Annotated in this window: 99 protein-coding genes (2 of these 99 running past the window's edge); 31 read left to right on the top strand and 68 right to left on the bottom strand. The window is 67.8% G+C overall.

Going from position 1 to position 112,826, the window contains the following annotated elements; all coding sequences use genetic code 11:
- Nucleotides 1–455, bottom strand: the beginning of a protein-coding gene (locus tag AB4Z46_RS09700) for a phospholipase (RefSeq protein WP_442283272.1). The gene continues 619 nt to the left of window position 1, outside the view; only the first 455 of its 1,074 coding nucleotides appear in the window; the start codon lies at nt 453–455; its stop codon lies beyond the left edge, outside the window.
- 47 nt (nt 456–502) lie between these two features.
- A complete protein-coding gene (locus AB4Z46_RS09695; RefSeq protein ID WP_442283271.1) occupies nt 503–2,875 on the bottom strand; it encodes a Tex family protein in 2,373 nt (790 codons plus the stop codon).
- 97 nt (nt 2,876–2,972) lie between these two features.
- Here AB4Z46_RS09695 and AB4Z46_RS09690 point away from each other — a divergent pair, with 97 nt between their 5' ends.
- The 6 genes from AB4Z46_RS09690 to AB4Z46_RS09665 all read left to right on the top strand — a co-directional run bounded on the left by AB4Z46_RS09690 (nt 2,973) and on the right by AB4Z46_RS09665 (nt 7,106).
- On the top strand, nt 2,973–3,467 hold the full coding sequence (locus AB4Z46_RS09690) for a hypothetical protein (protein ID WP_442283270.1): 495 nt from the start codon (nt 2,973–2,975) through the stop codon (nt 3,465–3,467).
- 60 nt (nt 3,468–3,527) lie between these two features.
- Nucleotides 3,528–3,890 carry a GIY-YIG nuclease family protein gene (locus AB4Z46_RS09685; protein WP_442283269.1) on the top strand — a complete coding sequence of 121 codons (363 nt, stop codon included), beginning with the start codon at nt 3,528–3,530 and terminating at the stop codon, nt 3,888–3,890.
- Complete coding sequence (locus AB4Z46_RS09680) at nt 3,887–4,327, top strand: MarR family winged helix-turn-helix transcriptional regulator (RefSeq protein ID WP_442283268.1); 441 nt, start codon at nt 3,887–3,889, stop codon at nt 4,325–4,327. The genes AB4Z46_RS09685 and AB4Z46_RS09680 overlap by 4 nt, the downstream gene beginning before the upstream one ends.
- 63 nt (nt 4,328–4,390) lie before the next feature.
- Nucleotides 4,391–4,969 carry a DUF2239 family protein gene (locus AB4Z46_RS09675; RefSeq protein WP_442283267.1) on the top strand — a complete coding sequence of 193 codons (579 nt, stop codon included), beginning with the start codon at nt 4,391–4,393 and terminating at the stop codon, nt 4,967–4,969.
- A 122-nt stretch (nt 4,970–5,091) separates the two neighbouring features.
- On the top strand, nt 5,092–6,447 hold the full coding sequence (locus AB4Z46_RS09670) for an MATE family efflux transporter (protein ID WP_442283315.1): 1,356 nt from the start codon (nt 5,092–5,094) through the stop codon (nt 6,445–6,447).
- Nucleotides 6,414–7,106 (top strand): glutathione S-transferase, encoded by a 693-nt coding sequence (locus tag AB4Z46_RS09665; RefSeq protein ID WP_442283266.1) that lies wholly within the window; start codon nt 6,414–6,416, stop codon nt 7,104–7,106. The genes AB4Z46_RS09670 and AB4Z46_RS09665 overlap by 34 nt, the downstream gene beginning before the upstream one ends.
- A gap of 8 nt (nt 7,107–7,114) precedes the next feature.
- Here AB4Z46_RS09665 and AB4Z46_RS09660 read toward each other — a convergent pair whose 3' ends face one another.
- The 9 genes from AB4Z46_RS09660 to AB4Z46_RS09620 form a co-directional block, all read right to left on the bottom strand.
- Nucleotides 7,115–7,417 (bottom strand): hypothetical protein, encoded by a 303-nt coding sequence (locus tag AB4Z46_RS09660; protein WP_442283265.1) that lies wholly within the window; start codon nt 7,415–7,417, stop codon nt 7,115–7,117.
- A 179-nt stretch (nt 7,418–7,596) separates the two neighbouring features.
- Nucleotides 7,597–7,998 (bottom strand): glutathione S-transferase N-terminal domain-containing protein, encoded by a 402-nt coding sequence (locus AB4Z46_RS09655; RefSeq protein ID WP_442283264.1) that lies wholly within the window; start codon nt 7,996–7,998, stop codon nt 7,597–7,599.
- Nucleotides 7,995–9,221 (bottom strand): hypothetical protein, encoded by a 1,227-nt coding sequence (locus tag AB4Z46_RS09650; protein ID WP_442283263.1) that lies wholly within the window; start codon nt 9,219–9,221, stop codon nt 7,995–7,997. The genes AB4Z46_RS09655 and AB4Z46_RS09650 overlap by 4 nt, the downstream gene beginning before the upstream one ends.
- Nucleotides 9,221–10,714 carry a Dyp-type peroxidase gene (locus AB4Z46_RS09645; protein WP_442283262.1) on the bottom strand — a complete coding sequence of 498 codons (1,494 nt, stop codon included), beginning with the start codon at nt 10,712–10,714 and terminating at the stop codon, nt 9,221–9,223. Before AB4Z46_RS09645 ends, AB4Z46_RS09650 begins: the two co-directional genes overlap by 1 nt.
- A complete protein-coding gene (locus AB4Z46_RS09640; protein ID WP_442283261.1) occupies nt 10,711–12,039 on the bottom strand; it encodes a hypothetical protein in 1,329 nt (442 codons plus the stop codon). Before AB4Z46_RS09640 ends, AB4Z46_RS09645 begins: the two co-directional genes overlap by 4 nt.
- Nucleotides 12,040–12,043: 4 nt before the next feature.
- Nucleotides 12,044–12,475 carry a hypothetical protein gene (locus AB4Z46_RS09635; RefSeq protein ID WP_442283260.1) on the bottom strand — a complete coding sequence of 144 codons (432 nt, stop codon included), beginning with the start codon at nt 12,473–12,475 and terminating at the stop codon, nt 12,044–12,046.
- A gap of 62 nt (nt 12,476–12,537) precedes the next feature.
- Complete coding sequence (locus tag AB4Z46_RS09630) at nt 12,538–14,409, bottom strand: GMC family oxidoreductase (RefSeq protein WP_442283259.1); 1,872 nt, start codon at nt 14,407–14,409, stop codon at nt 12,538–12,540.
- 20 nt (nt 14,410–14,429) lie between these two features.
- Nucleotides 14,430–16,955: a hypothetical protein gene (locus tag AB4Z46_RS09625; protein ID WP_442283258.1), complete on the bottom strand. Its 2,526-nt coding sequence runs from the start codon at nt 16,953–16,955 to the stop codon at nt 14,430–14,432.
- 75 nt (nt 16,956–17,030) lie between these two features.
- Nucleotides 17,031–18,635: an MFS transporter gene (locus tag AB4Z46_RS09620; RefSeq protein ID WP_442283257.1), complete on the bottom strand. Its 1,605-nt coding sequence runs from the start codon at nt 18,633–18,635 to the stop codon at nt 17,031–17,033.
- Nucleotides 18,636–18,800: 165 nt separating this feature from the next.
- Between AB4Z46_RS09620 and AB4Z46_RS09615 the strand changes: the two genes are divergently transcribed.
- Nucleotides 18,801–20,255, top strand: coding sequence for an alpha/beta hydrolase (locus tag AB4Z46_RS09615; RefSeq protein ID WP_442283256.1), 1,455 nt, complete (start codon nt 18,801–18,803; stop codon nt 20,253–20,255).
- Here the strand turns inward: AB4Z46_RS09615 and AB4Z46_RS09610 are convergent, their stop codons facing one another.
- From AB4Z46_RS09610 to AB4Z46_RS09590, 5 genes are all read right to left on the bottom strand, one after another.
- Nucleotides 20,256–21,101, bottom strand: coding sequence for a PA4780 family RIO1-like protein kinase (locus AB4Z46_RS09610; protein WP_442283255.1), 846 nt, complete (start codon nt 21,099–21,101; stop codon nt 20,256–20,258). It abuts the gene before it with no gap.
- 59 nt (nt 21,102–21,160) lie between these two features.
- Nucleotides 21,161–22,873, bottom strand: a complete 1,713-nt coding sequence (locus tag AB4Z46_RS09605; protein ID WP_442283254.1) for a hypothetical protein — start codon at nt 22,871–22,873, stop codon at nt 21,161–21,163.
- 84 nt (nt 22,874–22,957) lie between these two features.
- The gene (locus AB4Z46_RS09600) at nt 22,958–24,292 is read right to left on the bottom strand and encodes an MFS transporter (RefSeq protein WP_442283314.1); all 1,335 of its coding nucleotides are present in this window, start codon (nt 24,290–24,292) and stop codon (nt 22,958–22,960) included.
- 79 nt (nt 24,293–24,371) lie between these two features.
- Complete coding sequence (locus AB4Z46_RS09595) at nt 24,372–25,577, bottom strand: multidrug effflux MFS transporter (protein WP_442283253.1); 1,206 nt, start codon at nt 25,575–25,577, stop codon at nt 24,372–24,374.
- Between the two features lie 72 nt (nt 25,578–25,649).
- Entirely contained in the window at nt 25,650–26,198 is a 549-nt protein-coding gene (locus AB4Z46_RS09590; RefSeq protein ID WP_442283252.1) for a methylated-DNA--[protein]-cysteine S-methyltransferase, read from the bottom strand.
- Between the two features lie 94 nt (nt 26,199–26,292).
- Here AB4Z46_RS09590 and AB4Z46_RS09585 point away from each other — a divergent pair, with 94 nt between their 5' ends.
- Entirely contained in the window at nt 26,293–27,552 is a 1,260-nt protein-coding gene (locus AB4Z46_RS09585) for an MFS transporter (RefSeq protein WP_442283251.1), read from the top strand.
- A 15-nt stretch (nt 27,553–27,567) separates the two neighbouring features.
- Here the strand turns inward: AB4Z46_RS09585 and AB4Z46_RS09580 are convergent, their stop codons facing one another.
- The 5 genes from AB4Z46_RS09580 to AB4Z46_RS09560 all read right to left on the bottom strand — a co-directional run bounded on the left by AB4Z46_RS09580 (nt 27,568) and on the right by AB4Z46_RS09560 (nt 32,124).
- Nucleotides 27,568–28,200 (bottom strand): PqiC family protein, encoded by a 633-nt coding sequence (locus AB4Z46_RS09580; RefSeq protein WP_442283250.1) that lies wholly within the window; start codon nt 28,198–28,200, stop codon nt 27,568–27,570.
- Nucleotides 28,197–29,834, bottom strand: coding sequence for a PqiB family protein (locus tag AB4Z46_RS09575; RefSeq protein ID WP_442283249.1), 1,638 nt, complete (start codon nt 29,832–29,834; stop codon nt 28,197–28,199). The genes AB4Z46_RS09580 and AB4Z46_RS09575 overlap by 4 nt, the downstream gene beginning before the upstream one ends.
- Nucleotides 29,827–30,492: a paraquat-inducible protein A gene (locus AB4Z46_RS09570; protein WP_442283248.1), complete on the bottom strand. Its 666-nt coding sequence runs from the start codon at nt 30,490–30,492 to the stop codon at nt 29,827–29,829. The genes AB4Z46_RS09575 and AB4Z46_RS09570 overlap by 8 nt, the downstream gene beginning before the upstream one ends.
- Nucleotides 30,489–31,112, bottom strand: coding sequence for a paraquat-inducible protein A (locus AB4Z46_RS09565; protein WP_442283247.1), 624 nt, complete (start codon nt 31,110–31,112; stop codon nt 30,489–30,491). The genes AB4Z46_RS09570 and AB4Z46_RS09565 overlap by 4 nt, the downstream gene beginning before the upstream one ends.
- 91 nt (nt 31,113–31,203) lie before the next feature.
- Nucleotides 31,204–32,124: a LysR family transcriptional regulator gene (locus AB4Z46_RS09560; RefSeq protein WP_442283246.1), complete on the bottom strand. Its 921-nt coding sequence runs from the start codon at nt 32,122–32,124 to the stop codon at nt 31,204–31,206.
- A 79-nt stretch (nt 32,125–32,203) separates the two neighbouring features.
- Between AB4Z46_RS09560 and AB4Z46_RS09555 the strand changes: the two genes are divergently transcribed.
- Nucleotides 32,204–33,382, top strand: a complete 1,179-nt coding sequence (locus AB4Z46_RS09555; RefSeq protein ID WP_442283245.1) for an MFS transporter — start codon at nt 32,204–32,206, stop codon at nt 33,380–33,382.
- Between the two features lie 41 nt (nt 33,383–33,423).
- On the top strand, nt 33,424–34,464 hold the full coding sequence (locus tag AB4Z46_RS09550) for an aldo/keto reductase (protein ID WP_442283244.1): 1,041 nt from the start codon (nt 33,424–33,426) through the stop codon (nt 34,462–34,464).
- A 13-nt stretch (nt 34,465–34,477) separates the two neighbouring features.
- Here AB4Z46_RS09550 and AB4Z46_RS09545 read toward each other — a convergent pair whose 3' ends face one another.
- Nucleotides 34,478–34,837 (bottom strand): DUF1428 domain-containing protein, encoded by a 360-nt coding sequence (locus AB4Z46_RS09545; protein WP_442283243.1) that lies wholly within the window; start codon nt 34,835–34,837, stop codon nt 34,478–34,480.
- 138 nt (nt 34,838–34,975) lie between these two features.
- On the opposite strand from AB4Z46_RS09545, the gene AB4Z46_RS09540 reads away from it, so the two are divergent.
- On the top strand, nt 34,976–36,799 hold the full coding sequence (locus tag AB4Z46_RS09540) for an SLC13 family permease (RefSeq protein WP_442283242.1): 1,824 nt from the start codon (nt 34,976–34,978) through the stop codon (nt 36,797–36,799).
- Nucleotides 36,800–36,815: 16 nt separating this feature from the next.
- On the opposite strand, the gene AB4Z46_RS09535 is transcribed toward AB4Z46_RS09540, so the two are convergent.
- The 18 genes from AB4Z46_RS09535 to AB4Z46_RS09450 all read right to left on the bottom strand — a co-directional run bounded on the left by AB4Z46_RS09535 (nt 36,816) and on the right by AB4Z46_RS09450 (nt 57,363).
- Nucleotides 36,816–37,721, bottom strand: a complete 906-nt coding sequence (locus tag AB4Z46_RS09535; protein ID WP_442283241.1) for an SDR family oxidoreductase — start codon at nt 37,719–37,721, stop codon at nt 36,816–36,818.
- A gap of 100 nt (nt 37,722–37,821) precedes the next feature.
- Nucleotides 37,822–38,760 carry a glutathione S-transferase family protein gene (locus AB4Z46_RS09530; RefSeq protein WP_442283240.1) on the bottom strand — a complete coding sequence of 313 codons (939 nt, stop codon included), beginning with the start codon at nt 38,758–38,760 and terminating at the stop codon, nt 37,822–37,824.
- Nucleotides 38,761–38,782: 22 nt separating this feature from the next.
- On the bottom strand, nt 38,783–40,423 hold the full coding sequence (locus AB4Z46_RS09525) for an isovaleryl-CoA dehydrogenase (RefSeq protein WP_442283239.1): 1,641 nt from the start codon (nt 40,421–40,423) through the stop codon (nt 38,783–38,785).
- Nucleotides 40,424–40,442: 19 nt separating this feature from the next.
- The gene (locus AB4Z46_RS09520; protein WP_442283238.1) at nt 40,443–41,459 is read right to left on the bottom strand and encodes an NADP-dependent oxidoreductase; all 1,017 of its coding nucleotides are present in this window, start codon (nt 41,457–41,459) and stop codon (nt 40,443–40,445) included.
- Nucleotides 41,460–41,483: 24 nt separating this feature from the next.
- The gene (locus AB4Z46_RS09515; protein WP_442283237.1) at nt 41,484–41,945 is read right to left on the bottom strand and encodes a PaaI family thioesterase; all 462 of its coding nucleotides are present in this window, start codon (nt 41,943–41,945) and stop codon (nt 41,484–41,486) included.
- A 119-nt stretch (nt 41,946–42,064) separates the two neighbouring features.
- Nucleotides 42,065–42,859 carry an SDR family oxidoreductase gene (locus AB4Z46_RS09510; RefSeq protein ID WP_442283236.1) on the bottom strand — a complete coding sequence of 265 codons (795 nt, stop codon included), beginning with the start codon at nt 42,857–42,859 and terminating at the stop codon, nt 42,065–42,067.
- Nucleotides 42,860–42,875: 16 nt separating this feature from the next.
- Complete coding sequence (locus AB4Z46_RS09505) at nt 42,876–43,160, bottom strand: Dabb family protein (protein ID WP_442283235.1); 285 nt, start codon at nt 43,158–43,160, stop codon at nt 42,876–42,878.
- The gene (locus tag AB4Z46_RS09500; RefSeq protein ID WP_442283234.1) at nt 43,157–43,378 is read right to left on the bottom strand and encodes a hypothetical protein; all 222 of its coding nucleotides are present in this window, start codon (nt 43,376–43,378) and stop codon (nt 43,157–43,159) included. Before AB4Z46_RS09500 ends, AB4Z46_RS09505 begins: the two co-directional genes overlap by 4 nt.
- Nucleotides 43,378–45,210, bottom strand: a complete 1,833-nt coding sequence (locus tag AB4Z46_RS09495; RefSeq protein WP_442283233.1) for an acyl-CoA dehydrogenase — start codon at nt 45,208–45,210, stop codon at nt 43,378–43,380. The genes AB4Z46_RS09500 and AB4Z46_RS09495 overlap by 1 nt, the downstream gene beginning before the upstream one ends.
- A gap of 229 nt (nt 45,211–45,439) precedes the next feature.
- Nucleotides 45,440–46,615 (bottom strand): acetyl-CoA C-acyltransferase, encoded by a 1,176-nt coding sequence (locus AB4Z46_RS09490; RefSeq protein WP_286527622.1) that lies wholly within the window; start codon nt 46,613–46,615, stop codon nt 45,440–45,442.
- Nucleotides 46,616–46,646: 31 nt separating this feature from the next.
- Nucleotides 46,647–48,116, bottom strand: coding sequence for a M20 family peptidase (locus AB4Z46_RS09485; protein WP_442283232.1), 1,470 nt, complete (start codon nt 48,114–48,116; stop codon nt 46,647–46,649).
- Between the two features lie 20 nt (nt 48,117–48,136).
- A complete protein-coding gene (locus AB4Z46_RS09480; protein WP_442283231.1) occupies nt 48,137–50,242 on the bottom strand; it encodes a 3-hydroxyacyl-CoA dehydrogenase NAD-binding domain-containing protein in 2,106 nt (701 codons plus the stop codon).
- A 180-nt stretch (nt 50,243–50,422) separates the two neighbouring features.
- Nucleotides 50,423–51,118: an ABC transporter ATP-binding protein gene (locus AB4Z46_RS09475; protein WP_442283230.1), complete on the bottom strand. Its 696-nt coding sequence runs from the start codon at nt 51,116–51,118 to the stop codon at nt 50,423–50,425.
- A 1-nt stretch (nt 51,119) separates the two neighbouring features.
- On the bottom strand, nt 51,120–51,890 hold the full coding sequence (locus tag AB4Z46_RS09470; protein WP_442283229.1) for an ABC transporter ATP-binding protein: 771 nt from the start codon (nt 51,888–51,890) through the stop codon (nt 51,120–51,122).
- Between the two features lie 82 nt (nt 51,891–51,972).
- Nucleotides 51,973–53,286 (bottom strand): branched-chain amino acid ABC transporter permease, encoded by a 1,314-nt coding sequence (locus tag AB4Z46_RS09465; protein ID WP_442283228.1) that lies wholly within the window; start codon nt 53,284–53,286, stop codon nt 51,973–51,975.
- A 1-nt stretch (nt 53,287) separates the two neighbouring features.
- Complete coding sequence (locus AB4Z46_RS09460; protein ID WP_442283227.1) at nt 53,288–54,241, bottom strand: branched-chain amino acid ABC transporter permease; 954 nt, start codon at nt 54,239–54,241, stop codon at nt 53,288–53,290.
- Between the two features lie 72 nt (nt 54,242–54,313).
- Nucleotides 54,314–55,552, bottom strand: a complete 1,239-nt coding sequence (locus AB4Z46_RS09455; RefSeq protein WP_442283226.1) for a branched-chain amino acid ABC transporter substrate-binding protein — start codon at nt 55,550–55,552, stop codon at nt 54,314–54,316.
- A 167-nt stretch (nt 55,553–55,719) separates the two neighbouring features.
- Nucleotides 55,720–57,363 (bottom strand): 3-(methylthio)propionyl-CoA ligase, encoded by a 1,644-nt coding sequence (locus AB4Z46_RS09450; protein ID WP_442283225.1) that lies wholly within the window; start codon nt 57,361–57,363, stop codon nt 55,720–55,722.
- 75 nt (nt 57,364–57,438) lie between these two features.
- Between AB4Z46_RS09450 and AB4Z46_RS09445 the strand changes: the two genes are divergently transcribed.
- Nucleotides 57,439–58,149 (top strand): TetR/AcrR family transcriptional regulator, encoded by a 711-nt coding sequence (locus tag AB4Z46_RS09445; protein ID WP_442283224.1) that lies wholly within the window; start codon nt 57,439–57,441, stop codon nt 58,147–58,149.
- Nucleotides 58,150–58,415: 266 nt separating this feature from the next.
- Here the strand turns inward: AB4Z46_RS09445 and AB4Z46_RS09440 are convergent, their stop codons facing one another.
- Complete coding sequence (locus AB4Z46_RS09440; protein ID WP_442283223.1) at nt 58,416–60,206, bottom strand: carboxylesterase/lipase family protein; 1,791 nt, start codon at nt 60,204–60,206, stop codon at nt 58,416–58,418.
- 233 nt (nt 60,207–60,439) lie between these two features.
- On the opposite strand from AB4Z46_RS09440, the gene AB4Z46_RS09435 reads away from it, so the two are divergent.
- The 6 genes from AB4Z46_RS09435 to AB4Z46_RS09410 all read left to right on the top strand — a co-directional run bounded on the left by AB4Z46_RS09435 (nt 60,440) and on the right by AB4Z46_RS09410 (nt 65,054).
- Nucleotides 60,440–61,438 (top strand): AraC family transcriptional regulator, encoded by a 999-nt coding sequence (locus AB4Z46_RS09435; protein ID WP_442283313.1) that lies wholly within the window; start codon nt 60,440–60,442, stop codon nt 61,436–61,438.
- 70 nt (nt 61,439–61,508) lie between these two features.
- Complete coding sequence (locus AB4Z46_RS09430; RefSeq protein WP_442283222.1) at nt 61,509–62,990, top strand: protein adenylyltransferase SelO; 1,482 nt, start codon at nt 61,509–61,511, stop codon at nt 62,988–62,990.
- Entirely contained in the window at nt 62,987–63,406 is a 420-nt protein-coding gene (msrB, locus tag AB4Z46_RS09425) for a peptide-methionine (R)-S-oxide reductase MsrB (protein ID WP_442283221.1), read from the top strand. Before AB4Z46_RS09430 ends, msrB begins: the two co-directional genes overlap by 4 nt.
- Before the next feature lie 8 nt (nt 63,407–63,414).
- Complete coding sequence (locus tag AB4Z46_RS09420; RefSeq protein WP_442283220.1) at nt 63,415–63,954, top strand: septation protein A; 540 nt, start codon at nt 63,415–63,417, stop codon at nt 63,952–63,954.
- On the top strand, nt 63,951–64,214 hold the full coding sequence (locus AB4Z46_RS09415) for a BolA family protein (RefSeq protein WP_442283219.1): 264 nt from the start codon (nt 63,951–63,953) through the stop codon (nt 64,212–64,214). The genes AB4Z46_RS09420 and AB4Z46_RS09415 overlap by 4 nt, the downstream gene beginning before the upstream one ends.
- Before the next feature lie 54 nt (nt 64,215–64,268).
- A complete protein-coding gene (locus AB4Z46_RS09410; protein ID WP_442283218.1) occupies nt 64,269–65,054 on the top strand; it encodes a foldase protein PrsA in 786 nt (261 codons plus the stop codon).
- Nucleotides 65,055–65,180: 126 nt separating this feature from the next.
- Here AB4Z46_RS09410 and ygiD read toward each other — a convergent pair whose 3' ends face one another.
- Nucleotides 65,181–66,035: a 4,5-DOPA dioxygenase extradiol gene (ygiD, locus tag AB4Z46_RS09405; RefSeq protein ID WP_442283312.1), complete on the bottom strand. Its 855-nt coding sequence runs from the start codon at nt 66,033–66,035 to the stop codon at nt 65,181–65,183.
- 47 nt (nt 66,036–66,082) lie between these two features.
- Nucleotides 66,083–70,156: a phosphoribosylformylglycinamidine synthase gene (gene purL / locus AB4Z46_RS09400; protein WP_442283217.1), complete on the bottom strand. Its 4,074-nt coding sequence runs from the start codon at nt 70,154–70,156 to the stop codon at nt 66,083–66,085.
- A gap of 80 nt (nt 70,157–70,236) precedes the next feature.
- Between purL and map the strand changes: the two genes are divergently transcribed.
- Together map and AB4Z46_RS09390 are read left to right on the top strand one after the other, a co-directional pair.
- Nucleotides 70,237–71,061, top strand: coding sequence for a type I methionyl aminopeptidase (map, locus tag AB4Z46_RS09395; protein WP_442283216.1), 825 nt, complete (start codon nt 70,237–70,239; stop codon nt 71,059–71,061).
- A gap of 26 nt (nt 71,062–71,087) precedes the next feature.
- The gene (locus tag AB4Z46_RS09390; protein ID WP_442283215.1) at nt 71,088–73,676 is read left to right on the top strand and encodes a [protein-PII] uridylyltransferase; all 2,589 of its coding nucleotides are present in this window, start codon (nt 71,088–71,090) and stop codon (nt 73,674–73,676) included.
- 295 nt (nt 73,677–73,971) lie between these two features.
- Here AB4Z46_RS09390 and AB4Z46_RS09385 read toward each other — a convergent pair whose 3' ends face one another.
- The 3 genes from AB4Z46_RS09385 to AB4Z46_RS09375 form a co-directional block, all read right to left on the bottom strand.
- Nucleotides 73,972–75,024, bottom strand: a complete 1,053-nt coding sequence (locus AB4Z46_RS09385; protein ID WP_442283214.1) for an amino acid ABC transporter permease — start codon at nt 75,022–75,024, stop codon at nt 73,972–73,974.
- Nucleotides 75,021–76,028: an amino acid ABC transporter permease gene (locus AB4Z46_RS09380; RefSeq protein WP_442283213.1), complete on the bottom strand. Its 1,008-nt coding sequence runs from the start codon at nt 76,026–76,028 to the stop codon at nt 75,021–75,023. The genes AB4Z46_RS09385 and AB4Z46_RS09380 overlap by 4 nt, the downstream gene beginning before the upstream one ends.
- A 61-nt stretch (nt 76,029–76,089) precedes the next feature.
- Nucleotides 76,090–77,121 carry an amino acid ABC transporter substrate-binding protein gene (locus AB4Z46_RS09375; RefSeq protein WP_442283212.1) on the bottom strand — a complete coding sequence of 344 codons (1,032 nt, stop codon included), beginning with the start codon at nt 77,119–77,121 and terminating at the stop codon, nt 76,090–76,092.
- A 159-nt stretch (nt 77,122–77,280) separates the two neighbouring features.
- Here AB4Z46_RS09375 and AB4Z46_RS09370 point away from each other — a divergent pair, with 159 nt between their 5' ends.
- Nucleotides 77,281–77,685, top strand: a complete 405-nt coding sequence (locus tag AB4Z46_RS09370; protein ID WP_442283211.1) for a DoxX family protein — start codon at nt 77,281–77,283, stop codon at nt 77,683–77,685.
- A 1-nt stretch (nt 77,686) separates the two neighbouring features.
- Here AB4Z46_RS09370 and def read toward each other — a convergent pair whose 3' ends face one another.
- From def to smc, 5 genes are all read right to left on the bottom strand, one after another.
- Nucleotides 77,687–78,226 carry a peptide deformylase gene (def, locus tag AB4Z46_RS09365; RefSeq protein WP_442283210.1) on the bottom strand — a complete coding sequence of 180 codons (540 nt, stop codon included), beginning with the start codon at nt 78,224–78,226 and terminating at the stop codon, nt 77,687–77,689.
- Nucleotides 78,227–78,274: 48 nt separating this feature from the next.
- Nucleotides 78,275–78,610 carry a hypothetical protein gene (locus AB4Z46_RS09360; RefSeq protein WP_442283209.1) on the bottom strand — a complete coding sequence of 112 codons (336 nt, stop codon included), beginning with the start codon at nt 78,608–78,610 and terminating at the stop codon, nt 78,275–78,277.
- Between the two features lie 75 nt (nt 78,611–78,685).
- Nucleotides 78,686–80,767, bottom strand: coding sequence for an NAD-dependent DNA ligase LigA (gene ligA, locus AB4Z46_RS09355; RefSeq protein ID WP_442283208.1), 2,082 nt, complete (start codon nt 80,765–80,767; stop codon nt 78,686–78,688).
- A 13-nt stretch (nt 80,768–80,780) separates the two neighbouring features.
- Nucleotides 80,781–81,875 carry a cell division protein ZipA C-terminal FtsZ-binding domain-containing protein gene (locus AB4Z46_RS09350; protein WP_442283207.1) on the bottom strand — a complete coding sequence of 365 codons (1,095 nt, stop codon included), beginning with the start codon at nt 81,873–81,875 and terminating at the stop codon, nt 80,781–80,783.
- 13 nt (nt 81,876–81,888) lie between these two features.
- On the bottom strand, nt 81,889–85,404 hold the full coding sequence (smc, locus tag AB4Z46_RS09345) for a chromosome segregation protein SMC (protein ID WP_442283206.1): 3,516 nt from the start codon (nt 85,402–85,404) through the stop codon (nt 81,889–81,891).
- A gap of 129 nt (nt 85,405–85,533) precedes the next feature.
- On the opposite strand from smc, the gene AB4Z46_RS09340 reads away from it, so the two are divergent.
- The 8 genes from AB4Z46_RS09340 (at nt 85,534) to AB4Z46_RS09305 (ending at nt 96,522) form a co-directional block, all read left to right on the top strand.
- Nucleotides 85,534–86,283, top strand: coding sequence for a hypothetical protein (locus AB4Z46_RS09340; protein ID WP_442283205.1), 750 nt, complete (start codon nt 85,534–85,536; stop codon nt 86,281–86,283).
- A 168-nt stretch (nt 86,284–86,451) separates the two neighbouring features.
- Nucleotides 86,452–91,266, top strand: coding sequence for a GAF domain-containing protein (locus tag AB4Z46_RS09335; RefSeq protein ID WP_442283204.1), 4,815 nt, complete (start codon nt 86,452–86,454; stop codon nt 91,264–91,266).
- 168 nt (nt 91,267–91,434) lie between these two features.
- The gene (locus AB4Z46_RS09330; RefSeq protein WP_442283203.1) at nt 91,435–91,791 is read left to right on the top strand and encodes an STAS domain-containing protein; all 357 of its coding nucleotides are present in this window, start codon (nt 91,435–91,437) and stop codon (nt 91,789–91,791) included.
- The gene (locus tag AB4Z46_RS09325; protein WP_442283202.1) at nt 91,791–92,225 is read left to right on the top strand and encodes an ATP-binding protein; all 435 of its coding nucleotides are present in this window, start codon (nt 91,791–91,793) and stop codon (nt 92,223–92,225) included. The genes AB4Z46_RS09330 and AB4Z46_RS09325 overlap by 1 nt, the downstream gene beginning before the upstream one ends.
- Nucleotides 92,226–92,293: 68 nt before the next feature.
- On the top strand, nt 92,294–92,890 hold the full coding sequence (locus tag AB4Z46_RS09320; protein ID WP_442283201.1) for a hypothetical protein: 597 nt from the start codon (nt 92,294–92,296) through the stop codon (nt 92,888–92,890).
- Nucleotides 92,891–92,948: 58 nt separating this feature from the next.
- Nucleotides 92,949–94,808 carry an OmpA family protein gene (locus tag AB4Z46_RS09315; RefSeq protein ID WP_442283200.1) on the top strand — a complete coding sequence of 620 codons (1,860 nt, stop codon included), beginning with the start codon at nt 92,949–92,951 and terminating at the stop codon, nt 94,806–94,808.
- Nucleotides 94,809–94,810: 2 nt separating this feature from the next.
- Nucleotides 94,811–95,305, top strand: coding sequence for a Rab family GTPase (locus AB4Z46_RS09310; protein WP_442283199.1), 495 nt, complete (start codon nt 94,811–94,813; stop codon nt 95,303–95,305).
- A 2-nt stretch (nt 95,306–95,307) separates the two neighbouring features.
- Nucleotides 95,308–96,522, top strand: coding sequence for a PP2C family protein-serine/threonine phosphatase (locus AB4Z46_RS09305; RefSeq protein ID WP_442283198.1), 1,215 nt, complete (start codon nt 95,308–95,310; stop codon nt 96,520–96,522).
- Nucleotides 96,523–96,557: 35 nt separating this feature from the next.
- On the opposite strand, the gene AB4Z46_RS09300 is transcribed toward AB4Z46_RS09305, so the two are convergent.
- Both AB4Z46_RS09300 and AB4Z46_RS09295 read right to left on the bottom strand, forming a co-directional pair.
- Nucleotides 96,558–97,934, bottom strand: a complete 1,377-nt coding sequence (locus tag AB4Z46_RS09300; RefSeq protein ID WP_442283197.1) for a type II toxin-antitoxin system HipA family toxin — start codon at nt 97,932–97,934, stop codon at nt 96,558–96,560.
- A 58-nt stretch (nt 97,935–97,992) separates the two neighbouring features.
- Nucleotides 97,993–98,298 (bottom strand): helix-turn-helix domain-containing protein, encoded by a 306-nt coding sequence (locus AB4Z46_RS09295; RefSeq protein ID WP_442283196.1) that lies wholly within the window; start codon nt 98,296–98,298, stop codon nt 97,993–97,995.
- A gap of 220 nt (nt 98,299–98,518) precedes the next feature.
- Here AB4Z46_RS09295 and AB4Z46_RS09290 point away from each other — a divergent pair, with 220 nt between their 5' ends.
- Nucleotides 98,519–99,211, top strand: coding sequence for a mobilization protein (locus tag AB4Z46_RS09290; protein WP_442283195.1), 693 nt, complete (start codon nt 98,519–98,521; stop codon nt 99,209–99,211).
- Here the strand turns inward: AB4Z46_RS09290 and AB4Z46_RS09285 are convergent.
- From AB4Z46_RS09285 to AB4Z46_RS09250, 8 genes are all read right to left on the bottom strand, one after another.
- The gene (locus AB4Z46_RS09285) at nt 99,181–99,705 is read right to left on the bottom strand and encodes a disulfide bond formation protein B (RefSeq protein ID WP_442283194.1); all 525 of its coding nucleotides are present in this window, start codon (nt 99,703–99,705) and stop codon (nt 99,181–99,183) included. The genes AB4Z46_RS09290 and AB4Z46_RS09285 overlap by 31 nt on opposite strands.
- The gene (locus tag AB4Z46_RS09280) at nt 99,702–100,796 is read right to left on the bottom strand and encodes a sulfate/molybdate ABC transporter ATP-binding protein (RefSeq protein WP_442283193.1); all 1,095 of its coding nucleotides are present in this window, start codon (nt 100,794–100,796) and stop codon (nt 99,702–99,704) included. The genes AB4Z46_RS09285 and AB4Z46_RS09280 overlap by 4 nt, the downstream gene beginning before the upstream one ends.
- A 12-nt stretch (nt 100,797–100,808) precedes the next feature.
- Nucleotides 100,809–101,699: a sulfate ABC transporter permease subunit CysW gene (gene cysW / locus AB4Z46_RS09275; RefSeq protein ID WP_442283192.1), complete on the bottom strand. Its 891-nt coding sequence runs from the start codon at nt 101,697–101,699 to the stop codon at nt 100,809–100,811.
- Entirely contained in the window at nt 101,696–102,589 is an 894-nt protein-coding gene (cysT, locus tag AB4Z46_RS09270) for a sulfate ABC transporter permease subunit CysT (RefSeq protein ID WP_442283191.1), read from the bottom strand. The genes cysW and cysT overlap by 4 nt, the downstream gene beginning before the upstream one ends.
- An 85-nt stretch (nt 102,590–102,674) precedes the next feature.
- On the bottom strand, nt 102,675–103,676 hold the full coding sequence (locus AB4Z46_RS09265) for a sulfate ABC transporter substrate-binding protein (protein ID WP_442283190.1): 1,002 nt from the start codon (nt 103,674–103,676) through the stop codon (nt 102,675–102,677).
- Nucleotides 103,673–104,251 (bottom strand): RBBP9/YdeN family alpha/beta hydrolase, encoded by a 579-nt coding sequence (locus tag AB4Z46_RS09260; RefSeq protein WP_442283189.1) that lies wholly within the window; start codon nt 104,249–104,251, stop codon nt 103,673–103,675. The genes AB4Z46_RS09265 and AB4Z46_RS09260 overlap by 4 nt, the downstream gene beginning before the upstream one ends.
- A gap of 9 nt (nt 104,252–104,260) precedes the next feature.
- Nucleotides 104,261–104,902, bottom strand: coding sequence for a peroxiredoxin (locus tag AB4Z46_RS09255; RefSeq protein ID WP_442283188.1), 642 nt, complete (start codon nt 104,900–104,902; stop codon nt 104,261–104,263).
- 103 nt (nt 104,903–105,005) lie between these two features.
- Nucleotides 105,006–105,923, bottom strand: a complete 918-nt coding sequence (locus AB4Z46_RS09250) for a LysR family transcriptional regulator (protein ID WP_442283187.1) — start codon at nt 105,921–105,923, stop codon at nt 105,006–105,008.
- A 129-nt stretch (nt 105,924–106,052) separates the two neighbouring features.
- Here AB4Z46_RS09250 and AB4Z46_RS09245 point away from each other — a divergent pair, with 129 nt between their 5' ends.
- Complete coding sequence (locus AB4Z46_RS09245) at nt 106,053–106,700, top strand: FMN-dependent NADH-azoreductase (protein ID WP_442283186.1); 648 nt, start codon at nt 106,053–106,055, stop codon at nt 106,698–106,700.
- A gap of 76 nt (nt 106,701–106,776) precedes the next feature.
- Here AB4Z46_RS09245 and AB4Z46_RS09240 read toward each other — a convergent pair whose 3' ends face one another.
- The 7 genes from AB4Z46_RS09240 to ssuD all read right to left on the bottom strand — a co-directional run.
- Nucleotides 106,777–107,331, bottom strand: coding sequence for an NADPH-dependent FMN reductase (locus tag AB4Z46_RS09240; protein ID WP_442283185.1), 555 nt, complete (start codon nt 107,329–107,331; stop codon nt 106,777–106,779).
- 41 nt (nt 107,332–107,372) lie between these two features.
- Nucleotides 107,373–108,287: a serine O-acetyltransferase EpsC gene (gene epsC / locus AB4Z46_RS09235; protein ID WP_442283184.1), complete on the bottom strand. Its 915-nt coding sequence runs from the start codon at nt 108,285–108,287 to the stop codon at nt 107,373–107,375.
- 74 nt (nt 108,288–108,361) lie between these two features.
- Entirely contained in the window at nt 108,362–109,801 is a 1,440-nt protein-coding gene (locus AB4Z46_RS09230) for an amino acid permease (protein ID WP_442283183.1), read from the bottom strand.
- 485 nt (nt 109,802–110,286) lie between these two features.
- Nucleotides 110,287–110,502 (bottom strand): TOBE domain-containing protein, encoded by a 216-nt coding sequence (locus tag AB4Z46_RS09225; RefSeq protein WP_028250350.1) that lies wholly within the window; start codon nt 110,500–110,502, stop codon nt 110,287–110,289.
- A 52-nt stretch (nt 110,503–110,554) separates the two neighbouring features.
- On the bottom strand, nt 110,555–111,385 hold the full coding sequence (locus AB4Z46_RS09220; RefSeq protein WP_442283182.1) for an ATP-binding cassette domain-containing protein: 831 nt from the start codon (nt 111,383–111,385) through the stop codon (nt 110,555–110,557).
- Nucleotides 111,382–112,215 (bottom strand): aliphatic sulfonate ABC transporter permease SsuC, encoded by an 834-nt coding sequence (ssuC, locus tag AB4Z46_RS09215; protein ID WP_442283181.1) that lies wholly within the window; start codon nt 112,213–112,215, stop codon nt 111,382–111,384. The genes AB4Z46_RS09220 and ssuC overlap by 4 nt, the downstream gene beginning before the upstream one ends.
- 9 nt (nt 112,216–112,224) lie before the next feature.
- Nucleotides 112,225–112,826 carry the 3' portion of an FMNH2-dependent alkanesulfonate monooxygenase gene (gene ssuD, locus AB4Z46_RS09210; RefSeq protein ID WP_442283180.1) on the bottom strand. It continues 568 nt past the right edge of the window, so 602 of the gene's 1,170 nt are visible here — the last part of the coding sequence; the start codon falls outside the window, past its right edge; the stop codon is at nt 112,225–112,227.

Below are 112,826 nucleotides of genomic sequence, written 5' to 3'. Positions count from 1 at the left end.
CCCTCGCGCCCGAGGATGTGCCGCCCGCGCGAGGTGATCACGTGCAGCCGGTAGCGCGAATGCCCGAGCACCTCCGCCGCGCGGCCGCCGTAGAAGCTGCGCAGCCCTTCGCCGAACTGCGCGCTGACCTGCTTCGCGCTCAGCCGCTTCTGGCCCGGCGGCACCTCGAAATGCTGATGGATGTAGCCGTGCTCGAACTGCTCGAAGGCGGTCCGGGCATCGCTCAGGCAGGCATTGGCCAGCCGCCAGGCGCCGATGGAAGCGCCGACCAGGTCGACCGGCTGCGAAGAGCGCGGCAGCCAGTCGCCGAACAGGAAGCGGTCGATCGGCCCGAGCACCAATCCCTTGGGGCCGCCGGCAGCCCCCGGGATGGTGCGCACGTCGGCGGGCCGCAGGCCGTGGGCGGCGATGTGTTCGCGGGCCGCCGGGCCGGCGTAGATCCGAAGCGCTTTCATGCCGGGTCCGCTGGCAAGAATCGTGCGCTCCGGCCCACGGCGGCCACTTACTTGCGCAGCCCTTGCAGCTTGGCGAAGGCCGAGGCCATCTGGCCGGCCGGTTGCGGCGAGTTGTCGCGTCGCGGACCCTGCTGGCCGCGTCCTGCGCCCTCGAAGCGGTTGTCGCGCGGGCCATCGCGGCGCGCGGGCGCCGCGTCGAGCTTCATCGACAGGCCGATGCGCTTGCGCGCCACGTCGACCTCCATCACCTTGACCTTGACGATGTCGCCGGTCTTGACGACCTCTCGCGCGTCGTTGACGAACTTGTGCGAGAGCTGGCTCACGTGCACCAGCCCGTCCTGGTGCACGCCGAGGTCGACGAAGGCGCCGAACTGCGCCACGTTGCTCACCGTGCCCTCGAGCACCATGCCCTCGACCAGATCCTTGATGTCGTCGACGCCGTCGTTGAAGCGCGCCACCTTGAAGTCGGGGCGCGGGTCGCGGCCGGGCTTCTCGAGCTCGCCGAAGATGTCCTTGACCGTGATGACGCCGAACTTCTCGTTGGCGAACAGTTCGGGCTTCAGGGTCTTGAGCATGTCGGCGCGGCCCATCAGCTCGGCCACCGGCTTGCCGGTCTTCTCGATCATCTGCTCGATCACCGGATAGGTTTCCGGATGCACACCGGTCATGTCGAGCGGATTGCTGCCGCCGCGGATGCGCAGGAAGCCCGCGCTCTGCTCGAAGGTCTTGGCGCCGAAGCCGCTGACGTCCAGCAGTTGCTGGCGGCTGGCGAAGGCGCCGTTGGCTTCGCGCCAGCGCACCACCGCCTTGGCGACGCTGGCCGACAGGCCCGAGACGCGCGACAGCAGCGGCACGCTGGCGGTGTTGAGGTCGACGCCGACCGAGTTGACGCAATCCTCGACCACCGCGTGCAAGGTGCGCGCGAGTTCGCTCTGGTTCACGTCGTGCTGGTACTGGCCGACGCCGATCGACTTCGGATCGATCTTGACCAACTCGGCCAGCGGGTCCTGCAGGCGGCGCGCGATGCTGGCGGCGCCGCGCAGGCTGACGTCGACATCCGGCATCTCCTGCGAGGCGAACTCGCTGGCGGAGTAGACCGAGGCACCGGCCTCGCTCACCACCACCTTGTCGACATTGACGTCCGGCGCCCCGGCCTGCGCCGTCATCTTGGCCAGCAGCTTGATCAGGTCGGCGGCCAGCTTGTCGGTCTCGCGGCTGGCGGTGCCGTTGCCGATCGCGATCAGGTTCACGCCGTGCTTGGCGCACAGCTTGCCCAGCGTGTGCAGGGAACCTTCCCAGTCCTTGCGCGGCTCGTGCGGGAACACGGTCGCGGTCTCGACCAGCTTGCCGGTGGCATCGACCACCGCCACCTTGACGCCGGTGCGGATGCCCGGGTCCAGGCCCATCACGACGCGCGGGCCGGCCGGTGCGGCCAGCAGCAGGTCGCGCAGGTTGTCGGCGAAGACCTTGATGGCGACCTTCTCGGCCTCTTCGCGCAGCCGCGTGAACAGGTCGCGCTCGGTCGACAGCGCCAGCTTGACCCGCCAGGTCCAGGCCACGCACTTGCGGATCAGGTCGTCGGCCGGGCGGCCGGCATGGCTCCATCCGAGGTACAGCGCGATCTTGCCTTCGGCGATCGAGGGCTTGCCCGGCTCGGGCTCCACCGGCAGCACCAGCTTGGCGTCGAGGATCTCCTGCGCGCGCCCGCGGAACACCGCGAGCGCCCGGTGCGAGGGCACGCGGCCGATCGGCTCGTCGTAGTCGAAGTAGTCGCGGAACTTGGCGATGTCGGCGTTGTTCTCGTCCTTGCCCGCCATCAGGCTGGACTTGAGCAGGCCCTCGGCCCAGAGCCACTCGCGCAGCCGCTGCACCAGCGGGGCGTCCTCGGCCCAGCGCTCGGAGAGGATGTCGCGCACGCCATCGAGCACGGCCGGGACGGTCGAGAAATCCGGACCCGGCTTGCCGTCGTCCAGCGTCGTGGCCGGCTGCAGGAAGGCTTGCGCCTCGAGCGCCGGATCCAGCGCGGGATCGGCCAGCAGCTTGTCGGCCAGGGGCTCGATGCCGAACTCGCGCGCGATCTGGCCCTTGGTGCGGCGCTTCTGCTTGAAGGGCAGATAGAGATCCTCCACCTCCTGCTTGGTGAGCGCCAGTTCGATCGCGCTGCGCAGCTGAGGGGTGAGCTTGCCCTGCTCATCGATGCTCTTCAGCACCGCGGCGCGGCGATCCTCGAGCTCTCGCAGATAGGACAGGCGGGCCTCGAGTTCACGCAGCTGGATGTCGTCGAGGCCGTCGGTGGCCTCCTTGCGGTAGCGGGCGATGAAGGGCACGGTGGCGCCACCGTCGAGCAGCTCGACGGCAGCCTTCACCTGGTGCTCGCCGACCTTGATCTCGGCCGCGAGCTGGCGAATGATTTTCTGCATGGATGAGGAGGAAAGTCCCAGGGACGACGGCGCCCTTGGCGCCTGGCGGATAAAGCGCGGAAGTTTGCCATAGGCCCCAGGGGGACAATCACGCCGAATGGGTATCCTGAAGAAACTCCTGAGCTTGCTCGGCATGGCGCTGCTGGTGCCGGTGCTGCTGTTCGAGGAGTGGGGCTGGGAGCCGCTGGCCCGCGGCGCAGCCCGGCTGGCGCGGCTGCGCATCTGGGCGCGCATCGAGGCCACGGTGCGCGCGCTGCCGCCCTGGGGCGCGGTGCTGGCGTTTTTTCTGCCGGCGCTGATGCTGCTGCCAGTCAAGCTTTTCGGACTCTTCCTGCTCGGCGAAGGGCACGCAATGAGCGCCCTGCTGCTGCTGCTCGCTGCCAAGCTGGTGGGGACCGCGGTCCTGGCACGGCTGTTCCAGCTGGTCGAGCCGGCGCTGATGCGCATCCCATGGTTCGCGCGTTTCTATCCGCGCTGGAAAGTCTGGAAGGACGGCGTGCTGACGCACGTTCGCGAGACCCGTGGCTGGCGCCTCTTGCGGACGCTGACACGCCGCATTCGTCGCAGTTGGCGGCGCCTGCGGGCAGGCTGAGCCTCTTATTTTTACCCGGGTATATTGATTAATTAAATATACCCGGGTAATATAAATGGCATGAACTTGCCCAAAGAAGCGCGACGCGCCCTGACGCGGACTTACAAAGACACCTTGCGCCCGGCGGGTGTCTTTGCCATCACGAACACCTTGAACGGCCGCATCTACCTGGCCGGCAGCCTGCATGTCGAGGCCGCACTGAGCCGCGCGCGCTTCGAGCTGGGCATGCGCGCGCACCGCAACAAGGCGCTGATGCGTGACTGGATCGAACACGGCGCCGCGCACTTCCGATTCGAGGTGATGGCGCGGGTCAAGGAAAGCGACGACCCGGCGTTCGACCGCGCCGCAGAACTCGAGACTCTGCTCGCTCTCTGGCGCGACGAGCTCCAGTGCGTCGGGGAGCGCGGGTACAACGCACCATGACGGTCGATGCACTCGCCTTCTGCCTGGGCATCGGACGTGCCCACGCCAGCCTGAGCCTGCGCCTCGAAGAGGATCTCGGGGCCTTCCACGGATTGAGTTTCGGCGACTTCACGCTGCTCCATGGTCTCTTGCATGCCGACCAGGGACGGATGCGGATGACGGACCTTGCGCAGCTTCTGGGGCTGCCGATGAGCGCCCTGATGCGCAAGATGGTCGTGCTCGAGAAAACGGGCCTTGCCGAGCGCCTGTCCGCTCCCGGGGACGAGGGTCGCCGGCATGCCGCCATCCGGACCGGGGGGCGCAAGGTGATGCTGGACGCCATCGTCACTGTCGAAGCCATCTGTACCCAAGCCGTGCAAGCGCTGGACCCGGCACGCCTTGCGGAGATCAACGCCGCAATGCTGGCGCTGTGTGGAGACGAAGCATCGCGCGCCTGAGTCCGCCAGCGGGTAGATTACCCACCTCTTTTTGCCCTGATTCCAAGAACAAAGAAATCCGACATGTCGTCCGACGCTCCGCCCATCAACCTGATCGTATTTGCCGACCTGAAGCGTATCGCTCGAGGGCGCAAGGCCGAAGTGCTCGCGCAGTTGCGCGAACGCGCAGACGACGCGCCCTATCTCGTGTTCGACGAGCAGACCGGCGATTTGCTCGACTTCGACGTACACAACAGGGCCGGCGTGGTCACGCCGGCTGCCGATGCCAGTTCCGAATCCCATGCAGAAACGCGCCGCAGCGTGGGACGCCCCAAGCTGGGCGTGGTCGCGCGCGAAGTCACGTTGCTGCCGCGCCATTGGGATTGGCTCAACCGCCAACCCGGTGGTGCCTCCGTGGCGCTCCGGCGGCTGGTACAGGATGCAAGCCGGGTCAACGCCGACCGTGATGCCGTACGTGCGGCACGTGAAGCCGCCTACCGGTTCATGACCGCCATCGCCGGAGCCCTGCCGGGCTTCGAGGAAGCCACGCGGGCCCTGTTCGCGGGCGAGCGTGAGCGCTTCGAAGCCTTGATCGGCCCCTGGCCGGAAGATGTCGCCGGGCACCTGAAACACCTCGCCACGGCGGCCTGGAGCCAGGCATGACCGCAACGAATCCGAACGCCATCGACGCCGAAGGCATCCGGCATGCCGGCGAGATCGCGGCACCTCCCGCAGCGGTGGCCGACCCGGCGCCGCCGCCGGTCGCCCCGCCTGCCAACCCGCGCATGGCCGCGATGGCCTCCAAGCCGCTGTGGAAGGTGTTCCTGCTGTTCCTCGCGCCGATGCTGCTGAGCAACATCCTGCAGTCGCTGTCGGGCACGCTCAACAACGTCTACCTGGGCCAGATGATCGGCGTCGGCGCCTTGGCGGCGGTGTCGGGCTTCTTCCCGATCATGTTCTTCTTCATCGCCTTCACGATCGGCCTGGGCGCCGGCGCCTCGGTGCTGATCGGCCAGGCCTGGGGCGCGCGCGAGCCCGACAAGGCGCGCGCCGTGGCCGGCACCACGCTCACGGTGGGCGTGCTGTTCGGCCTCTGCGTGGCGATCTTCGGCGGCGCTTTCACCGAGCCGATGCTGCGCCTGCTGGGCACGCCGCCGGACATCCTGCCCGATGCCACGCGCTACGCCCGGATCATCCTGATCGCGATGCCGGGACTGTTCGTGTTCCTGCTGTCGACCGCCATGCTGCGCGGCGTCGGCGATACCGTGACGCCGCTCTACACGCTGATGATCTCGACCGGGCTCGGCCTGGTGATCACGCCGGCGCTGATCAGGGGCTGGTTCGGCCTGCCGCAGCTCGGCGTGGCGAGCGGCGCCTGGGCCACCGTGGTCTCCTTCGTGGTCGCGACTGCCTGGCTGGCCTTCCACCTGCGGCGCAAGAAGAGCCCGCTGGCGCCGGATGCCGACTTCATGCGGCACCTGCGCGTGCGTCCGGCGCTGCTCAAGGCGGTGCTCAAGGTCGGCGTACCCACGGGCGTGCAGATGATCGTCGTCTCGCTGGCCGAGATCGCGCTGCTGTCCTTCGTCAATGCCTACGGCTCGAACGCCACCGCGGCCTACGGTGCCGTGAACCAGGTGGTGGCCTACGTGCAGTTCCCGGCGATCTCGATCGCGATCACGGCCTCGATCCTGGGCGCCCAGGCGATCGGCGCCGGCCAGGTGCAGCGCCTCGGCGCGATCACCCGCACCGCGCTCCTGATGAACCTGGTGCTGACCGGCTCGCTGGTGGTGCTGGGCTACCTGTTCTCGCGGCCGCTGATGGGCTTCTTCATCACCAGCGAACCGGTGATCGAGGTGGCGCAGACGCTGCTGCACATCATGCTCTGGAGCACCGTGATCTTCGGCATGGGCGCGGCGCTCTCGGGGATCATGCGGGCCAGCGGCTCGGTGCTGGTGCCGACCGCCATCTCGATCTTCTGCATCGCGCTGATCGAGGTGCCGGTGGCGTGGTGGATGAGCCACCGCCTGGGCCTGAACGGCATCTGGATCTCCTACCCCGTGGCCTTCACCGCGATGCTGACGCTGCAGGCCTGCTACTACCGGTTCGTATGGCGCAAGAAAACGATCCGCCGGTTGATCTGAGGGCCGCGGCCCGCCCCGTGCTCTACTCGTTCCGCCGCTGCCCCTATGCGATGCGGGCGCGGATGGCGATTGCGGCGAGCGGCCAGGCGTGCGAACTGCGCGAGGTCGTGCTGCGCGAGAAGCCGGCCGAACTGCTGGCTGCCTCACCCAAGGGCACGGTGCCGGTGCTGGTCGATGTGGACGGTCGCGTGATCGAGCAGAGCCTGGACATCATGCTGTGGGCGCTGCGGCGCAACGATCCGGAGGGCTGGCTGCGGCCCGCCCACTCGACGCTGGACGAGATGCTGGCGTTGATCGCCGAATGCGATGGCGATTTCAAGCGGCACCTGGATGGCTACAAGTATCCGGAGCGGCAACCGGTGGCCGATGCCGGTGCCGAATCACATCGCGCACGAGGCGCCCTCTTCCTCGCGCGGCTCGAGACGCTGCTGCAGACCCGGTCCTGTCTGCACGGCGACACGCCCGGGCTCGCCGATATCGCGATCGCGCCTTTTGTGCGTCAGTTCGCCCAGGTTGATGCGGCGTGGTTCGAGGCGCAGCCCTGGCTGCGCCTGCACGCCTGGCTGGCCGCGCGGCTCGAGGCACCGGTCTTCGCGCGCGTGATGCACAAGTACCCTCCCTGGCACCCCGGCCAGCGCGGCGTCGAGTTCCCTGCCTGACCGCCCCCTCAGGACGTCTGCGCAATCAACTCCAGCGGCACGACCTCGACCTCTCCGCCGGCCACGCGCTTGCTTTCCTCGGTATAGCGCTTGAAGAAATCCTGGCTCTGCAATGCCTTGATTGCCTGCTCGTCCGAGGCGGCGGCGAGATGGTAGTAGCCGGGGCCATCCCGCTCCTTCAGGCAGCGGTAGGAGATCTTGCCCTTCACGGCCGGCTCGGTGTCCAGCCAGGCGATGAACTGGCGGATGTGCTCATGCCATGCCTCTGCCGTGCCGTTCTTGAACTGGTACTTGATGAGGAAGTGCTTCATCGGCGGCCACCTTTCGGATGTCGGATTCGCGGCGGTGTCGGTACGTCTCGGGTCGGCGCCGCACCTGACGCCATTGGGCTCGGGAACGCGCGCACTGGCAACCCGGGGCAGGAAAAGGACGGCTGTTCCCGCAGCTATTCGAACGCCTCGCGGCGGGCGGCACCGCAGAACGAACGGGGTCAAGTCGACACCGCTTGCCGTTCCGGCCAGTACTGCGACAGCATCCGCTGGTGATAGCCCACGAGGTTCGCGCCCAGCGGGTCCCGATTCAACTGGCGCAGCGTGTCAATGATCTGCTGCGAATCGTTGAGAAGCCGGCCGTCGTCCAGCGTCAAGGCCGGGAGCTTGTCGTTGCCCATCTTGCGCACGTTGGCGATCTGAGTGGTGCACGGCAACTGCGCCATCCGCAGCCAGGTCAGAAGCTTGACGACGAACGGACTGAGGTCGATGCAGTTCCAGGCGGGGCCGAAGGTGTGGACGATCATGTCGAGCTCGGTTGTTTGCCTGGAGGCTAAGCTGACGAGGCCTTGCCGAAGCGGCTCGGATCCTTGGCGACCCGTTTTTCGATCGAACAGGCTCAATCGAACACCTCGTCGCCATTCGGCTCGTAGTGCGGCACCGCGTTCATGGAATGCCGCAGCTTCGCGAGCTCCCAGTACATGCGCTTGCGCGCGCGGCTCTGGTTGCCGAGCGGGCGATGGTCGGCAATGGTGTGCCAGGGGTTGTACGACAGCCGCTTGGCGAACTCCATCTGCGCCGGCGAATCGAAGCGCTGCCGCGGCAGGCGCAGGGTCGCCACCGTGATGCGCGGCGACAGCTTCTCGGGCCACAGCACGCCGGCGTTCTCGATCGGCATGAGGTGCGGGTCGGTCTGCATCTGCAGCCGGATGTCGAACTCGACATCGTCGTTGGCCAGCGCCGACACCATCGCCTGCCGCAGGTAGTCGTCGGGCGGGCGCAGCGGCAGGCGCGGGATCGGCGTGCGCCTGGTCGACTTCGGCCAGACCGAGTACTGCATCGCCTGGCCCTCCCCCATCAGGTAGGGCACGCAGCTGAAGTACGGCGCTTCGAAGGGGCTGCTCTGGGTCTTGATGAAGAGCGACTGCATCACCAGGTCGAGCACGTGCGAATCGTGCAGGTTCACGAAGTAGAAGATCTGCGCGTTCTTCACGCTCTCGCGCTGCAGCGCCGCGTTGGCCTTGGCGTCGGGCGTCACGAAGGTCGGCGTCGAGACGGCGAACATGTCGAGCGTGTGCTGCTCCTCCTCCATCAGCTTCGGGCCGGGCACGCCCATGAGCTTGATGCTGATGCTCATGAAGCCGACGTCGTCGATGTCCGGCGTGATGTAGGGGCCGGGCCCGGAGAAGCGCACCCAGCAGCGGAAGGTCTGCGGCGTGGCGTAGATGCCGCGCTTCATGTGCTCCGGAATGTCTTCGTGCACCGTGAACTCGCCGCGCACGATGCCTTGGGTCTTGGTGTTGCCGCCGCGCTCGAAGCCGCCGGGCTTCCACAGGTCGCTCATCTGCCGCGTGAAGCTCTTGACGATCGAATCGGTAAAGCTCTCTTCGTCGGGCAAGAGCCGTTCCTCGGCGATGGCGAGCCCTTCGTCGCTGCGCCGGCTGTTGATCAGCGCGGTCGTGAAGCGTGCCAGTGGATCGCGCAGGAAGGCATCGAAGGCCGGCCGCAGCAAGGGGTCGAAGCGGCGCTCCAGTCGCAACAGCACCATGCCCGCGTCGCTCACGGCGTTGCGCCAGGCGGAGCCGGTGTTGGCGCGTGGCGTCGGGCGGCTGGCATTCGAGTTCATCAAGGCCCCTTCGAGAGGTAGCGCAACGCCCGCAGGCTGGGCAGAAAGAAATAGGCGCCGCCACGCACGGTCACGAACTGCTGCAGGCCGCAGACCCGGCGGTCGGGACCGGAGTCGAGCGGGATCGAGAAGCCGTCGGTCGGCGTGCCGTCTTCGCGCGGCAGGTGGTGGCCGATCAGCGGGTCGCTCTCGCCGGACAGGCCGTCGAAGCGCAGGCCCGACAACCAGGCCGACTGCACGAACTCGAACTGGCGCGCGATGTTGGCGCCCAGGCAGATGAAATGCAGGCCGGCGACGTCGGCCTCGCCGGCAGGCGATGCGAGGGCTTCCTCGATCGACATCCGCTCGCCATAGGCGCGGCCGCGGCGCAGCAGCCGGTGGAAGCGGGTCGACGAGACATGGTCGGCGGCCAGCGCCTGCGCATCCCAGCCGAGCGTGCGCCGTGCCCAGGAGATCCATCCCGGCGGGCCCGCGGGCAGGTCGGCGTTGCGCGGATTGCTGCGCCGGATGTGGGCGCCGATCGGGCAGCGCAGGCCCTCGGGATCGCTGGCGTAGGTGAAGCTGTTGTCGGCGTCCTTCACGCCTGCGATCTGCTCGCCCGTGTGCCCGACCAGCGGCTCGCCGCCGGTGGTGCGGCCGACCATCGTCGCGGCCAGTTGCTTGCGAAGCTCCGGGTCGCCGCCGACCTCGGCGTCGACGAAGCGCCAGAACCTGCCCACGTGCTGCTGCAGCTGGCGCATCACCAGGTAGCTGCCGTTGAGCCCGAAATCGGCCTTGTCGGGTGCGTCCTCGGCGCGCGCGAGCATCTCGTCGGGGTCTTGCTCCGGGTCGAGCAAGGGGCGGTCGGTGTACGCCCCGTATTCGTTCGGATAGCCGAGCAGGTACTCGCCGAGACAGGACACATTGCCGTAGTCGCCGCGCTCTTCGTCGCGCACTGCGCGCTCGCGATCCCAGTCGAGGGACGGCTGCGAGAGGCCGTCGGCGAAGCCGAAGGGCTCGACGTCCTCCCGGACCGCGGGCGGCGGAGGCCCCTCCATCGGCTCGAATCCCTGCCGGCACTGCGCGAGCACGCTGCGCTGCCAGGCCTCGAGACCGCCCTGCTCCGCGTAGAGCATCAACAGCACGTGCGGAATCCTGTCCGGCGAGCCGCCCCATCGCCATCCGGAGGGGTCGTTCGGCCCGATGTCGCCGAGCCTGCGCGCGCGGCTTTCGTCGCTGCTCATGCCGACGAGGAATTCCGACGAGAAGCCTTCGACCACGTCCTTCGGCAGGCCGAGCGCCCGCAGCCCCGCGCTGGTGAAGGCGACCTGGAGCGCGGTCGTCGGCGCCTCCTTCTGTTCCATCGCGCTGCTCACGGGCGCCACGGCCAGCCAGGCGCGAGCGGCGTCCGGGTCCTTCACGCTCAGCAGCAGGAAGCTGGACTCGGCCATCTTCCGGTAGCCATGGCGCACCAGCCCCTGGACGTCCTCGAGTTCGACCGGTCGAATGCTCATAGCAGCCTCAGCCAGGCCAGCGCCTGCGCGTCGCTCATGGTGTGCATATCGAAGCCTTCCCGGATGCGCCGGTTGCGCTCGAGGTCGGTCAGCGTGAGGCCGGGGTAGGCCTTGTACCAGACTTGCGTCGGCAACTGGTGCCGGCGCTGGTAGTACTTGAAGCGCAGCTCGTGCCGTGCACCGCCCTTCAGCAGCCAGGCGGTGCGCGGCCAGCCGAAGCCGTTGCTGAAGATCAGGTTCAGGCCCCAGGCCGCCTTGTTGATGAAGTCGTCCATGTAGCTCTCGTGGCTGCCGTCGTAGTTGCTCGCGAACAGCACCCGCGTCTTGCCGTCGAGGAAGACCCAGCGCGCGAAGTGGATGGTCTGAACCCGCGCCAGGTGGCCGCGGCCGAACAGGTGGCGGCAGGCATAGTCGATCGCGTAGAGGATCGCCTGCGTGAGCCAGCGCCGGAACAGGCCCGGCTTGACCGGGCCGAGGGCCGTGAAGCTGTTGGTGAGATCGTGATCCTCGAGCCGCTGCATCTCGAGCACGGCGGCGCGGTCCGGGCGCGGGCAGAACTCGGGGTCGCTCTTCTCGTGGCGCCGCAGCTGCCAGACGCCGAACGCCAGCGCCACGATCAGCGGCAACCACAGCAGTGGCCATCGAAACAACAGGCCGACGACGACGAGCGCGGCCAGCGGCAGTGCGATCGCATGGAGAGAATTGCGCAGCAGCCAGCCCGACGGCGTGCGCTCCGGCGAGGTCAGAAGCAGCCGCCCCTCGAGCTGCTCGGCCTGCACGAAGGCCAGCAGCCGGTGCCGCAGCGCCTGCGGATCGATCGCTTCGGCACAAATGTCGCGCGGCACCTGCGAGGCGAGCGCGCGCTGCAGCGCGCTGTCCTCGCGCACCTGGCGCACGGTGCGGCCGATGCGGTTGACGTAGCCTGCGGCCACCGGCAGCGAATGCGACTTGAGCCATGCGAACAGAAGACCTCCCGCATCGAAGCTTTCGCAGTGCGCGAAGATGCGGCGCAAGCCATTGCCCGCGACCTCCACGAACTCGGCCAACTGTTGGTCGGCCGGGCCGTCGCATTCGCCGAAAAAGCTCAGGTACAGCGGCACGCGCGGCCGCGGCAGGCCGAAGGCCTCGAGGTCGCCGAGCGTGGTGTCGGTGAGCAGCGCGAAGCGCGCGAAATGCAGCCGCTCGAAGACGCCGAAGGGAACCAGCGCGTTGGCGGGGTCGGCCATTCCGGGCTTCAGGTTCATGGTGTCCAGCAGATTGCGCAGGCTGGCCTCGCGGCCATCGGCGACCGCTGCGATCACCATGAAATGGGACTGGGGAGTCACCGCATCAGAACTTGAGGCAGAAGTCGATCAGCCGCTCCTTGCCCCAATAGACCTTGCCGAGATAGAGACCGGGCCCGATGAGCCGGATCTCGTCCCGGATCCACTGCGCCACGATGGAGGTGTCCGAGTAGTCCAGCACGATGCACGGCTTGCCGTCGAGCCAGCTGTCGCCCAGGGAAACCTTGGCGACGATGGCCTGCACGCCGAAGATGCTGACCTTGTTCTTCAGCAGGCCCTTCTCGGCGTCGAACACCTTCCCCTGCCAACCGAAGAAATTGATGATCCTCGCGATCGACTCCGTGTAGCGGGTGCCGGGCGCAATGATCGCGGTGCCCTCGGCCTCGCCGTGAGGAATGTCTCCGGGCGGGCTGGCGCGGAACAGGTCGTCGAGCTGCTGCTGCGACATGTCGAGCAGCTGTTGCACGTCATAGGCCATGTGCCTTCTCCTCCGGGGAAGCCCCGTCGTTCGCAAAGTGTCAACGCATTCGGCGCGCTTCGTCAATTTGCCGAAAGAGGGGTGCGCCGTGCTTCATGCAGCAGCGCATCGGCGGCTTTCTCCGCCACCATGTAGATGGCCGCGGCGACGAAGAAGCCCGGGATGCGCGGGAAGGCGGAAGCGTCCACCACCCGCAGCCGCTTCACGCCGTGGACCGCGAAGGCGCTGTCCAGCACGCCGCCCGCCTTCGCGTCGCCGATCGGGCAGGAGCACGAGGCATGGTGGCCCCAGGCGGTGTTGCGCACGTAATCGGACAGCGCTTCGTCGCTGTCGGCCGAGGGGCCCGGCGACAGCTCCTCGGCGATCCACCCGCTCTTCAGCAGCGGCGCCGTCATGCGGCGCACGAAGCGGATGGCCTGCACCACGGCTTTCAGGTCATCGCCGGCCGCGTCGCTGCCTTCCTCGAAGTAGCGGAAATTCACCAGCGGCATGTCGCGCGGATCGGCCGAGCGCAGGCGCACGGTGCCTGCGCGATTCTTCGTGTGGCCCTTCAGCACGGCCCAGGTCAACTGGTCGGGCTGATCGCGAATCCAGCGCGAGAAGCCGCTGAAGTAGCCCTCGAAGCGTGCCAACAGCGCCATGCAGAACAAGTCCGGCGCCTGCCCCTGCCGCTCGGCGCCGAGCGAACGCAAGATCACGCCGAGCGCGGCGCCGTTGGAAGCGTACACGCCGCTGCGGCCCTTCTGCCAATGGCGCCACAGCGTGTCGTCGCGCTCGAAGCGGGCGCCCTCGAGCACCTCCCAGGGGGAAGGCATGCGGTGCGTGACGGCGACCTCGTAGCGGTCCTGCAGGTTGCTGCCGACCCCGGGAAGATCGACCCGCACGGGGATGCCGTGGGCCTGCAGTTCCGCCGCCGGACCGATGCCCGACAGCATCAGCAGCTGTGGCGTGTTGAAGGCGCCGCCGCAGAGGATCACCTCGCGCCGGGCCCGCACCTCGCGCTTCGCGCCCGCGCCATCGCTGGGCGCCGCGTGGGCACGATAGAGACGCTCGCCCTTCAGGTACTCGACGCCGCTGGCGCCGCCATCGGCGTCGAAGAGCACGCGGGTGGCGAGCGCATCCAGCTCCAGGTGCAGGTGCCCGGGATGGCGCCGCGCGACCTCCAGCAGCCGTTCGCGTACGCCGCTGCGGCGGTGGCCGGCGGTCGCGAGTGGCGTGTAGCAGAGGCCTTCGAAACTGCCGGGCCGCAGGCGCCGCGAGTTCGGGTCTCCCAGCCCCCCGCGCAGCCAGCGCAGGGTGCTGAGCCAGGGCGTCGGCAGGCTGCGGGTGAAGCCGCTCGCGGTGTCGCGCAGCAGCCGCACCAGGCCCTCGTCGCCGAGCACGGACAGCGGGATCGACTTCTCGGTCCGCAGCCAGCCGCCCCAGCCGTGCCCGGTCGGATCCAGGCCGACATGCCGCAGCGCGCGCCACACCGGCCGGTGCCGGCAGTCCTCCACGCGATGCGCATAGCGGCGCATGCGGGTCGCCCGCCAGGAAGGGTCGCCGGTGAGCCGCGCGATGTGGTTCCAGTCCGACGCATGCGGCAGCATGAAGATCATCGCGTTGTGCGAGGTGCAGCCGCCCAGGCCGGCGGCGCGCGGATAGAGCACGCCCTGCCCCGCCCGGTATTTCCAGTCCTTCGCCTGCCGCGCCTCGTCGGCGTAGTGGCGGACGTGGAAATCCCACCGCATCGCCGGGTTCTCGCAGGCGAAGGCATGGAAGGCCGGCACGTCGTAGTCGTCCGGCAGGCGCGCGTGGCCGGCGCGCGGATCGCCGCCGGCATCGAGCAGGAAGACCCGCATGCCGGCCTCGGCCAATCGGGCCGCAAGGGTCCCGCCGCCCGCACCCGACCCGACGATGACGTAGTCCCAGTCGCTCGCGTCGGTGCCCTGCATGCGTCCCGTTTCGATTGCCGTCAGAAGGTCTTCAGGAAGGCGATCAGCGCCCGCTTGTCGTCGTCGTTCAGTTCGGGCTCGCGGCCGAAGGACTTCTCGTCGGCGCTCAGGCCCTCCTGGCGATTGAACTCGGCGGTGCCGAAGTAGTGGCCGCGATTGACCACGAAATCACGGCACTTGCTGAGTGCGAGCATGGGCTCGCGCAGGTCCGCGAAGTGCTTGCGCAGGTCCTCGTCGCTGGCGCCGGCGGGCGCGCTCGCAAGCGCCAGCTTGAGCCTGACCAGCAGGTCCCCGGCGTCTTTCACGTGTTCGACCTTCTCGCCCAGGCCATCGCTCTCGGCGCGCAGCTTGAGATTCGCCAGCAGGTTCACCGGCACGCCCTGCGGAATGGGGCCGAGCACGATGTCGCCATCCTTCTGCACCAGCCACGGCAGCCAGCGGTGCAGCGCGCCCTGCAAGGGCTGCAGTGCCTCGGGCGCATAGCCGGTCGGGATGGTCACCATGCTGCGCTCGGTGGTGCGGTCGATGGTGCCGCCCACCCTCGCACCGAGGATGGCGTCGGCCTTGCGTTTCTCGGGCCACAGCATCTGCTCGATCGACTGGTCGAAGACCTTCATGCGGCCTTCGACCGAGGGATCGCCATTGGCGTCGCCGACCGTGTTGTTCAGCAGGAAGGGCGCGCTCGACCAGACGCTGATCAGCGAGGGCACGCGCGTGTAGCCGCGCCCGCCGGCCGGCATGGCGTAGGGCTTGGGCTCGCCGGTGAAGGGATCGCTGAGCGTCACGGTGCCGACCGAGGGCAGATTCTTGTACGTCTGCGACGAGAAGTTGTCCCAGATGTTGCCCTCCAGCGCGTTGGTCGCCAGCGGACTGCAGGCGTTGGTGCGCAGCAGCGTGACCGGGATGCGTGCCTCGGTCGACAGGTAGTTGCTCTTGAGGAAGTCCGGCGCCTGCACGATCTTGCGCATCTGCGCCTTGTAGTCCTCGGTCTGGGTCCAGCCCCAGTAGCGCTTGAAGCAGTCGACGTAGCCCGGGCCCGCGCAGCGCGTCGGGTTGAGTTCGAGCGCGGCCGGCAACTGCGGCGCCTTGCTCGAATGGCAGCGCGCGCACGTGTCGGCGAAGGCCAGCTTGCCGCGCTCCAGCGTCGCGTCGTCCGCAGCCAGGTACTTGTCGCCGCCCGGCGCATCCTTCAGGTGGTCGGGCTGCGCCGCCTTGAGGAAGAACAGCGCGGTGTTCGGCGTGCCGGCCTCGGTCGCCTGCCAGTAGCTCGAGTTCTTCTGTGCCGAGGCGATCTTGATCGGCGTGATGGTCTTGCCTCCCACCACCGGGTTGAAGTGCAGCAGCCATTCCTCGCTGAAGAGGCCGATGTTGAGGTAGACCCGGTTCAGAGCGCCCAACAGCCCGACCGAGTCGGCGCCGTCCTTGAGCACATGCGGCGTGTAGACCACCGAATCGGCCTTCGAGAAGAACTCGGTCAGCGGCCCGCTGGCGATGAAGTCGTTGAACTGCTTGTTGTCGAGTTCGCCGCCCGCGAGCTTCTCGCGGCCGATGCGCCGGGCCATCTGCAGCCGCGACGAAAAATCGTAGACCGCGTTCATGGTGCGCGGGTTGTTGATGCCGTCGGTCGAGACCAGCGAGGTGTCCATCGCGCCCGGCCGGTAGGTGTGGGCCAGCTGGTACATGTAGTTGGTCCGCCCCTCGGGCTTGTTGGCGTTGAAGATGAACAGCCGGTCGACCCACATGTACTGCGCGCCCACCGAGGAGCTCAGGTTCTCGAACTTCGGATTGTTCGGATCGACCGGCGGCTTCACCGGGCTCGGCCCGACGTGGCAGAAGCCGCAGGACATGCCGACCCGATACGGCCGCACCAGGTCCTTGCGGTTGTAGTAGCTCGGGTCGGTGTAGTACTTCTCGGCGTCCCAGGCCTTCGCGGCCTTCTCGTCGAAGGCCGGGTTCGGAAACAGCCGCAGTCCTGCGATGCCTGTGCCCCAGCCGTAGAAGGAGCCCACCGGCTGCGTCGTGCCGTCGCCCAGCGGTTTGCCGCGCGAGCCGATCGCGACGCCCGGGTACTTGCTCTCGTTCTCGAAGGGGTCGGGTCCGCAGTCCTTGTTGCGCACATCGAGCCAGAGGCCGCGGCGCTGCTTGTCGGGCCCGGCGGCATTGTCGAAGCAAGGCTCGTTGACGAGCCCGAAGTACTGCCAGCGATTGGCCCGCGAGTAGCCCAGGCTCGGGTGCGAGCTGACCACCTTCAGGAGATCGAAAGCGCCGAAGGTGTAGTCGGTCATCTGGGTCCAGAAGCGGTCGTTGCCGCCGCTCCAGACCAGCCACATGTTGCGCCCCTTGATCTCCTCCGGCGACAGCGCGACGCCGTTGTCCATGTCGCGGAAGTAGTCCTCGGAGGCGTGCGGGAACGAGGCCGCATCGCGGCCGGCGATCTTCGCCTCGTCCTGCACTTCGCCGGGCTGGGGGCCCTTCGAGCAGGCGGCGAGGAGCAGGCCGGCGAGCAGCGGCAACCATCGAGCGCCGCGGCGCAACCCCTGGTTCATTGCCAATCCTCCTGCGGCCAGCGCTTGGGTGAACGGGCCATCGAGACGCAGTGTGGAGGGGGCACCCTTCATTGCCTATCGGCCATGAGACGTATGGCGATCGTCGTCCTTGGCGCGGCCGATGAGCATCCAGGCGCTCAGGGCGCTCAGCAGCGCCAAGGCGGCGCACACGAGCATGACCCAGCGAAAGCCCGAAACGAAGGAGGCGTTGACCGTCTGCCTGAGCGCCGCGGCCGCCGCCGGATCGGCGCCCGGCGGCGTCGCGGCGCCTGCCAACTGGCTGCGCTGCGCCTGCACGAAGGCGGTGGTCTCGGCCGAGGCGCCGATGTCGCGCAGGCCTTGGCCCAGCCGGAGATCGAAGGCCCAGGCCATGACCACGCCGAAGACCGCGATCGCCAGCACCGCCGCGGCGCGCGAGACCGCGTTGTTGACGCCCGAGGCGATGCCCGCGAGCTCCGCGCCGACCGCATTCATCACGGTGGTGGTGAGCGGCGCGACCGTCACCGTCATGCCGAAGCCGAGCACCACCACCGCCGGGAAGAACGAGGTCCAGTAGTTCGCTCCGACACCCGGCACCGCGAACAACGCAAAACCGATGGCGGCGATGCTCGGCCCCACCACCAGCGGCAGGCGCGGGCCGAAGCGATCGACCAGCTGTCCGGCCCAGCCCGAGAGCGCGAACATGATGAGGATGAACGGCAGCAGGGCCGCGCCCGCCACCGTCGCCGAGTAGCCCTGCACCTGGATCAGGTTGAGCGGAAAGAAATACAGCCCGCCGCCGAGCGCCGCATAGAGCAGCAGCGTCAGCAGGTTGGCGCCGCCGAAATTGCCGATGCGAAGCAGCGACAGCGGCAGCATCGGCGAGCGCACCCGCAACTCGACGACGACGAAGGCGACGCTGGCCGCGAGGCCGCCGAGCAGCGCAGCCCGAACGGGCAGCGCGCCCCAGCCCTGGGTCGGCGCCTCGATGAAGGCATAGACGATACCGCCGAGCGCGACCGTGGCCAGTGCCGCGCCCCAGAGATCGAGCCGCTCTCCGGCTGCCGCGCCGCCACGGCTCTCCGGCACATGGCGCCAGACGATCAGCAGCACCACGGCCGCCATCGGCAGGTTGACCAGGAAGGCCCAGATCCACGAGTAGTGGTCGACCAGGAAGCCGCCCACCACCGGCCCGATGGCGGCCGTGATGCCGCTGAAGCCCGACCAGGTGCCGATGGCGCGACCGCGCTCCTTCTCGGGAAACGACGCGCTGATGAGCGCCAGGCTGCCCGGCACCAACATGGCGCCGCCGACACCCTGCACCGCGCGCGCCAGGATCAGCTGCCGCACATCGCCCGCCAGCGCGCAGCCGAGCGAGGCCAGCGCGAACAGTGCGACGCCGATCGCGAAAATTCTTCGCCGCCCGAAGTGGTCGCCCAGCGAGCCGCCGACGAGCAGCAGCGCGGCCAGAAAGAGCGCATAGGACTCCACCACCCATTGCGCCTGGAAGGCGGTCGCATGCAGATCGGCCTGGATCGCGGGCAGCGCGACGTTCACCACCGTGCCATCGATGAAGGCCATGCTGGAGCCGACGATCGCCGCCGCCAGCACCCAGGGCTTCGAGGCCGGTGGACAGCCGGCCGGCTCGCAGCCGTGGCGTATCAGCGTGTCGTCGCCCGGCAGCTTGCCGATTTGACTCATGGATGTGCCCTCCGCGCAGGGGTCTTGGTGGCGGCAGTATGAAGGCCGGCCGCGATTCCGGTGCAAGTCCGCCCACGGGATCGACGCTTCGAGCCTCGTGATAGATTGCACGCCGGGAAGTTTCCCGGGCCGCGTGCGCGAAGAAAGAACGAAAAGAGGATCGGAATGGGACCCTGGCTGGCCAGGATGCTGAAGCGCACCGCGCTGTTGCTGGGCATCGTATTCGTCACCCTGATCGCAGTTCGCACCTACGACGTGCAACGCGGGCCGGCGCTCGAGCCGTGGCACACGCACGTGCCGCACGAGCTGTCCGGCGAGGAGATCCGCAAGGCCGACTGGCCCGCCTGGCTGGCAGCCGAGAACGCGGCCTTCGAGGACGTCCGGCAGCAGGTCACGCAGAAGCTGCCGCCCGAGCTGCAGACCCCGTCGAACCGCTATTTCGAAGGCAGCCCGATCTATCCGGGCCGTTTCCGGCAGGACTGGAACCGCTCCTACACGCTCGACCCGCAAGGGCCGCCGAAAGGAGCGGTGGTGCTGCTTCACGGCCTCACCGATTCGCCTTTCAGCCTGCGCCACGTCGCCACGCTGTACCGCGACCGCGGCTTCGTGGTCGTCGCGATCCGCATGCCGGGCCACGGCACCGTGCCCGCCGGACTGACCCACGTCCAGTGGGAGGACTGGTCCGCGGCGACCCAGCTCGCGGTGCGCGAAGCACGGCGGCGCGTGCCCGCTCCGCTGCCGCTGCACGTGGTCGGCTTCTCCAACGGCGGCGCGCTGGCGACCAAGTACGCGCTCGATGCCATCGACGACAGCCAGCTTCCGCGGCCCGACCGGCTGATCCTGATCGCGCCGATGATCGGCATCACCGAGCTGTCGCGCTTTGCCGGCGTGTTCGGCTGGCCGGCCATCTTCCCGGCCTTCGCCAAGGCGGCCTGGCTCGGCATCGTGCCGGAGTTCAACCCCTTCAAGTACAACTCGTTCCCGGTCAACGGTGCGCGCCAGTCGTCCCTGCTGACGCGCGACCTGCAGGCGCACGTGGTGCGCGAGGAGCGAGCCGGCCGGCTCGACCAGCTGCCGCCGATTCTCACCTTCCAGTCATTGATCGACTTCACGGTCAGCACCCGCGCGATCGTCACCAGCCTCTACGCGCGGCTGCCCGCCAACGGCAGCGAGCTGGTGCTGTTCGACCTCAACCGCAGCGTCAAGTTCGGACCGCTGCTGCGCTCCGGCAGCGATCTGCGGCCGGACCGTGTGCTGCCCCCCGCACCGCGGCGCTTCCGCTCGACGCTGGTCACCAATGCCGACATTCACAGCCGCGAAGTCGTGGAACAGGTCACGGAGGCCGGTTCGACCACGGTGCAGACCCGGCCGCTCGGGCTCGAGTTTCCGCTCGAGGTGTTCTCGCTCTCGCACCTCGCCCTGCCCTTCCCGATGACCGATCCGCTGTACGGCATGCGGCCCGACGACAGCGACGATTTCGGCGTCAACCTCGGCGCGCTGGCGATGCGCGGCGAGCGCGGCGGGCTGATCGTCAGCCTGGATTCGCTGACGCGGCTGTCCTCGAATCCGTTCTACGACTTCATGGCCGATCGCATCGCGGCAACCCTTCCGGCGCCCTGATCAGCGCGCCGCCATGCGCACCAGGCGCGCCGCCTCTTCCGCGCGCGCGTCGTCGACCTCGCGCAACACGCCCCCCAGGTCGACCGGCCCGGTCGCGCGCACAAAGGTGCCCGTGAGCTCCGAGCCGGTGTGCAGTTCGCCGCGTTCGTAGAGGTTCCAGATCTCTTCGCCGTAGCGCGTCGGCAGCAGCTCGGGTGCGAACCGACCGAAGAAGGCATTGAGATTCGCCACGTCGCGCAGCAGCATCCGCCGCGCGTGGTTGTTGCCCGCGGCATCGACGGCCTGCGGCAGGTCGATGATCACGGGACCGTCGGCGCCGAGCAGCACGTTGAACTCCGAGAGATCGCCATGCACCACGCCGGCACACAGCATGCGGACCACTTCCACCAGCAGCGTCGCATGGTGCCGCCGCGCCTCCTCGGGCGTGAACACCACGTCGTTGAGGCGCGGCGCAGCATCGCCCTGCGCGTCGGCGACCAGTTCCATCAGCAACACCCCGTCGCAGAAGTTGTAGGGCACCGGCACCCGGACGCCCGCGGCCGCCAGGCGATAGAGCGCGTCGACCTCGGCGCTTTGCCAGGCGGCCTCGGTGGCCTGCCGTCCGAACTTGGTGCCCTTGGCCATCGCGCGCTGCAGGCGCGTGTTCTTGACCTTGCGGTTCTCGGTGTAGTCGACGGCCTGGCGGAAGCTGCGCTGGGTGGCTTCCTTGTAGATCTTGGCGCAACGCGTGTCGTCGCCGCAGCGCACCACGTAGACCATCGCTTCCTTGCCGCTCATGAGCTGGCGTACCACGCTGTCGATCAGGCCTTCGTCGATCAGCGACTGCAGTCGGGGGGGTGCTTTCATGGCGCATTCTGCCTGTCGGCCGTTCGCTGCCCGGTGCCGCCGCCCCCCGGCTCACGACTTCAGGCGTGGATCCAGAACGCGCTTTCCGCGAACTCCTCGCCATTCCACCAGCCGGCCTTGCCGGTGCCGCGGCTGAAGTTGCGCGCGCCGGCCTGGCTCTGCAGCGGCGCGATCACCTCGCCGGCGGCATTGCGGCGGGCGGTCGCGGTGGCGGTCTCTGGCACCACCGCGACGATGTGGCCCGAGCGGCCGTCCTCCTTTCTTCGCGCCACGATCAGGCCGACCGCCCCCTGGTTGGCGGCCTGCTGCAGCTCGGCCAGCGCCCCGCTCTGGCGCCAGCCGAAGGCCTGGCCGAAATCGCGCAGCCAGCGGAACAGGTCGTTGGCACGCACCTCGACGACGGTGTTGCCGATCAACGGCGCCACCTGCGCACCGCCGGCCAGCGCCAGGATGGCCGGGGTCGTCCACCAGACCCGCGGCAGGTACACGCCCGCGAGGTGGCAGAAGTCGTGGCAGTAGATGTTGCAGAAGGTCAGGCCCGCGCGCGGCTGGTAGCGCCTGTGCGAGGGCTTGTCCACCGCCAGCCAGTCGACGATGGCGCCGAGCTCGGTCCGCAGCGCCGGCGCGCTCGTGCCTGAACGCCCCGGCTGGCCCGGCTCGCTCAGCGAATGGGCATTCGCCAGGTCCCGGCGCCGGGTCAGGCTGCCCGGCGGACGCGGCAGGGCCGCCGCCGGCGGCGTGAAGACCGGCGCCGGCGGTGGCCGGGCGCTGTTCGGCATCACGGTGCGCCGGGGCGTGGCCGTGGGCGCCAGGAACTTCATCGACGCGAAGCCGTGCAGCCGCGCGCCGAAGAGTTCGGTCTCCACCTCCATGAAGCCCTTCACCGCCGTGCCGGTCACGGCGCGCACCGGATGCCCGCTGGGCAGGTTCGCGATCACGTTGGCCTGGGGCGGCGTGCTGATCGAGGGCGCGCTGCGCAGGCGCAGCATGGCGTCGACCGTGGTCACCACCATCGCGGGTCCTTCGGCGCTCGGCGGCGCGGTCGGCGGCACGATGGCGACGCCGGGCGGCGGTTCGACCAGCGGTGACGGGTCGTCCGGCAGAGCGGCGGTGTGCGCCAGCCGGATGAAGTCGAACAGCAACTCGCCGTAGAAGCTGGTGCCGTTGAAGTAGCCCTGCCTGAGGCCCTTGGCGGGACTGAAGCCGCCGGTGTTGTAGGCGATGCCGACCGCGGCGAGTTCGAGGTCGCTGAGCGACTCGCGGTCCTGCAAGCCCAGCTTGTGCAGCGCACGGCCCAGCTCGACCAGGCACTTGCCCAGCGTCTCCTCGAAATGCTCGTACCGGCGCTCGAGAAAATAGTCCGGATCGGACAGGAAGAACTGCAGGTCGCACTGGAACATGCCGTAGCCGTGGCAGAACTTGTCGGGCCGCGCCGCCGCGCCGGTGTAGCCCGGCACCTTCGCCGCCATGTCGACCAGCGCCTGGCGGGCGATCGCGAACATGCGGTCGCCGTTCGGCCGGGCCAGCAGCTCGGCCTTGGTCTTCGGAAAGGCACGGCGACCCTTGTCGGCATCGAGCGTGTCGCCGACGCAGAGCGCGAGGATCCGCGGCGTCGCCATGTTCGCGCGCCGCAGCAGCGGCCAGATGTGGCCGGTCTCCTGGCAGGCGATGGCCGCGATCATGTCCACGGTCAGTGGGGTTCCGGCCAGGAGCGGCACGATGCGCGGCTGGAACTCGGTCTTGAACCACAGGATGTCCGAACGATCAGGCATGAGGCCCCCTTTGGCGCCGCAGGAGCCTGAACGATAGGAGGCTGCCCCGCGGCCGGCAATCGGCCGTCGGAGATAGGGCCCGGCTCAGTCGTGCCGGGTGCGCAGCGTGCTGCAGACCGCGGCCACTGCCGCACAGCAGGCGGCGAGCGCGAGGGCAATCACCTGTCCCTTGCCGTCGTGCGGACTCCAGAAGCTGAAGATGCCGGCCAGCAGCACCGCGCCCAGGGTCTGGCCCGTGAGCCGCGCAGTGCCCAGCATGCCGCTGGCCGCGCCGCTGCGATGCGGCGGCGGCGTGGTCACGATGGTGTGGTTGTTGGGCGACTGGAACAGCCCGAAGCCCAGGCCGCACAGCACCATGCGCCAGACGATGTCGATGTTGCCCGGCTGCGCCGGCAGCGCCGCCAGCAGCGCCAGGCCGGTGGCCAGCAGGGCCAGGCCGATGCCGCCCAGCAGGCCGTCCGGGTATCGGCCGATCAGCCGGCCCGCGATCGGCGCCATCACCACGATCGCCAGCGGCCAGGCGGTGATCAGCAGGCCGGCCTCGAAGTGCGAGCGCCCGTAGGTGTCGAGCAGCAGGAAGGGCAGCGCGATGAAGGACAGCATCTGGGCACAGAAGGCGCCGACCGAGGTGCCCATCGAGAGCGCGAACACCGGGATGCGCAGCAGGTCGACCGGGAACAACGGCACCGCCTGTGCGGCCTGCCGCCGCAGGTAGACGAATCCGACCGCCACGCCGCCCAGCAGCAGCGCCCAGGCCATCGGCCCGGCGCCCTGCCCCGTTTCGCTGCGCACGCCCAGGCGGTCGGCGCCGACGAAGATCAGCGCGAACATCGCCACGTTGAGCACGACGTCGATCAGCGAGAAGCGAAACCCGGAGGCAGCCGAATCGTTGGCCGGCAGCGCCCGCAGGCCGAGCACCAGCACCAGCGCACCCAGCGGCACGTTGAGCGCGAACAGCCAGGGCCACGAAGCCACCGAAAGGATCCCGGCCGCCACCGAAGGCCCGGCGACCGAGGCGGTGGCCACCACCATCGAGTTGATCGCCATGCCGCGCCCGAGCTGGGCTGACGGATAGATGAGTCGCACCAGCGCCGCGTTGACGCTCATGATGCCGGCGGCGCCCAGCCCCTGCAGCGCCCGGCCCGCGATCAGCATGCCGAGCGAGTTGGACAGCGTCGCGATGAGCGAAGCGGCCGCGAACAGGGCCATGCCCGTGAGGTAGACGCGCCGGTAGCCGATCCGGTCGCCCAGCGAAGCCAGCGGCAGCAGCATGACCAGCGTGGCGATCTGGTAGGCGTTGACCACCCAGATCGCATGCGCCGGGTCGGCCCGCAGTTCGCGCGCAATACCCGGCAGCGCGAGATTGACGATGGTGCCGTCGAGCACCGCCACCGCAATGCCGAGGATCACCACCACCATGGCCTGCCGGCGCTGCGGCTGGGGCAGCCCGTTCTGCGCCGCGGAGGCGGCCGGCGCCGCCAGGGTGGCCGACACCGCCTCAGCCCGCCGGACAGACGGCCTGGCGCCGCCCGTCCAGCGTGAGCCAGGTCAGCACGACGGCGATCAGGGCGCCACCCGCCATGCCGGCCACCATCGGCAACGGCCGGCCGTCGGTGAAGAGTCCGACCACCGCCATCACCACCGCGCCGGTGAGCATCTGAAGCGTGCCGAGCAGGGCCGAGGCGGTGCCGGCGATGGTGCCGTGCTTCTCGAGCGCGAGCACCGAGGTGGTGGGAATGACCAGGCCCATCAGCCCGCTGGCGATGAAGTACAGCACGATCAGCACCGCCAGCCGGTCGCCGCCGGTCGCGTAGTAGGCGAACATGGCCAGCATCACGGCGCCGCAGGCGGCGACGCTGGTCTTGACCACGCGCTCGATGCCGAAGCGTTCGCACAGCGGGCCGTTGAGCTGGGCGGCGGCGAAGAAGGCCGCCGCGTTCACGCCGAAGGCCACGCTGTACAGCACCGGCGACAGCCCGTAGTGATCGATCATCACGAAGGACGAGTTCGCCAGGTAGGTGAAGAAGCCCGCCATCGCGAAGGCGCCGATGAAGACCAGCCCGAGGTAGTGCGTGTCGCGCAGCAGCACGCCGTACGCCGCGAGCGCGCTGCCCAGGCTGCTCTCGACCCGCTCCTCGGCCGGCCGGGTTTCCTTCAGCACCAGGGCGATGGTCGCCAAGCCGATCACCGCAGCCAGCGTCACGGCCCAGAACACGCCGCGCCAGCCGGTGAAGGCGATCACCGCGCTGCCGGCCAGCGGCGCCAGGATCGGTGACACGCTGAAGACCAGCATCAGCAGCGACATCAGCCGCGCCGCATCGTTGCCGGTGTGCAGGTCGCGCACCACGGCGCGCGGGATCGCCATGCCGGCCGCGGCGCCCAGGCCCTGCACGAAGCGCAGCGCGATCAGCGTCTCGATGCTGGTCGCCAGCGCGCAGCCGATGCTCGCGAGCGCGAACAGTCCGAGCCCGAAATAGAGCGGCGGCTTGCGCCCCACCATGTCGGACACCGGGCCATAAAGCAGTTGCCCGACCCCGAGCGAGACGAAGAAGGCCGTGAGGCTCATCTGCACCGGTCCGATGCCGGCGTGCAGGCTGCTGCCGATCTCGGGCAGGGCCGGCAGGTACATGTCGATCGCGAACGGGCCGATGGCCGACAACAGGCCCAGCACGAGCGCGATCTTGAAGAAGCGCGAAGAAGTCATGCACCGATTGTCGCCAAGGTCGCGATGGACCGTGGGCAGCGCGATCGGGCGGCCTGTGCTAGGGCTTGGAGCTCAGAACAGATGGCCGCTGTCACTGTCCGGACGAGCCCCCTCGATGGCCAGCATGCGCAGCTTCGACGCCGCGCCGCCATGGGCCGAGAAGCCACCCCATTGCCCGCCCGCGGCAAGCACCCGATGGCACGGCACGACCGGCGCGAAGGGATTGAGCCCGAGCGCCTGGCCGACCGCGCGCGCCAGCCCCTTGTCGCCGAGTTCGGCCGCGATGTCGCCGTAGGTGCGGGTGCGTCCGGGCGGAATGCGGCGCGCGATCTCGTAGACGCGCCGGTGGAATTCGCTGACGCCCTCGAGGTCGAGCGCGATCTCGGCCAGGTCGCGCGGCTCGCCGTTCAGCAGTGCGCGGATGCCCGCGATCGCGGGCCCGACCACCGGCGGCGGCTCGCGCTCCGGCCATTGCGCGAAGCGCCGCCTCATGCGCTCGCGCGTGGCGCCCTCCCCGCTTTCGGGCAACTGCACGCCGGCGATGCCGCGCGGGCCCCAGGCAATGCCGCAGGCCCCGATGGCGGTGTCGAACAGCGCGAATCCTTTGGATTCGAGATTCATATTGACGAATAGCAATTTGATATTAGACAGCTATCGCCTGCCTTCCAACAATGCGGGACAAAAGAATTCAACCAACAGACAGGGAGACAACACCATGACCACTCAGGAGGTCGACACTTTTGCGCGCAGCGACCGGACATCCAGAATTCCCTCGGACAAGGTCTGGATCGCGGTCTTCATTTCATCATTCCTCGGGCTCTTCGTCGACGGCTTCGACCTCCAGATGCTCTCGATCACGCTGCCCAGCCTGAAGGCCGAATGGGGCTTGACCAACACCCAGGCCGGGCTGCTCGCCACCTGGTCGCTGGGCGGCATGGCGATCGGCGGCATGGGCGGCGGCTGGCTGGCAGACCGCTTCGGCCGGGTCCGCATGGCGGCCTGGATGATCGTCCTGTTCTCCATCGGCTCGATGCTGCTCGGCTTCGCCCAGTCGTACCCGCAGTTCATCGCCATCCGCTTCATCACCGGCATCGGCCTGGGCGCCGAATACACGATCTGCACCATGCTGATGGCGGAATACGTGCCGACCCGGATGCGAACGACCGTGCTCGGCACCCTGCAGGCCTCCTATTCCCTGGGCTACCTGGCCGCGGCGCTGCTGGCCGGCGCGATCCTGCCGACCTTCGGCTGGCGCTGGATGTACTACATCGCGATCGTGCCGGTGGTGCTCGCCATCTTCATCCGCCGTTTCATCCCCGAGCCGCAAAGCTGGCGGAACCGCAGCCAGGCGCCGCGTACCCGCGAGAACAACGAGTGGCGGCTGATCTGGCAGGACCGGAGGGTCAGGCACTGCTTCCTGCTGTGGGCGCTGGCCTCGACCCTGCTGCAGTTCGGCTACTTCGGCGTCAACACCTGGCTGCCGAGCTACGTGGCCACGGAACTCGGCGTCGACTTCAGGACCATGACGACCTACATCGTCGGTGCCTACACGGCGGCCATCGTGGGCAAGGTCGTCACCGGCTGGCTGGCCGACCGGTTCGGCCGACGCATCCTGTTCGCCGTCGGCGGCATTGCCACCGCCATGATGCTGCCGGTCCTGTTCATGTTCCAGACGCCGGAGACCATGGTGCTGCTCATGATCGTCTTCGGATTCCTCTATGGCATGCCCTATGCCGTCAACGCCACCTACATGAACGAGAGCTTCCCGACGCACCTGCGCGGCACCGCCACCGGCGGCTCCTACAACATCGGCCGCATCGGCGCGATGACGGCGCCGCTGGTCATCGGCCTCGTTGCGGACAGCTTCACCATCGGGCTCGGGCTGGCGGTCCTGGGCATCGCCTACGCCCTCGCCGCCCTGGTTCCGTTCTTCTTCATCAAGGAGAAGATGTACGACCCATCGGCCGCCGAATAGGCGCGCCGCCCGTCGTCAAGCGCCGCAGGACGGCGCCGGGTTGGCCTGCAGCGCCGAGGCGCTGGCCGCAATGGCATCGGCCAGCCGGGCGGCGACCCGCTGCGCGCCCTCGGCCAGCGCATCCATGCCGGCACCCACGGGCTCCGACAGCGAGAGTTGGCAAGCGGCCGCCGGGCCCTCGTCCGTGCGGCGCACGGTCCAGCTGAAGCTGGCGTCGACCCGGCTGTCCTCGATGGCGTCGAACTGCCCCATCTGCACCGCGATGCGGGTCGCGGGCTGGCCGCGCACGCGGCCGGACCTCGTCACGTCGACTGCCCCGAGCCGGGCCGCAATGGCGCTGCCCAGCGCATCGCGCAGTTCGTTCTCGAACGAGGAGGACCAGCGGTGCTGCTCGAGGATGTTCACCTGCGGGCCGCCGGCCGAACCCTTCTGCCGCACCACCAGCTGCGGCCGGGCGAAGCGCTCGGGCATGGCGATCGGCGCGAGTTCGATGAAGACCGGCGTTGCCGCGGCGGTCGCGGCCGGTGCACGGGCCGGTTGCGCGCTCTCGGCCAGGCTGTAGAACTGCGTGCGGGTGCTGCCGCACCCCGCCAGCAGCAGCGCAGCGCCCAGCGCCGCTGCCGCGAGGCGCCATGTCGTGGTTCTCATTTCTGCTTGTCCTCCGGCTTGCCGCGGATCAGTGATTCGGGATGACGCTCCAGGTAGTCGGTCAGGATGCGCAGCGACGCCGCCGCCCGCGTGACTTCCTGCAGGGTCTGGCGCATGTCCTGCTGAAGCGGGGCATCGTCGGCGATCGTCTTCTCGGCGGAGCGCAGCGTCCGGCGCACGTCTTTCATGGCTGCCGCCATCTCCGGCGTGACGTCGTTGTTCAGGCTCTTGGCGAGTTGCTCGGTACTGGCCAGCGTCTTGTTGAGCGTGGCCAGCGTCTTGCGCAGATCGGCGCTGAGCTCCTCGAAGGGCACCTTGTTGATCTTGCGGGCGATGTCCGACACCTGGGACTGCAGCTCGTCCAGGCTGTTGGGCGCGGTCGGCAGCTCGATCGGCGTCCGGCTGATGTCCAGGGTGGCCGGCTTCGCATCGGGGAAGAAGTCGATGGCCACGTAGACCTGGCCCGTGAGCAGGTTGCCGGTGCGCAGCTGGCCGCGCAGGCCCTTGCTGACCAGGAAGCGCCAGCGCTCGAGCTGCGAGAACTGCGACTCCCTTCCGGGATTGACGTCGCGGCGCCGCAGGCGGTCGGGGTAGATCTGCACCACCACCGGCATCTTGAACTCGCGCTCGGTGCGGTCGAACTCGACGCCGATCGACCTGACTTCGCCGACGACCACGCCGCGGAAGTCGACCGGCGCGCCCGGCGACAAGCCGCGCAGCGACTGGTTGAAGTACAGCAGCATGGTCTGGGAGGGCCCGTCGGGCTCCTTCATCGCGGCGACCTCGTCATTCGCGAGCCCGAAGGCCGTGTTCTCCTGCGCCTGCGGCCCGCTCTGGTCGTCGGGCGACTGGAAGGCGATGCCGCCGATCAGCACCGTGACGAGCGACTGGGTGCGCACCTTGAGCCCGCTCGCGTTCAGCTCGACATCGAAGCCGCTGGCATGCCAGAAGCGCGTATTGACGCCGACGAACTTGTCGTACGGCGCGTTGACGAAGACGCGCAGCGTCACGCCGCGGCCATCGGGGTCGAGCTCGTAGGCCGCGACCTGCCCCACCTTGATGCGCCGGAAGTACACCGGCGATCCGATGTCCAGCGAACCGACGTCGCGCGAGCGCAGCAGGAACTGCCGCCCGGAAGCGTCGCGCGTGACGATGGGCGGCGTCTCGAGCCCGATGAATTCGCCCGCGGCCTCTTCCGAAGTGCCGGCATCGGCGCCGATGTAGGCGCCGGACAGCAAGGTGCCGAGCCCGGAAATCCCGGAGGTGTCGAGCCGCGGGCGCACCACCCAGAAGCGCGTGTCCTGCGCAGTGAAGGCACTGGCCTCCTTCTTGAGCTGCACCAGCACGCGCACATGGGAGCGGTCGTTGGCCAGGCGGATGCTTTGCACCATGCCGATCTGGACGTCCTTGTACTTGACCGCCGTCTTGTTGGCCTCCAGGCCCTCGGCGCTCTTGAAGGTCAGCACGATCTCCGGGCCGCGGTCGATCAGGATGCGTGCGACCAGCGCCACGCCGACCAGCGCAGCCACGATGGGGATCAGCCAGATCAGGGACGGCAGCCAGTTGCGCCGCTTGACCACCGTCGGGCTCCCCAGCGGCGGCCGGGGCTCGGGAGCAGTGTCTGCATCATTCATGTGGATTCGTTGCCATGTTCATTTCGTTCGCCCGTGCATCGGGCCGGGTGTCCCAGGTCAGCCGCGGATCGAAGCTCAGCGACGCCAGCATCGTCAACACGACCACCGCGCCGAAGGCCGCGATACCGACCCCGGCCGTGATCTCGGCGAAGCCGTGGATGCGCACCAGACCGGCCAGCAGCGCCACCACGAAGACGTCGAGCATCGACCAGCGCCCGATCACCTCGAGGATGCGATAGAGCTTGGCCCTCTCGAGCTGCCGCCAGGCGCTGCGACGCTGGGCCGTGATGTTCAGCAAGATCAGCGCGCTGAGCTTGAACAGCGGCACCAGGAAGCTCGCGATGAAGATCAGCGCGGCCAGGCCGTAGGCGCCGGACACCCAGAAGTAGATGACACCGCTCAGGATGGTGTCCTGCTGGGTCCCCAGCAGGCTCCTGGTGATCATCACCGGCAGCAGGTTGGCCGGCAGATAGAGAATCGCGGCGGCCACGAGGTAGGCCCAGGTGCGGTTGATGCTGTCGGGCTTGCGCGCGTGCAGCCGCGTGCCGCAGCGCGCGCAGGGCTCGCCGTCGAATGCGCCTTGCCATGTGGTGCCGCAATGGTGGCAGCCCATCAGCCGGCCGGTCCCGGCGTTGTCGATCGGCACGGGCTCGTTCATTCGTGTTGTCCCGGCCGCGGCTCGAAGGCCATCTCCCAGAAGGTTCGCGGGTTGAACGACAGCACCGCGGTCAGCAGCACCGTGAGCCCCATGAAAGCCCAGAGCGCCGGGCCGGGGATGACCTGGGCCATGCTGCTGAGCTTGATGATCGCGACCAGCACGCCGAGCAGGAACACCTCGACCATGCCCCAGGGCCGAAGCGCCTGGAGCGCGCCCACCAGGATGCGGAAACCCGCCGGCCGCCGCTCGTAGCGCATCGGCACCAGCAGGTAGAACAGGATGCACAGCTGAAGCAACGGAAACAGGAGCGTGGTCGCCAGCACCAGCAGCGCCACCGGCGACATGCCTTCGGAACTCAGCGCCACCACCGCGCCTGCCAGCGTGGTCTCGTTGCTGAGCCCCTGCAGTTCGATCTCGACGATCGGGAACAGGTTGGCGATCGCGAACAGGATCAGGCAGGCCACCGTGAGCGGCAGCACGCGGCCGCTCTGGTCGCCCGCATGGCGGTCGAGTTCGGTGCTGCAGCGCGGGCAATGCGAGATCTCGCGCGGACGCAGCGGCACCCGACGGTAGACGGCGTCGCAGCCTTCGCAGACGATGGCGTCGGGAACTTCTTTCATGCGTTGAGAGCTATTGTCAGGCAACCGGGCGCAGGCCGCGGCACGCGGCCTCGCACCGGGAAGCTTCCCGTCCCGACACAGGCCGCTTCCTTCAAGGCTGGGGCCGTCCGTCCTCCCCGACATGGGCCACCAGGAAGTCGAGAAGCGCGCGCACCCGCGCCGGCAACCGGCCGGGCCTGCCGAGATAGAGCGCATGGATCGGCGCGATGTCGCGCGGATTGAACGCCTCCAGCACCGGCACCAGCCGGCCGGCGTCGATGTCGGCCTGCACGTGATAGAGCGACAGCCGTCCCAGCCCGACGCCAGCCAGCACCAGGGCCCGCAGGGCCTCGCCGTCGCCGGCGCGCACGTTGCCGCTGATGGGCATGTCGATCACGCGGCCGTCGACCGACAGCGGCCAGTCCGGGACACTGCGCCGGTAGGTGAAGCCGAGGCGGTTGTGCGCTTCGAGTTCCTGCGGGGTGCGCGGTGTGCCGTGGCGCGCGAGATAGCCGGGTGACGCAAGGATGGCCTGTCCGGTGGCGCCGAGCCGGCGCGCGATGAGGTCGGAAGGCGGCAGTTCGCCCCAGCGGATCGCGACGTCGGCGCGCTCTTCCATGAGGTCGACCACCCGATCGGTGAGCACGATGTTGAGCGTGATCTGGGGATGCAGTTCGAGGAAGCGCGGCACCAGCGGGATCAGCACATGCTGGCCGAAAGGGACGCTGGCATTGATGCTCACGCGCCCGCTCGGTGCCGCCCCGGCGGCGGCGCAGCGCTCGGCCTCGTCCATGTCGGCCAGCACGCGCACGCTGCGCTCGTAGAACTGCCGCCCTTCGGCAGTGAGCTGCAGCTTGCGGGTGGAACGGTGCACGAGCTGGGTCGCGAGCCGCGACTCCAGCCGCCCGATCAGCTTGCTGACCGCCGAGGGCGTCATGCCCAGCGCCCGGGCGCCGGCCGAGAAGCTGCCGCGCTCGACCACCTGGACGAAGGCTTCCATTTCGCCGGAGCGGTTGATCTCGGAACGCGGCATATGTGAATTCAGTTCACAGGAACGTGTCTGGAAGGCATTCTATTCATATGGGCGCGCAGCCGGCACAGTCGTGGACATCATGCCCATCGCCCTTCTCGCCCTCACCGCCGGTGCCTTCGGCATCGGCACCACCGAGTTCGTCATCATGGGCCTGCTGCTGCAGGTCTCGGCGGACCTTCAGGTCTCCATCGCGGCCGCCGGCCTGTTGATCTCGGGCTATGCGCTCGGGGTCGCGGTCGGCGCGCCGCTGCTCACCATCGCCACCCGCCGCGTACCGCGCAAGACCGTGCTGCTGGCGCTGATGGCGATCTTCACGCTCGGCAACGTTGCCTGCGCGCTGGCCGCCAACTACGAGATGTTGATGGCTGCGCGGGTCGTCACCTCGCTCGCGCACGGCACCTTCTTCGGCGTCGGCTCGGTGGTCGCCACCGGCCTGGTGCCGCCCGAGCGCCGCGCCTCGGCGATCGCGATGATGTTCACCGGCCTCACGGCCGCGACGCTGCTCGGGGTGCCCGCCGGCGCCTGGCTCGGGTTGCACTTCGGCTGGCGCGCGACCTTCTGGGCCGTGGCGCTGATCGGCGTGGCCGCGTACGCGGTGCTGGCGCTGTTCGTGCCGCGCGGCCGGGCCGACGCCGCACCGTCCTCGCTGCGCGAGGAGCTCGCCGTGCTCGGCCGGCCGCAGGTCCTGCTCGGGCTGGCGATGACGGTGCTGGGCTTTGCGGGCCTGTTCGCCGTGTTCACCTACGTCCAGCCGCTGCTCACCCGCCTCACCGGCCTGTCCGAGGCGGCGGTGTCGCCGATCCTGCTGCTGTTCGGCGGCGGCCTGGCGCTGGGCAACCTGCTGGGCGGCAAGCTGGCCGACCGCGCGCCGATGCCCTCGGTGCTGGGCACGCTGATGGCGCTCGCCGCGGTGCTCGGCGCGATGCAGTGGCTGATCCACACGCCCTGGAGCGCGGTCCTGTTCGTGCTGCTGCTGGGGGTCGCGTCGTTCGCCACTGTCGCGCCGCTGCAGTTGCGAGTGCTCGACAAGGCCGCGGGCGCGGGACAGAACCTCGCATCCAGTCTCAACATCGCGGCCTTCAATCTTGGCAATGCACTGGGCGCCTGGGTCGGCGGCATGGTCATCGAACGCGGCCCGGGCCTGCAGGCGCTCGGCTGGGTGGCCGCGCTGCTGACGCTGGCCGGGCTCGCGCTCGCGCTCTGGAGCCGTGCGCTCGATCGACGCCTCCCGGCCGCCGCCGCAACCGCCTGCGCGTGAACCGCCCCTCTTCCATCCACCTCGACCCCAAAGGATCTCCCATGGAACAACGCTATCTCGGCAACTCCGGCTTCAAGGTGCCGGCCCTCGGCTTCGGCGCCGGCACCTTCGGCGGCGAGGGTCCGGTCTTCAGCGCCTGGGGCAACACCGATGTTGCGGCCGCGCGCCGCATCGTCGACATCTGCCTCGACGCCGGCGTCAATCTGTTCGACAGCGCCGACGTCTATTCGAGCGGCGCCTCCGAATCCATCCTCGGCGCGGCGGTCGAGGGCCGGCGCGACAAGGTCATCCTGTCGACCAAGCTGTCGCTGCGCGCGGGCGATGGGCCCAACGACGTCGGCTCGTCGCGCCATCACCTGGTCCGGGGCGTCGATGCGGCGCTGAGGCGCCTGGGCACCGACTACATCGACCTGCTGCAACTGCACGCCTTCGATGCCATGACACCGGTGGAACAGGTGGCGCGCACGCTCGACGACCTGGTTCGGGCGGGCAAGGTACGCTGGATCGGCGCCTCCAACTTCTCGGGCTGGCAACTGATGAAGTCGCTGGCTGCGTCCGACCGGCTGGGCCTGTCGCGCTACGTGGCGAACCAGACCTACTACTCGCTGGTCGGCCGCGACTACGAGTGGGAGCTGATGCCGCTCGGGCTCGACCAGGGCATCGGCGCCATCGTCTGGAGCCCGCTGGGCTGGGGTCGGCTGACCGGCAAGATCCGGCGTGGCCAGCCGCTGCCGGCCAGCAGCCGCCTTCACGACACGGCCGGCTCCGCGCCGCCCGTGGAGGACGAGCGGCTCTACCGCGTGGTCGATGCGATGGACCAGGTCGCCGAGGAGACCGGGAAGTCGCTGCCGCAGATCGCGCTCAACTGGCTGCTGCAGCGGCCCACCGTGTCGTCGGTGCTGATCGGCGCGCGCGACGAGGCGCAACTGAAGCAGAACCTCGGCGCGCTCGGCTGGAGGCTCACGCCCGAGCAGATCGCCCGGCTCGACGCCGCCAGCGCGGTGACGCCGCCCTACCCCTACTACCCCTACTGGAACGGGCAGTTCGCGGAACGCAGTCCGGTGGCGGTCCAGGCACGCTGACCCGGCGACGGACTCAGAGCGCGACCAGGGGATTGAATCCGCCCCAGAACATCCGCTTGCCGTCGATGACCGACTTCGACGGGTCCATCATGTCGGCCAGGCGAGGATCGCTCATCGCCTTGGCGTTGACCTCGTCGCGATGGTCGCGCGATTCGAAGACGATCCAGGAGAACACCACCGTCTCGTCGTCCTTCAACTGCACGGCCTGCGGGAACGAGGTGTGCTCGCCGGCCTTGACGTCGTCGGCGATCCATTCGCGGTACTCGAGGGCGCCATGCTCGCGCCAGACCGCACCCGCGCGGGCCGCCAGTTGGCGGTACGCCTCGATCTTGTCCTTCGGAACGGGAACAACGTATCCATCGACATAGGCCATGCCAGTCTCCTTGGTGTGATCGAACATACACAGAACCGAGCGGTTCAGTATATGCAATCCTGCCGCCCGGCCCAAGTCCCGATGCGGCGCACGGGCAATCCCGCAGAATCCAGCCTGTTCTTCCTGCGGACTCTTCCCATGTCGTCTGAGCTGATCCAGGTCCTCGTGCTGCTGGGCGTCGCAATCGCCATGTTCGTCTCGGGCAGGCCGCGGCTCGATGCGGTGGCATTGATCATGATCGTGCTGCTGCCCGTCACCGGCGTCATCGACGTGAACGAGGCGCTGGCCGGCTTCTCCGACCCGAACATCGTGCTGGTCGCCGCGCTGTTCGTGCTGGGCGAGGGGCTGGTGCGCACCGGTGTCGCCCAGAGCGTCGGCGACTGGCTGGTGGCGCGCGGCGGCAGCAGCGAAACCCGGCTGCTCGTGCTGCTGATGCTGGCCGTCGGGCTGATGGGCTCGTTCATGAGTTCCACCGCGGTGGTCGCCATCTTCATTCCGATCGTGATGCGCATCGCGCAGCAGACCGGCATCGCGGCCAGCCAGCTGCTGATGCCCGTGAGCGTGGCGGGCCTGATCAGCGGGATGATGACCCTGGTGGCGACCACGCCGAACCTGATCGTCAACGGCGAGCTCATGCGCCATGGCGCCGAAGGCTTCGGCTTCTTCGCCTTCACGCCGATCGGCGTCCCGGTGCTGGTCCTCGGCATCGCCTACATGCTGGTGGCGCGCCGCCGGCTGCCCAGCGAGAGCACCACGGCGGGCGGTGGACGGCCCAGCCTGAACGACTGGGTGGAGCAGTACAAGCTGCACGACCGCGCCTTCCGGCTCAGCGTGGAGCCGCGTTCGCCGCTGGTGGGCCGAAGCCTGGAAGGGCTGGGGCTGACCGACGCGTCCGATGCCCGCGTGATCGCCCTGGAGCGCCAGCACACGCTCCGGCGAGAGGTGCTGCGCGCCTCTGCCGACACCGAGGTCCGCGCCGGCGACATCCTGCTGCTCGACGTCGAGTCCAGGGACTTCGACGTCCCGCGCCTGTGCGAGCGGTACGCGCTGCACATGCTGCCGATCTCCGGCGCCTACTTCACGGACCAATCGCGCGACGTCGGCATGGCCGAGGCGATCATCCCGGTCGATTCCACACTGGTCGGCACCACCGGCGACGAATCGCGCCTGCTGGCCCAGAACGGCCTCACGATCGTGGGCCTGCGCCGCGGCCGGGTCACCCACGAGCATGGCCTCGAGAATGCACGGCTCAAGGTCGGCGACACGCTGCTGCTGGTGGGGCCGTGGCAGGCCATCCGGGCCCTGCAGTCCGACGGCCACGATCTGGTGGGCCTGAGCCTGCCGCAGGAAGGCCGGACGCTGATCCCCGTGCCGCGGCGCGCGCCGCACGCGGTGTTCTGCCTGCTGCTCGTGATCGGGTTGATGCTGTCGGGCGTCATCCCCAACGTCCAGGCCGCCATCGTCGGCTGCCTGCTGATGGGATTGTTCCGCTGCATCGACCTGGACACGGCCTATCGCGCGATCCACTGGCGCAGCCTGATCCTGATCGTGGGCATGCTGCCCTTCTCGCTGGCGCTGCAGCGTACCGGCGGCATCGACCTCGCCGCGGACGGCCTGCTGGCGCTGGTGGGCGACTTCGGCATCCGACCGGTGCTGGCCAGTCTTTTCATCCTGACCGCCGGGATCGGCCTGGTGGTCTCGAACACGGCCACCGCGGTGCTGATGGCGCCCGTGGCGCTGGCGCTGGCCAAGCACCTCGGCGCGTCTCCCTACCCGTTCGCGATGATGGTGGCACTGGCCGCGTCGGCCGGCTTCCTCACGCCGATCTCATCGCCCGTGAACACGCTGGTCAGCACGGCCGGCAACTACAGCTTCGGCGATTTCGTCAAGGTCGGGTTGCCGCTCGCGATCATGGTGGGCGTCGTGAGCGTGCTGCTGGTGCCGTTGCTGCTCCCACCTTGAAGACGGCACGCCCCGTTCAACTGGCGCGCAGCTGGGCGCGCAGGTTGGCGCCGATCTCGGGGCGCTCGAGGAAAGGGTCGGCCGGGTTGGTGATCGACACGATGTGTTCCATCCGGCTCTTCACGTTGCCCAGCGCCTTGGGGTGGCTGAAGATGTAGAACTGGTTGGCGGTGATCGCGTCGAACACCATCTGCGCGACTTCGGCGGCGCTGACCTTGCCGCTGCTCACCGCCTTGTTGCTCATCGCCTGGCCGATCAGCTGGCTCTTGGTGAGTTCGCCGCCCGCCAGCGCGCCGGGTCGGTTGCGTTCGCTCTGATGAATGCCGGTGGGCACGAAGTACGGGCACAGCAGGCTGGCGCCGACCTGGTCGGTCACCAGCTTCAGGTCCTGGTAGAGGGTCTCGGTGAGGCTCACGACGGCCGCCTTGGCCGCGTTGTAGATGCCCATGTTGGGGGGCGTCAGCAGGCCCGCCATGCTGGCGGTGTTGACGATGTGGCCGCGGTACGCCGGGTCCTTGGCGGCGGCCTCGAGCATCATCGGTGTGAACAGTCGCACGCCGTGCACCACGCCCATCAGGTCGACGCCGAGCACCCATTCCCAGTCGGCGACGCTGTTTTCCCACACCAGGCCGCCGGCGCCGACGCCGGCGTTGTTGAAGACGAAGTGCGGCGCGCCGAAGCGCTGCTGCACCGCGCGGGCGAGTTCATCCATCTGCGCCGCGTTGGCGACGTCGACCTTGCGTGCCAGCACCTGCGCACCGGCGGCCTCCATCTCGGCCTGCGCCTTGTCCAGCGCATCCTGCTGTACGTCGACCAGCACGAGGTTCATGCCGCGCGCCGCGCCGATGCGTGCGCATTCGAGGCCGAAGCCGGAACCGGCGCCGGTGAGTACGGCCGTCGTGCCCTTGAAGTCCTGGATCATTTGCGCGTGTCCTTTCGTCGCTTGTGTTTGGCGGTGAGGCGCTATTGAAATACGGAACGTCCGCGAGCGCAGTCGCCAAGGTGCCCCGCGGGGGCCATGTTCAGCTGTCGACGGCCTTCAGCACGAAGCCGATGCGCGGGAAGTGCACATGCACGGTGCCCGCCCGCGGGTCGCTGCGGCGCAGCGTGTAGTGCGTGCGGCTGGCGGCGATCAGTTCGCCCTCGGTGGTCTCGAGGCCGAAGCTCTCGGCGGCGATCGTGACGCGCGAGCCCAGGGCGATCCCGTGCTCGTCCTGGAAGGTGCTGTCCGACAGCAGCGTGTGCGGCGTCGAGGCCGCAGCCACTTCGATGGCACGCTGCGCATCGAGTGCTTCCATCGTGCCGTGGCCGATGCCCGCCATCCGGTCCATCCAGTCCCCTACCGCCGGCGTCAGCTGCAGGATGCCGGCCATCGAGGGCGTACGCTTGCGCGTGAACCACAGCGGGTGGTAGCAGGCGAAGTCGGCCACCGTCGGGAAGGCACCGAGCAGGTAGTCGGTGTCGTCGAGCATGTCCGACAGGCGCCGCAGGTAGGACTTGTACGCGGCGGCGGCATCGGCCGGGCGCAACCGCACCATGCTTGCGCTCATCGCGCGGCGGTCGTCGGTGAAGGCCTTGGCCAGCTCCGGCGGCGCCTTGCCGAAGATGTCGGCGGCGCCCTTGGGGCTGAAGTTGTAGGCCATCGCGGCCCAGAACAGCGTGCTGTCGGCCCACTGGGCGACCAGGCGCGACAGCCCCTTGCCCGGCTCCGGGTAGATCGACGGCAGCGGGGCCAGGTGCTCGAGCACGTCGCAGATCAGCGCCGTGTCGCAATAGATGTCGGCACCGATCTGCAGCACGGGCGTGCGGCGGTAGCCGCCGGTGAGCGCCACCAGTTCGGGCTTGGGCGCGATCTGCGGAATGATCACCGACTTCCAGGCCAGCTTCTTGTAGCCGAGGATCAGCCGCAGCTTCTCCGAGAAGGGGGAGGTCGCGTAGTGGTGGAGGATCAGGTCTGCCATGGGGTCCTTCGGGAGCGTGTTGTCACTGGGGCTGGGCGCGGGAAATGATCGCATCGAGATCGACGCCGGCGCCGAGCGTGCCGAAAGCATGGCCCCAGTCGCCGCCCAGCCGCGAGGCGCAGAAGCCGCCGACGACGGCCGGCGGCGCGGTCTGCACCAGCAGCGCCGCCTGTACCGCGAGCGCCACGTCCTGTGCCAGCCGCCGCGCCTCGGTTTCGGTCGCCATCGCCTCGATGCGCGCGGGCAGCGCGTCGGCCAGGCGGTCGAGCGCGGCATCGTTGCCGCGTGCCGGCGCCAGCTCCCGGGCCAGCGCCGCGACCGCGTCGCCCTTGCGCAGGCCGCGCAGCAGGTCGAGCGCCATGATGTTGCCGGCGCCTTCCCAGATCGAGTTGAGCGGCATCTCGCGGTACACCCGCGCCATCACGCCCTCGCCGCCCTCCTCGACGTAGCCGTTGCCGCCCAGGCACTCCATCGCTTCCTGCGCGAAATGGCTGCCACGCTTGCAGATCCAGAACTTGGCCACCGGCGTCAGCAGCCGGGCCATCAGGCGTTCGTGTTCGTCGTCGGGGCGATCGAAGGCACGCGCCAGGCGGATGGCCAGCGCGGTCGCGGCTTCGCTTTCCAGGGCCAGATCGGCCAGCACGTTCTTCATGAGCGGCTGTGCGATCAGCGGCTTGCCGAACGCCTGTCGCTGCGCCGTGTGGTTCAGCGCCAGGCTCAGCGCCTGCCGCATCAGGCCGCTGGTGCCGAGCGCGCAGTCGAGCCGGGTCATGGTGCCCATCTCGAGGATCTGCGGAACGCCGCGTCCTTCCTCGCCGACCAGCCAGGCGCTGGCGCCGTGGAACTCGACCTCGGAACTGGCGTTGGCCTTGTTGCCGAGCTTGTCCTTCAGGCGCTGGATGCGGATCGCGTTGCGGCTGCCGTCGGCCAGCACGCGCGGCAGGAAGAAGCACGAGAGCCCGGCGGGTGCCTGCGCGAGGATCAGGAAGGCATCGCACATCGGCGCCGAGAAGAACCACTTGTGGCCCGTGATCTCGTAGCGCTCGCCCCAGCCGTCGCTTCCCGCACGGACTGCGCGCGAGGTGTTGGCGCGGACATCGGAGCCACCCTGCTTCTCGGTCATCCCCATGCCCATGGTCACGCCGGGCTTGTCGCGCCAGGGCCTGAGCACCGGGTCGTACCAGCGGCTCGCGAGCTTCGGGGCCCAGTCGGCGTACACGGCCGCATTGCCGCGCAGCGCCGGCGTCACCGCATAGCTCATCGAGATCGGGCACAGCATGGAAGGCTCGAGCTCGGTGAACAGCATGAAGCCGGCCGCGCGCTGCACATGGGGCGACTGCGATTCGCCGGCCCAGGGCGTGCCGTGCAGGCCGGCGCCGACGGCCGCCGCCATCAGCGCGTGATAGCTCGGGTGGAACTCCACCTCGTCGATGCGGCGGCCGAAGCGGTCGTGGGTGTGCAGTACGGGCGGGTTCGTGTTGGCGAGCCGCGCATGGGTCTGCATCTCGACCGTGCCGATCTCGGCGCCCAGGTGTTCGAGCGGCGCCAGTTGCAACTGCGGCGCGTTGTGCTTGAGCGCATCGCGCAGCGGCCGGTTGGTTTCGAACAGGTTGTAGCCGGCGAGCGGCGCCGGCTGGTTGAAGACCTCGTGCGTGGTGTCCATGCCAGCCTCCCTGGAGGGATCAGATGAGCTTGACCAGTTGCTTGCCGAAGTTCTTGCCCTTCAGCAGGCCGAGAAAGGCCTCGGGAGCCGCTTCGATGCCCTGGGCGATCGACTCGCGCGGCTTGAGCTTGCCACTGGCGACCAGCGCGCCGAGCTCGGCCAGCGCCTCGGGCCAGACCTCCATGTGCTCGCTGACGATGAAGCCCTCGAGCTTGAGGCGGTTCACCAGGAACAGCGCCGGGTTGGCGAGCGGCAGCGGCTGGCCGTCGTAGCCCGCGATCATGCCGCACAGCGCGATGCGCGCGAAGGCGTTGGTGCGCAGCAGCACCGCGTCGAAGATGTAGCCGCCGACGTTCTCGAAGTAGCCGTCGATGCCCTTCGGACAGGCTTCCTTCAATGCCGTGGCCATGCTCTTGACGTCGGGGTGCTGGCGGTAGTCGATGCAGGCATCGAAGCCCAGTTCCTCGACCACGTACTTGCACTTGTCCGGGCCACCCGCGATGCCCACCACCCGGCAGCCGCGTGCCTTGGCCAGCGCGCCGAAAGCACTGCCGACCGCGCCGCTGGCCGCAGTGATCACCACCGTCTCGCCGGCCTTCGGAGCGATGATCTTGACCAGGCCGTACCAGGCGGTGACGCCGGGCATGCCGACCGCGCCGAGGTAGTGCGACAGCGGCACGTGCGTGGTGTCGACCTTCTTCAAGGCGCCGGGCTGCGAGGCATCGACCACGCTGTATTCCTGCCAGCCGCCGAAGCCGACCACCTTGTCGCCCACGGCATACTTGGGATGCTTGCTCTCGACCACCTCGCCGACCGTGCCGCCCTGCATCACCTGGCCCAGGGGCTGGGGCTGCGCGTAGCTCTTGGCGTCGTTCATGCGGCCGCGCATGTAGGGGTCGAGGCTCATGTAGTGATGGCGCACCAGCACCTGGTTGTCCTTCAGTGCCGGCGTCTCGGTGGTCACGAGCTTGAAGTTGCTGGCGACGGCTTCGCCCTCGGGACGGTTGTCGAGGATCTGTTGTCTGTTGGTGGGCATGGAAATCTCCGGAAGGAATGCAGGTCAGTCGGTGGACGGCGGGCGCATCGCGTTGGCACTCGCGGGTCCGGTGGGCAGCCGGCGCTTCACGAACTTGAAGGTGCCGGTGGCGTGGGCGCAGACGCGCTCCTGCGCGTCATAGATCTTCGCTTCGGTGAACGCCAGCGTGGCGGTGCGATGCAGCAGCTTGCCGCGCGCGCGCAGCGGGCCGACCGAAGGTTGCATGAAGCTGGTCTTCATCTCGATCGTCACGACGCCGATCTCGGGCGTCTGGCTGCGCGAAGCGGCGGCCATGGCGACGTCGAGCAGCGTCATGCAGGCACCGCCGTGCGTCACGTCGAAGGTGTTCAGGTGTTCTGGTTTCGCGGTGTAGAGGATCTCGGACTCGCCGCCCTCGAACTTCACGAGTTCGAAGCCCAGGTGCTTCGCGAACGGGATCTGCTCCGCGTACGAGTGGAGATTGAAGTCGTTGCTCAAGGAGTCCATCTCTTTATTTGTCCCAGGCACCGAGCGAGGCCAGGGATACCGCGGAACCGGCTTCGCCGGGCCGCTGGTATCGCCCCCTCGAGGGGGCAGCGCCGCAGGCGCTTCGGGGGTGTTTCATGTTACCCGCCAATCACCACGCTCACCCCGCCGTCGATCGCCAGCCACTGGCCGGTGATGTGCTTGCCGGCGTCGCTCGCGTACAGCAGCGTGATGCCCTTCAGGTCCTCGTCGTCGCCGAGCCGGCCCAGCGGCGCGTGCGAGGCCATCTTCTCCTCGCCGATCGAGTGGATAAGGCCGGCCGCCATCTTGGTCATGAAGAAGCCCGGGCAGATCGCGTTGACGTTGATGTTGTACTTGCCCCATTCGGCCGCGAGCGTGTGGGTGAAGCCGATCACTGCGCTCTTCGAGGTGTTGTAGGCCAGGGTCTGCATCTCGGGCGGGTTGCCGTTCAGGCCCGCGATCGACGCGATGTTGATGATCCGGCCGGCCTTCTTCGGGATCATGTAGGCGCGAGCGACCTGCTGCGCCAGGATGAAGTAGCCACGCACGTTGAGGTTCATCACCTTGTCCCAGGCCGCGACCGGATGGTCCTCGGCCGGGGCGCCCCAGCTGGCGCCGGCGTTGTTGACCAGGATGTCGACGGCGCCCATGCGCTCGAGCGTCTCGTCGGCCAGGCGGCGGGTGTCCTCTTCCTTCGAGCAGTCGGCCGCGATCCAGCGCGTGTCGATGCCGGCCGCCTGCAGCTCGGCGGCGGCCTGCTCGAGGTCCTCGGCCTTGCGCGAGCTCAGCATGATTCTGGCGCCGGCCTCGCCGAGCGCATGGGCCATCTGCAGCCCGAGGCCGCGCGAGCCGCCGGTGATCAGCGCGGTCTTGCCGCTGAGGTCGAAAAGTTGATGGATGCTTCGTGCGGTCATGGGGTCTCCGGGAATATCAGGGTGTTGCGTAGTCGAGCACGCTGCGCGCTTCGCGCAGGCTGCCGAGGAAGCCCGACACCTCGACATGCGTCGGGTGCTCCAGGTAGGCCTTGAGCGCCGCCTCGTCGTCGAAGGCCGAGCACAGCACCACGTCGCAGTTCGCTTCGAGGCCGGGCGTGCGGACCGCCACCTCGAACTGCCGCATGCCGGGCACCAGGCCCTGGCAGGTGTCGAGCCTGGCCTTGAAGGCAGCGGCGTCGTTGGGGTTCTTGAGCTTCCACATCACGATGTGCTTGATCATGGCGAGTCCTTGCTGTCCTTGAGTCGGGAACGAACGTAGATGAGCACCACGCCGGCCGCCACCAGCGCCGCGCCCGGCACGGCCATGGCCCAGCCGAGCGCCTCTTCGGTGCGGCCGGTCGCGATGCCGAGGATCACGGCAAAGAGGCCGCCGTAGATCAGGATCCAGATCCACTTCTCGAGCGTCGCATGGGGCTTCGGCGGTTTCGACGCGGTCATCAGAACGCCTCCTCGGGCAGCGCGGCGCAGGTCGGGTCGCGGCTCTCGACGACATTGAGCCAGGCGCCGATCTTCGGCAGTTCGTAGTGGAAGAAGAAGTCGGTCGCGCCGATGCGGCCGACCGTGGCCGGCGACGCCCTGGCGGCATCGCGCTCCAGCGCGCGCAGGGCGACGTCGAGCCAGATCCAGGCCAGCACCACATGGCCGAAGGCCTGCATGTAGGGCACGGCATTGGCCAGCGCCTCCCGCGGATCGCCGGTGGCCCAGGCCTTCTTGGTCGCCGAGCCGATGCGTTGCAGCGCTTCGCCGAGCGCCTCGGCATGGGCCGCCAGCGCCGGCACCAGGGCGGCGCGCCCGATCGTGACGGCAATGCGCCCGGCCAGCAACTGAAGGCCGCGGCCCTCCTCCATCAGCACCTTGCGCCCGAGCAGGTCGGCCGCCTGGATGCCGTGCGTGCCCTCGTGGATCATGTTGAGGCGGTTGTCGCGCCAGTATTGCTCCACCGGGAAGTCGCGCGTGTAGCCGTAGCCGCCGTGGATCTGGATCGCGAGCGAGTTGGCTTCCAGGCACCACTCGCTGGGCCAGCTCTTGGCGATCGGCGTCAGCACCTCGAGCAGCAGCCGGGCGTCGTCGGCGGCCTGCGCGTCGCCGGTCTTCTGCTCGTCGACCAGCCGCGCGCAATAGAGCTCCAGCGCCAGCGCGCCTTCGCAGTACGCCTTCTGGGCGAGCAGCATGCGGCGCACGTCGGCGTGTTCGATGATCCGCACCTGCGGCTTGGCAGCGTCCTTGCCCGCCGGACCCGCTGGCCGGCCCTGCGGCCGGTTCCTGGCGTAGTCGAGCGAGGCGTGATAGCCCGCCATGCCCAGCATCGTGGCCGCGGTGCCGACGCCGATGCGGGCTTCGTTCATCATGTGGAACATGCAGAACAATCCCTTGCCGGGCTGGCCGACCAGGTAGCCCACGGCGCCGGGCTTGCCGCCGACCGGGAACTTGCCCTCGCCGAAATTCAGCAGCGTGTTGGTCGTGCCGCGCCAGCCCAGCTTGTGGTTGAGGCCGGCCAGCGCGACGTCGTTGCGCTCGCCGGTCAATTGCCCGTCGGTATCGACCATCCTCTTCGGCACGATGAACAGCGAGATGCCGCGCGTGCCCGGGATCAGCTTGCCGTTCTCGTCCGGGATCTTGGCCAGCACGATGTGCACGATGTTCTCGGTCAGCTCGTGGTCGCCGGCCGAGATCCACATCTTGTTGCCGGTGAGCCGGTAGCGCGGGCCCAGCGGGTCGTCCTGGAAATCCGCGCCGTCGGGCACGGCACGGGTCGCGACGTCGCTGAGGCTGGAGCCGGCCTGCGGTTCCGACAGGCACATGGTGCCCGACCAGCGTCCCGCGAATTCGTTCTTGGCGAACACTTCCTTTTGCATCTCGGTGCCGTGCACCATGAGCAGGTTGGCGTTGCCGCTGGTGAGCATGTTGGCGCCGATGCTCACCGAGGCCATGGCGAAGAAGCTGTTGGCGGCCGCCGACAGGGTGTAGGGCAGCTGCATGCCGCCGATGTCGTAGTCCTGCGCGGCGCTCAGCATGCCGGACTCGACGAAAGCCTTGTGCGCGTCGTGCGTGGCCTGCGGCAGGATCACCCGCTCGCCGTCGAAATGCGGCTCCTGGGTATCGACGATGCGGTTGTTCGGCGCGTACTTCTCGCGCGCGATGCGCTCGCAAGTGTCGAGCACGGCATCGAAGGTCTCGCGCGAGTGGTCGGCGAAACGCTCGCGCTCGGCGAGCGACTCGGCGTGGAGCCAGTCGTAGAGGAGAAAGTCGAGGGTGGGACGAAGGCTCATGGAGAGAATCGCTGGGCTAGGGGTTGGATTTCGATTCTGCCGCAGCATCCGGTGCCGATGGCAGATGTGCAATGGTGCCCCGGGCGAGCGCGCGGAGCTGCTCCTCGCCGTCCTTGACCGTGAAGACCTCGCAGGTACAGACCGCCTGCGCGCAGCCGACATGCACCACCCGGGCGCCGGCGATCAGATCGCTCGCCGATCGCCGGGCGGCGCATTCGGGGCTCCCGCGTCAGAGGACTTCGAACACGCCGGCAGCGCCCATGCCGCCGCCGATGCACATCGTCACGACCACCTTCTTGGCGCCGCGGCGCTTGCCTTCGATCAAGGCATGGCCCGTGAGGCGCTGGCCGCTCACGCCGTAGGGATGGCCGACCGCGATCGCGCCGCCGTCGACGTTGAGCCGGTCGGCCGGGATGCCGAGCTTGTCGCGGCAGTAGATCACCTGCACCGCAAAGGCTTCGTTGAGTTCCCAGAGGTCGATGTCGCTGACCTTCAGGCCCAGGCGATTCAGCACCTTCGGGATCGCGAACACCGGGCCGATGCCCATCTCGTCGGGCTCGCAGCCCGCGACCGCGAAGCCGAGAAAGCGGCCCAGGGGCTTCAGGCCCTTCTGCTCGGCGTACTTCTCGTCGACCAGCACGCAGGCGCCGCCGCCGTCCGAAAACTGGCTGGCATTGCCGGCGGAGATCAGGCCGCCGGGGATCGCCGGACGGATGCCGCTGATGCCTTCCTTGGTGGTGCCGGCGCGGATGCCTTCGTCGTTCTCGATCGTGACTTCCTTGGTGCGCAGGCCCAGTACCGCGTCGGCGACGCCTGCCAGCACGGTGATCGGCGCGATCTCGTCCTTGAAGCGGCCCGCTTCCAGCGCGGCCGTGGCCTTCTGCTGGCTGGCGGCGCCGTACTCGTCCATCGCGTCGCGGCCGATGTTGTAGCGCTTGGCGACCTGCTCCGCGGTCTGCAGCATGTTCCAGTAGATCTCGGGCTTGTGCTTCACCAGCCAGGGGTCGGCCAGCATGTGCTTGTTGGCCTCGTTCTGCACGCAGGAGATGCTCTCGACGCCGCCGGCCACGTAGACCTCGCCCTCGCCCGCGATGATGCGCTGGGCGGCGGTGGCGATGGTCTGCAGGCCCGACGAGCAGAAGCGGTTGATGGTCATGCCCGAGGTCGTGATCGGCAGGCCGGCGCGCAGCGCGATCTGGCGCGCGATGTTCGAGCCGGTGGCGCCTTCGGGCGTGGCGCAGCCCATGATCACGTCGTCGACCGAGGCCGGATCGATGCCGGCGCGCTGCACGGCATGCTGCACCGCATGGCCGCCGAGCGTGGCGCCATGCGTCATGTTGAAGGCACCCTTCCAGCTCTTGGCGAGCGGCGTGCGGGCGGTGGAGACGATGACGGCGCGGGTCATGGTGAGGTCCTTTGAGAAAGAGGTATGGCGGTTACTGGGGCTGTGCCGTATTGCGCAGCAGCTGCTGATAGAACTGGATCATCTCGCCGTAGTTGGAGATCGACAGGCGCTCGTTGGTGCCATGGAAGCGCGGCAGGTCTTCGCCCTTCACGCGGAACGGCGAGAAGCGATAGACCGCATCGCTCACCAGGCTGAAGTGGCGCGAATCGGTGGCGGCCGTCATGAGGCCCGGTGCGACGACCGCATCCGGGAAGGTCTCGCGCACCGCCTGCTCGATCGACCGATAGCCGGTGCTGTCGGTCGGCGACACCGGCGACGGCTCGGAATTGCCCGGATAGCGCTTGACCTGGATTCCGTCGTCGGCCAGCGCGCTCTTCAGGTGCTTCTCGACGCTGTCGATGCTGTCGCCCGGCAGGATGCGGAAGTTGACCGCCGCCTCGGCCCGGCCCGGCAGCACGTTGTCCTTGTTGCCGGCGCGCACGATCGTCAGCGCGGTGGTGGTGCGCAGCATCGCATTGCTGCTCGGGCTTTTCTCGAGCTGGCCCTGCACCAGCGGCGCGGTGAGCCACAGGTTGGACAGCATCACGCGGTTGAGTCCGCTCATCTCGGGCGCCAGCGTGCCGAACATCTGCGCCGCCACGCCCTGGATGCCACCCGGCATCGGATGGGCCTCGAGGCGCGCCAGCGCCGCGCTCATGCGGCCGATCGCACTGTGCTGCGGCGGCATCGAGGAGTGGCCGGGGGCGGTGTCGAGCGAGAGGAAGAAGGTGCCGTAGCCCTTCTCGGCCAGGCCGATCAGCGCGGCGGGCTTGGTGAGGCCCGGCAGCACGCCGTCGAGCACCAGCAGGCCTTCGTCGAGCACCCAGTCGAGGCGCACGCCGCGCGACTTGAGCAGTTCGGCGATCGGCAGCGCGCCGCGCAGGCCGCTGACCTCCTCGTCGTCGCCCATCACGAGATAGACCGTCTGCCGGGGCTTGAAGCCGTTCGCGATCAGAAGCTCGATGGCTTCCATCTGCGCGAAAAGATTGCTCTTGTTGTCGAGCGTGCCGCGGCCCCAGACGAAGCCGTCCTGGATCGCGCCGCTGAAGGGGTCGACCGACCAGGCCTTCTCGGTGCCCGGTGCGATCGGCACCATGTCCTGGTGCGCCATCAGCGCGATCGGCTTGGCCGCCGGGTCGGAGCCCGCCCAGGTGTAGAGCAGCGCCTTCTGGCCCACCACCTCTTTTTTGAGGGTGGCGTGGACCTTCGGGAACTGCTCGGCCAGGTAGGCGTGGAGCTTGTCGAACTCGGCGTCGTTGCCGCTCGGATTGTCGAGGCTGGACACCGTCCGGAACGGGATCGCGCCGGCCAGCCGTCTGGCTGCGGCCTGCACGTCGACCGCCAGCTTGGGCGCTGGCGCCACGGCGAGCTGCCGCGACGGCGTGCGCCAGGTATTGACCGCTACGGCCGCCGCCAGTGCCACGAGCACCAGAAGCAGCGCCAGGAAGACGCGTTTCACCATGGGGCGGTCTCGTTCCCTCTTCAGCTGAAGCTCTTGCCTTCGGCCACCAGCTTGCGGATCAGCGGCGCCGGCTGCCAGAAGCTCGCGTCATCGCGCGGATTCTTCGCGAAGCGCTTCATGGCCTCGGCCACGTTGTAGAGGCCGACCTGCGACGCGTAGTGCATCGGGCCGCCGCGCCAGATCGGGAATCCGTAGCCCGTGAGGTAGACCATGTCGATGTCGCCCGACTTGGAGGCAATGCCGTCCTCGAGGATGTGGGCGCCTTCGTTGACCAGTGCATACACCAGGCGCTGCACGATTTCCTCGTCGGAGATCTTGCGCGGCGTGATGTCCAGTTCCCTGCGGTGGTCCTCGATCATCTTGTTGACCAGCTCCGACGGAATCGCATCGCGCTTGCCGGCCTGGTAGTCGTACCACCCTGCCCCGGTCTTCTGGCCGAAGCGGCCCAGTTCGCAAAGCTTGTCGGCCGTGCGGCTGTACTTCATGTCGGCGACTTCGGTCGCGCGGCGCTTGCGGATCGCCCAGCCGATGTCGTTGCCGGCCAGGTCGCCCATGCGGAACGGGCCCATCGCGAAGCCGAACTTCTCGATCGCCTTGTCCACTTGCTGCGGCGTCGCGCCCTCGTCGAGCAGGAAGCCCGCCTGGCGCGAGTACTGCTCGATCATGCGGTTGCCGATGAAGCCGTCGCAGACGCCCGAGACCACCGCGGTCTTCTTGATCTTCTTGCCGATGGCCATCACGGTGGCGAGCACGTCCTTGGCGGTCTGCTTGCCGCGCACCACCTCGAGCAGCTTCATCACGTTGGCCGGGCTGAAGAAGTGCATGCCGACCACGTCCTGCGGACGCTTCGTGAAGGCGGCGATCTTGTCGACGTCGAGCGTCGAGGTGTTCGAGGCCAGGATGGCGCCGGGCTTGGCGACGCGGTCGAGTTCCTTGAACACCGCCTCCTTGACGCCCAGTTCCTCGAACACGGCTTCGATGATCAGGTCGGCGTCCTTCAGGTCGTCGTAGCTCAGCGTGGTGCTAAGGAGCGCCATGCGCTGCTCGTACTTGTCCTGCTTGAGCTTGCCTTTCTTGACCTGCGCCTCGTAGTTCTTCTTGATGGTGGCGATGCCGCGGTCGAGCGCTTCCTGCTTCATCTCGAGGATCTTGACCGGGATGCCCGCGTTCAGGAAGTTCATCGAGATGCCGCCGCCCATGGTGCCGGCGCCGATCACGCCGACCGCCTTGATGGCGCGCTGGGGCGTGTCGTCGGCGACGTCGGGAATGCGCGAAGCCGCGCGCTCGGCCATGAACAGGTGGCGCAGCGCCGCCGATTCGGGCGTGAACATCAGCGCGGTGAAGAGACGGCGCTCCTCGGCCATGCCGTCGTCGAACTTCATCCTGGTGGCGGCCTGGACGGCATCGACGCACTTGAGCGGCGCCGGGTAGTTCTTCGACATGCCGCCGACCATGTTCTTGGCGAACTGGAAATAGGCGTCGCCCTGCGGATGCTTGCACGGCAGGTTGCGCACCAGCGGCAACGCATCGCCGGTCTTGCCGGCCACCGACTTGGCGAACTCCACCGCTTCGTCGAACACCGACTCGGGCGATGCCGCGAGCTTGTCGAACAGCTTCTGGCCCGGCAGCGAGGCGAGCATCTCGCTCTTCACGGCCTCGCCGCTGACGATCATGTTGAGCGCGGTCTCGACGCCGAGGACGCGCGGCAGGCGCTGCGTGCCGCCGGCGCCGGGCAGGAGGCCCAGCTTGACTTCGGGCAGCGCAACGCTGGTGCCGGGCGCGGCCACGCGGTAGTGACAGCCCAGGGCCAGTTCGAGGCCGCCGCCCATGCACACCGAGTGGATCGCCGCGACGATCGGTTTGGTCGACGCCTCGAGCGCGAGGATGACGCTCAGCAGGTTGGGCTCCTGCAGCGCCTTGGGCGTGCCGAACTCCTTGATATCGGCGCCGCCGGAGAAGGCCTTGCCCGCACCCGTGATGACGATCGACTTGACGGCCGGGTCGTCGATGGCCTTGGAGAGCCCGTCGGTGATGCCGATGCGCGTCGAGAAACCGAGGCCATTGACCGGGGGATTGGTCAGGGTGATCACGGCGACGTCGCCGAGCACTTTGTATTCAGCCGTCATGCTGCGTTCCTTTGGGATGGGAGAGGATCGAAAAAAACGGTTCGAGGGCACGGCGCGGATCAGGCGCCGGGAGCCTCGCACATAAAAAGCACGAGTGTTCTTTTTTTATCGAATTCTAGGCGTTTCGAGCGGCTGGGCAACCGGGCCAAGTCGCTGCCGGGACAAGGCGGCCAGAGGCGATTAAACCTCCAGCCACTCTTTCCGGGTAGAGGCGTCCGCCCGCAGGCTGTCGGGCGTGCCGTCGAACACGATGCTGCCGTGCCCCATCACCAGCGCGCGGTCGGAAATCTGCATGGCGATCGTCAGCTTCTGCTCGATCAGCAGCACCGAGATGCCCTTGTCCTTGAGGGTGCGCAGGTACTGGCCGACCAACTCCACGATCTTCGGCGCCAGCCCTTCGGTCGGCTCGTCGATGATGATCAGGTCGGGATCGCCCATCAGCGTGCGGCACAGCGTCAGCATCTGCTGCTCGCCGCCCGAGAGCACGCCGGCCTCGGTGTGCTGGCGCTCCTTGAGCCGCGGGAACATGCCATACATGTCGTCGAACTGCCAGCGGCTGCCCTTTCCGTTGCCCTTCTGCCCCAGCAGCAGGTTCTGGTGCACCGTCAGCTTGGGGAAGATGTCGCGGTTCTCGGGCACGTAGCCGATGCCCATATGGGCGACCTCGTAGGCCTTGCGGCGCAGGATGTCCTTCTCTTTCCAGCGCAGCGTGCCTTCGGCATGCACCAGCCCCATGATGGCCTTGGCCGTGGTCGAACGGCCGGAGCCGTTGCGCCCCAGCAGCGCGACGATCTCGCCGGGACCGACGTCGAACGAAACACCATGCAACACATGGCTCTTGCCGTAATAGGCGTGGATGTCTTGGAGTTTGAGCATTTCAGTGTCCCCCGCCCTGCGCATCGGCCACCGACGACCCCAGATAGGCTTCCTGCACGCGCGCATTGGCGCGCACCGCCGCCGGCGTGTCGAAGGCGATCACCTCGCCGTAGACCACCACCGCGATCTTGTCGGCCAGGCCGAACACCACGCCCATGTCGTGCTCCACGGTGAGCAGCGTCTTGCCGACCGTGACCTGCTTGATCAGCGCGATGAAGTGCGAGGTCTCGGTCTTGCTCATCCCGGCCGTCGGCTCGTCGAGCAGGATCACGCCCGCGCCGCCGGCGATGGTGACGCCGATCTCCAGCGCACGCTGCTCGGCATAGGTCAGGTTCACCGCCTGCACGTCGCGCTTGCGGTCCAGCCCCACCTGATGAATCAGTTCCTCGGTGCGCTCGTTGGCGTCGTGGAGATTCGACAGGAAGCGCAGGAAGCTGTAGCGATAGCCCAGGCTCCACAGCACGCCGCAGCGCAGGTTCTCGAAGACGCTGAGCTTCGGGAAGATGTTGGTGATCTGGAAGCTGCGCGACAGGCCCAGCCGGTTGATCTCGAAGGGCTTCTTGCCGTCGATGCGCTGGCCGTTGAGCAGCACCTCGCCGCTGCTGGGCGCGAGCCGCCCGCTGATCAGGTTGAAGAGCGTCGACTTGCCGGCGCCGTTCGGTCCGATGATCGCGATCCGCTCGCCGGCCTGGACCGCGAGATCGACGCCGCGGATGATCTCGGTCTTGCCGAAATTCTTGCGCAAGGCTTTGAGTTCAAGTGCGTGGCTCATAGGGCCCCCACGCTCGGCACTGCCGTGTCCTCGCTGCCCCCCAAGGGGGTGCGAGCTTGCTTGAAGCGGTTCTGCGCTGCGCTCATGCCGTCTCCCTCCGCTTGATCTCGGCCTCGATCTGCTCCTGCGCGGTACCCCACGCCCGCACGAAGCGCCGCCGCACGACTTCCAGCACCGCCAGGCCGACGGCCATGATCAGCGCCGCGCCGAACCAGCTGGCGACGCCCGAGGTGTCGAGCGAGACGCCCATGAACGGGAGGTTCGGCCCAAGGGCCGAGTTGAGCTGGATGTGATAGATCATTTCGATGAGCGCGGCGGCGCCGATCACCACCGGGATGATCGCCACCGCCAGGCCGCCGTAGAGCGGCCAGAACTGCTTGAACTTGCCGAACTTCGCGACCCGCAGGTTCATCATCACCAGGCTGGCGATGCCGCCCGGCGCGAACATCACCATGAAGACGAAGACCAGCCCGAAGTAGAGCTGCCAGGCCTTGGAGAGCTCCGACAGCAGCACCGCGGCGAACACCAGCAGCACCGCGCCGATGATCGGCCCGAAGAAGAAGATCGCCCCGCCCAGGAAGGTGAACAGCAGGTAGCTGCCCGAGCGCAGGGCGTTGAGGCTGTCGGCCGCATTGACGATCTCGAAGTTGATCGCCGCCAGCCCGCCGCCGATGCCGGCGAAGAAGCCGGCGACGATGAAAGCGAAGTAGCGCACCCGCTGCGTGTTGTAGCCGATGAACTCGACCCGCTCCGGGTTGTCGCGCACCGCGTTCAGCATGCGCCCGAGCGGCGTGCCCGTGAAGGCGTACATCAGCGCGGTGCAGACGAAGCAGTACACCGCGATCAGGTAGTAGACCTGGATCTGGGGCCCGAAGCTGATGCCGAAGAAGGGCTTGCCGTAGACGCGGTCGGTCGTGATGCCGCCCTCGCCGCCGAAAAAGCCCGGAAACATCAGCGCCATGGAGGCCACCAGTTCGCCGATGCCGAGCGTGATCATTGCGAAGGTGGTGCCCGACTTCTTGGTCGTCACGAAGCCCAGCACGATCGCGAAGAACATGCCGGCCAGGCCGCCCACCAACGGGATCAGCACCAGCGGGATCGGCCAGCCGCCCTTGCCCGCCAGGTTCATCGCGTGGATCGCGATGAAGGAGCCGAGCCCGACGTAGACCGCATGCCCGAAGCTCAGCATGCCGCCCTGCCCGAGCAGGATGTTGTAGCTCAGGCAGATGATGATGAGATAGCCCATCTGCGAAAGCATCGTGAGCGCCAGGCTGGTCTTGAAGACCATCGGCGCGACGATCAGGACGATCGCGAACAGCGACCAGATGAAGAAGCGCCCGAGGTTCAGGGGCTTGAAGCGGTAGTACTGCGTGGTCATGCTTGGCGTGGCACTCATGTCAATCCTCCCGCGTGCCGAGCAGGCCCTTGGGCCTCAAGATCAGGATGAGAACAAGGAAAAGATAGGGAAGGATCGGCGCCACCTGCGAGATCGTGAGCTTGAGCAGCGGGTAGCCGAAGGTGCCTTCGTTCACCGCGACGCCGAGCGCCTGCAGGCCGCTGGCCATCGACTGGTCCATCGCCACCGCGAAGGTCTGGATGATGCCGATCAGCAGCGACGCCAGGAAGGCGCCCGCGAGCGAGCCCAGCCCGCCGACCACCACCACCACGAAGATGATCGAGCCCACCGAGGCGGCCATCGCCGGCTCGGTCACATAGGTGTTGCCGCCCACCACGCCGGCCAGACCGGCCAGCGCGGCACCGCCGCCGAACACCAGCATGAAGACCCGGGGCACGTTGTGGCCGAGCGCCTCGACCATCTCGGGATGCTTGAGCGCGGCCTGGATCACGAGGCCGATCCGGGTGCGCGTCAGCAGCAGCCACACCGACAGCAGCATCAGCAGCGCCACCAGCATGATGAAGGAGCGCGACTTCGGGAACTGGGTGCCGAACAGCGTGAACAGCGGCCCCTGCAATTGCGTCGGAAGGCCATAGGGCACCGTGGAACGCCCCCAGACGAGCTGGACCAGCTCGAGGATCAGGAACGAAAGGCCGAAGGTCACCAGCAGTTCGGGCACGTGGCCGAACTTGTGGACCCGCCGCAGGCTGTAGCGCTCGAAGCCGGCGCCCAAAGCGCCCACCAGCAGCGGCGCGATGAACAGCGCCGGCCAGAAGCCGATGATGCCGGACAGCGTGTAGGCCACGTAGGCCCCCAGCATGTAGAAACTGGTGTGCGCGAAGTTGAGCACACCCATCATGCTGAAAATCAGCGTAAGGCCAGAGCTCAGCATGAACAACAGCAAGCCGTAGCTCACGCCGTTGAGCAGCGAGATGACGAAAAATTCGACGTTCATCGGTCCTCGGGGTCACGTAGAAAAGAAAAAGGCCCGAGTGTTGAAGTCGGGCCTCGACCAGTCAGAGGGAGATCAGGGGCTGGGCCGCTTCATCTCGCAGGTGGTCGGGGTACTGGCCACATAGGACTCGTAATACTTGACCGGCACGAAGGTGTAGCCGGTCGACTCGGCATCGACCGGGAACTTGCCTCCGGCCTTCTCCCACTTCGACACGTACAGGCCCTGCTGCAGCTGGTGATCGGCCTTGCGCATCTCGACGTCGCCGTTGAAGCTCTTGAAGCGCATGCCTTCCAGCGCCGCCGCCACCTTGAGCGGCTCGGTCGACTTGGCCTTGACGAAGCCGTCGACCAGCATCTGCAGCGAGGTGTAGGCCGCCGAGGTGTAGAGGTCTTCCTTGAACTTCTTGGTGAACTCCTTGCCCAGCCGCTCGATCTCGCCGCCCATGTTGTAGTGGCCGTAGCCGACCATGTAGACCTTGCCGGCCGAGGCCGCGCCCATGGCGGTCGGCGTGCCGCTGACGGTGCCGTAGTAGGTGTAGAACTTGACGTTGTTGAGGCCGGCGTCGTTGGCCGCCTTGATCAGCAGCGCGAGGTCGGAGCCCCAGTTGCCGGTGATCACGGTGTCGGCGCCCGAAGCCTTGATCTTGGCGATGTAGGGCGAGAAATCGCGCACCTGCGCCAGCGGGTGCAGGTCCTCGCCGACGATCTGCACGTCGGGCCGCTTGCGCGCCAGGTTTTCCTTGGCGTACTTGGCCACCTGCACGCCGTGCGAGTAGTTCTGGTTGAGCAGGTAGACCTTCTTGACGTCCGCCTGATCCTTCATGTAGGTGGTCAGCGCTTCCATCTTCATGGAGGTGTCGGCGTCAAGCCGGAAGTGCCAGTAGCTGCACTTGCTGTTGGTCAGGTCGGGATCGACCGCCGCGTAGTTCAGGTAGAGCACTTCCTTGCCCGGGTTGCGGGCGTTGTTCTTCTCGAGCGCGTCGATGATGGCCAGCGCCGGCCCGGAGCCGTTGCCCTGCACCACGTAGCGCGCGCCCTGGTCCATGGCCGAGCGCAGGGCGCTGGTGGTTTCCTGCGGGCTCAGCTTGTTGTCGATGCCGATGATCTCGAACTTGACCCCGGCCGCGTTCTTCTTGTTGAACTCCTCGGTCAGGAACTGGAAGGTCTTGAGCTGGTTGGTGCCGACGGCTGCCATCAGGCCCGACAGCGGATCGAGCCATGCGATCTTGACGGTCTCGCCCTTCTGGGCAAGGGCGCCGGTGGCAGTGGCCGCGAGGACGGCGGCGGTGGCGATTTTCAGAGCGAATTTCAATCTGTGTCTCCTAGGTCAAGCTGTCAAGGGCTGGGCGAGATTACAAGTCTTTGGGGACCCGCCCGTCAGGGAATGCCCGTAAGGAAGACGCTGCCGGGGCGGTTTTTATCACCCATGCGACAGCATCCCTTCGGTTGGTGCTACTCAGCGGTAGGATTTGTCTCGTTTCAAACCCCCGGCAGCTTGTAGTCGCGCAGTTGTTCGCGCAAACGGGTCTTGAGAATCTTGCCGGTGGCGCCGATCGGAATCGCTTCCACGAACACCACGTCGTCCGGGATCTGCCACTTGGCCGTCTTGCCCTGGTAGAAGGCGATCAGCTCGTCGCGCGTGACTTCTGCGCCCGGCTTCTTCACCACGACGACGATCGGCCGCTCGTCCCACTTGGGATGCGCCACGCCGATGCAGGCCGCCATCGCGATCGCCGGATGCGCGACCGCGATGTTCTCGATGTCGATCGAGCTGATCCACTCGCCGCCCGACTTGATCACGTCCTTGCTGCGGTCGGTGATCTGCAGGAAGCCGTCGGCATCGATGGTGGCGACGTCGCCGGTCGGGAACCAGCCGCGGCCCTGCGCATCGGGAACCAGCGGGTCACCGCCCTCGGCCTTGAAGTACTCCTTGACCACCCACGGCCCCTTGACCAGCAGGTCGCCAGGGGCCTTGCCGTCCCAGGGCAGTTCCTCGCCGTTGCCGTCGACGATCTTCATGTCGACCCCGAAGATCGCGCGGCCCTGCTTCATGCGGATCGCGGTCTGCTGCTCGGGCGTTTGCACGAGATGCTTGTTCTTGAGGGTGCACAAGGTGCCCAGCGGCGACATCTCGGTCATGCCCCAGGCATGCAGGACGTCCACGCCATAGAGCTGCTGGAAGGCGTCGATCATGGCCGGCGGGCAGGCCGAGCCGCCGATCACGGTGCGCTTCAGGGTCGAGAACTTCAGGCCGTTGGCCTGCAAGTGCCCCAGCAGCATCTGCCAGACGGTGGGCACGCCGGCGGCAAAAGTGACCTTCTCGGATTCGATCAGCTCGTAGACCGATTTGCCGTCGAGTGCCGGCCCCGGGAACACCAGCTTGGCGCCGACCAGCGCGGCCGAATACGGGATGCCCCAGGCGTTGACGTGGAACATCGGCACCACCGGCAGTACCGAGTCGCGCGCCGAGATGCACATGACGTCCGGCAGGGCCGCGGCATAGGCGTGGAGCAGCGTCGAGCGGTGGCTGTAGAGCGCGGCCTTGGGGTTGCCCGTGGTGCCGCTCGTGTAGCACATGCTGGAGGCCGAGTTCTCGTCGAAGCTCGGCCACGGGTACACGTCGGAGCGTTGTCCCATCCAGGTTTCGTAGCTCACCAGGTTGGGCACGCCGCTGTCCGCCGGCAGCTTGTCGGCATCGCAAAGTGCAATCCATTTTCGGATCGTGGTGCACTTGGCGTGGACCGCCTGCACCAGCGGCAGGAACGAGAGGTCGAAGCACAGGATCTGGTCTTCGGCATGGTTGGCGATCCAGGCGATCTGGTCCGGGTGCAAGCGCGGGTTGATCGTGTGCAGCACGCGCCCGCTGCCGCTCACTCCGTAGTACAGCTCCAGGTGGCGATAGCCGTTCCAGGCCAGCGTCGCAACGCGATCGCTGAACTGAAGCTTCTCGTCGTCCAGCGCATTGGCGACCTGGCGCGAACGCGCCGCAATCCGACCCCATGTCGTGCGATGGACATCGCCCTCGACCCGGCGCGAGACGATTTCGGCGTCTCCGTGGTGGCGCTCGGCGAACTCGATCAGCGACGAGATCAAAAGCGGTTGGTCTTGCATCAAACCCAGCATCTACAGGCTCCTTCAAATAGACTTCAATAATCTTGCGGACAACGACGATTCACGCAATCTTCGGCCCATCGCACAATGACAGAAACCCGCACTGCACCCCCTAAAAAAGCCAAAAGCACGCGCGCGACCGCGGCGGATTCTGCCCTCGAGCGCAAACGCAGCAAGAGCGCCAAGGGGGAGCAATCGAAAAAGCTGCTGCTGGACGCAGCTCTCGTGTCGATTGCCAAACAGGGGATCCACTCCGTCACCCATCGCTCGATCGCGGCCGAGGCGGGTGTGCCCAAGTCGCTGACCACGTATTTCTTCTCGAGCCTGCCCGATCTGCTCGAGCAAGCCTTCATTCACTTCACGACGCTGGCCGCGCAGGACAACGTCCTGCACCTCCAGGAACTCAATGCACTGGTGGAGCGCCACACCGCGAATTGGCCGCTGTCCGACAACGCGCGTCGAACGCTGCACAGGCTGCTGTCGCAACGCCTCACCGACTTCATCGTTCGGCAGGCGTCCGAACACTCGGTCGGCGTGGCAGTCGAACTCAACTTTCTGTACATCTACCGCGCCGACCCGCCGATCCGTCGGCATATCGAGGCCTATCGCGGCATGCTGCTCAAGGGACTCGAGAGCCTGGTCCACCGCTTTTCGGGGGCCCACGCCACGACCGACGCGTCGCTGATGCTGGGGATGATCCACCAGTTGCTCTTCAAGGCCACGCTGACGCCCAAGCAGATCGATCGCGAACGCGTTCACGCCGAAGTCTCCCGCTTGATGTCGTTCATTCTTCTTTGAGCATGCGCGCGGCGGCCTTGCCGATCAATCGGCGATCGCGTCCAGGCGTGCAGCCGTTCGCCAGCACGTCAACTGCGCGGATGTCTTCATCAACTTTGTCTCCAGGGAATACGGAACGAGGCCGCTCACATCGCGAGCATCACGGCACTCTAGATATTTTCAGGACATTCGTCCAGTAATTTCACTTCCTGCTGCTTCGGACCGTGTGCCGGCCCTCGCCTCGGTGCGCCTCGAACGGCGCACCGAAATCCGCATCAGGCGTTCACTCACTGCGTCGTGATCTGCAACGCGGTCTGGGTGGCGTCGAACTTCAGCTTCGACGGCCATGGCGCCCAGGTGGTGCCCAGCGCGCCGGTGTTGGGATCGCCATTGCGCATGAAGGCGGCGATGCTGCCCATCATCGCTTCCGACAACGCCACCCGGCCTGGCCGATTGGCCGCGCTGTTGGTCGCGTTCGAGAACAGCGACGGGCCGAAGTTGCCGAACACAAAGCCCAGGTCGAAGGCATGCGCGGCGCCATAGACCTCGTTCCACGGCGCCGGCTGCTGGGCCCAGTCGAACTGGTAGTGCCAGACGTTCGACTGCTGGGTCTTCATCGTGTCGAGCAGGTTGTTGCGGCTCGGCACCATGAAGGCGTTGGTGATCCGCGCGGTCATGGCGTCGTAGCCCGAGACCGCAGTCACCGGCAGGTAGACCGGATCGATGATGTCGGCGGAGGTCAGCGTGGGGGCCGCATCCGGATTGAAGTTCTGCATCATCGTGAAGCGCGTCGCATCGTCGATCTTGAAGCCCACCTTGGTGCCGCCGACGAGCGGCAGGAAGGGCGTGAACAGCTTGCCCTCGTCGCGCGTCATACCCACCACCGTCGGCACCTTCAGGTACTGGCCGGCCGCGATCGCCGCGATCGGATCGACCGGCAGCACCGCGCCGTCAGGAATCGGGCCGGAGCCCGTCAGGCCCTTGGCCAGCACCGTGCTGAGAATGGTCTTGGCGTCCTTGGCACGCAGGTAGTCGGCGACCTGCACGTTGCTCAGGCCGGCCGCGTAGGTCGCGGCGCCCGCCAGGTCGGCCGCCTTGCCGTCCGCCACCAGCAGGTTCAGCAGCAGGCCCTTGCCCTGCGCGAGGTAGGTCGAAGCCGGGTTCAGCGTCGGCAGGGTGTTGGGCGGCAGGTTGGTGGCCAGCGAGATGCCGCCGGACAACGGCATCGCCTTGTGGAACAACCCCTTCGACATCGGCGAAGCCATCAGCGCCAGCAAATTGATCGCGCCGGCCGACTGTCCCATCACCGTGACATTGCCCGCATCGCCGCCGAAGCCCGCGATGTTCTTCTGGATGTAGCGCAGCGCCGCCAGGTTGTCGAGCAGCGCGAAGTTGCCGGAGTCGTCGCCCTCGCTGCCGCCGACGTGCAGTTGCGGCACATTCAGGAAGCCGAGCACGCCCAGGCGGTAATTGGCCGTGACGACCACCGCGTTGGCCTTCTTCGCCAGGTTCGCGCCGTCGTAGACCGGGTCGGCGGTAAAGCCCGAGATGTTGCTGCCGCCGTGGATGAACAGCATCACCGGCAGCTTCTCGTCGGTCGTCGACGGACGCCAGATGTTGAGCGTCAGGCAGTCCTCGCTGCCCACCGGCGTGTTCAGCGTGCTGGCGATCGTGGCGTCGTAGGTGTTGTTGGCGCCCGGGCCGTAGATGCGGCCGATCTGCAGGCAGGGATTGCCGAACTGCTTGGCCGGGCGCACGCCGGTCCAGGCTTCGGGCTCGGCCGGGGCGCGCCAGCGCAGCGCGCCGACCGGCGGCTGGGCGAACGGCAGGCCCTTCCACCACCACGTGCCCGACCGGGTGCTGTCGTCGACGCCCTCGACCTTGCCTTGGGCGGTCTGGCGCAACGTGGGTGCGTCCTGCGCCGGCGTCTGCGGCACCGCCGCCGCGGGCGGCGTGGCCGGGGTGCTGGCCGCGGTCGGCAGCAGAGGGAAGGAGGGATCGGACGATCCGCCGCAGCCTGTGATCATGGTGCACAGTAGCACCATTCCCGCGCCCCATTTCCGGGTTGTCGTGGTCATGTCTTGTCTCCTCATCGGGTTATTCGGAATGCGTTCTGCCAGGGCTGGCATCGATACTTCGCTGGTTCTTCGCAGCCCTGAAAAATTCTAGGAACGACCCACCCAATGCCTGCTATCGCAAGCGCGCCAAACCAGTGACTTCAGAGACGCCAACGCCCGATTTCGTGCACCCTGCCCCGCCCGCCGCCCCGCCGCGCACCAGCTCGGGCGCCTGGCTGCGCGGCGTGCTCGACATGTTCGCGGCCGAGGGCCTGGACGTTCCGGCCCTGCTGCGCGACACCGGCTTCGACGCCGCCAGGATCGATCAGTCCGAAAGTCGCTTCTCGGCCGACGACATCAGCCAGCTCTGGCGGCTGGCCGTGGCCCGCTCCGGCAAGTCGACGCTGGGCCTCTCGCGCGAACTCGCCGCGCGCCACGGCAACCTCGACACGCTGGGCCACGCATTGACCTGCAGCCCGAATCTGCTGACCGGCCTCGAGCGCCTGGCGCGCTACCTGGCGGTGGTCTCGGATGCCGCCACCTTCGAGCTCGAGACCGATGCCCGCGGCCACTGGCTGGTGATCGGCCATGTCGGCAACTGCCAGCCGGTGCCGCGCCAGCGCGTCGAGTACGGAATGCTGACCATGCTGATGCTGTGCGGCTGGCTCACGCGACGCGAACTGCGGCCGCTGGCGGTCGAGTTCGTCTTCGCGCCGCCGCCGAACGACGCGCCGCATCGCGCGGCCTTCGGCGCCCCCCTGCGCTTCGGCGCCGAGTCCAACCGGCTGCTGATCGCCGGCGCCGACATGCGCGCGCCGATCCCTACGCAGCATCCGGTGCTGGCGGCCTTGCACGAGCGCCTGCTCGACGAGCAACTGACCCAGCTGGCCGACAGCACCATGAGCCGCCGGGTCTGCGCCGAGATCATTCGCCGGCTGCCCGGCGGCGAGCCGCGCCGCCAGGACGTGGCGGCCGGTCTCGGCGTCGCCGAGCGCACGTTGCAGCGCCGCCTGCAGGCCGAGGCGAGCTCCTACCAGGCCCTGCTCGACCACACCCGCCGCGAACTGGCGCAGAAGTACCTGGCCGACCGGCGCCACACGCTCACCGATGTCGCCGACCTGCTCGGCTTCGTCGACAGCAGCAACTTCTTTCGCGCCTGCAAGCGCTGGTTCGGGCTGCCGCCGGCGCAATACCGGGCGCAGCTGTGGGAGAGCGGCGAGGTGCCGGGAACGACGGTGCCGGCCGGCCTCTGAGTTCGCCTGGGCCCGGCATCGGGATGGCCCCTGCGGCCCGGGGTCTCGCCCGCTGCGGGACAATCCCCCCATGAGCATGCTTGCAGACGAAGCGGACCTGGTCGACCTGGGTCTGCGCTGGGCCCCGGGCTTTTCGGCGCTGGGCCCCGCCTTCTATACCGAACTCCAGCCCCGCCCTTTGCCCGATCCCTACTGGGTCGGCCGCAGCGAAGGCCTGGCGCGCGAGCTCGGCCTGGACGCCTCCTGGCTGCATTCCGACGAAGGCCTGGCCGCCTTTACCGGCAATCTGCCAATCGCCGGCACCCGCCCGCTGGCCAGCGTCTACAGCGGCCACCAGTTCGGCGTCTGGGCCGGCCAGCTCGGTGACGGCCGCGCCATCCTGCTCGGCGAAACCGCCGGTGGACAGGAAGTGCAACTCAAGGGGGCCGGCCTGACGCCCTACTCCCGCATGGCCGACGGCCGCGCCGTGCTGCGCTCCAGCATTCGCGAGTTCGTCTGCAGCGAGGCGATGCACGGGCTGGGCATCCCGACCACGCGCGCCCTGTGCGTGACCGGCTCGGACGCCCGGGTGCGGCGCGAAGAACTGGAAACCGCCGCGGTCGTGACCCGCGTCGCGCCGAGCTTCGTCCGCTTCGGCCATTTCGAGCATTTCGCCGCCAACCAGCGCGACGACGAACTGCGCGCCCTGGCCGACTACGTCATCGACCGCTATTACCCGGCCTGCCGCACGACGTCGCGCTTCAACGGCAACGCCTATGCCGCGCTGCTCGAGGCGGTCAGCGAGCGAACCGCCACCCTGCTCGCGCAGTGGCAGGCCATCGGCTTCTGCCACGGCGTGATGAACACCGACAACATGAGCATCCTCGGCCTCACGATCGACTACGGGCCGTTCCAGTTCCTCGACGGCTTCGACCCGCGCCACATCTGCAACCACAGCGACACGGCCGGTCGCTACGCCTTCAACCAGCAGCCCAACGTCGCCTACTGGAACCTGTTCTGCCTGGCACAGGCGCTGCTGCCGCTGATCGGCGACCAGGAGGTCGCGGTCGCGGCGCTGGAGTCGTACAAGACCGTGTTCCCGGACACCTTCGAAGCCCGCATGCGGACCAAGCTCGGCCTGGCCGACGCGGCCGACGGCGACCGGGCGCTGATCGAGGGCGTGCTCAAGCTGCTGGCGCAGGAGAAGGTCGACTACACGATCTTCTGGCGCCGGCTGTCCAACGCCGTGGCAGGCGACAATCCCGAGCCGGTGCGCGACCTGTTCATCGACCGCGCGGGCTTCGACGCCTGGCTGCAGGCGTACTCGGAGCGCCGCGCCGCAACGCCGGCGGCCGAGGCGGCCGGCCGGATGCTCGGGAGCAATCCCAAGTTCGTGTTGCGGAACCACCTGGGCCAGCAGGCGATCGAAGCGGCCCAGGAAAAGAACTTCGAAGGCGTCGCCACCTTGCTGAGGCTGCTCGAAACCCCATTTGAAGAACACGCCGGCCACGACGACTACGCCGGCTTTCCGCCCGACTGGGCTTCCACGATCGAAATCAGCTGTTCATCATGACTTCTCCCGTCCAGAAAACCGATGCCGAATGGAAAGCCCTGCTGGCCGAGAAGGGCGCCGAGCGCGGAGCCTTCGAGGTCACCCGGCATGCCGCCACCGAGCGGCCTTTCACCGGCAAGTACGAAGCCCACTGGGAAGACGGCAGCTACCATTGCATCTGCTGTGGCGCCAAGCTGTTCGAATCCGCCACCAAGTTCGATGCCGGCTGCGGCTGGCCCAGCTTCTCCCAGGAAGCGGTGCCCGGCGCAATCCGCAACATCGTCGACCGCTCGCACGGCATGGTGCGCACCGAGAACGTCTGCGCCAATTGCGGCGCCCATCTGGGCCACGTGTTTCCCGACGGCCCGACCGACACCGGTCTGCGCTACTGCATGAACTCGGCCTCGCTGGATTTCCAGAAGCGCAAGACCGACTGATCCCGACCATGAAACTTTTCCTCGACTTCTTCCCGATCCTGCTGTTCTTCGGCGCCTTCAAGCTCTACGACATCTACATGGCGACCGGCGTGCTGATGGCCGCCACCGTGCTGCAGATGGCGATCATCTGGTTCATGGAACGCCGCCTGCAGCCGATGCAGAAGGCCACGCTGGTGCTGATCCTGCTGTTCGGCTCGCTGACGCTGGTGCTGCACGACGACCGCTTCATCAAGTGGAAGCCGACCGTGCTCTACGGCGCCATGGCGATCGCGCTCGCAATTGCGCTATGGGGCTTCAAGAAGAACTTCCTCAAGATGCTGCTGGGCGCGCAACTGGAGTTGCCGACCCTGGTCTGGGGCCGGCTCAACGTCGCCTGGATCGCCTACTGCCTTTTCATGGCGGTCCTCAACGGCTATGTCGCGGCCTACTTCACGACCGAGGCCTGGGTCAACTTCAAGCTCTGGGGCTACGTCTTCCCGATCGTGTTCCTGATCGCGCAGGGGCTTTACATCTCGCCCCATCTCAAGTCGGACAAGCCTGCCGCATGAGCCTTCCTACTTCCAAGGACCTCGAAGCCCGCCTGCGCGAGGTGCTGCAGCCCACCGAACTCGAAGTGATCGACGAGAGCGCCGCCCATGCCGGCCATGCGGGCGCCGGCGCCGAGGGCTACGGCACCCATTTCCGGGTCCGCATCGCCTCGCCGCTGTTCGCCGGCAAGCCCCGCGTGGCGCGCCATCGGCTTGTGTATGATGCGCTGCAACTTTTCATCGCACAGGGCCTCCACGCGCTTGCCATCGAGACGCTTTAGAGCGTCGATCCACATCCCCCGCACGGTCGTGCGGCGATCAACACCCCTCCCCCTATGAAGACAAACATCCTGAAGGCCGTCGCGGTCGCCACCCTGGTCGGCGCCATCCCGTTCGCCGCCCTGGCGCAGAACGCCGCCATCGTGAATGGCAAGGCCGTGCCCAAGGCACGCATGGACGTCCTGGCCCAGCAGCTGGCCGCGGCCGGCCGGCCGGTCACGCCGGAAATGCAGGGCCAGTTGCGCGAGGAAGTGATCGCGCGCGAGATCTTCATGCAGGAGGCGCAGAAGCAGGGCCTCGACGCCACCGACGACTACAAGAACCAGCTCGAACTCGCGCGCCAGGCGATCCTGATCCGCCAGCTGTTCGAGAACTACCGCAAGACCAACGCGGTGACCGACGCCGACGTCCAGGCCGAGTACGACAAGTTCGTTGCCGCCAACAGCGGCAAGGAATTCAAGGCCCGCCACATCCTGGTCGAGACCGAGGACCAGGCCAACAAGATCCTGGCCGACCTCAAGAAGGGCGCCAAGTTCGAGGACATCGCGAAGAAGCAGAGCAAGGACCCGGGTTCGGGCGCCAACGGCGGCGACCTCGACTGGGCCGCGCCCGCGAGCTTCGTGCCCGAGTTCTCGGAAGCGATGATCAAGCTCAAGAAGGGCGAGACCACGGCCGCGCCGGTCAAGTCGCAGTTCGGCTACCACATCATCCGSGTCGACGAYRTCCGCCAGGCRCARCTGCCSAAGCTSGARGAAGTYMAGCCGCAGATCACGCAGCAGCTGCAGCAGCAGCGCCTGCAGAAGTACCAGGAAGACTTGCGCGCCAAGGCAAAGGTGGAGTAACCCCCCAGGTTGGCTCACTTCGTGTAGCCGCCCACCCCCCTGCTGGGGGCAACACCTGCGGCCCGGCGAAGCCGGTTCCGCGGTGTTTCACGAAGAGGGCCGGGCATTCGCCGGCCCTTTTTGCGTCTAGCCCCAGACGACCGAACGCATCGAGATCGAGGCCGACTGGAAATCGGCGTTGAAGAAGCGCGGCGCTTCCTTGGCATCGACGGCGCCCGCGGCATAGAGCAGCGGCAGGTAGTGGTCGTGCGTCGGATGCGCCTGCGCCGCGAGCGGGCCCAGGTTCTTGAAGTCCGGCAGCGCGGCGAGTTGCCCGTTCTTCAGTTGCTCACCGACGATCCGGTCGAATTCGATCGCCCAGTCGTAGGCCTGGCGGGCCGTCGCGTCGCGGCGCGTGACACGCAAGTTGTGGACGATGTTGCCGCTGCCGACGATCAGCACGCCACGCTCGCGAAGTGCCCGCAGCTGCTGGCCGAGTTGGTAGTGCTGGGCCGGCGGGCGGCTGTAGTCCATGCTGAGCTGCACCACCGGGATGTCGGCCCGCGGGAACATCGGCTTGAGCACGGACCAGGTGCCGTGGTCGAAGCCCCACTCGGCACGGTCGAGTCCCAGGGCGGTGCCGTTCAGGGGCTGGCGCACGCCTTGCGCGATCGCCGCCGCGGCATCCGGTGCGCCGGGCGCCGGATACTGCTGGTCGAACAGTTCCTGCGGGAAGCCGCCGAAGTCATGAATGGTCCTGGGTTTGGCCATGCCCGTCAGATACCAGCCTTCGCGCGTCAGCCAGTGCGCCGAGATGCAGAGGATGAGCTGCGGCTTGGGATAGCGCGCGCCGAACTCGGCCCCGAGCGCCTGCCAGCTCTTGCGGTAGGCGTTGTCGCCGATGGCGTTCATCGGACTGCCGTGGCCGACGAAGAGCACCGGCATGCGCGGCGATTTCTTCAACGACCCGAAGGTTTCGGACGCACCGGACAGCGGCGTCATGCCGAGCAGCGTGCCGGCGCCCAGCAAGGAGCGTCGCCGCATCGGGCTCAACCCACCCACTTGCGCGCGTTGCGCCAGATCCGCATCCAGGGGCTGAGTTCGCTCTTGCCACCCGAGGTCCAGCTCATCTGGATGTTGCGGAACACCCGTTCCGGATGCGGCATCAGCGCCGTGAAACGGCCATCGGCGGTGGTCACCGAAGTCAGGCCGCCGGCGCTGCCGTTGGGATTGAACGGATAGCGCTCGGTCGCCTGGCCGTGGTTGTCGACGAAACGCATCGCGGCAATCGCCTTGGCCGGGTCGCCGCGGTGCTTGAAGTTGGCGTAGCCCTCGCCGTGCGCCACCGCGATCGGCATCCGGCTGCCGGCCATGCCGGCGAAGAACAGGCTGGGCGATTCGAGCACCTCGACCATCGACAGGCGGGCCTCGAAACGCTCGCTCTGGTTGGTCGTGAAGCGCGGCCAGGCTTCGGCCCCCGGGATGATGTCGGCCAGCTCGGCGAACATCTGGCAGCCGTTGCACACGCCCAGGCCGAAGGTGTCGCCGCGGCCGAAGAAGCCCTTGAACTGCTCCGCCAGCTTCGGATTGAAGGTGATGCTGCGGGCCCAGCCGATGCCGGCGCCCAGCGTGTCGCCGTAGCTGAAGCCACCGCAGGCCACCACGCCCTTGAAGTCGGCCAGGTCCGCCCTGCCGGTCTGCAGGTCGGTCATGTGGACGTCGTAGGCCTCGAAGCCGGCCTCGGTGAAGGCATAGGCCATCTCGACGTGCGAGTTGACGCCCTGCTCGCGCAGGATCGCGACCCTGGGCCTGGCCAGGTTCAGGAAAGGCGCGGCCACGTTGTCGTCCACGCCCGGCGCGAGCAGCACGTGGGCGCCCGGGTCTTGGCGGTCGCCGGCCGCGGCATGCTCGGCGTCGGCGCAGTCGGGGTTGTCGCGCTCGCGGCAGATCTTCCAGCTGACGGAATCCCAGACCTGGTGCAGGTCGGCGAGGCTGGCGCTGAAGACCGCCTTGGCATCGCGCCAGACTTCGAGCTTGCCCTTGCCCGCGTCCATGGCCGAGCTGGCGGGCCGGGTCTTGCCGACGAAATGGCTGTGGGCGCTCAGGCCATGGGCGCGCAAGGTCTGCATGACCTCGTTGCGCTCGGCGGTGCGCACCTGCAACAGCAGACCCAGCTCCTCGTTGAAGAGCGCCTTGAGCGTGAGTTCCTCGCGCCGCGCACTGACCTGGCCGGCCCAGTTCTTGGCATCGCCGTATTCGGCCCGGCTGTCGCTGATGCCGTCGCCCTCGGTGACCAGCAGGTCGACGTTGAGCGCGACGCCCACATGGCCGGCGAAGGCCATCTCGCAGGCGGCGGCGAACAAGCCACCGTCGCTGCGGTCGTGCAGCGCGAGGATCCTGCCTTCGGCGCGCAGCGCATTCACCGCGGAGACCAGCTTCACCAGGTCCTGCGGATCGTCGAGGTCGGGCACCGTGTCGCCGCTCTGCCCCAGCGTCTGCGCCAGGATGCTGCCGGCCATGCGGTGCTTGCCGCGGCCCAGGTCGACCAGCACCAGCGTGCTGTCGGGTTCTTCGGCGTCGAGCTGCGGCGTCAGGGTGCCGCGCACGTCGGCCAGCGTGGCGAACGCAGTCACGATCAGGCTCACGGGCGAAGTCACCTTCTTCTGCAGGCCCTCGTCCTGCCACTGGGTGCGCATCGAGAGGGAATCCTTGCCTACCGGAATCGAGATGCCGAGCGCCGGGCACAGTTCGAGCCCCACGGCCTTCACGGTCTCGTACAGCGCGGCGTCCTCGCCGGGCTCGCCGCAGGCCGCCATCCAGTTGGCCGACAGCTTGACGCGCGACAGCTCGATCGGCGCCGCCAGCAGGTTGGTGATGGCCTCGGCCACGGCCATGCGGCCCGAGGCCGGGGCGTCGATCGCGGCCAGCGGCGTGCGCTCGCCCATGCTCATCGCCTCGCCGGCGAAGCCACGGTAGTCGGCCAGCGTGACGGCGCAGTCGGCCACCGGCACCTGCCAGGGGCCGACCATCTGGTCGCGGTGGCTCAGGCCACCCACGGTGCGGTCGCCGATCGTGATCAGGAAGCGCTTGGAGGCCACGGTCGGGTGCGAAAGCACCTCGATCGCGGCCTTCTGCAGCTCGACACCGTCGAGGTCCAGCGGCTTGAAGCGGCGGGCCACGGTCTTGACGTCGCGCAGCATCTTGGGCGGCTTGCCCAGCAGCACGTCCATCGGCATGTCGACCGGCTGCGCCTCGGCACCCTCGTCGACCACCCGCAGCTGGCGTTCTTCGGTCGCCACGCCGACCACCGAGAACGGGCAGCGCTCGCGCTCGCAGAAGGCCTGGAACTGCGCGAGCGACTCCGGCGCGATCGCCAGCACATAGCGCTCCTGGCTCTCGTTGCACCAGATCTCCTTGGGCGCCATGCCCGACTCCTCGAGCGGCACCGCCCGCAGGTCGAAGCGCGCGCCGCGGCCGGCGTCGTTCGTGAGTTCGGGGAAGGCATTGCTCAGGCCGCCCGCGCCGACGTCGTGGATGGCCAGGATCGGGTTGTCTGCGCCCTGCTGCCAGCAGTGGTTGATGACTTCCTGCGCCCGGCGCTCGATCTCGGGGTTGCCGCGCTGCACCGAGTCGAAGTCGAGCTCGGCCGCGTTGGCACCGGTCGCCATCGAGCTCGCGGCGCTGCCGCCCATGCCGATGCGCATGCCCGGTCCGCCGAGCTGGATCAGCAGCGCGCCGGCCGGGAAGCGGATCTTCTTCGTCTGCCCGGCATCGATGCTGCCGAGGCCGCCGGCGATCATGATCGGCTTGTGGTAGCCGCGCTGCACCGTGCCGCCGTCGCTCTCGACCGCCTGCTCGTATTCGCGGAAGTAGCCCAGCAGGTTGGGCCGGCCGAACTCGTTGTTGAAGGCGGCACCGCCCAGCGGGCCCTCGGTCATGATCTGCAGCGGGCTCGCGATGTGGTCGGGCTTGCCGTAGCTGCCTTCGGAGGGCCACAACGCCGAAACTGTGAAGCCGGTCAGGCCCGCCTTGGGCTTGGAGCCGCGGCCCGTGGCGCCCTCGTCGCGGATCTCGCCGCCGGCACCGGTCGAGGCGCCCGGGAAAGGCGAAATCGCGGTCGGGTGGTTGTGGGTCTCGACCTTCATGAGCACGTGGCTCAGAGCGCTCTGCTTCTGGTAGCTGCCCGACTCGGAGGCGGCCACGAAGCGCTCGATCTGCGTGCCCTCCATCACCGAGGCGTTGTCGGCGTAGGCGATCACCGTGTGCTGCGGGCTCTGGCGCTCGGTGTTGCGGATCATCGAGAACAGGCTCTGCGGCTGCGCCTCGCCGTCGATGACGAAGTCGGCGTTGAAGATCTTGTGGCGGCAGTGCTCGCTGTTGGCCTGCGCGAACATCATCAGTTCGACGTCGCTCGGGTTGCGGCCCAGGCGGGTGAACGCATCGACCAGGTAGTCGATCTCGTCCTCGGCCAGCGCCAGGCCGAAGCGCTTGTTGGCGTCCACCAGCGCGCTGCGCCCGCCGCCCAGCACGTCGACCTGCGCCATCGGCTGCGGCGGCAGCTCGGCGAACAGGCCGGCAGCCTGGTCGACCCCGGCCAGCACGGATTCGGTCATGCGGTCGTGCAGGAGGTCGGCCACTGCGGCCAGCTTGTCGCCTTCCAAGGTGGGGGCCTTGCCCAGCAGCGGCGCCTTGAGCACCAGGTGGTATTCAGTCACGCGCTCGACCCGGCGCAGCGCCAGGCCGCAGTTGTGGGCGATGTCGGTGGCCTTGGAGGCCCATGGCGACACCGTGCCCAGCCGCGGCGTGACCACCACCGTCGGCCCGGCCTTGGCCGGCGCGACGAAAGGCTCGCCATAGCCCAGCAGCGCCGCGTAACGCTCCTGCTCGGCCGTGTCGAGGGAATGGTCGGTGACTACCAGATGCACGAAGCGAGCGCTCAGGCCCTCGATCCGCGGCTCGACCCCCTGCAGGCGCGGCAGCAGCTGCCGGGCCCGGAAATCGCTGAGGGCGCGGCCGCCCTCGAAGAAGCTCACCACAGGGGCGGCATGGACAGCACGGTGGGAAGGCGGGTTCACGGGCAGCGTCACGTTCGGGTCGGCCGCAAGGGCCGCGTTGGGATTCATGAGAGTGAGGCGGCGGCCGCTGACTGGGGCCATCCGCGCTAACCCTGAATTTTAACGGCTCGGATGGGATAATTCCGGCCATGAGCATTACCTACAAAGACGCCGAAGGCGTGGCCGGCATGCGCGTGGCGTGCCGCCTCGCCTCCGAGGTGCTGGACTACCTGACCCCCCACATCCTCCCCGGCGTGACCACCAACCAGATCGACAAGCTGGCGCACGACTACATCACGCAGGTCCAGGGCGCCATCCCGGCGCCGCTGAACTACATGGGAGCCAGCAGCACGCCCTACCCCAAGTCGATCTGCACCTCGGTCAACCACGTGGTCTGCCACGGCATCCCGAACGACAAGCCGCTCAAGAAGGGCGACATCGTCAACTGCGACATCACGGTCATCAAGGACGGCTGGCATGGCGACACCAGCCGCATGTTCGTGGTCGGCGATGCCTCGATCGCGGCCAAGCGCCTGTGCGCCTTCACCTATGACGCGATGTGGCACGGCATCATGAAGGTCAAGCCGGGCGCCCACCTGGGCGACATCGGCTTCGCGATCCAGCGCTTCGCCGAGAGCAACGGCTTCTCGGTGGTGCGCGAGTTCTGCGGCCACGGCATCGGCCGCGGCTTCCACGAAGAGCCGCAGGTGCTGCACTACGGCCGGCCCGGCACGCTCGAGGAGCTCAAGCCCGGCATGACCTTCACGATCGAACCGATGATCAACGCCGGCAAGCGCGAGATCAAGGAAGACGCCAAGGGCGGCCAGTACGACGGCTGGACCATCGTCACGCGCGACCATTCGCTGTCGGCGCAGTGGGAGCACACGGTGCTGGTCACCGAGACCGGCTACGAGGTGTTGACGCTCTCCGCCGGCAGCCCGCCGCCGCCGGCCTTCGTCGACGCCCCCGCTTGAGGCGACGCCGCCCGCTCGAGGCTCCCATGGTGGATGTTCCATCATTGCGCGATGCCTATCGCACGCACAAGCTGGCGCTGTTCGACCAGTTGCGCAGCGCGCGGGCGCCGACGCGCAGCGTCCACACCGTGCTGCGCCAGCTCGCCGCACTGGCCGACGAGACCCTGAGCGCCCTGTGGGACGACGCCAGCTTCGGCAACCAGCTGGCGCTGGTCGCGGTCGGCGGCTTCGGCCGCGGCGAGCTGTTCCCGTATTCCGACGTCGACGTGCTGCTGCTGCTGCCCGAAGACCATGGGACGGACATCGAGCCGGCGCGCATCGAGGCCTTCATCGGCCGATGCTGGGATGCCGGCCTGGAGATCGGCTCCAGCGTACGCACGGTCTCCGAATGCCTGGCCGAGTCCGCCAAGGACGTCACGGTCCAGACCTCGCTGCTCGAATCGCGGCTGGTGATCGGCGACAAGAAGCTCTACACGGCCTTCCGCAAGAGTTTCCTGGCGGCGATCGACCCGCAGGCCTTCTTCACCGCCAAGTCGCAGGAGATGCGGCACCGGCACCAGAAGTTCGACAACACGCCCTACGCCCTCGAACCGAACTGCAAGGAGTCGCCGGGCGGCCTGCGCGACCTCCAGACCATCCTCTGGATGACCAAGGCCGCAGGCTTCGGCAACCGCTGGGACGAGCTCGCGAAGAATGGCCTCGCCACGGCCTTCGAGATCCAGCAGATCAAGCGCAACGAGGCCTTGCTGAGCCTGATCCGCGCGCGCCTGCACGTCACGGCCAATCGTCGCGAGGACCGCCTGGTGTTCGACCTGCAGACCGCGGTGGCCGCCACTTTCGGCTATATCGGCGAGTCGCAACGCAAGGCCAGCGAAGCCCTGATGCGGCGCTACTACTGGGCTGCCAAGGCGGTCACGCAGCTCAACCAGATCCTGCTGCTCAACATCGCCGAGAAACTGCAGCCGCAGGCCGAGCAGCCGACGCCGATCAACGAGCGCTTCTTCGAGAAGGCCGGCCTGATCGAGGTCGCGAGCGACGACCTCTACCTGAAGGATCCGCACGCGATCCTCGAGACCTTCCTGCTCTACCAGAAGACCATCGGCGTCAACGGCCTGTCGGCGCGCACCCTGCGCGCGCTCTACAACGCGCGCCACGTGATGGACAGCAAGTTCCGCAACGACCGCGTGAACCACCAGACCTTCATGCGCATGCTGCTGGAGCCGCGCGGCATCACGCATGCGCTGCGGCTGATGAACCAGACCTCGGTGCTGGGGCGCTACCTGCGGGTCTTCCGAAGCATCGTCGGGCAGATGCAGCACGACCTGTTCCACGTCTACACGGTCGACCAGCACATCCTGATGGTGCTGCGCAACATGCGGCGCTTCTTCATCGCCGAGCACGCCCACGAATACCCGTTCTGCTCGCAGCTCGCGGCCGGCTGGGACAAGCCCTGGATCCTCTACATCGCGGCGCTGTTCCACGACATCGCCAAGGGCCGCGGCGGCGACCATTCGACGCTGGGCGCGCGCGACGTGCGACGCTTCTGCCGTCAGCACGAGATCCCGCGCGAAGATGCCAAGCTGATCGAGTTCCTGGTCGCGGAGCACCTGGTCATGAGCCAGGTCGCACAGAAGCAGGACCTGAGCGACCCCGAGGTGATCGGCGCCTTCGCCCGGCGCGTGGGCAACGAGCGCTACCTCACGGCCCTGTACCTGCTCACGATCGCCGATATCCGCGGCACCTCGCCGCGGGTCTGGAATGCCTGGAAGGGCAAGCTGCTGGAGGACCTCTATCGCCTGTCCCTGCGCGCCCTGGGCGGCCGCATGCCCGATCCCGGCGCTGAAATCGAGGCCCGCAAGCGCGAGGCGCTGGTGCAGCTGGCGCTGCATGCAGAGCCCTTCGACGCCCACAAGGCGCTGTGGGAGACGCTCGACGTCGGCTACTTCATGCGCCACGACGCCTCGGAGATCGCCTGGCACGCCAAGCAGCTCTCGCGCCACGTGCCGCACGCGGGCGTGCCGCTCGATCCGCGCGCGCCGCCGATCGTGCGCGCCCGGCTGTCGCCGGTCGGCGAAGGGCTGCAGGTGGTGGTCTACACGCCCGACCAGCCCGACCTGTTCGTGCGCATCTGCGGCTACTTCGACCAGTCGTCCTTCAGCATCCTGGACGCCAAGGTGCACACCGCGAGCAACGGCTTCGCGCTCGACACCTTCCAGGTCGTGACGACCTTCATCCCGGAACACTACCGCGACCTCATCAGCATGGTCGAGACCGGCCTGGCCAGGACGCTCAGCGAGGCCGGCCCGCTGCCGCCGCCGAGCAAGGGCCGGGTGTCGCGCCGGGTGCGCAGCTTCCCGATCAAGCCGCGCATCAGCCTCCTGCCCGACGAGAAGGCCCAGCGCTGGCTGCTCAGCATCTCGGCCAGCGACCGGACGGGTCTGCTCTATTCGATCGCGCGGGTGCTGGCGCGCCACCACCTGAACCTGCAGCTGGCCAAGGTCACGACGCTCGGCGAGCGCGTCGAAGACACCTTCCTGATCAGCGGGCCCGAGCTGCAGGGGCAGCGGGCGCAGTTGGCGATCGAGACCGAACTGCTGGAAGCGCTGGCGTCCTGAATCGACCCCAGCGCTCCCGGCGCCGGCCTAGGGCCTGTTCACCCTATTTCCGGGGTCGCGAAGGCCTGCCAGGACGGGCCAATCAAGGCGCGCGACGCGGCATGTGCGTTGGCACATGCGAGGAGCGCAACGCCGAGTGGCTCGTCCTGGCATGCCTTCCCTTCGGGTTGCCGGGCGAAGGGGCCGCCTGCGGCGTTGCCCGCGCTTGCAAGGCGACAGCCTTGCTGCGCGCGGGCGCCTTGCATCCAGCCCCTTCGCCCGGCAACGCGATCCCCGGAAATAGGGTGAACAGGCCCTAGCCCGCTTGCAATCTCCGCTCCAGCCAGGCGCTGTAGCGTGCCAGACCGAAGCACAACAGCCAGTACACGAGCGCGATGAAGAGATAGCCCTCGAGGTAGAACGGCCGCCAGGTCGGGTCGCCGCCCAGCGCCAGGCCGAGCGCGCCGGTGAGCTCGAACAGGCCCACCACGGTGACCAGCGAGGTGTCCTTCAAGGTCCCGACCACGCTGTTGGTCAACGCCGGCACCACCAGCCGCAGCGCCTGCGGCAGCACGATGTCGCGCTGCACCGGCCAGCGGCCGAAGCCCAGTGCCATGGCGGCGTCGATCTGGCCGTGCGGCACCGCCTGCAGGCCGCCGCGGACGATCTCGGCCAGGTAGGCGGCGACGAACAGCGACAGCCCGGCCAGCACCCGCACCAGCACGTCGGGCTGCCAGCCGGCGGGCCACAGCAGCGGCAGCAGGAAGGAGGCCATGAAGAGCACGGAGATCAGCGGCACGCCGCGCACCAGCTCGATGTAGGTGGCGCAGAGCGTGCGCACCACCGGCCACTGCGAACGCCGGCCGAGCGCCAGTGCCAGCGCCAGCGGAAAGGCCAGCGCGAGCCCGACCACGGCCAGCCCGATGGTCAGCGGCAGGCCGCCCCAGCGATTGGTCGGCACGCCCTCGAGTCCGAAGACGCCACCGCGCATCAGGATCACGAACGAACCCAGCGACACGATCCACAGCGGCAGCAGCCACCAGCGCCAGCTGCGCGGCCAGGCGCTCAAGAGCGTGGTCAGCGACAGCAGCGTGACCGCGACTGCCGGCCGCCACTGGTCGTCGTAGGGGTAGCGGCCGAACAGGATGGGCCGCCACTTCTCGGCGACCACGCCCCAGCAGGCACCGTGCTGCACGGCGCGGCAGGCCTGCGCATCCGGACGAAACACGGCATGCAGCACGGCCCAGTCCAGGGCGTGGAAAGCGGCCCAGATGAACAGCAGCATGAGCCCCAGGGTAAAGGCCGCGCGCAGCGGCGATCCCCACAGCTCCTTGCGCCACTCGGTCGGCGCCCGCACCACCCCGCTCATCGCCATCCCCTCAGCGCGACGCGCGCGTTGTAGCGGTTCATGGCCCACGAGATCACGAGCGACAGCCCAAGGTACACCGCCATGATCACGGCAATGCACTCGAACGCGCGGCCGGTCGAGTTGAGCGAGGTGTTGGCGATCGAGACCAGCTCCGGATAGCCCACCGCCACCGCCAGCGAGGAGTTCTTGGTCAGGCTCAGCAACTGGTTGGTGAGCGCCGGGACGATCACCCGCAGCGCCTGCGGCAGCACCACGATGCGCAGCTGCTGCCACGGCGAAAGGCCGAGCGCCTGGGCCGCCAGTTTCTGGCCCTGCGACACGGAGACGATGCCGGCGCGCACGATCTCGGCGACGAAGGCGGCGGTGTACAGCGCCAGCGCGATCACCACCGCGAGGTATTCCGGGCTCAACGCCGCGCCGCCGCTGACGTTGAAGCTGCCGCGCTCGGGCCATTCGAGGTGGCTGGGCCAGAACGCGCCCTCCTCCCGCACCGGCCAGGGCAGCGAGAGCCCTCCCTTGCTGAGCCAGACATCGGGCAGCAGTTCGAGCGGTTCGGTCGAATCGGGCAACAGTTGCGTGAGCGCGAAGTAGAGCATCAGCAGCTGCACCAGCAGCGGCACGTTGCGGACCGTCTCCACGTAGGCGCCGCACAGGCCGCGCACCAGCACGTGCGGCGCGAGCCGGCCGATCCCGAGCAGCGTGCCGAGCGCGACGGCAATGGCCGCGGCAGGAATGGCGGCCCGCACGGTGTTGATCAGCCCGGCCAGGAAAGCACGCCAGAAAGGCTGGCCGGCATCGAAATCGAGCCAGCCCTCGGAGATCTCGAAGCCCGCCGGCTGCAGCAGGAAATCGAAGCCGGAATGCACGCCGCGGCTGCGCAGCACCTCCAGCGCATGGTGGACCAGCCAGAAGACGCCGAGCGCGATCGCCGCGATCAGCAGGGCCTGCAAGGCCCAGGCGAACCATACGGCACGGCGCCGCTCGGGCGGCCGTGCACCGCTCATGGGGAACCTCCGTGCTCCGCACTGCCGTGCGGGCTTGCTCGGGAGCGGCCCGACGCGGCGCTCACCGCACCGGCAATCCGTACATCAGCCCGCCCTTGTTCCACAGGTTGTTGGAGCCGCGCGGCAGCTTGAGCACCGACTTGGGACCGACATTGCGCTCGAAGACCTCGCCGTAGTTGCCCACCGCCTTGATGGCACGGTAGGACCAGTCCTTGTCGAGGCCCAGCAGCTTGCCGAGGTCGTCGCCGCTGCCGACCAGGCGCTGCTGCGCCGGGTCCTTGCTGCTGGCCTTGAGCTCGTCGATGTTGGCTTGGGTGATGCCGAACTCCTCGGCCTCGATCAGCGCGTTGGGCACCCACTTGGCGATCGCGAACCACTCGTCGTCGCCGCGGCGCACCAGCGGCGCCAGCGGTTCCTTGGAGATCAGCTCGGGCAGGATCACGTAGTCGTCGGGGTTGGGCGCTTCCTTGTTGCGCAGTCCCGCGAGCGCCGAGGTGTCGGTCGTGAAGGCCTGGCAGCGGCCGGCGAAGAAGGCCTTGAACGAGGCCTCGAAGCTCTCGAACACGACCGTCTTGACCGGAATGCCCTGGGCCTTGAACCAGTCGGCGACGTTCTTCTCGTTGGTGGTGCCCGACTGGGTGCAGATGGTGGCGTTCTTGAGCTGCTTGGCGCTGGTCACCTTGATCTTCTTCGGCACCAGGAAGCCCTGGCCGTCGTAGTAGGTGATAGTCGTGAAGTGGAAGCCGAGCGAGGCGTCGCGGGTCATCGTCCAGGTGGTGTTGCGTGCCAGGATGTCGATCTCGCCGGCCTGCAGCGCCGAGAAGCGCTGCTGCGAATTGAGCGGCACGAACTCCACCTTCTTGCCGTCGCCGAGCACCGCGGCCGCAATCGCGCGGCAGGTGTCGACGTCGAGGCCCGACCAGTTGCCCTGGGTATCGGGCGCCGAGAAGCCGGCGACGCCGTTGGTCACGCCGCACTTGACGGTGCCGCGCTGCTTGACGGCATCGAGCGTCTTGCCGGCGAAGGCCGGTGCGGCCACCAGGGCCAGGGTGGCGGCAACGGCGGCAAGCGCCGGACGGATGCGTGGGTTCATTCGGTGGTCCTCTTCTCTTTCTTCGAAATAACGGCAGCGGGCAGTTTACGGGCCGGCATGCAAGTCTGCCAAAGAACCATCCGTCCGGAGCACATTCCCCAAATCGACTTTCGGATCGACCACAATCGCGCCTGTTTTTAGCAACGAAAGGTTTTTCACATGTTCCGTTCCGACGACACCGGCAAGCTCATCCTGCGCCTGGCGCTGGGCATCCTGATCCTGCTCCATGGCATCTCCAAACTGACCAACGGGGTCGGCTTCATCACGAGCACGCTGACTTCCCAAGGCCTGCCGGGCGCGCTGGCCTACCTCGTCTATGTGGGCGAGATCCTGGCGCCGGTGCTGCTGATCGTCGGCATCTACACGCGGCCGGCCGCCTGGATCACGGTCGTCAACATGCTCGTTGCCATCTGGCTCGTGCACCTCAAGGATCTGTGGGTCATCGGCAAGTCCGGCGGCTGGGCGCTGGAGCTGCAGGGCATGTTCCTGTTCGTCGCGCTGGCCGTGGCCTTCCTGGGCGCCGGGCGCTACAGCCTCGGCGGCAGCAGCGGCAAGTACAACTGACTCAGTCGTCCGCGCCCGCATCGAGGCCTGGAAACAGGACCTCGGTGAAGCCGAAGCGCGAGAAATCGCGCACCCGCATGGGGTACAGCTTGCCCAGCAGGTGGTCCACCTCGTGCTGCACCACGCGGGCGTGGAAGCCGCTCACCGTGCGGTCGATCGCGTCGCCGTAGGGATCGAAGCCGGTGTAGCGGATGTTGGCGAAGCGCGGCACCACCCCGCGCAGGCCCGGCACCGAGAGACAGCCTTCCCAGCCCTCTTCTTCCTCCTCGCCGATCGGCGTGATGACGGGGTTGAGGAGCACCGTGCGCGGCACGATGGGGGCGTCGGGGTAGCGCGGATTGACGGTGTCGGTGCCGAAGATCACGAGCTGCTGGTCGACCCCGATCTGCGGCGCCGCGAGGCCCGCGCCGTCGGCCGCATGCATGGTCTCGAACATGTCGCGCACCAGCAGGTGCAGTTCGTCGGTGTCGAAGGCGACGACCGGCTGCGCGATGCGCAGCAGCCGGGGATCGCCCATCTTGAGGATTTCGCGGATGGCCATCGCGGGATTATCGTGGTGACCGCGCTCGCGGCGTCTGACCGGTCCCTGCTAGCCGGGGCCCCGGCCCCGGCCGTAGTAGCCCGGGCGCCCATAGTATCCGGGCCGGCCGTAGTAGCCGGACCGGCCGTAGTAGCCACCGTAGTAGCCGCCGTAGTACGCCGGGCGCCCGTAGTAGCCGCGGTAGTACCCCGGCCACCCGTAATAGCCGTAGCCACCCCAGCCGTAGTAGCCGTTGACATAGAGCGACGGCGACACGACGACCGGGCTCGCGTCGCCGTAGTAGGGGTAGGACGCCGCGTAGTACGGGCCCGGCGCGACGCAGCCGCCCAGCAAGGCGGCGCCACCGACCGCGATGGCGGCTGACACGGAACGAATTCGCTTCATCCGGACCTCCTGAGGTCATCCGTACGTTCAACGGCCGGCACGCGCCGTGTGTTGACCGCGCAAACGCCGAAAAACTCAGGAAAGACCCTGCGCCAGGATCTCGAGCATCCGCGCCTCGTCGATCACGGCCACCCCCAGGTCGCGCGCCTTGTCGAGCTTGCTGCCGGCCTCGGCGCCCGCCACCACGTAGTCGGTCTTCTTGCTCACCGAACCGGCGACCTTGGCGCCGGCCTCTTCCAGTTTTTCCTTCGCTTCGTCACGGCCCAGCGTAGGAAGAGTCCCCGTAATCACGAAGGTCTTTCCCGCCAGCGGCCTCGGGGCGCGGGCGGCGGGCTCGCTTTCCGCCCAGTGCACGCCGCAGGCGCGCAACTGCTCGACCACCTCGCGGTTGTGCGGCTGGTCGAAGAAAGTCCGCAGGCTGGTCGCGACCACCGGGCCGACGTCGTTGACTTCCAGCAGCTGCTCTTCGCTCGCGTCCATGATCGCGTCGAGCTTGCCGAAATGCTTGGCCAGGTCCTTGGCCGTGCTCTCGCCGACATGGCGGATGCCGAGACCGAACAGGAAGCGCGGCAGCGTGGTCTTCTTCGATGCCTCGAGCGCATCGACGATGTTGTTGGCCGACTTGTCGGCCATCCGGTCCAGTCCGGCCAGCGTCGTGAAGCCGAGCTTGTAGAGATCGGGCAGCGTGCGGATCAGGTCGGCATCGACCAGTTGCTCGACCAGCTTGTCGCCCAGTCCTTCGATGTCGAGCGCGCGCCGGGCGGCGAAATGCAGGATCGCCTCCTTGCGCTGCGCGGCGCAGAACAGGCCGCCGGTGCAGCGGTAGTCGACCTCGCCCTCCTCGCGCAGCGCGTCGGAGCCACAGACCGGGCACTGGTGCGGCATCGTGAAGACCGGCCCGCGCTCGGCCTCGGGCCGGGCCGCGCTCTCGGGCAGCACACCGACCACCTCGGGAATCACGTCGCCGGCGCGCCGCACGATCACGGTGTCGCCCACGCGCACGTCCTTGCGCCGGGTTTCGTCCTCGTTGTGCAGCGTGGCATTGGTCACGGTCACGCCGCCCACGAACACCGGCGCCAGCTTGGCCACCGGCGTCAGCTTGCCGGTGCGCCCGACCTGCACCTCGATCGCCAGCACCTCGGTGAGCTGTTCCTGCGCCGGGTACTTGTGCGCCACCGCCCAGCGCGGCTCGCGCGAGACGAAGCCGAGCCGCCGCTGCAGCTCCAGGCTGTCGACCTTGTAGACCACGCCGTCGATCTCGTAAGGCAAGGCATCGCGCAGCGCACCGACTTCCCGATGGAAGCGGGCCAGCTCGTCGCCGCCTGCGCAGGTCCGGGTCTGCTCCGCCACCGGGAAGCCCCACGACTTGAGCGTCTGCAGGGTTTGCATCTGGCTGTCGAATCGCGGCCCGCCCTGCTCCGCCGGCGTGACTTCGCCCAGGCCGTAGGTGAAGAAACTCAGCGGCCGGCGGCGCGCGATGGAGGGGTCGAGCTGGCGGATCGCGCCCGCGGCCGCATTGCGCGGATTGACGAAGGTCTTCTCGCCCTTGACCCCCTTCTCGATCCGGCGCCTTTGCGTCTCGTTGAGCTGCTCGAAATCCTTGCGCCGCATGTAGACCTCGCCGCGAACCTCGAGGATGGGCGGCGCGTCGCCAGGGAGCTGGACGGGCACGTCGCGGACCAGCCGCACGTTGTGGGTCACGTCCTCGCCCACCTCGCCGTCGCCCCGGGTCGCCGCCTGGACCAGCAGGCCATCCACGTAGCGCAGGTTGATCGCCAACCCGTCGAACTTGAGCTCGGCCGTGTAGGCGACCGGCGGATCGGTCTCGCCCAGGCCGAGCTCCTTGCGGATCCGGGCGTCGAACAGCGTGGCCCCTTCGGCGCTGATGTCGGTCTCGGTGCGGATCGAGAGCATCGGCACCTTGTGTTGCACCTTGACGAAGCCATCGAGCGCCTTGCCGCCGACCCGCTGGGTCGGCGAATCGGGCGTGCGCAGCTCCGGGAACTCGGCTTCGAGCGCCTGCAGGCGCTGGAACAGCCTGTCGTACTCGGCGTCGGGAAGCTCGGGCTCATCGAGCACGTAGTAGAGATGGGCGTGCCGGCGCAGCTGCTCGCTCAACGCTGCAGCTTCGCGGGCCGCATCCTGGCGCGTGGTCATGCGGGTCTCCGGGCTAGCTGAACAATCGGCGCGCCAGGGGCGAACCGGCCGACAGGTCGCGCGTATCGAGCGTGTCGTAGAGCTGCTCGAGGTCGACGCCGATCACGTCCATGGTTTCCTCTCGCAGCGGTTGGCCGTCGCTGTCGGTGACGATGCCGTCCATCTCGCGCGCCAGCGCTGCGGCCGACTCGCGCATGCGCTCGAAGGGCCGCTCGCCGCGATCGACCTGGGGCACGTCGAGGCTCAGGGTCAGCTCCCGGATCGCCGATTGGGCCGGGTCGTCGGCCAGCGCGGCCTGGGTGTCGAAAGACAGGCCCAGGATCGGGGGCAGCCCCTGCTCGCCCGCGGGCAGCACCATGCGCCCGGGGATGATGCCGGCCACGAAGCCGAGGCGCGAGGCGTTCTGCTGCACGTAGCCGGGGCTCCAGGCCGCGTGGCGCGCGCGCAGCACGAAACTCAGCTGGGCATCGTGCGAACTCGCGAACTGGTCAAGTTCGCGCGCCCGCGCCACTTCGTCGAGCATTTCCGGGAACTCGGGCGCGCCGTTGACCGCATCGGCGAAGGCCTGGGCCTTGACCACGAACTCGGAGTATTCGATCTCGTTGAGCGCGCCGGTGCGGTTGGCCATCTGCACGCCGACCTGGAAGGCGCCATAGCGCTGGCCGGCGACCGCCGGCTCCCATTCGCCGGTGAATTCGTTGAGGCCCTCGACCGCCACCGGCTTGCTGCCGGCGCGCCGGGTGGACGGCATGGCCGCGATCGCGGCATCGCCGGAGGCGAGCCCGTCGAGCGACACCGGCGCGATGACGTCGATCAGCGGATCGAGGCCGCCGCGCCGCTCGGCCGACGGCGTGGCGAGCGCCGCCGGCGCCGGCAGGTCGGGGTCGAACAGCGGCTCGTGCCGTTCGTTGCCGGGCACCTGGTGCGGATCGACGTGCAGCACCGGTTCGAATTCGCCCTTTGGCGCGGCTTCGGTCTCGACCGGTCCGACGTCCGGCGCGTCGGGCTGGCGCGGCGCATTGCGGCGCGACATCCAGGTGTTGTAGCCGACCACGGTGGCAAGGACCAGTCCGCCGAGGATGGCGAGGGCGACGGTGAGATTGCTCATGGACCCTCGACGCTCAAGCTGCCTCGACCATCGACACGGCCGATTCCATGTCGACCGCCACGATGCGCGAAACGCCCTGCTCCTGCATGGTCACGCCGATCAGCTGTTCGGCCATCTCCATCGCGATCTTGTTGTGGCTGATGAAGAGGAACTGCGTTTCGCGGCTCATCGCGGTGACGAGCTTGGCGTAGCGCTCGGTATTGGCGTCGTCCAGCGGCGCATCCACTTCGTCCAGCAGGCAGAACGGCGCCGGGTTGAGCTGGAAGATCGCGAACACCAGCGCGATCGCGGTCAGGGCCTTCTCGCCGCCCGACAGCAGGTGGATGGTCTGGTTCTTCTTGCCCGGCGGCTGCGCCATGACCTGCACGCCGGAGTCGAGGATCTCGTCGCCGGTCATCATGAGCCTGGCGTTGCCGCCGCCGAACAGCTCGGGGAACATGCGGCTGAAGTGCTCGTTGACGATCTTGAACGTGCCGCCGAGCAGGTCGCGCGTTTCGGCGTCGATCTTGCGGATCGCGTCCTCCAGGGTGCCGATGGCTTCGTTCAGGTCGGCCGACTGGGCATCGAGGAAGGTCTTGCGTTCACTCGCCACCGCGAGTTCGTCGAGCGCCGCGAGGTTGACCGCGCCGAGCGATGCCACCTCGCGGTTGAGCCGGTCGATCTCGCCTTGCAGGCCGGCGAGGCGCACCTTGTCGGTCTCGATCGACAGTGCGACCGCCTCGAGATCGGCCTCGGCGTCGGTCAGCAGTTGCTGGTACTGCTCGAAGCCCAGCCGCGCCGCCTGCTCCTTGAGCTGGAAGTCGGTGATGCGCTGGCGCAGCGGGTCGAGCTCGCGCTCCAGCTGGAGCCGGCGCTCGTCGCTGGCGCGCAGCTTCAGGGTCAGGTCGTCATACTGGCTGCGCGCGGCACCCAGCGCGGTCTCGCGCTCCAGCTTGAGCGACAGCGCGTCCTGCAGACCCGCTTGCGCCGCCGCGTCGGACAAACGGCCGAGCTCGGCGCGGGCGCGCTCGTCTTCCTCGGTGAGCGCCACCGTCTGCTGCGTCGCGGTTTCGATCGCGCGGCTCAGCTCGCCCCGGCGCGCTTCGAGCGTGCGCTGCGCAAAGGTCGCTTCCTGGGCCTGGCGCTCCAGGCTGCGGTGCTGTTCGCGGCTGGCGGTGAGCGCGCGGCCGGCCTCGATCACGCGCTCGTCGAGCTGCGCGTGGCGCTCCTGGCTGTCGGCGAGCTGCATGTCGAGCTCTTCGAAGCGCGACTCGGCGGCGATGCGCCTTTCCTGCAGTTCCTCGAGCTGGGCCACCACTTCGCCGAGGTCGTTCGACAACTGCTCGCTGCGGGCGCGGGTCTGCTCCGCCAGCTGCGAGAGGCGCAGCGTCTCGACTTGCAATTCATGCGCGCGCGACTGGGTGTCGGCGGCCTCGCGGCGGGCCGTCACCAGCCGCTGCGCGGCGTCGCCGTAGGCCGCCTCGGCGCGTGCCAGGGCGGTGCGCGACTCGTCGGCGATCAGGGTCTGGGCGCGCAGCTGGCGCTCCAGGTTTTCCATTTCCTGTTGGCGTGCCAGCAGGCCGGCCTGCTCGGAGTCCGGCGCATAGAAGCTCACGCTGTGGGCCGTGACCGCGTGGCCGCTCTGGACGTAGATCACTTCGCCGGGCTGCAGCTTGTCGCGTTGCGACAGCGCCTCTTCGAGCGTCGCCGCGGTGAAGCAGCCATGCAGCCATTCGGACAACAAGGCCTGCTGGCCGGCGTCGCCCAGGCGCAGCAGGTCCGCAAGCCGCGGCAACGCCGCCGCACCCTGCGGCACGCCGGCCAACGGCGGCGTGTAGAAGGCCAGCTTGGCCGGCGGCGCATCGCCGCCGAAGGCGCGGACCATGTCGAGCCGGCTGACTTCGAGCGCGCCCAGGCGCTCGCGCAGCGCGGATTCGAGTGCGTTCTCCCAGCCCTGCTCGATATGGATGCGGCTCCACAGCCCCTGCAGGCTGTCGAGTCCGTGCTTGGCGAGCCAGGGGGCGAGCTTGCCGTCGGTCTTGACCTTTTCCTGCAGTGCCTTCAGCGCCTCGAGCCGGGCCGAGAGTTCGGCATGGCGCGCGCCTTCGGTGTTGACCGATTGCTGGCGCGTGCGCCGGTCGTCGTCGAGCTGCGGCACCGCTTCCTGCAGGTCCTGCAGCCGGGCGTCGGCCTCGGCGGCCGCCTCCTGGGCGGCGGCGAGCTGCTCCTGCTGGTCGCGCAAGCGCGCCTCGTCGGGCGCCGCGAGTGCGTTCTGATCGACCCGCAGCCGCTCGGCGCGCTGGTTGAGCTGGCGGCTCTGCTCCTCGATGTTGCGCTGGTCGGCCGCCAGCACCTGGATCTGCTGCTGCACCTGCACCACCGTGGCGCGCTGGGCGTTGGCTTCGTTCTGGGCGCGCTGCTGCGCGTCCTCGAGTTCGGGCATGCGGGCATCGTGCTCTTCGAGCTGCGCGGCCAGCAGTTCGGCCTGCTCCTCGGCGTTCACGCCCTGGCCGGCCAGTGTTTCGATCTCGGTCTCGGCGTCTTCGCGGCGCGCCCCCCATTGGGCCATCTGCTCGCGCAGCTGCACCAGGCGCTGCTCGACCCGCTGGCGGCCTTCGACCACGAAGCGGATCTCGCCCTCGAGCCGGCCGACTTCGGCACTGGCCTCGTACAGCTTGCCCTGCGCCTGGTTGACCTGGTCGCCGGCCGCGTAGTGGGCCTGGCGCACGGTCTCGAGGTCGGCTTCGACGTGGCGCAGGTCGGCGGTGCGCGATTCCAGGTCGTTGATCGCGCGCTCGGCGTCGGCCTTGACCTTGGCCTGGTCGGCTTCGCTTTCGGTGCGCTTCAGGAACCACAGCTGATGCTGCTTGCGCGTGGCGTCGCCCGTGAGCGAGTTGTAGCGCGCCGCCACCTCGGCCTGCTTCTCCAGGCGCTCGAGGTTGCTGTTGAGCTCGCGCAGGATGTCCTCGACCCGGGTGAGGTTCTCGCGCGTGTCGCCGAGCCGGTTCTCGGTCTCCCGGCGGCGCTCCTTGTATTTCGAGACGCCGGCGGCCTCTTCGAGGAACAGGCGCAGTTCCTCGGGCTTGGATTCGATGATCCGGCTGATCGTGCCCTGGCCGATGATCGCGTAGGCGCGGGGCCCCAGGCCGGTGCCGAGGAACACGTCCTGCACGTCGCGCCGGCGCACCGGCTGGTTGTTGATGTAGTAGCTCGAATTGCCGTCGCGCGTCAGCACGCGCTTGACCGCGATCTCGGCGAACTGGGCCCACTGGCCGCCGGCCCGGTGGTCGGCGTTGTCGAACACCAGTTCGACGCTGGACCGGCTGGCCTGCTTGCGCGTGGTGGTGCCGTTGAAGATCACGTCCTGCATCGACTCGCCGCGCAGTTCGGAGGCGCGCGACTCGCCGAGCACCCAGCGCACCGCATCCATGATGTTCGACTTGCCGCAGCCGTTGGGACCGACCACGCCGACCAGCTGGCCGGGCAGGAGGAAATTGGTGGGTTCGGCGAAGGACTTGAAGCCCGAGAGCTTGATGGAATTGAGACGCACGTCAGGTCGGCCCTAAGCCAGTTGTTTTGCCAAGGTTGGGTGCCAAGGTGTTGATTTGTAAGCAGATTCCGGCGGCTGGCACCCCCAGGCCAGGCCGCCACCTGAGGCGAGGATGATAACGTGAGGACCATGCGTGTTTCCCCTCTTTCCTCGTCTCTCCACCGCCGCGCCTGGCTCATCGGCGGCGGCGCGGCGGCCCTGGCCCTGGCCGGCTGTGCCTCGACCGATCGCGCCGAGCCCTACGCCGGCAATGAATGGGTACAGAGCGGTGCGAACCGCATCGCCAATCTCGCGTTGCGCGACAACCTGCAGTCGGTGCGGCGCGTGCAGCTGTCGCTCTACCGCCGCAATCCGCGCGAATGGCGCAAGTGGTGCGGCAGCGCCGACGAGGCGATCCAGCGCACCTGGGACGCGATTTCGCAGAACGCGCCGCTGCCCCAACTCCAGGGCGCTTATGGCATCGACGCCGTCCGGCTGGCCTTCGAGACTGCACCCAGGCCCTACGAGGGCGACCGGGTCGCGGCGCTGGTGGTCGGCTGGGCGGCGCTGCTCAAGCAGGCCAACGGCGACACCTGGGAGCAGAGCATGCTCGACGGAGTGAGCGCCGAGAACAGCTTCCGGGCGGCGCGCAATTTCGAGATCTCGCTGTGGCTGATCGGCTCCAAGACCGGCCCCGACGGCCAGCCGCTGCTGCTGGCCACCGAGATCAGCGGGCGCGGCCGCAATCTGGTGGTCGATCGCGAACTCTCCAAGGTGGTGGCGCGGCTCGACCTGCTGGCGGCGCAGGCCGACGAGAAATACCGTCGCGCCGCGCTCGACTTCGGCCAGAGCTGGTTTCTGGGCAGCCTCGGGCCGTTCTTGTCGATGGTGCCGAAGTAATCGGCCGGATTCGAACCGTGGGCCCGCCGCCGACATTCCGCCGCCGGCAAGGCCGGGAGGAGCCAGGGGCGAACGCCCGCGTGCAGAGATTCCCTCTTCGCCGCTAGACTCCTCGCCGTGGTGCGCCGCTCGCGCATCGACCTGCTGATCGCTGAAGGCAAATGCCCCATGGCTGAGTCCCGGTCTCGACCCCTGTCGAAGCACGCGCCGCGCGCGGGCGGCAAACTGCGCGAGCCGTTCGAGCGGCGGGTCGACATCGGCCTGCGATTGAATGCGCTGCGCAGTGCGAGCGAGGTGTGCGACCTGGTCGTCGACGAGGCCGCCCAGCTCGTTGGCGCCCAGCGTGTGCTGCTGGTGCTCGACACCGAAGCCGGCTTGCGCAGCGCCGGCGCGAGGCTGCCGCCCACCGAAGACCCTGCCGCCCTGCTGCGCGCCATCACGCCCTGGCTCGCCGACACCCGCCGCAGCCGCAAATCGAGCCTGCGGCACGGGCCCGAGGGTGCCGGGCCGGCCGACCAGCGCTCGTGCCTGATCGCACCGCTGGTCGCGCCGGGGGCACTGTTCGGCTACCTCTATGCCGACATCGAAGGCACTTCAGGCCGCTTCGACCGCGTCCAGCGCGACCTGCTGGCCGCGCTGGCGCGCCAGGCCGCCGGGGTCCTGGCCACCCTTCGCGTCGGCGAGGGCCTCCAGCGCGAGTTGGCCGAGTGCAAGGGCGTGCTCATGCAGCGCACCGACGAACTCACGCTCATCAACGCCATCCAGCAAGGCATCGCCGCAAAGCTGGGATTCCAGGCCATCGTCGAACTGGTGGGCGACAAGCTGCGCGAACTGTTCCACTCCGGCGACCTGAACATCGTCTGGTGGGACGACAAGACCGACCTGGTCCAGGTGCTGTACCGCTACGAACACGACATGCCCCTGCCGCAGCCACCCGCGCGGCCGTTGAAGCCGGACGAGCCGTTGGCGCGCATCCTGCACACGCGCCGGGTCGGCGTGGCCCATACCCGCGAGGAACAGCTCCGGGTCGGCCTTCGCCCCGCACCGGGAACCGACTGGGCCCACTCGATCGTTGCGGTACCGATCATCGGGAGCGACCGCGCCCTCGGCATCATCGCGCTGCAGAACCACGAACGCGAATACGCGTTCGGGGCGCACGAGATCCGGCTGCTCGAAACCGTGGCGGCAAGCCTGGGCCTGGCGCTGGAGAACGCGCGCCTTTTCGACGAGACCCAGCGCCATGGCCGCGAAATGCAGGAGGCGCTATCCCACCAGAGCGCCGCCGCCGAGGTGCTGCAGGTCATCGGCAGCTCGGTGGCCGACCCCGGACCGGTGTTCGACAAGATCCTCGAATGCTGCGAGCACCTGTTCGACGGCAGCTCCTTCGCGCTGTTGATGGTCGACGCCGAGGGCAATCTCGCGCTGACGCGCTGGCTGATGACGGCCGCCGGCCGGGCCACGATCAGCAAAGAACGGCTGGCCCAACTCGCGGCGTCGATGCAGTCGAACTACCCGATGCCGCTGGCCGGCACCTCGGCCGAACTGTCCTTTCAGACCGGCGACCTGGTGGAATTCGCCGATGTCCTGAACGACCCCGCGGCACCACTGGCGTTGCGTCGCAACGCCGAGCTCGCGGGCATGAGCTACGCGAACCTGGCGGCGCCGCTGATCTGGGAAGGCCGCGGCATCGGCATCCTGAGCATGCAGCGCACCAAGGTCGGTCCGTTCCGCCCCAGCGAGCGTGCGCTGCTCAAGACCTTCGCCGACCAGGCCGTCATCGCGATCCAGAACGCGCGGCTCTTCAACGATACGCAGGTGGCGCTGCACAAGGTCGAGGAGCGCACCGCCGAGCTGACCGAGTCGCTCGAATACCAGACCGCCGTCAGCGACGTGCTGCGCGTCATCAGCGAATCGCCGACCGACGTGATGCCGGTGTTCGAGGCCATCCTGGACTGCACCATGTGGTTGTTCGAGGGCCCGGCTTCCGCGATCTTCAGCTTCGATGGCCGCCTGGTGCACCTGGCCGCGACGCGCAACTGGTCCTCGGACGCGCTGGAGGCGGCGCGCACGGTGTGGCCGGCGCCGCCGGACCCGCGCCAGATGAACGGCCGGGCGATCCTCGAGCGACGGGCCCTCAGCACCGACGACGCGTGGTCGGATCCGGACTACGACCGCAGGCTGGCGAACAGCGGAAACCGGCGGCGCGTGATCTGCGCGCCGATGCTCAAGGACGGCGTGCCGATCGGCGCGATCACCACCGCCTGGCCGGAACCCGGCAAGACGCCGCAGCGGCAGATCGACCTGCTCCAGCTGTTTGCCGACCAGGCCGTGCTCGCGATCGAGAACGTGCGGCTGATCCATGAGACCCGCGAGGCGCTGGAGCAGCGGACCGCCAGCGCCGACGTGCTGCAGGTGATCAGCAGCTCGGTGGCCGACACCGCGCCCGTTTTCGACAAGATACTGGAGAGCTGCGCCCACCTGTTCCGCAGTTCCGAACTGGGCATCCTGACCATCGACGAGGAGAGCCGGTTGCTGCGTTCCGCAGCCTATCGCGGCGATGCGGCGCCAGCGGTGGCGCGCATCTTTCCGCTGCCGCTGCGCGACGAGCCTGTGCAGCGGGCGATCCGCGAAAACCGCGTGCTGCGCTACGCCGACGTGATGAACGGCGCCGACACGCCCAAGGGCGTGCGCAATGTCGCGCTCATGCTCGATATCGGCAACTACTCGCAAGTCTTCGCGCCGATGCAGTGGGAGGGCCGGGGCATCGGCATGCTGTACGTGATCCGCCGCCCGCCGCTGCCCTTCACCGAGGAGGAAGCCGCGCTGCTGAAGACCTTTGCCGACCAGGCCGTGATCGCGATCCAGAACGCGCGGATGTTCAACGAGACCCATGAAGCGCTGGAACGGCAGACCGCCACGGCGGACGTGCTCCAGGTCATCAGCGAATCGATGGAGGACGCGCAGCCCGTGTTCGACAAGATCCTGGAGAGCTGCCAGCGCCTGTTCTCCGGCACGCAACTGGGCATTTCACTGGTCGACGACGACGGGCTGGTGCGCCTGAGCGCGCATCGCGGCCCTGCCCGCGAAGTGCTCGAGCGCTTCTATCCACGGCCGATCGTGCCCGCGGGTGCCGCCATGCCCGGCCCCGACGTCCTCCATGTTCCGGATGCGCTCGCCGCGCAGCACGTGCCTGCGTTCATGCGCGAGGTGGCCGAGCTGCTGGGCAACTACGCGATCATGGTCGCCCCCCTGATGTGGGAGGGTCGCTACATCGGATCGATCCACGTCACGCGCCAGCCGCCGCAGGCGTTCGCCGACAAGGAAATCAAGCTGCTGGAGACCTTCGCCGACCAGGCCGTGATCGCGATCCAGAACGCACGCCTGTTCAACGAGACCAAGGAGGCGCGAGCCGCCGCCGAAGCCACGAACGAGGCCAAGAGCGCGTTCCTGGCGACGATGAGCCACGAAATCCGTACGCCCATGAACGCGGTGATCGGCATGAGCGGACTGCTGCTCGACACGCCGCTCGACGCCGAGCAGCAGGACTACGTGGCAACGATCCGCGATTCGGGCGACGCGCTGCTGACCATCATCAACGACATCCTCGACTACTCGAAGATCGAGGCCGGGCGCATGGACATCGAGTCGCATCCGTTCGACCTGCGCGACTGCGTGGAGTCGGCGCTCGACCTGGTCAGCACCCGCGCCACCGAGAAGAAGCTCGACATCGCCTATGTGTTCGAGTGCGGCGTGCCGACAGGCGTCAGCGGCGACCTCACGCGGCTGCGGCAGATCCTGCTGAACCTGCTGAGCAACGCGGTGAAGTTCACCGAGACCGGCGAGGTGGTGCTGACCGTCAGCGCCAAGGCCCGGGCGGGCGATCAGGTCGGCCTGACCTTTGCCGTGCGCGACACCGGCATCGGCCTGTCGCCCGAAGGCATGGGCCGGCTGTTCCAGTCGTTCTCCCAGGCCGACTCGAGCACCACCCGCAAGTACGGCGGCACCGGCCTCGGCCTGGCGATCAGCAAGCGGCTGGCCGAGTTGATGGGCGGGACCATGTGGGTCGAGAGCGATGGCCCGGGCACGGGTTCGACCTTCTTCTTCACCATCGAAGCGTCGATCTCCGAGGCGCCGCCGAGCAAGCGCCGCGTCGTCACGGGCGTGCAGGTCGAGCTGCGCGACAAGCGCCTGCTGATCGTCGACGACAACGCCACCAACCGGCGCGTGCTCTCGCTTCAGACGGGCCGCTGGGGCATGGATTCGCGCGACACCGAATCGCCGGCCGAGGCCTTGCGCTGGCTCGAACAAGGCGAGCGCTTCGATCTCGCGATCCTCGACATGCACATGCCCGAGATGGACGGCATCGATCTGGCGCGTCGCATCCGCGCGAACCACGCCACGCTGCCGCTGGTGCTCTTCAGTTCACTGGGCCGGCGCGAAGCGGGCGACGCCGAATCGCTGTTCAACGCCTACCTGTCGAAGCCGATCCACCAGTCGCAGCTGTTCGACACGCTGGTCAGCCTGCTCGCGCGCGAATCGGTCGCCAAGCCCACGGAGGGCGGCAGCGCCAAGCCGCAGATCGACCCGACGATGGGCGCGCGTCACCCGTTGCGGATCCTGCTGGCCGAGGACAACGTGGTGAACCAGAAGCTCGCGATGCGCCTGCTGCAGCAGATGGGCTACCGGGCCGACCTTGCCTCCAACGGCATCGAAGCCGTCGAGTCGGTCCAGCGCCAGACCTACGACGTGGTTCTGATGGACGTGCAGATGCCCGAACTCGACGGGCTCGACGCCACTCGGCAGATCTGCACGCTGCTCGAGGCCGATCGACGGCCGCGCATCGTGGCGATGACAGCCAACGCCATGCAGGGCGACCAGGAGATGTGCATCTCGGCCGGCATGGACGACTACCTGACCAAGCCGATCCGCGTCGATCGGCTGGTCGAGGCCTTGAACCATGTGCCGGCGCGGAAGGACCGCTGAACCGGACGCCATCCATCGGCTTGGGGATGGGCGGGTTGTCGACGCAGCCGCATTTTGGGCGTAAGCTAGAAAAAGGTTCTATTTTTTGTCTGTAGGCGGATCTTGTTTTGTTTTGGAAACAAGAAGCGCACCGATTGGGAACCCATCGACATCGACTGCGGAGATCGCATGGACCTGAGAACGGAACAACTGGCCGACGGCGTCGAAAAGATCAGTCTGGTCGGGCGCATGGACAGCATCGGCGGGCATGACATCAACCTGCGCTTCGCCGCCCTGGTGGCGACCCGGAAGCTCCTCGCGGTGATCGACTTGTCCGAAGTGTCGTTTCTGGCATCCATCGGCATTCGCACGCTGGTCGTCAATGCAAGGGCCCAGTCGCTGCGCGGCGGCGGGATGGCATTGGCAAACCCTCAGCCCCTTGTTGCGGAGGTTCTCAAGATGGCAGGCATCGACACGATCATCCCGGTATACCCCGACGTCGATACCGCCTGCAGCGCGCTGATGGCGCTGGCCGAGAGCCGCTGATGTCCCCCTCCGACGGGGAGCAGCGGGCCTCCCTGATCGTCGGCAGCGAATTGCGCGAGCTCCCGCGCGTGAGCGCCTGGGTGCACGACTGGGCCGAGAGCCAGCGGCTTCCGGCCCGGCTGGCGCAGCACCTCGATCTTTGCTCCACCGAGGTGGTGACCAACATCATGAGCTACGCCTGTGGCGATGGCGCGCAGCACATCCTTCTGCGCCTGGGTTGGCAAGGAGAAGACGTGGCCCTGGAAGTCGAGGACGAGGGGAGCGAGTTCGACCCTCGGCAGGTCCCTGAACCCGCGCCGGCGACCAGCCTTCAGGACGCGCGCATCGGGGGCTGGGGCATTCCCATCGTTCGCCGTTTTTCCGATGGCCTGCGCTACCGCCACCAGGACGGCCGCAACTGCCTGACGCTGCTTTTCCGGGCGTCGGCGCCCTGACCGAGCTTCAACACCCACCCATCCACAACCGAGGAGATTTCGCAATGGGAACGACAGCCAAGCCCTCCATGAACATTGATACCCAAAGCGCGCTGGCGGCTCAGGCGGCGCTCGCGAGCCAACCCAACGGCGCCGGAGAGACCTCCGGTGTCGACAAGATGCGCGAGTTGCTTTTCGGCAACCAGATGCAGGACTACGACAAGCGCTTTTCCATTCTCGAGGATCGCTTTCAGCAAAGGATGCGCGACCTGGAATCGGAGTCGTCGCGCAGTCTGAGCAGCCTTGAATCCACGATGAAGAAGCAGCTCGAATCGGTCGCCGGCCAGTTCCGCGAGGAAAAGGACCTGCGTGCGGAAGCCGACAAGGAGTTGGAGCGCAGCTTGCGGGAGCACACCCAGGCCCTGGAAAAGCGCCTCGCCCAGGCTTCCGACCAGCTGGCGCGCCAGGAGCGCGACTTCACGGATCGCCTGGGCCACGAGGTTCAGGTGTTGCGCGAAGAGATGCGCAAACGCCAGGACGACGCCCGCGCCACCACCGAGCGGATGTTCGCCGAACTCAGCAATGTCAAGACCGACCGCAACCTGCTCGCAGGCCTGTTCGTCGAGATTGCCAAATGCCTGAACCAGGACGTATCGCCCAAGGGCGGCAACGGCGAGCGCGGCTGAGTCGCGTGGCAAGCGCAGCAGGTCGCCTCGCGCGGTCCGACGCCGGAGCGGAGGCGCTGTGAACGCGCGCCTGTCGCTTGCCGCGACAAGCGCACCCCGCACCGCTGCCGAGGAAGATCAGAGCCGGCGGCTGGCCGGCCTTCTGCTGGAGTTGGCTCGCTGCGTCAATCCGGACGTGGCCGCGGCGCTTCCGAGCCGCCTGGAGGCCGATCCGCGGATGGATGCGCTGCGCGGCGTGCTGATGGAGCGCGAGCAGGCGGCCCTGGCGAGACTGCAACGGAAATTCGACGACCCGCGCGAGTTCGCCGATGCGGTGGGCGCAGTGCTCCCCTCCGCCTTCGTGCTGGCGGCGCAGGACGAGCGCCTCGGTCAGGCGATCGCGCCCACCGTCGAGCGTGCGACCCAGGCGTCGATTCAGAAGAACCCGGGCACCATGGTCGATATCCTGTACCCGGTCATGGGGCCGGCGATTCGCAAGGCCATCGCCGAGACCCTCGAGGGCACGCTTCAATCGCTCAATCAGGCGCTCAAGCACAGCTTGTCGTGGCGCGGCCTCAAGTGGCGCATCGAGGCCTGGCGCAGCGGGAGCACCTTCGCGGACGTGGTGCTCAAGCACACGGCCGTGTACCGGGTCGAACACCTCTTCCTGGTCCATCGCAAGGCGGGCCTGCTGATCGCGCATGTGGCCAGGGAGGACGCGACGACGCGCGATCCGCAACTGGTCTCCGGCATGCTCTCCGCCATACAGGATTTCGTGCGCGATTCGTTCGACGAAACCGGGAGTGGCGCCACGGGCGGCCGCAGCATCGACAGCCTGCGCCTGGGCGACTTGCTGCTGTGGTGCGAGGAAGGTCCGTCGGCCTTTCTCGCCGCGGTGATCCACGGCAATCCGCCGGCGATGCTGCGCACCCGCCTGGGCGAGACGCTGGCGGCCGTCCACGACGAATGGCGCACGCCGCTCGAAGAATTCAGCGGCGATGTCGAACCCTTCGCCGACGTGGGGCGACGCCTGCAACCCTGCCTGATCTCCCAGGAAGCCGAGACGCAGAAGAAGCTGACCCCGCTGTTCTGGCTGGCCCTGTTGGCGCTGCTGCTGGCGCTGGGCTACTGGATGGCCCAACGGATCATCGAACGCCGGCACGTCGACGCCTATGTCGCGGCGCTGCAGGACCAGCCCGGCATCGTCGTGACCGGCGCCGAGCGCCGCGACGGGAAGTGGCTGGTGTCCGGGCTGCGCGACCCGCTCGCGATGCCGCCCGAAGCGCTGCTGGAGCAGGCCCAACTGGATGCGGCGCGCATCGCCGGGCGCTGGGAACCCTACCAGGCGCTGCATCCGGCCATCATTCTGAAGCGGCTGCAAGCCACCCTGAATCCGCCGCCGACCGTCAGCCTGTCACAGGACGCGAACGGCATTCGCGCCACTGGCAGTGCCCCCCAACGCTGGATGGACAAGGCCCGGGCCTTCACGTTGACCCTGCCCGCGGGGGCTCCGAAGGTCGATCTCAGCGCCCTCCAGGACGTGCAGGATCCGGACTATGTCCGCCTGCGCGACGCCATTCAGGCCCAGCTCATTCACTTCGATTTCAGCGTGCCTCGGCCCGCGGCGGACCAGGAGAGCAAGCTCGACGCCGTGGCCGCGGATATGCGCGAGCTGGTTCAGGTGGCGCGCACCCAGGGCTTCCCGGTGAAGGTGACGATCGTCGGCCACGCCGATGCGACCGGCAAGGACACGTCCAATCTGGCCCTCAGCGTGGGCCGCGCGGAGGTCGTGCGCTCCATGCTGCGGGCGCGCGGCGTGGATCCGTCGGTGCTCGCCGTGCGCGGCGCCGGCCCGCTGGAGCCGCTGCGCCCCGGCGCCAGCGAGGACGAACTGTCGATGAACCGGCGCGTTTCCTTCGGCGTCAGCACCGGCGACTGACCATGCTGCAAAAGAAGATCTGTCTGCTCGGCGCTTTCGGCGTAGGAAAGACCAGCCTGGTACGCCGCTTCGTCGACACCATTTTCTCGGATACCTACCTGACCACGGTCGGGGTGAAGATCGACAAGAAGCTGCTGACGATCGGCACCGAGCAGATGGCGCTGATCCTGTGGGACATCGCCGGCGAGGACGAGGTCTCGGCCGTTCGGGTGAGCTACCTGCGCGGCGCGGCCGGCTATCTCCTGGTGGTGGACGGCACACGGCCCGAAACCCTGGACACCGCGGTGTCGATCCAGGCGCGCGTCGGCGCGGAGGTCGGCGACGTCCCCTTCGTCGTCCTGCTCAACAAGGCGGACCTGCAGGAGGATTGGGCGATCCCGCAGGAACGGATCGAACGCCTCGAGGCGGCAGGCTGGGCCTTCCGCCGCACCAGCGCCAAGACCGGCATGGGCGTCGAGGAGACCTTCCAGGAACTGGCGGCGCGCCTGGCGCGATAGTCATGCTCGACCTGCCGACGCGGATTTCCGACTCGCTGCTCCTGCTGCTCCATGCGCAGCGCGTTCTCGCGCATCTGGTCATCGATGGCTCGCAGAACCTGGTGCAGGCCGGCGGGCACCTGGCGCACTACGGCCTGGAGGGCCTCCAGTCCGGTGTGCTCGCCAGCGACCAGATCCCGTTCCTCGAAGGCCTGCTGCCGCTGGCCGAGACCCCCTTCCTCATCCGCTCCATGGAGATGCCCAGCGGGCGCGTAGCGGACGTCCATTTCTTCGCCGATGACGGCACCGTCTGGGTCCTTCTGCTCGACGTGACGGCGGAATACGAGGAGGCGCGGCTGGTGCAGCAGAAGGCCTACGACATGACCTTGCTCAGCCAGCGCGAGGCCAGGCTCATCGCGCAACTCGAATCGGCCAACCAGGAACTGACGCGCGCTCATCGCGATCTCGCCGCCTCCCGCGAAGACCTGCAGCGTACCCACGACCGGCTGCAGCAGGAGTTGCGCGATGCCGAGCGCTATGTCCGTTCGATGCTGCCGGCGCCGCTGTCCGAGCCCTGGGTGGTCGACTGGCGCTTCGTTCCGTCGACCGAACTCGGCGGCGATTCGTTCGGCTACCACTGGATCGACGAGGAGCATTTCGCGCTCTACCTGATCGACGTCTGCGGCCATGGCGTGGGCTCGGTGCTCCTGTCGGTGACGGTCGCCGACACGCTGCGCTCGGAGGCCCTGCCGAGAACCGATTTCCGCAATCCCGCCGAGGTGCTCACCGCGCTCAACCAGGCCTACCCGATGGAGCGCTACGGCGAACTGTTCTCCACGGTCTGGTATGGCGTCTATCACCGCGCCACCGGGCGCCTGCGCTACGCCTCTGCCGGCCATCCTCCGGCCATCCTGGTGAGCGGCCCTTGCGAAGCCGCCGGTGATGGCCAGCCGCTGGAAGCATCGGGCCCCTGCATCGGCATCATGCCGGCGGCCAGCTACCAGGAAGCGCAGTGCATCGTGAGGTCGCCTGCCCGGCTTTTCGTCTTCAGCGACGGCGCCTACGAAATCAGAAGGCCGGATGGCTCCATGCTGGAGTTCTCCGCATTCGTCGACATCCTCAGCCGGCCGGTCCGCGACGGGCAGTCCGAGATGGACCGCCTGCTGGACTGGGCGCGCGAGGCGCATGGTCCCGGGGTGCTCGAGGACGATTTCACCATCATCAAGATGGCGCTCTGAGCCCCCCACGCTCCTCCAGGGGGTCGCAGGCCGCCTCAGGTGTCGAACCAGGGCGCATCGGGATGGCGCTTGCGCCACGCTGCCACGCTCGCATTGCCCAGGATGTGCTCGGCGAGCCGGCTTCGATGCGTCGCCGTCAACGGCAGCGTCTTCAGCAGGCCGGGCCAGATCGCCATGGCCTGGTCGATGCAACGGGTCACAACCTCGCTCAGCTGCTTCTCCGGAATGTCCCAGACGTTGCCGAGTTCGCGCAGCGTCCTGGGCGTCAGCAGCGTGCGCGGCGGTTGATCGGGGAAAAATTTCAGGCCATGCCCCGAGCCCGCGAAGTACACGCCGTAGGCGACGATGTCATACGCGGGGGACAGCTCGGGCCGGGCTTGCCCGGTCGGGTAGACGAGGCTGAAGTTCTTCAGATGCGCGTCGTAGTTGCCGAGCAGCTCCGAAACCTTGATGCGGCGCAGGAGTTCGGCCACATCGGCCTCGCCCCGGGCCGAGCGCCGCTTGAGCAGCAGCCCGATCGCCGCGTAGGTGCCCAGGTACTTGTATTCCGACGGCGTGCCCGTGACCTGGGCGAAGTCCTCCATGTGCAGGCGCCGGGTTTCGGTCGGGACATCGCGGTCGAAGCGGGAAACCAGCAGGAACTTCCGGCCGTCTTTCTGCAGGGCATACGGCAGCTGGTCGGCGATCGAAGACAGCGGCTCCAGCGCGAATTCGCAGGTGTCGACGCCCGCCGCCGCCGCCAGCTTCAGCGAGCTGTACTCCACTTCGGGCAAGCTGTCGTACTCGCCCGTCGGCAGCTTGCCGATGAAGTGCTTGTGGTCCGAATGCTTCGACCGCATCACGTAGCGCCCCGGGCTTCCCAATACCAGCGCCACCTTGGGCTGGACACCCGAAATCGAGGTCTGCTGGGGCGTCGGAACCTGGCCCGAACTCATTTCGTAGCTGTCGCGGCTCTGGCCAATGAGCCGGCCCAGCGCGGGCTCGTCGAGCGTTTCGGCGTCGGCCCGGACATCGCCAGGCAGGTCGCCACCGCAAGCCGCGAGCAAGCCGAGTTCGTCGTTCACGTCCAGGCCCAGGTCGCCGATCAACTGTTTGCGCAGAGGGCCTTCGGGCAGCAGATTCTGGAAGAAGGGCGGGAGACCGAACTGGCCGTCGCCACGGTTGACGTCCAGCGCCGGGTCGAGCAACTGCGCCACCGTGGCGGCCTCGGCCTCCGCAATGGCCTGGGCCACCCTTTCGGCACTGCCCGAGGTCGCTGGCGCGACCACGTAGAGCTGGGACAGGACCGGCCGCGCAGCGTTCTTCGCATAGTCGTCGTCGAACCTGAAGTACACCCGCCCGTCGTCGAGGCCGAACAGCGAGCCGACGTCCGTCGTGCCGAGCCGGATGCGCAAGGACCGCACGACGCTCATGGGCGTACCTCCGTGCTTCGCACTGCGGTGCGAGCGCCTTCGGGCGGCCGGGCGGCGCTCATGACGCGCCMCGCCGGGGCGGCTTCGGCATCAGGCTGCTCACCTCGTCCTGCAGGCCGGTGGATTTGGTGTCGGCGCCGAACCGCGTCAGGTCCGCCACCGCCTGCGGCACGAACTGCAGCTCGATTTGCAGGCACCTGAGCAGGGCCAGCAGGGTGTTCAGCTCGACGTTGCCGCGCCCCGCTTCGAGGGCGCCCAGGGTGTTTCGGGAAATGCCGGCCTGCAGGGCCAGTTCCGAAGCGGTCATGGCTCGATCCTTGCGCGCCTGGCGCAGGAAGGCGCCGATGGCGGCGAGGGTCGTCATGTTGAACATACTTCCCATTTTATATTAATGCATAACATGCTGCGCAAATATGGATACGAATTCCAGCTTCACGCCCAACTTGCAGAGCATATTTGACAAATGCTCACTCAGATGTGCAAACGCGGCCCCATCGGCTTCCGCCACTCGGCTGGCACGGCGCCTCATTCGACTCGAACCCTAGAATGATTCGCAGAATTCATCCCACTCTGGCAGGAACCACATGAGCTCCATCAACTTCATCGGCGGCGAAAAGGGCGGGGTCGGCAAGTCGGTCACGGCACGGGTACTGGCGCAGTACTTCATCGACCACAGCCGGCCCTTCGTGGGCTTCGATACCGATCGATCGCACACCTCTTTCACCCGTTTCTACGAGGGATTCGCCTCGCCGGTGGTGGTGGACAGCTTCGAGGGGCTCGACACGGTGGTGAATGGCTTCGAAACCAACCCGCAGCAAAGCGTGATCGTCGACCTCGCGGCCCAGACCTTGGCCCCGCTGTCGCGCTGGATCAAGGAGTCCGACCTGTTCGACGTCTTCGCCGAACTTGGCGTGGCCGTCAATTTCTGGCACGTGCTCGACGACGGCAAGGATTCGAGCGACCTGCTGGGCACGCTGGTCGACACCTTCGGCAACCGGCCGAACTACATCGTGGTGCAGAACTATGGGCGCGGCAGCGACTTCGGCCTGTTGCTCGGATCGCAGTCGCTCGGCAAGGCGACCGCGAACGGCGCCCGGGTCATCGCCCTGCCCCGGCTGCACGACGCCAGCATGCGCAAGATCGATGCGCGCAACAGCAGTTTCTGGAAGGCCGTCAACGACCGCAACGGCGCGCACGCGCTGGGGCTGCTCGAGCGCCAGCGCGTCAAGACCTGGCTGGCGACCGCCTACGCCGCCTTCGACACGCTGCCGCTCTGAGTTCCGCGGCGAAACAGCAGGATCAGCAGCAGCAACGCGAAGCCCGTGAACGCGATGAAGGACCAGTTCGCGATCGACAGCCCGAGAAAGGTCCAGTCTATCTGCGAGCAGTCGCCGGCGCCGCGGAAGATCATCGGCAGCGCGCGCTGCAACGGGAAAGTCTCGATCATTCCGTAGATGTCGCGTCCGCAGGACACCACCTCCGGCGGATGCCATTGCAGCCAGCTCTGCCGCGCGGCCGTGTAGGCGCCGGCCACGGCCATGACCAGGCCCAGCAGGATGCCCACGACCTGCAGGCCCCTGCGGCTGCTGGCCGACGCCAGGCCGGCAAAGACCGCCACCAGCACCAGCGCGTAGCGCTGCACGATGCACATCGGGCACGGCTCGAGGCCGACCACATGCTGCAGGTACATGCCGAAGGCAAGCATCGCCACGCAGGCGATGCAGATCAATGCCAGGGCGCGACGCGGCGCACCAAAATACCAGTCGATCACGGTGAAACCCAATCCTCTACGAACACACGGGCCTTGCGCGGCGTGGCGACGACCTTGTCGCCCTCGTGCAGGCCGAGGTCCCGGAACTGTTGCGCAGGGAGTTGCGCTTCGATGATGGTTCCGGACCCTGGATTATCTGGATTCGATTCGACCGGTTCTAGTTCCAGGCGCGCGATCGGTCCGACCACGATCGCGCGGCTCAAGGTCGCGACGATCCCGCTGGCGCCCGGCGCGTAGCGTTCGACGCTCAGGTCGTGCGGCCGCACGTAGGCCAGCGCCTTGCCGTCGCGCAGCCCGCGCTGCTCCGCGGTGTCGAGCCGGATTCCCTCGACATGCACTTCGCCCTCGTGGGCGCGGCCGTGGAACAGGTTGACGTCGCCCAGGAAGCCGTAGACGAACGGACTCGCCGGGTGGTCCCACACATCCTGCGGGGAGCCGACCTGCTCGATGCGGCCGCTGTTCATCAGCACCACGCGGTCTGCCACCTCGAGCGCCTCTTCCTGGTCGTGGGTGACGAAGATGCTGGTGACATGCAGTTCGTCGTGCAGGCGGCGCAGCCAGCGGCGCAATTCCTTGCGCACCTTGGCGTCGAGCGCGCCGAAGGGCTCGTCGAGCAGCAATACCTTGGGCTCGACCGCCAGCGCCCGGGCCAGCGCGATGCGCTGGCGCTGGCCGCCGGACAGCTGCGCCGGATAGCGGTCGGCCAGCCAGTCGAGCTGCACCAGCTTGAGCAGCTCGTGCACCTTCGACTTGATCTGCGCTTCGCTCGGGCGCTGGCCGCGCGGCTTGACCCGCAGGCCGAAGGCCACGTTCTCGAACACCGTCATGTGGCGAAACAGCGCGTAGTGCTGGAACACGAAGCCGACCTGCCGCTCGCGCACATGGACGTCGGTGGTGTCCTCGCCCGAGAACAGGATGCTGCCCGCGCCGGCGGTTTCCAGGCCCGCGATGATGCGCAGCAGCGTGGTCTTGCCGCAGCCCGAGGGCCCCAGCAGCGCTACCAGTTCGCCCGAGGCGACATCCAGGCTGACGTCGCGCAAGGCGTGGAAATCACCGAACTGCTTGCTGACGTTTCTGATTTCGATGCTCATGGTCTTTCTCTTTCAGGGCGTCGGCCGCTCGGGCGGCAGCTCGGCGATCGCCTTCATCTCGCGCTCGTGGCGCCATTCGATGACCGACTTGATCACCAGCGTGACGAGCGCCAGGATGGCCAGCAGCGAGGCCACCGCGAAGGCGGCGACCGACTGGTACTCGTTGTAGAGCACTTCGACGTGCAGCGGCATGGTGTTGGTCTGGCCGCGGATATGGCCCGACACCACCGACACCGCGCCGAACTCGCCCATGGCGCGTGCGTTGCACAGGATCACGCCGTAGAGCAGACCCCACTTGATGTTGGGCAGCGTCACGCGCCAGAAGGTCTGCCAGCCGGTGGCGCCGAGCACGATCGCGGCCTGCTCTTCTTCCGTGCCCTGGGCCTGCATCAGCGGGATCAGCTCGCGGGCGATGAACGGGAAGGTCACGAACACGGTCGCCAGCACGATGCCGGGCACCGCGAAGATGATCTTGATGTCGTGCGCCTGCAGCCAGGGGCCGAACCAGCCCTGGGCGCCGAACACCAGCACGTAGATCAGGCCCGCCACCACCGGCGAGACCGCGAACGGCAGATCGACCAGGGTCGTGAGGAAGGCCTTGCCGCGGAACTCGAACTTGGCGATGGCCCAGGCCGCGGCAACGCCGAACACCAGGTTCATCGGCACCGCGATCGCGGCCGTCAGCAGGGTCAGGCGGATCGCGGCCCAGGCGTCGGGTTCCTTCAGCGCCTCGACATAGGCGCCGAAGCCCTTGCGCAGCGCCTCGGCCGCGACCGCTGCCAGGGGCAGCACCAGGAACAGGAACATGAAGGCCAGCGCGACGCCGATCAGGGTGCGGCGCACCCAGGCCGACTCGGTGGTGCCGGCCTGCACGCGGCGGATGGCTTTCGAAGCCGAGTTCATTGCGTCGCCTCCGAGCGGCGCCGCTTCCAGCCCTGCAGCCCGTTGATGACCAGCAGCAGCACGAAGGAGAGCACCAGCATCACCAGCGCGACCGCGGTGGCGCCCGCGTAGTCGTACTGCTCGAGCTTGCCGATGATGATGAGCGGCGTGATCTCCGAGATCATCGGCATGTTGCCGGCGATGAAGATCACCGAGCCGTATTCGCCGATCGCGCGCGCGAAGGCCATCGCGAACCCGGTGAGCAGCGCCGGCATGATCGAGGGCAGGATCACCTTGGTGAAGGTCTGCAGCCGGGTGGCGCCGAGGCTGGTGGCTGCTTCTTCCAGTTCCTTCTCGGTGTCTTCGAGCACCGGCTGCACCGTGCGCACCACGAACGGCAGCCCGATGAAGATCAGCGCGATCACCACGCCCGCGGGCGTGAAGGCCAGCTTGATGCCCAGCGGCTCGAGGAACTGGCCGATCCATCCGTTGCCGGCCAGGAGCGCGGTCAGCGAGATGCCCGCGACGGCGGTGGGCAGGGCGAACGGCAGATCGACCAGCGCATCGATGATCCGCTTGCCCGGAAACTTGTAGCGCACCAGCACCCAGGCCACCAGCAGGCCGAACACCAGGTTCACCAGGGCCGCGATCAGCGAGGCGCCGAAAGTCAGGCGGTACGAGGCCATCACGCGCGGCGAGGTCACGGCCACCCAGAACTGATCCCAGCTCATGCCGAAGGTCTTGAACACCAGCGCCGACAGCGGGATCAGCACGATCAGGCTCAGGTAGAGCACCGAGAAGCCGAGCGTGATGTGGAAGCCCGGCAGCACGCGCCGCGAGACGCCGCGCGCGCCCGCGGACGCCGGCGGCGCTGCCGCGGACGACAGCGCCGAAGTAGCAGCACCGCTCATCGTGCCCCCACGCTCAGCGCTGGCGCGTCATCGCTGCCCCCCGAGGGGGCGTTCGCTCGCTTGAAGCGGTTCTGCGCCGCGCTCATTATTTGGCGCCGGGCGTGTACAGCTTGTCGAACTGCCCGCCGTCGTTGAAGTGCACCTTCTGCGCTTCGCCGAGGCTGCCGAACAGTTCCTGCACCGTGAAGAGCTGCAGCGGCTTGAAGGTCGCCGCATTCTTCTTGAGCACCGCTTCCGAACGCGGACGCAGCGCATGCTTCGCCGCGATTTCCTGGCCCTCATCCGAGTAGAGGTAGTCGAGGTAGGCCTTGGCCAGTTCGCCGGTGCCCTTCTTGTTGACCGTGCGTTCGACGATCGCAACCGGGTTCTCGGCCAGGATGCTGATCGAGGGGTACACCGCATCGACCTTGCCCGAACCGAACTCGCGGTCGATCGACAGCACTTCGGATTCGAAGGTGATCAGCACGTCGCCGATGTTGCGCTGCAGGAAGGCGGTGGTCGCGTCGCGGCCGCCGCGGGCCAGGATCGGCACGTTCTTGAACAGCTTGCCGACGAACTCGGCCGCCTGGGCGTCGGTGCCGCCCTTCTTCTTCACGTAGCCCCAGGCCGCCAGGTAGGCGTAGCGGCCGTTGCCGCCGGTCTTCGGGTTCACGACCACGACCTGCACGCCGGGCTTGATCAGGTCGTCCCAGTCCTTGATGCCCTTCGGATTGCCGTTGCGGGTCAGGAACAGCATGGTCGAGGTGGTCGGCGATGCGTTGTACGGGAAGCGCTTGGGCCAGTCCTTGGCGACCACGCCGGCGTTGGCCAGGAAGTCGATGTCGGTCGAGGTGTTCATGGTCACCACGTCGGCATCCAGGCCGTCGGCGACCGAGCGCGCCAGGGCGCTGGAGCCGGCGTGCGACTGGTCGATCTTGACGTCCTTGCCCGTGGTCTTCTTGTAGTTCGCCACGAAGGCCGCGTTGTAGTCCTTGTAGAACTCGCGCGCGACGTCGTAGGAGGCGTTGAGCAGCGACGTCTGCGCGGAGGCCACGCCGCTGGCGGCGAGCACCAGGGTGCCGATGAGGGTCTTGATTCTGGAAGTCATAGGTTCACGAAAGGTTCTAGATCTCGGTGGGCGGCCATCAGCGCGGTCGGCTCGTCCGTCAGCGATTGGAGCAGCGCCAGGCCCAGAGGCCAGTCGCCGTGCCCGGATTCGATGTTGATGTGGCCGGCATTCTGCATCCGAACGAATTCGCTGCCCCAGGCCCGGGCATAGGCGCCCGCCAGCCGCACCGGACAGAACGGGTCGTTGCTGCTCGCCACGAGGATGCTGCGATAGGGCAGCCTGGCATACGGCACGGGGGCGAAATCGGTCAGCGCGGCGCGCCGCTCGGGGTCGGCCGGCGCCACCAGCAGTGCGCCGGCGACGCGCGCTGCGGCCGCGTCCGACAAGTGCGTGGTCGCGATGCAGCCGAGGCTGTGGGCGGCGATCACCACCGGGCCCGGGCACCCGAGCACCAGCCGCTCGAGCGCGCCCACCCAGGCGGCCCGGCTCGGCGTGATCCAGTCGTCCTGGACCACGCGCACGGCGCCCTGCATGCGCTCGGCCCAGAGGCTTTGCCAATGGCCGGGGCCGGAATCGCGCCAGCCCGGCACGATGACAATGGTGGGCTTGGTCACGCAGCAGGCTTATTTGTTCGGCTGCGGCGTCAGGCGCAGGTACGGGCGCACGGCCTTGAAGCCCTTCGGGAAGCGCTCGGCCAGTTCGGCCGGGTCCTGCAGGCTCGGGATGATGACGACATCGTCGCCGTCCTTCCAGTTCACGGGCGTGGCCACCTTGTGGCTGTCGGTCAGCTGCAGCGAGTCGATCACGCGCAGGATCTCGTCGAAATTGCGGCCGGTGCTCGCCGGGTAAGTCAAGGTGGTGCGGATCGTCTTCTTCGGGTCGATGATGAACACGCTGCGCACCGTCGCGGTGGTCGACGCGTTCGGGTGGATCATGTCGTACAGGTCCGCCACCTTGCGGTCGGGGTCGGCCAGGATCGGGAAGTTGACCGTGGTGTTCTGCGTCTCGTTGATGTCGCCGATCCATTCCTTGTGCTTGTCCGCCGGATCGATGCTGATCGCGATCGGCTTCACGCCGCGCTTGGCGAATTCGCCCGACAGCGCCGCGGTCTTGCCCAGTTCGGTGGTGCAGACCGGCGTGAAGTCCGCCGGATGGGAGAACAGCACCACCCACGAATCGCCGGCCCACCGGTGGAAGTCGATCGCGCCTTCGCTGGAGTCCTGGGTGAAGTTGGGGGCGGTGTCGCCGAGTCGCAGGGTGGCCATGTTCGTTGTTTCTTGCTGGATGGGGTGGCCATTCTGCAAACCATCGCTTCAATGACAAACGAATATCTACTTGTTTGAATATGAGCTTTTGGACATAAGCGTCTCATTCCACCCAGTGGTGCGGCTCGGCGCCATCGAGGTTTTCGACCAGGAAGTCGATCAGGCGACGCACCGCCGGCACCAGGGCGCGCCGGGCGGGGAACACGGCGTGGCAGATCCCGGGCGCCGGCCCCCAGCCCGGCAGCACCTCGAGCAGCTTGCCGGCGTTGATTTCCCGGCGGCACATGTAGTCGGGCAACACAGAGGCGCCGGTTCCCTGAACCACCGCGAACTTGAGCGTCAGCAGATCGTCGGCCACGTAGCGCGGCGTGTGGGTGTGGACCACCACCTTGCCGTGGGGCCCCTCGAGCCGCCAGCTGGCGCGGCCATCGCCGGTCGACATCGCGACGGTGTCGAGCTTGGCCAGGTCCGCCGGCGCTGCCACGGGCCCCTGGCGCTGCATCAGATCGGGGCTCGCCACCAGGATGCCGCGGCTGCCGCCGAAGTTCTTGGCCACCAGCGTCGCGCTGTCCTCGATCGTCGGGCGCACGCGCAAGGCGAGGTCGACGCCCTCCTCGACCGGGTCGACCGGCCGGTTCAGCACGCGCATCTCGATCCGGACCTGCGGATAGCGCCGCAGGAATTCGGGCAACAGCGGACCGACGCTGCTTTGCGCTAGCGTGACCGGACAACTCAGGCGCACCGTGCCGCTCGGCTCGGTCTGGATCTGCGCGACCGCCTCGGACGCCGCCTGCGCCGCGTCGCGCATCGCGGCGCAATGCTTGAGGTAGATCTCGCCCGCCGGCGTCAAAGACAGCCGCCGGGTGCTGCGCTGCATCAGCTGGACACCGAGCTGGGCTTCGAGCTCGGCCACCCGTCGCGACAGGCGGGACTTGGGAATGCCGAGCGCCCGGCTGGCGGCTGCAAAGCCGCCGCGCTCGGCCACTTCGGCGAAGAACACCATGTCATTCAGGTCTTGCACGAGATCACTGTCCTATATTTGGAACGAACTAAGCCATTTTCACAGACTTATCAACCACTCGACACAAAAATAGAATACTCCCAACGCCGACCGATTTCAGTGCCGGCGCTTTCAAGGAAAGCATTGATCATGAAGCTCCTGCACGTCGATTCCAGCGTCCTCGGTGGCCATTCCGTCTCCCGCCAACTCACCGCCGAAGTGGTGGCCGACTGGCGCAAGCTCCACCCGAACACGACCGTCGAGTACCTCGACCTCGCGGTGGACACCCCCAACCATTTCAGCGCCGATGCGCTCGGCATCAAGGTCGGCGTCCAGGCCGAGCCCACCGAAGCCCAGCGTCGCGAAAACGAAGTCTCCGAACGCCTGGTGAGCCAGTTCCTGGCGGCCGACGTGATCGTTGTCGGCGCCCCGCTCTACAACTTCACGGTGCCGACCCAGCTCAAGGCCTGGATCGACCGCCTGGCGCAGACCGGCCGCACCTTCAAGTACACCGACAAGGGCGCCGTCGGCCTCGCGACCGGCAAGACCGTGATCGTGGCCTCGAGCCGCGGCGGCATGTACTCGACCAGCGAAGGCGGCCAGGCGATGGAGCACCAGGAGAGCTACCTGAAGGTGATCTTCGGCTTCTTCGGCATCACCGACGTGCGCTTCGTGCGCGCCGAAGGTGTGGGCTTGGGCGATGCGGCCAAGGCTGCGGCACTGCAAGCCGCGCGTGCCGACATCGCGGTGGCGATCGGCCAGGCGGCCAATCAGGACCAGGCCACTCTGGCGGCCTGATTCCGGATCGGACGCCTCGCGCGTCCGCATGAAAAAAGGGGCGGTCCGCATCGAGCGGTCCGCCCCTTTTCACCTTTTACTTCCCCGTGTGGGTTTTGATCCAGGCTACGTACTTGTCGACCCAGCCCTGCAGGAATTGCTTGCTGCCTTCGGCGATATGGCCCTTGTCGTCGAACAGGCCTTCCTTGTTCTGAAGGAAGACCTCGGGCTGGCCGAGCGTCGGCACATCCAGGTAGGCCAGGATGCCGCGCAGATGCTGTTGCGCGACGGCGGTGCCGACGGCGCCGACCGACACGCCGACCACGCCCGCCGGCTTGCCGGCCCAGGCGCTCTGGCCGTAGGGCCGCGAGGCGTTGTCGAGTGCATTCTTGAGGACGCCGGGAATCGAGCGGTTGTATTCGGGCGTGACGAACAGCAGGCCGTCCGCCGCGGCGACCTCGGTCTTCAGTCGCTTGACCGCAGGCGCCTGGTTGCCGTCTTCGTCCTGGTTGTACAGCGGCAGGTCGTCGATGCGCACATGCTCGAAAGTGAAATCCTCGGGCGCGAGATGCGCAATGGCGAGCGCGAGCTTGCGGTTCAGCGAATCCTTGCGCAGGCTGCCGATGACGACGGCGATTTTTTTCTGGCTCATGAAGACTCCTTGAGGACGGGTTGAGGGAATGGGACGATAGCTCAGGGCCGGCGCCGCTGCGGCGCGTTCTGCAGGCTGGCCTGCGACACGCTGGCCCCCGTCGGCACGTCGTCGGTGATCCAGACATTGCCGCCGATGGTCGCGCCCTTGCCCAGCGTGACGCGGCCGAGGATGGTCGCGCCGGCATAGATCACGACGTCGTCTTCGACCACCGGATGGCGCGGCAGACCTTTCTGCAGATTGCCGTCGACGTCGGCCGGGAAGCGCTTGGCGCCGAGCGTGACGGCCTGGTAGATGCGCACCCGCTTGCCGATCACGGCGGTCTCGCCGATCACGACGCCCGTGCCGTGGTCGATGAAGAAGCCGGCGTCGATGCTGGCGCCCGGATGGATGTCGATGCCGGTCTGGCTGTGCGCGAGTTCGGCCGCGATGCGCGCGAGCAGCGGCAGGCCGAGCCTGTAGAGCTGGTGCGCAAGACGGTGATGGATCATCGCGAGGATGCCCGGATAGCAAAGCAGCACTTCATCGACGCTGCGCGCCGCGGGATCGCCCTGGAAGGCGGCGATCACATCGCCGTCGAGCAGGCGCCGGATGCCCGGCAGGGCCGCAGCGAACTCGCGCACGGCGGCGGTGGCCTGGGCGTCGATATCCTCGTCGGGACGCGGCCGTTGGCGCGCGGTATAGCGAAGCTCCAGCCTGGCCTGGATCAGCAGCGAATTCAGCGCCGAATCCAGCGTGTAGCCGACGTAGAAGTCCTCGCTGTCATGGCGCAGGTCGGGCGGGCCGAGCCGCATCGGAAACAGCGCGCCCTTGAGCAACTCGACGATGGCCGCGAGCGCATCGCGCGACGGAAACTCGCGGCTGCCGGGCTCGCGCGAGCGCTGCTGCGAATCGCGCCATTCGTCGCGCGCGCCGTGCAAGGCGCTGACGATGCCGCCGACATCGAATATAGACATGCGAACTCCTCCGGTCGTGGGGTCTCGACGATGCACCATCGCGCAAGACCCCACGACGAGCGGGTCTCTTGCGGTCAGAACTGCTTTCTCACCTTTGTTCCACCCACTTCTGCCAATGTCGTGAGAGGAATCTCTTTTCCCCTGACGAATCTCAAATAGACGATCGACAGGCCGACGATCCACGCCACGCCACCATACAGGGCGGGCCGGGAAGCTTCGTTGACGCCGAGCAGAACGATCGTGAAGACCAGGAAGCCAATCGCGGCCATCGGCGCGACGGGCCACCACGGCACCGGAAACTTCAGCGCCCTCGCCTCTTCCTTCGACATCTTCCTGCGCATGCAGTAGTGGGACAACAGGATCATCAGCCACACCCAGACGGTCGCAAAGGTTGCCATTGCCGCGACGACAAAGAAGAGTCCTTCGGGATAGATCCTGTGCAGTACCACGCCGGTCAGCATGGCCACGAGCATCACGACCACGGGGATGACAGGCACACCGGCCCTCGAAACGGTTCCGAGCATGTCGGGCGCATGCCTGTGTTTGGCCAGGCCATACATCATGCGGGCGGCGCCGAACAAATCGCTGTTGATCGCCGAGACCGCGGCGGTGATCACGACCACGTTCAGGACGTGAGCCGCCGAGGACACGCCGATGCTGCCGAATATCTGCACCAGCGGGCTGCTTGCACCGGTGATTTCGTTCCACGGGTAGACGGACATCAAGACGAACATCGTCCCGACATAGAAGATCAGGATCCGCGACGGCACGCTGTTGATCGCGCGCGGAATGCTCTTTTCGGGATCCTGCGCCTCGGCCGCGGTCAGGCCGATGATCTCGATGCCGCCGAATGCGAACATCACCACCGCGAAGGCCGAGACGAAACCCAGCACGCCATGGGGGAACCAGCCGCCGTGCGCCCACAGGTTGGAGATTCCCGTGGCGGCATTGCGGACCGCGGTGCCATCGGCATCGGTGGAGGTGAAGCCGAAGAAGATGATGTACGCACCGCCGGCGATCATCGAGCAGATCGCGACGACCTTGATCAGCGACAACCAGAACTCCATCTCGCCGAACGCCTTCACCGCGCACAGGTTCAGACCGGCAATGATCAGCGTGATGCCCAGGGACCATATCCACGGCGGAACGTCCGGGAACCACAGCCCCATGTAGATCGAGAACGCGATCACGTCCGCAATGCAGACCAGAACCATCTCGATGATGTAGGTCCAGCCTGTCAGAAAGCCTGCCAGGGGATTCATGTAGTGACTGGCATAGCCGCCGAAGGATCCGGGAAGCGGCTTGTGGAGAATCATTTCACCCAGCGCCCGCATCACCACGAAAACCGCGGCGCCCGCCAGCAGGTAGGCGAACATGACCGAAGGGCCTGCCAATTGAATGGCTTTGGCAGAGCCATAGAAGAGCCCGGTGCCGATCGCCGAGCCCAGGGCGATGAACAGGATGTGGCGGCGATTCAATCCCTGTTTCAGTTCTTTGTCTTGCGTACTGCTCATTTCTTGATCTCCCTTTTTAGACTAGACACGAATCGCCAACGGCAACTCCTGGCTCGCATGCGGCGGCGCGCCGAGTGTTCAGCCGAAGATGAAGCAATGGGGCCGAAGTCGCTCGCGCGCTTCGGCGATGGCGAATCAGCTGTCGACGTCGCCAGAGGCTGATTGCGTGGAGGTGCGCGCCGCGCAGCGGCTGCGAAATGAGGCGCAACGACGGCAGCGAGGCTGGTTCATGCGAAGGCCGATGGATGCGGCCGGCACGCATTGCGTCGCGTACGACGGCAAGCGCGCACGCATTCGGTGGCGTGCGCCACTCGGGCTCTGATTCATTGTCTCTACTCCCTTGACTGACCTGTTGCCGCTGCCCGATCGACTCGTCGGGCTTCAGGCGTGACGCGGACACCCGTGGGTGATCCGCGAAGCGGCGATATTAGGTTCAGACGTCCTCGAAAGCAACCTGTGCGGTGCCTTCGAGGTCTCGCTCCAGCTCAAAGCTTGGCGATCGACACCTCCGTCGACTTCACCAGCGCGACGACGTCGGAGCCGGGCTTGAGCTGCAGTTCGTCGACCGAGCGCGTGGTGATGACCGAGGTCACGATGCCCCACGCGGTTTCGACGTCGACTTCGGAGACGACGTCGCCGCGGATGATTTCGCGCACCTTGCCCTTGAACTGGTTGCGCACGTTGATGGCCTGGATGGACATGGAAAACTCCTTCGGGTTGGAAATGGGATGGATCGACAATGAATGAACGGCCTCACACGGCCCAGCGCAGCACATGCGCCGGCCCGTCGGTCCAACGGGTGTCGTTGGCCAGCTCGGGGTCTGCCTCCGCGGGCTTCTGCAGCACCCGGTCGAGGATGCGTTTCTCGATCGCCGCGAAGGCCGCGTCGCCCTGCGACCGAGGACGCGCCAGCGCGATGTGTTCATCGAGCGCGATGCGCCCGTCCTCGATCAGGATCACGCGATCGGCCAGCGCCACCGCCTCCTGCACGTCGTGCGTGACCAGCAGCGCGGTGAAGCGATGGCGCAGCCACAGGCCCTCGATCAGGCGATGCATCTCGATGCGCGTGAGCGCGTCGAGCGCGCCCAGCGGCTCGTCGAGCAGCAGCAGCCGCGGCTGGTGCACCAGCGCCCTGGCCAGCGCGACGCGCTGGCGCTGGCCGCCCGACAGACGTGCCGGCCACTCGTCGCGGCGCTCGGCCAGGCCCACCTGCGCCAGCACCTCCTCGCCGCGCGCCCGGCCCGCCCCGGGCAGGCCCAGCGTGACGTTGTCGAGCACGCGTCGCCATGGCAGCAGGCGCGCTTCCTGAAACATGATCCGCGTGGCGTCGTGCAGCCCGTCGATGGCCTTGCCGTCGACCTGCAGCGAACCCTCCGTGGCCTCTTCGAGGCCGGCCACCAGGCGCAGCAGGGTGCTCTTGCCGCAACCGCTGCGGCCCACGATCGCGACGAACTGGCCGGGCTCGATGTGGAGCTGCGTGTGGCGCAGCACCTCACGCTCGCCGTAGCGTTTGCTCAAGGATCGGATGTCGAGGCGGACGCCGCCCTCGTCGTCGGCGTGTGTTTGCTGAAGCGGCGCGCTCATTTCGTCGCTCCATAGGCCGGGTGCCAGCGCAGCCACCAGCGTTCGAGACCGCGCGCGAAGAGATCCGCCAGCTTGCCGAGCAGCGCATAGAGCAGGATGCCCACCAGCACGATGTCGGTCTGCAGGAACTCCCGTGCATTCATCGTCAGGTAGCCGATGCCCGACTGCGCCGAGATGGTCTCGGCCACGATCAGGATCACCCACATGAGGCCCAGCGAGAAGCGCAGGCCGACCAGGATCGACGACATCGCGCCCGGCAGGATCACTTCCTTGTAGAGCTGCCAGCGCGTGAGGCCGTAGGTGCGGCCCATCTCGATCAGCTGCGGATCGACATTGCGGATGCCGTGGAAGGTGTTGAGGTAGATCGGGAAGAACACCGACACCGCGATCAGGAACAGCTTGGCCGATTCGTCGATGCCGAACCACAGGATCACCAGCGGGATCAGCGCCAGCGCGGGAATGTTGCGCACCATCTGCAGGGTGGAGTCGAGCAAGGTCTCGGCGAATCTCACCGATCCCGTCAGCAGGCCCAGCGCGAGCCCGAGTCCGCCGCCGATCACCAGCCCGGTCAGCGCCCGTGCCGCACTCACCTTGACGTGGGTCCAGAGTTCGCCCGAGGCGGTGAGCCGCCACGCGGCCTTGACCACGTCGATCGGCGCCGGCAGCACGCGGGTGGAGAGCCAGCCGAGCGACGACGCGGCCTGCCAGGCGGCGATCAGCGCGACGGGCACCAGCCACGGCAGCAATCGCCGGGCGACGCCGATGGCAAAGCCCCTGGCGGCATCCAGCGAGGGCGCGGCCACGGGCAGGACCTGCACTTGTTGATTCATGCGCGTCCTTCAGCTCTGGGAGACGAGCCGCGAAGGCGCATCGAGATTGGCGACCACTTCGCCGAAGGGCCCGCTCAGCACCTGACCCGGCAGGCCCGGACGCTGCTTGCGCGGCAGCAGCGGGAACACCAGCTCGGCGAAGCGATAGGACTCCTCCAGATGCGGGTAGCCCGAGAGGATGAAGTTGTCGATTCCGAGCGATGCGTATTCCTCGATGCGCGCCGCGACGGTCTTCGGATCGCCGACCAGCGCGGTGCCCGCGCCGCCGCGCACCAGCCCGACGCCGGCCCACAGGTTCGGGCTGATCTCGAGCTCTTCTCGCGTTCGCTTGGCGCCGCCGGCATGCAGCGCGGCCATCCGGCGCTGGCCTTCCGAATCCATGCGCGCAAAAGCAGCCTGGGCGCGGATCACGGTCTGGTCGTCGACCCGGCTGATCAGCGATTCGGCGGCGCGCCACGCCTCGTCCTCGGACTCGCGCACGATCACGTGCAGGCGGATGCCGAACTTCAGCGCCCTGCCCTTGCGATTTGCGCGCTCTCGCACATCGGCGATCTTCTTCGCCACCTCGGCCGGCGGTTCGCCCCATGTGAGGTAGGCATCGACCTGCTCGG

The organism is Variovorax sp. M-6 (assembly GCF_052114385.1).
Lineage (GTDB): Bacteria > Pseudomonadota > Gammaproteobacteria > Burkholderiales > Burkholderiaceae_C > Variovorax.
The sequence above is the reverse complement of the archived record's forward strand: the minus strand, read 5'-3'. Positions and strand labels throughout refer to the sequence as shown.

What these genes read in the sequence shown, in the direction of transcription:
- AB4Z46_RS09500 (WP_442283234.1), bottom strand. Translation starts at nt 43,378, where the DNA reads ATGACCGCGTCGAAACCGCCGAAGCCCCATGCGACGCTCGAGAAGTGG.
- AB4Z46_RS09430 (WP_442283222.1), top strand. Translation starts at nt 61,509, where the DNA reads ATGAGCATGCTTGCAGACGAAGCGGACCTGGTCGACCTGGGTCTGCGC.
- AB4Z46_RS09590 (WP_442283252.1), bottom strand. Translation starts at nt 26,198, where the DNA reads ATGAATCTCGAATCCAAAGGATTCGCGCTGTTCGACACCGCCATCGGG.
- msrB (WP_442283221.1), top strand. Translation starts at nt 62,987, where the DNA reads ATGACTTCTCCCGTCCAGAAAACCGATGCCGAATGGAAAGCCCTGCTG.
- AB4Z46_RS09605 (WP_442283254.1), bottom strand. Translation starts at nt 22,873, where the DNA reads ATGCCTGATCGTTCGGACATCCTGTGGTTCAAGACCGAGTTCCAGCCG.
- AB4Z46_RS09685 (WP_442283269.1), top strand. Translation starts at nt 3,528, where the DNA reads ATGAACTTGCCCAAAGAAGCGCGACGCGCCCTGACGCGGACTTACAAA.
- purL (WP_442283217.1), bottom strand. Translation starts at nt 70,156, where the DNA reads ATGAATCCCAACGCGGCCCTTGCGGCCGACCCGAACGTGACGCTGCCC.
- AB4Z46_RS09445 (WP_442283224.1), top strand. Translation starts at nt 57,439, where the DNA reads ATGACAGAAACCCGCACTGCACCCCCTAAAAAAGCCAAAAGCACGCGC.
- AB4Z46_RS09220 (WP_442283182.1), bottom strand. Translation starts at nt 111,385, where the DNA reads ATGAGCGCGCCGCTTCAGCAAACACACGCCGACGACGAGGGCGGCGTC.
- AB4Z46_RS09580 (WP_442283250.1), bottom strand. Translation starts at nt 28,200, where the DNA reads ATGAGAACCACGACATGGCGCCTCGCGGCAGCGGCGCTGGGCGCTGCG.
- AB4Z46_RS09335 (WP_442283204.1), top strand. Translation starts at nt 86,452, where the DNA reads ATGGCTGAGTCCCGGTCTCGACCCCTGTCGAAGCACGCGCCGCGCGCG.
- AB4Z46_RS09675 (WP_442283267.1), top strand. Translation starts at nt 4,391, where the DNA reads ATGTCGTCCGACGCTCCGCCCATCAACCTGATCGTATTTGCCGACCTG.
- ligA (WP_442283208.1), bottom strand. Translation starts at nt 80,767, where the DNA reads ATGACCACGCGCCAGGATGCGGCCCGCGAAGCTGCAGCGTTGAGCGAG.
- AB4Z46_RS09495 (WP_442283233.1), bottom strand. Translation starts at nt 45,210, where the DNA reads ATGAGCCTTCGTCCCACCCTCGACTTTCTCCTCTACGACTGGCTCCAC.
- AB4Z46_RS09470 (WP_442283229.1), bottom strand. Translation starts at nt 51,890, where the DNA reads ATGAGCCACGCACTTGAACTCAAAGCCTTGCGCAAGAATTTCGGCAAG.
- AB4Z46_RS09480 (WP_442283231.1), bottom strand. Translation starts at nt 50,242, where the DNA reads ATGACGGCTGAATACAAAGTGCTCGGCGACGTCGCCGTGATCACCCTG.
- AB4Z46_RS09630 (WP_442283259.1), bottom strand. Translation starts at nt 14,409, where the DNA reads ATGCAGGGCACCGACGCGAGCGACTGGGACTACGTCATCGTCGGGTCG.
- AB4Z46_RS09510 (WP_442283236.1), bottom strand. Translation starts at nt 42,859, where the DNA reads ATGACCGCACGAAGCATCCATCAACTTTTCGACCTCAGCGGCAAGACC.
- AB4Z46_RS09535 (WP_442283241.1), bottom strand. Translation starts at nt 37,721, where the DNA reads ATGATCCAGGACTTCAAGGGCACGACGGCCGTACTCACCGGCGCCGGT.
- AB4Z46_RS09530 (WP_442283240.1), bottom strand. Translation starts at nt 38,760, where the DNA reads ATGGCAGACCTGATCCTCCACCACTACGCGACCTCCCCCTTCTCGGAG.
- AB4Z46_RS09385 (WP_442283214.1), bottom strand. Translation starts at nt 75,024, where the DNA reads ATGAGCGGGGTGGTGCGGGCGCCGACCGAGTGGCGCAAGGAGCTGTGG.
- AB4Z46_RS09595 (WP_442283253.1), bottom strand. Translation starts at nt 25,577, where the DNA reads ATGACTTCTTCGCGCTTCTTCAAGATCGCGCTCGTGCTGGGCCTGTTG.
- AB4Z46_RS09265 (WP_442283190.1), bottom strand. Translation starts at nt 103,676, where the DNA reads ATGACTTCCAGAATCAAGACCCTCATCGGCACCCTGGTGCTCGCCGCC.
- AB4Z46_RS09475 (WP_442283230.1), bottom strand. Translation starts at nt 51,118, where the DNA reads ATGCTCAAACTCCAAGACATCCACGCCTATTACGGCAAGAGCCATGTG.
- AB4Z46_RS09645 (WP_442283262.1), bottom strand. Translation starts at nt 10,714, where the DNA reads ATGAGCATTCGACCGGTCGAACTCGAGGACGTCCAGGGGCTGGTGCGC.
- AB4Z46_RS09320 (WP_442283201.1), top strand. Translation starts at nt 92,294, where the DNA reads ATGAACATTGATACCCAAAGCGCGCTGGCGGCTCAGGCGGCGCTCGCG.
- ssuC (WP_442283181.1), bottom strand. Translation starts at nt 112,215, where the DNA reads ATGAATCAACAAGTGCAGGTCCTGCCCGTGGCCGCGCCCTCGCTGGAT.
- AB4Z46_RS09340 (WP_442283205.1), top strand. Translation starts at nt 85,534, where the DNA reads ATGCGTGTTTCCCCTCTTTCCTCGTCTCTCCACCGCCGCGCCTGGCTC.
- AB4Z46_RS09415 (WP_442283219.1), top strand. Translation starts at nt 63,951, where the DNA reads ATGAGCCTTCCTACTTCCAAGGACCTCGAAGCCCGCCTGCGCGAGGTG.
- AB4Z46_RS09490 (WP_286527622.1), bottom strand. Translation starts at nt 46,615, where the DNA reads ATGACCCGCGCCGTCATCGTCTCCACCGCCCGCACGCCGCTCGCCAAG.
- AB4Z46_RS09680 (WP_442283268.1), top strand. Translation starts at nt 3,887, where the DNA reads ATGACGGTCGATGCACTCGCCTTCTGCCTGGGCATCGGACGTGCCCAC.
- AB4Z46_RS09550 (WP_442283244.1), top strand. Translation starts at nt 33,424, where the DNA reads ATGGAACAACGCTATCTCGGCAACTCCGGCTTCAAGGTGCCGGCCCTC.
- AB4Z46_RS09625 (WP_442283258.1), bottom strand. Translation starts at nt 16,955, where the DNA reads ATGAACCAGGGGTTGCGCCGCGGCGCTCGATGGTTGCCGCTGCTCGCC.
- AB4Z46_RS09600 (WP_442283314.1), bottom strand. Translation starts at nt 24,292, where the DNA reads ATGGTGGTGGTGATCCTCGGCATTGCGGTGGCGGTGCTCGACGGCACC.
- AB4Z46_RS09245 (WP_442283186.1), top strand. Translation starts at nt 106,053, where the DNA reads ATGAAGCTCCTGCACGTCGATTCCAGCGTCCTCGGTGGCCATTCCGTC.
- AB4Z46_RS09390 (WP_442283215.1), top strand. Translation starts at nt 71,088, where the DNA reads ATGGTGGATGTTCCATCATTGCGCGATGCCTATCGCACGCACAAGCTG.
- AB4Z46_RS09420 (WP_442283220.1), top strand. Translation starts at nt 63,415, where the DNA reads ATGAAACTTTTCCTCGACTTCTTCCCGATCCTGCTGTTCTTCGGCGCC.
- AB4Z46_RS09690 (WP_442283270.1), top strand. Translation starts at nt 2,973, where the DNA reads ATGGGTATCCTGAAGAAACTCCTGAGCTTGCTCGGCATGGCGCTGCTG.
- epsC (WP_442283184.1), bottom strand. Translation starts at nt 108,287, where the DNA reads ATGTCTATATTCGATGTCGGCGGCATCGTCAGCGCCTTGCACGGCGCG.
- AB4Z46_RS09330 (WP_442283203.1), top strand. Translation starts at nt 91,435, where the DNA reads ATGGACCTGAGAACGGAACAACTGGCCGACGGCGTCGAAAAGATCAGT.
- AB4Z46_RS09545 (WP_442283243.1), bottom strand. Translation starts at nt 34,837, where the DNA reads ATGGCCTATGTCGATGGATACGTTGTTCCCGTTCCGAAGGACAAGATC.
- AB4Z46_RS09540 (WP_442283242.1), top strand. Translation starts at nt 34,976, where the DNA reads ATGTCGTCTGAGCTGATCCAGGTCCTCGTGCTGCTGGGCGTCGCAATC.
- AB4Z46_RS09465 (WP_442283228.1), bottom strand. Translation starts at nt 53,286, where the DNA reads ATGAGTGCCACGCCAAGCATGACCACGCAGTACTACCGCTTCAAGCCC.
- AB4Z46_RS09460 (WP_442283227.1), bottom strand. Translation starts at nt 54,241, where the DNA reads ATGAACGTCGAATTTTTCGTCATCTCGCTGCTCAACGGCGTGAGCTAC.
- AB4Z46_RS09325 (WP_442283202.1), top strand. Translation starts at nt 91,791, where the DNA reads ATGTCCCCCTCCGACGGGGAGCAGCGGGCCTCCCTGATCGTCGGCAGC.
- cysT (WP_442283191.1), bottom strand. Translation starts at nt 102,589, where the DNA reads ATGAGCGGTGCTGCTACTTCGGCGCTGTCGTCCGCGGCAGCGCCGCCG.
- AB4Z46_RS09615 (WP_442283256.1), top strand. Translation starts at nt 18,801, where the DNA reads ATGGGACCCTGGCTGGCCAGGATGCTGAAGCGCACCGCGCTGTTGCTG.
- AB4Z46_RS09450 (WP_442283225.1), bottom strand. Translation starts at nt 57,363, where the DNA reads ATGCTGGGTTTGATGCAAGACCAACCGCTTTTGATCTCGTCGCTGATC.
- AB4Z46_RS09570 (WP_442283248.1), bottom strand. Translation starts at nt 30,492, where the DNA reads ATGAACGAGCCCGTGCCGATCGACAACGCCGGGACCGGCCGGCTGATG.
- AB4Z46_RS09665 (WP_442283266.1), top strand. Translation starts at nt 6,414, where the DNA reads ATGGCGCAAGAAAACGATCCGCCGGTTGATCTGAGGGCCGCGGCCCGC.
- AB4Z46_RS09440 (WP_442283223.1), bottom strand. Translation starts at nt 60,206, where the DNA reads ATGACCACGACAACCCGGAAATGGGGCGCGGGAATGGTGCTACTGTGC.
- AB4Z46_RS09520 (WP_442283238.1), bottom strand. Translation starts at nt 41,459, where the DNA reads ATGCCCACCAACAGACAACAGATCCTCGACAACCGTCCCGAGGGCGAA.
- AB4Z46_RS09380 (WP_442283213.1), bottom strand. Translation starts at nt 76,028, where the DNA reads ATGAGCGGTGCACGGCCGCCCGAGCGGCGCCGTGCCGTATGGTTCGCC.
- AB4Z46_RS09525 (WP_442283239.1), bottom strand. Translation starts at nt 40,423, where the DNA reads ATGGACACCACGCACGAGGTCTTCAACCAGCCGGCGCCGCTCGCCGGC.
- AB4Z46_RS09435 (WP_442283313.1), top strand. Translation starts at nt 60,440, where the DNA reads ATGTTCGCGGCCGAGGGCCTGGACGTTCCGGCCCTGCTGCGCGACACC.
- AB4Z46_RS09555 (WP_442283245.1), top strand. Translation starts at nt 32,204, where the DNA reads ATGCCCATCGCCCTTCTCGCCCTCACCGCCGGTGCCTTCGGCATCGGC.
- AB4Z46_RS09230 (WP_442283183.1), bottom strand. Translation starts at nt 109,801, where the DNA reads ATGAGCAGTACGCAAGACAAAGAACTGAAACAGGGATTGAATCGCCGC.
- AB4Z46_RS09305 (WP_442283198.1), top strand. Translation starts at nt 95,308, where the DNA reads ATGCTCGACCTGCCGACGCGGATTTCCGACTCGCTGCTCCTGCTGCTC.
- AB4Z46_RS09635 (WP_442283260.1), bottom strand. Translation starts at nt 12,475, where the DNA reads ATGGCCTATGACGTGCAACAGCTGCTCGACATGTCGCAGCAGCAGCTC.
- AB4Z46_RS09585 (WP_442283251.1), top strand. Translation starts at nt 26,293, where the DNA reads ATGACCACTCAGGAGGTCGACACTTTTGCGCGCAGCGACCGGACATCC.
- AB4Z46_RS09565 (WP_442283247.1), bottom strand. Translation starts at nt 31,112, where the DNA reads ATGAAAGAAGTTCCCGACGCCATCGTCTGCGAAGGCTGCGACGCCGTC.
- AB4Z46_RS09660 (WP_442283265.1), bottom strand. Translation starts at nt 7,417, where the DNA reads ATGAAGCACTTCCTCATCAAGTACCAGTTCAAGAACGGCACGGCAGAG.
- AB4Z46_RS09575 (WP_442283249.1), bottom strand. Translation starts at nt 29,834, where the DNA reads ATGAATGATGCAGACACTGCTCCCGAGCCCCGGCCGCCGCTGGGGAGC.
- AB4Z46_RS09280 (WP_442283193.1), bottom strand. Translation starts at nt 100,796, where the DNA reads ATGAGCATCGAAATCAGAAACGTCAGCAAGCAGTTCGGTGATTTCCAC.
- AB4Z46_RS09515 (WP_442283237.1), bottom strand. Translation starts at nt 41,945, where the DNA reads ATGGACTCCTTGAGCAACGACTTCAATCTCCACTCGTACGCGGAGCAG.
- AB4Z46_RS09290 (WP_442283195.1), top strand. Translation starts at nt 98,519, where the DNA reads ATGAGCTCCATCAACTTCATCGGCGGCGAAAAGGGCGGGGTCGGCAAG.
- AB4Z46_RS09375 (WP_442283212.1), bottom strand. Translation starts at nt 77,121, where the DNA reads ATGAACCCACGCATCCGTCCGGCGCTTGCCGCCGTTGCCGCCACCCTG.
- AB4Z46_RS09670 (WP_442283315.1), top strand. Translation starts at nt 5,092, where the DNA reads ATGGCCGCGATGGCCTCCAAGCCGCTGTGGAAGGTGTTCCTGCTGTTC.
- AB4Z46_RS09240 (WP_442283185.1), bottom strand. Translation starts at nt 107,331, where the DNA reads ATGAGCCAGAAAAAAATCGCCGTCGTCATCGGCAGCCTGCGCAAGGAT.
- AB4Z46_RS09650 (WP_442283263.1), bottom strand. Translation starts at nt 9,221, where the DNA reads ATGAACTCGAATGCCAGCCGCCCGACGCCACGCGCCAACACCGGCTCC.
- cysW (WP_442283192.1), bottom strand. Translation starts at nt 101,699, where the DNA reads ATGAACTCGGCTTCGAAAGCCATCCGCCGCGTGCAGGCCGGCACCACC.
- AB4Z46_RS09695 (WP_442283271.1), bottom strand. Translation starts at nt 2,875, where the DNA reads ATGCAGAAAATCATTCGCCAGCTCGCGGCCGAGATCAAGGTCGGCGAG.
- AB4Z46_RS09370 (WP_442283211.1), top strand. Translation starts at nt 77,281, where the DNA reads ATGTTCCGTTCCGACGACACCGGCAAGCTCATCCTGCGCCTGGCGCTG.
- AB4Z46_RS09360 (WP_442283209.1), bottom strand. Translation starts at nt 78,610, where the DNA reads ATGAAGCGAATTCGTTCCGTGTCAGCCGCCATCGCGGTCGGTGGCGCC.
- AB4Z46_RS09350 (WP_442283207.1), bottom strand. Translation starts at nt 81,875, where the DNA reads ATGAGCAATCTCACCGTCGCCCTCGCCATCCTCGGCGGACTGGTCCTT.
- AB4Z46_RS09505 (WP_442283235.1), bottom strand. Translation starts at nt 43,160, where the DNA reads ATGATCAAGCACATCGTGATGTGGAAGCTCAAGAACCCCAACGACGCC.
- AB4Z46_RS09560 (WP_442283246.1), bottom strand. Translation starts at nt 32,124, where the DNA reads ATGCCGCGTTCCGAGATCAACCGCTCCGGCGAAATGGAAGCCTTCGTC.
- AB4Z46_RS09255 (WP_442283188.1), bottom strand. Translation starts at nt 104,902, where the DNA reads ATGGCCACCCTGCGACTCGGCGACACCGCCCCCAACTTCACCCAGGAC.
- AB4Z46_RS09300 (WP_442283197.1), bottom strand. Translation starts at nt 97,934, where the DNA reads ATGAGCGTCGTGCGGTCCTTGCGCATCCGGCTCGGCACGACGGACGTC.
- ygiD (WP_442283312.1), bottom strand. Translation starts at nt 66,035, where the DNA reads ATGACGCCGCTGTCCGGTGCGTCCGAAACCTTCGGGTCGTTGAAGAAA.
- map (WP_442283216.1), top strand. Translation starts at nt 70,237, where the DNA reads ATGAGCATTACCTACAAAGACGCCGAAGGCGTGGCCGGCATGCGCGTG.
- AB4Z46_RS09610 (WP_442283255.1), bottom strand. Translation starts at nt 21,101, where the DNA reads ATGAAAGCACCCCCCCGACTGCAGTCGCTGATCGACGAAGGCCTGATC.
- AB4Z46_RS09310 (WP_442283199.1), top strand. Translation starts at nt 94,811, where the DNA reads ATGCTGCAAAAGAAGATCTGTCTGCTCGGCGCTTTCGGCGTAGGAAAG.
- AB4Z46_RS09225 (WP_028250350.1), bottom strand. Translation starts at nt 110,502, where the DNA reads ATGTCCATCCAGGCCATCAACGTGCGCAACCAGTTCAAGGGCAAGGTG.
- AB4Z46_RS09485 (WP_442283232.1), bottom strand. Translation starts at nt 48,116, where the DNA reads ATGGTGAAACGCGTCTTCCTGGCGCTGCTTCTGGTGCTCGTGGCACTG.
- AB4Z46_RS09620 (WP_442283257.1), bottom strand. Translation starts at nt 18,635, where the DNA reads ATGAGTCAAATCGGCAAGCTGCCGGGCGACGACACGCTGATACGCCAC.
- def (WP_442283210.1), bottom strand. Translation starts at nt 78,226, where the DNA reads ATGGCCATCCGCGAAATCCTCAAGATGGGCGATCCCCGGCTGCTGCGC.